Raw genomic sequence first — 111,944 nt, 5'->3', positions numbered from 1 at the left:
GGAAAAGCCCAAGGATCTGGCGGCGTTGCTCACCAATCTCGAGCCCAACGATGTGCTGTTCATCGACGAGATTCATCGTCTGAGCCCGGTGGTCGAGGAAATCCTCTACCCCGCGCTGGAGGACTATCAGATCGACATCATGATCGGCGAAGGCCCGGCCGCACGCTCCATCAAGCTGGACCTGCAACCCTTCACGCTGGTGGGGGCTACCACGCGAGCCGGCATGCTCACCAATCCGCTGCGCGATCGCTTCGGCATCGTGGCGCGGCTGGAGTTCTACACCTCCGAGGAACTCTCGCGCATCGTCAGGCGCAGCGCTGGACTGCTCAATGCGCCGATTGACGAGGAAGGCTGCTTCGAGATCGCGCGCCGTTCGCGTGGCACGCCGCGTATCGCCAACCGCCTGCTGCGCCGCGTGCGCGACTATGCCGATGTCAAGGGCGACGGCCGCATTACGCGCGAGATTGCCGACAAGGCGCTAGCCATGCTTGATGTGGACCCTCAGGGCTTTGACATCATGGACCGCAAGCTGCTCGAAGCCGTGGTGCACCGTTTCGACGGCGGCCCGGTAGGTCTGGACAACATCGCGGCGAGCATCGGCGAGGAATCGGGCACCATCGAGGATGTGATCGAGCCCTATCTGATCCAGCAGGGCTTTTTGCAGCGCACGCCGCGCGGGCGCATGGCGACCCAGGCGGCGTACCGCCATCTCGGATTGCCGGTGCCGGGCGACGACGCATCCTGAGCGTCGCAGGCCTGTCGGCTCATTCCTCCGTGCCGGCGTTCCAGAAGGCCTGGAGCACGCCGGGCAGGGCCTCGATGGCGGCGATCACGCTGTCCAGCTCGTCGGAGTCCACCGAGGTGGCGTAGAGCATGGCCTCGATCTCGGTGTCCTGCGGGCCGAAGGCATGGGTTTCCACGCCGCGCACGGGGTAGCTGGCGTTCTCCAGCAGCTCCAGCATCTGCTCGCGCACATCACCCTGAGCCCCCCGGTGGCAGATGGCATAGACGTAGTAGGTCGATTCCGTGGATTCGTCATTCACCGGGCGGCGGTTGATGCGGTTGACCACAGGGCGCAGCAAGGTGTTGCTGGCCAGCACGAACAGCGTGGCCAGGCCGGCCTCGGCCACCAGGCTGGCGCCCGCGCAGGCGCCCACGGCGGCGGAGCCCCAGAGCGTGGCCGCCGTGTTCAGCCCGGTGATGTTGGCCCCTTCCTTCATGATGGCGCCCGCACCCAGGAAGCCCACGCCGGAGACCACGTAGGCCACCACGCGCGTGGCGCCCTCGGCCCCGCCCAGGCGCACGGCTAGGTCCACGAAGACGGCCGCGCCCACGGCAACCAGGGTGTTGGTGCGCAGCCCCGCCGTGCGCTGGCGCACCTGGCGCTCCAGGCCGATGAGGGCGCCGAACACGAAGGCCGTGGTCAGGCTGACGAAGGTGTCCAGCATGGCGCCGGGGTTGAAGTTCTGGAGGGCCTGCATGGGGTTCCGGGCTTTCCTGGTGAATGTGTTGAAGGGAGCGTCACTGCCAGCCGTAGCGGCGGATGTAGACGCGCTTGAGCAGCGTGGCCAGGCAAGCGTAGCCCAGCAATATGGCAATCATCCACGGGAAGTAGGCCGGCGGCAGCGCCTCCAGCTTGAAGTAGCCGGCCAGCGGCCCCATCGGCAGGAAGATGCCGGCCGCCATCACGGCCGCCGTGGCCAGCAGCAGCGGCCAGGACGGGCGGCTTTGCAGGAAGGGGATCCTGGGCGTGCGGATCATGTGCACGATCAGCGTCTGCGTGAGCAGTCCGATGACGAACCAGCCCGACTGGAACAGCGTCTGCTGCTCGGGCGTGTTGGCCGCGAAGACGAACCACATCAGCGCGAAGGTCAGGATGTCGAACAGCGAGCTGATGGGCCCGAAGAACACCATGAAGCGGCCCAGGTCGGCCGGGTTCCAGCGCAGCGGCTGGCGCACCAGCTCGTCGTCCACATTGTCGAAGGGGATGGCGATCTGCGAGAGGTCGTACAGCAGGTTCTGCACCAGCAGATGCAGCGGCAGCATGGGCAGGAAGGGGATGAAGGCCGAGGCCACCATCACCGAGAACACGTTGCCGAAGTTGGAGCTGGCCGTCATGCGGATGTACTTCAGCATGTTGCTGAAGGTGCGCCGGCCCTCGATCACGCCCTGTTCCAGCACCATCAGGCTTTTCTCCAGCAGGATGATGTCGGCGGCTTCCTTGGCGATGTCCACGGCGCTGTCCACGCTGATGCCGATGTCGGCCGCACGCAGGGCCGGGGCGTCGTTGATGCCGTCGCCCATGAAGCCCGTGATGTGGCCGTTGGCGCGCAGCGCGTGCACGATGCGCTCCTTGTGCAGCGGCGTGAGCTTGGCGAACAGCTGGAACTGCTCCACTGTCTGGCGCAGCTTCTCGTCGCTCATGTGCTCGATCTGTGTGCCCAGGATGATATGGTCTGCGGGCAGGCCCACATCGCGGCAGACCTTGGCGGCCACCAGCTCGTTGTCGCCGGTCAGCAGCTTGACGGCCACGCCGTGCGCGGCCAGGGCGGCCAGCGCCTCGGCCGTGGTTTCCTTTGGTGGGTCCAGGAAGGCGATGTAGCCGATCAGGGTCAGCTCCGACTCGTCGGCCACGCCGTAGTCGCTCTTTTGCGGCGGCACTTCTTTCATGGCCACGGCGACCACGCGCAGGCCCTCTCGGTTGAGCTCGCGCGTCACGCGGCGCACGCGGGCCAACTGCTCCTCGTCCAGCGGACGCGTGCTGTCGCCCTCGCGCAGGCGGGTGCAGGCGCCCAGGATTTCCTCGACCGCGCCCTTGCAGATCAGCTCGTGGTGGTGGTTGCGCTCGGCCACCACCACGGACATGCGGCGGCGTTCGAAGTCGAAGGGGATTTCGTCCACCTTGCGGTAGTCCTCGGCCACGCGCATCTGGGTGTGCAGTTCCACATGCTCGAGCACGGCACGGTCCAGCAGGTTCTTCAGGCCGGTCTGGTAGTGGCTGTTGAGGAAGGCAAAGCGCAGCGTCTCGTCGCAGGGCTGGCCAAAGGCGTCGGTGTGACGCTCCAGCACGATGCGGTCCTGGGTCAGCGTGCCGGTCTTGTCGGTGCACAGCACGTCCATGGCGCCGAAGTTCTGGATGGCGTCCAGCCGCTTGACCACGACCTTGCGGCGCGACAGCACCACGGCGCCCTTGGCCAGGGTGGAAGTCACGATCATGGGCAGCATCTCGGGCGTCAGGCCCACGGCCACGGACAGCGCGAACAGGAAGGCCTCGGCCCAGTCGCCCTTGGTGTAGCCGTTGATGAGCAGCACCACGGGCACCATCACGGCCGCGAAGCGGATCAGCAGCCAGCTGACGCTGTTGACCCCGGTCTCGAAGGCCGTGGGCGCACGCTCATTGGACGTGACCCTTGTGGCGATGGTGCCGAAGTAGCTGCGGTTGCCCGTGGTCAGCACCACGGCCAGCGCCGTGCCCGAGACCACGTTGGTGCCCATGAACAGCAGGTTGCTGGCGTCGAGCACGCCTGCGCCATTCGAGGCGCCCGCGTCGGGGCGCTTTTCCACGGGCAGGGATTCGCCGGTCATGGCGGACTGGCTCACGAACAGGTCCTTGGCGCTGAGCACGCGGCAGTCGGCGGGAATCATGTCGCCGGCCGACAGCACCACGAAGTCGCCAGGAACGACCTCGTACAGCGGCACTTCGTAGCGGCGCGCCTGCTGGCCGAAGCCGCTGTGCTGGGCGTCGGGGGCCTCGGCGTCGGCCGGCAGATGGGGGCCGCCGTTGCGGCGCAGCACCGTGGCCGTGCTGCTGACCATGGCCTTGAGCCGCGCGGCGGCGCGGTTGGAACGGCCTTCCTGCACAAAGCGCAGCAGCGTGGACAGCAGCACCATGGAGGCGATGACCACCGTGGCTTTCATGTCCTCGGTGACATAAGAGACCACGGCCAGCAGCGTCAGCAGCAGGTTGAAGGGGTTGCGGTAGCAGTACCACAGGTGCAGCCAGCCGGGCAGGGGCTTTTCGTGCTCCACCTCGTTGGGACCGAAGCGCGTGAGCGCAGCACGGGCCTGCTCGCGCGTCAATCCGTCCTCGCTGGAGCCGGTGCGCGCCAGCACGGTGGCGATGTCATCGCGCGAGGCGCGCAGCAACTCCCGCGTAAGGGCAGGCGACACCGAGCGGTGCACTGCCGTGCCCGAGGGCAGGGCGTTGCGCCGGAACAGCCCCAGGGCGTGGCGGCTGCGCAGAAAGGCCTGGAACAGGTGCTTGAGGTTTTTCATGGTGACCTCCCCGGTGGCTCAGGCCTGGCTCGAACGAAGGGTGCTGCGCAGCCAGTGCCAGTTGCGCTGGCAGGCGCACAGCAGGCGGCGGCGCAGTGGCAGGCGGGCCACGGTGGCCGACTGCAGCCATTGGCGCCGGGCATGGGCGGGCAGATGGCGGTACACCTCGGCGCGCTCCTGCGCCGCCAGCAGGGACAGAACGTCGGCCTGCTGGCGCTGCGTGAGCGCCACGAGGGCATGGGCGAAGAGGTCGGGGCCGTGCTGCTGCAGCAGGGCGTGCAGTTGTCCGGTGTGGCGTGCCGCAATGGCGGCTTGCAGTGCCAGCTGCAGTGTGCTGGTGCGGGATGTGCTGGCGCGTGGGGCGGCGTGCGTGGCGCGCAGCGGGGTGATGATGTGTTGCATGGCGGGCTTCTTTCATGGCGGCCGAAAGAAGCCCGGCACCTGTCCGTCAATGGACGTGCGCGGGCCTCCCGGCCGGGGCCTTGGGAAGGAATGGACAGGCCGCAGGCGTGCGCGGCCGGACCTCAGGGGCGATGTCAGGGCAAGATCGACTCGGATCGGGGTCCATGGCGGAACTCCTTTCTGACGGATGGGTGGGGAGGGCGGCTGCGCGCGCTCAGCGTGGCTGCAGGCTCAGGAAGCTGCGGATGCGATGCGTGGGCCAGCTGGTCCGCAGGTCCAGGTGCATGGCATGCTCCATGGCCGATGGGGCCTGTGCCTGCATCTGTGCCTGGGGCGCAGCTATGCACGGGCCGGCGGCGCCAGGGCGAGGCGCGGCCGCAGCAGGCTGCAGGCGATGCATGGCGGGGCGAACGAACGGTGTGGTCATGGCTTTCTCCTTGGCGAACCAGGAGGACCGCCGTGAAGCAGGGCCGTCAAGCGGCGTGGGCAGGGGCAGCATCAAGGCAGCCACAGGCACGCGGTCAGTGAAAAGCAGCACCTGGAGCCTGAGGTGCATGAACGGCATGCGGGAGGCACGCGCCATGTCACTGATACGCCGGCTGGGCGCAAGGATCCAAGGGGAAACGCAGCAATGGATGAGAGCCGACCGACATGGCCGCCCCCATCACGGGAGTCGGTCAGTCAGCCAGCAGCGAAGCCATTGCGGCGCGCTGTTTGTCACTGGTTGAACTGGCACTGTCCACGGGGGACTCCTGAAATTGCGATCTGCCGATTATCGGCCCAGATCGGGCCAAGGGTCAACCCTAGATGGCTTTCAGTTGCAATTGTGCCGGGGCCTGGCGGGTTGCAGGCTCGGCCCATTGGCGCACACAGCCCCAGACGATCAGGGCCTGTGCCGCGTAATAGCTGCCGAGCACGCTCACCGATGACCAGGGCAGCGGTTGCACAAAACGGTTGATGGCCAGTATGGAGTCGCTGAGCATGAAAAAGCTGGCGCCCAGGGCGGTCAGCAGTGCGGCGCGGCTGCGCAGTTGACGGTAGCGTCCCCAGGCCTGCGCCGCCATCAGGGCGATGACGCCGACATAGGCGGCCACGGGCAGGCGCAGGGCGGCGGGCAGGCCATGGGTCCAGAGAAAGGCATACATGGCGGCGCCGATCGCAGCCACCAGCAGCAGTGCGCGGCGGTCGGCAAACCAGGTCACATCAAACCTGAACAGCGCGACATAGCAGACATGGGCCAGCAGAAAGCTGATCAGGCCGGGAATGAACAGACCGGTTTGCAGCTGTCCGTCCAGCATCAGGAAGACATCGCCAGCCATGGAGAAAACAATAGCTGCCAGCAGCAGTTGAACATGCTTTTGAGGCAGGTCTTGAACTGTGCTCAAGGCATGCCTTGCGCAAGATGCTATGCATATGAGAGCAAAAACCATGGTGGCAGGTTTGAACAGCCAATGCCATTGCTGCAGCCCCAGCGCTGCCGTGGCCGTGGCCAGTGCGCCGCTTTGCAGCATCAGCGCCAGCCACAGACTGATGCGTCCCTGCATGGCAGCACCCAGAGCCCATTGCCCGGTGAGCAGCACGCCGAACCAGATCAGATTGGTGGCCAGCGGCGACTGGTCGGCATGCCAGAGAAAGACCGAAGTGCCCGCAACCAGCGCCGCGAACTGCAGGCCGGCAAACCAGCGCAGCCCAGTGCTCATGGGAGGTGAGTAGATGATGCGGTGCTCGTCCAGATCGAAGGCGGGCCTGGGAAAGCGCTGTGCCACATCGACCGGCCGCCAGCCCGGCGGCTTGAACCAGACGCGGACCTTGTCCATCCAGCTGCGTGCGTGCCAGCTGTCATGCGCCAGCTGGCGGTAGACGCTGAAGTTGGCCCAGAGCGGATCCCAGCTCTTGAGCAGGCCGCGCGTGCCGTAGACGCAGGGCTCTTCATCGTCCTCGGTCTTGTAAGTGCCGAAGAGCCGGTCCCAGACGATGAGAATGCCGCCGTAGTTGCGGTCCAGATAGCGCTCGTTGACGGCATGGTGCACGCGGTGATTGCTGGGCGCGCAGAACCAGCGGTCGAACCAGCCCAGCTTCCTGACCTGCTCGGTATGCACCCAGAACTGGTAGAGCAGATCGATCAGCCCGACCACGGCAAACACCAGTGGCGGTACGCCGGCCAGGGCCATGGGCAGATAGAAGATCCAGCCCAGCAGCGCGCCTGAGCTGGTCTGGCGCAGCGCGGTGGAGAGGTTGTAGGCCTGGCTTTGGTGGTGCACGGCATGGGCGGCCCAGAGCACGCCTACTTCATGGCCCATGCGGTGCAGCCAGTAGTAGCAGAGGTCGTAGAACAGCAGGGCCAGCAGCCAGCCCGGCAGGCTGAGCCAGAAGGCGTCGGCCTCGATCAGCGCCACATGGCTGGCCACGACGGTGTAGATGCCCAGCGTCAGCAGCTTGGTGAAGACGGCGCTGGTCTGGCTCAGGACGCCCAGGTTCAGCGAGCTGATGGCATCGGCCAGCGCATAGGCATTGCGCCCGCGTCTTAGGCTGATGGCCCATTCCACGGCAATCAGTGCGAAAAAGACCGGTGTGGCCAAAACGATGACTTGGCTGGGGGAGAGCATGGTCATCGATTGTGGGCAGGGCGCGGCGCGCGGCGCCTCGCATCTTCCCTAGTTGCGGCTCTTGGCGCAGGCGCTCACAACCGTATGCCGCGCTTGTGGATCAACGCGCCCCAGCGCCTGGTCTCCGCGGCGATAAGCTCGGTGAAGCGTGCCGCATCCAGCGCCAGGATTTCCGCATCGGTGGCTGCCAGCCGCGCGCGTACTTCAGGCATCGCCAGTGCGCGCTGAAACTGCTGGCTCAGCCACTCGACCACCGGCGCGGGCGTCTTCGCCGGTGCGGCAATGCCGTACCAGGACTGCACCAGGATATCGGGATAGCCGGCCTGTGCGATGGTGGGAACCTCGGGCAGCGAGCGCGTGCGCGCTGCGGCGTTGACAGCCAGAGCCCGTACCTTGCCGGACTGGATCAGCGGCAGCACCAGGTTCTGCGAGATCAGCGCGAACTGGAGCAGTCCGGAGCCCAGGTCCAGCAGCGCCGGCGGCTGGCCCTTGTAGCTCACGTTGGTCAAGCGGATGCCGGTGCGCTCGAAGAACAGTTCCTGTGCCAGGTGGATGGAGCTGCCGGTGCCGGGGTTGGCTGCGTTGAACTCGCCCGGTCTGGCGGCAGCCAGCGCGACGAACTCCTTCAGCGTCCCGGCGGGCACCGTGTCGTGCACCACGAACACCGTCGGCGGCGCGGCCACGCCGCACACTCCCACGAAGTCCCTGCTGCGCGCCTTCATCTCGGGCATCAGGTGCTCGCCCACCGCGAGGATCGGCGCTACGCCCAGCAGCGTGTAGCCATCGGCCGGGGCCTTGGCCACCGCATCCAGGCCGATGCGGCCATCGGCACCGGGACGGTTCTCGATCACGATGCGTTGCGGCAGTGCGTTGGACAGTGGGTCGCAGACGGCGCGCAGCACCACGTCGACGATGCCGCCTGCAGGGTAGGGCACCACGATGCGGATCGGTCGATCGGGGTAGCCGTCCGGGCTCGGCGCGGTGCCGGCGCGGGCCATGCCGGGCACCAGGCCGGCCAGCAGCAGATGAAGGTGGAATTGCCGACGGTCCATGCTTGTCTCTCCGGTTCTAGGCGATGTAACCCGCCATTGATTGCAGGGCCTGGCGTGTCTCGGTCACCAGGCGGTCCATCACGGCGGCCACGGGTTCGATCCCGCGCAGCCAGTGCACGCTCTGCCCCGCAGCCTCGTATATCAGCGGCCCGATCTGGTGCTGTTCCACCGCTGCCAGCAGATCGCCGGTGAGAGCCTGCTGGTAGGGCATGGACAGTGGCTCGGGCGCTCCGGGCTGTGCCCAGGCGTCGCTGAACGCGCTGCGCAGCACACGGCAGGGCTTGCCGCTGTGGGCGCGCGTGATCACCGTGTCTTCGCTGTCGGCCGCGATCAGCTTCTTCGCCAGCGCCTGCGGCATTTCGTGCTCGCGCGTGCCCAGCCATAGAGTGCCCAGCCATGCCCCCTGCGCGCCCAGTGCCAGCGAGGCAGCCACCTGTGCCCCGGTACCGATGCCACCGGCCGCGATTACTGGCCGGCCCTCGGCTGCCGCCACGATCTGCGGCACCAGCGTGAAGGTGCCGATGGGCCCTGTGTGGCCGCCCGCGTCATAGCCCTGGGCCACCAGGACGTCGGCCCCGGCAGCGATCGCCTTCTGCGCATGGCGCACGCTGCCGACCAGTGCGATGGTATGCAGGCCGCGCGCCTTGACGCGTGCCAGCGCCTCCACCGGCGTGCCGACGCCGGCGGCAAAGACCTCGATATCGCTGTCTGCAATGGCGTCCACCTGCTCCTCGAACAGGCTCTGCGAGCGCACGTACTGCGAGAAGAAGTTGCCTTCGGTGGCCGACGGAACGTCGTATTGCCTGAACAGGCCCTGCACGAAATCCCTGTGCCCCTGCGGCAGCGCGGCAGCCACGGCTACGCGGTCGTCGTGTTCGGGCAGGCCGGTGGGCAGCAGCAGGTCCACGCCCACCGGGTGGTCGGGGCACAGTTCGCGCAGCTGGCGCAGCTTCTGTTGCAGCTCGTGCGGGCCGTCACGCGCGGCTGCATAGACGCCCAGCCCGCCGGCCCGTGAGATAGCGGCGGCCACTTCGATGCGGTGGGCCAGACCAAAGATGGGCAGACGTATGCCCAGCCGGCGGCAGAGGTCGTTGGTCAGTGCATTGCTCATGTCCACAGCTCCGGCTCCATGTCCAGGCAAGGGTGCTGCGGCAGCGCTGCGGCGCGCCGCAGCACATGGCGGCCGATCAGCGTCTTGTGAATCTCGCTGGTACCTTCGCCGATCTGGTTCATCTTGGCGTCGCGCAGGAAGCGCTCCAGCGGGAAGGCCTTGAGGTAGCCGTTGCCGCCCAGCAGTTGCAGGCAGTCGACCACGATGCGCATGCACAGGTCGGTGGCATGCAGCTTGGCGATCGATGCATGGATGGCCACGTCGGCATCGCCTGCGTCGTAGCGCTGCGCGGTGCTGTAGACCAGACAGCGTGCAGCCTCGATCTGGGCTGCCATCTCGGCCACCATCCACTGGATGCCCTGGTGCGCACCCACCGGCTGCCCGAAGACCTGGCGCTGGTTGGCGTACTGGGCGGCAATCTGCAGCGCGCCTGCGGCGCGGCCCAGCGCGATCGCAGCGTGGCCGATGCGTGCGCGCAGCAATGTGTCCTGCGCCAGAGCCATGCCTTCGCCTTCCTTGCCGAGCAGGTGCTCTGGCGCGATGTGCACGTTGTCGAAGCTGACCAGCGCGATCGGCACGCCGTACCAGCCCAGCTTGGGAATCACCGGCGATACCGTGATGCCGGGCGTGTCGCGCGGCACGACGAAGGCGCTCAGTCCGCGGCCGCCGCCGGGACCGTCCGCCTGGCGCGCTACCACCACGAACATGTCGGCTACGTTGGCGCGGGTGATGAACTTCTTCTGGCCATTGAGCGTCCAGCCGCCCTGCGGTGCCGGCGCATAGTGCGCCCCCAGCCGCGCCACGTCGCTGCCTGCGCCGGGCTCGGTCAGTGCAAAGGCCGACTGGCGTGCGCCGCTGGCCAGATCGGGGATCAGCGCGCTGCGCAGCGCCTCGCTGCCGCCGGCCACGATGGGGCGCGAGGACAGGTCGGTGCCTGTGACCAGCGAAGCGGCCGTCGAACACACAGACGCTACTTCCTCGATGATGCGCACGCGCAGCATCATCGACGCCTCGCTGCCGCCGTGCGCGCGCGGGAAGGCGGTGGCGACGATGCCTTCGCGACATAGCAGCCGGAAGGTATCCCAGGCGAAGACGTCCTGCTGCGCCACGCGGTCAGCGTCCGGACCGATGCGCTCGGCCACCAGCGTTCTCACGCGCTCAAGCAGTGCGGCTTCATCGGGCGACAGGCGCACAAGCGGGTGGTGGGGTTCGGGAATCGACATGGGGTCTCCTTTGTTTCAGGTCTGCCTCAGATGACGCCTGCCTCGCGCAGGTGGGCCAGTTCGGCGGCAGGCATTGCCAGCTCGGCCTGGTAGAACGCTTCGTTGTCCTGCCCCAGTGAACCGCCGGCGTGGCGGATGCTGCCGGGCGCTCGGGCGAACCGCGGCACGACATTGGCCATGCGCACGCTGCCGAAGTCCCGGTCGGGCACGTCGCAAAGGGCCTGGCGAGCGCGCATGTGCGGGTCGGCCTCGATCTGGTCGATACCGTAGACCGGGGCGATGGTGCCCTGCGCCGCCTCGAAGGCGGCAAGCACCGCCGCCAGCGGATGTGCTGCGCACCAGGCCGCGAAGATGCCGTTCAGCTCCTGGGCATGCTGCACGCGGTCACGGTTGTTGGCGAAGCATGGCTCATCTATCAGTTCGGGCCTGCCTATGGCGCGGCAGTTGTTGGCAAACATGGCATTGGTGCTGCCCGACAGCGATACCCATTGCCCGTCGGCAGTGCGGTAGACCGCGGCCGGTGCAGAGTACTGGTTGGCATTGCCCGAACGCTGATACACGGTGCCTAGCTGCTCATGCTGGATGGGCAGGAACTCGAGCAGCTTGAGCGTGGCCTCGGTCAGCGACAGATCGATTTCCTCGCCTGGAGCCTGCGGGTTGCGGGCGCGGCGCCACAGCGCAGCCAGCACGCCTACCGCACCGAACAGTCCGCCGACGTTGTCGGCCAGTGGGTAGCCGGAGTGCATGGGCGCTCCCTGGGCTTCGCCGCTGATGTAGGTCAGGCCGCCCATGGCCTCGAACAAGCGTGCAAAGCCCGGCCGGTCGCGGTAGGGACCGCTCTGACCAAAGCCCGTGGTGCGCAGTATCACCAGGCTGGGCTGGGCCTGCCACAAGGCCTCTTTGCTCAGGCCCCAGCGGTCCAGCGTGCCGGGGCGGAAGTTCTCGATCAGCACATCGAACTGAGGCAGCATGCGCAGCAGCAGCGCGGCGCCCTCGGGCTTGCGCAGGTCGAGCGTGACCAGGCGTTTGCCGCGGTTGGTCACTTTCCACCACAGAGGCTTGCCGTCCTTGTGCGGTGGAAAGTCACGCATGCCGTCGCCTGCGCCGGGCAACTCGGCCTTGACGACGCTGGCGCCGTAGTCGGCAAGGAGGGCCGCGGCCGAGGGCGCGGCAATGATGGTGGCGATGTCCAGGACGCGCAGTCCGGTGAGAGGTCCGTTCATGGTGTGCATGTCTCCTGCAGGTCAATGTAGGAAACAGCTAGCCGCGAGCCAACCAGAAATATGAGAATCAGATATCTCGTTTTCAGATGGATGCAGAAGCTGCCATGACCCACGCCACCGAAGCCCTGGAGTTGCTGACACTGAAGTCGCTGAGGACGCTGGCCGCCGCGATCCAGGGCGGCAGCCTGACACGCGCGGCCGTCGAGCGTGGACTGGCGCAGTCGGCCGTGAGTCGGCAGATCGCCGAACTGGAGCGTGCGCTGGGCGGCGCGCTCTTCTATCGCACCGGACGCGGCGTCAAGCCCACGGCACTGGCCGAGCAGATGCTGCCGCGCGTTTCGGCTTTGCTGTCCGAGGCCGAGGCGCTGGTGCGCCTGGGCAAGGAGCTGACCGGTGTGCCCAGCGGCCTGGTTACGCTGGGCCTGGTGCCGGGTGTGGCCGGCTTCATGGCTGCGGCGCTGTATGGCGAGGTGGCACAGCGCTTTCCCGAGATCCGGCTGCGCGTCATAGAGGGCTATAGCGGAGACATGGAGGTGGCGCTGAGCCAGGGCCGCATCGACATGGCGATCCTGAACCGTTACCGGGCCAGAGGCAGCAACAGCTATCGCAAGCTGGCCGATGCGCAGATCTGCGTGGTGGGCCGCCCGCGTGTGCTGCAGCGCATGCTGGCGCCGGCGGATACGGCCCTGCCGGCCAGCATGGCCCTGCAGACGCTCGAGCGCCTGCCGCTGGTGCTGCCGGTGCCTCCCAACGCCATCCGCAACCTGCTCGATGAGCAGACAGGCCGACAGGGGCTGAGCCTGAACGTGATCCTGGAGGGGAGCTCCTCGGTGATCCTCAAGAGCATGCTGGCTCGGCACGACTGCGCCACGCTGCTGCCGCGCCATGCCGTCAGCGAGGAGCTGGCCTGTGGCAGCCTCGCAGCCATTCCACTGGCGGAGCGGGTGTTTCGTCAGCATGTGGTGCTGGCTACCAGCAGTCAGCGTCCTTTCACTCTGGCAGGCAAGGCGGTGGCAGCCCTGGTAGCCGAGACAGCCGGTGCCCTGATGGCCCGACAGGCAGTGATCTGAGGTCGTGGATCAGAGGCTTCCACGGGTAAGCATCGATTGCTAAGTAGTTTTATTTATGAGATTTCGCGAGAAGCGAACCGATAATTTCGCCCATCTCCCCGGTCAGCAAGCTGTCTTGACCCGCCGGCCTGCACGGGCACTCCGCCGTCCGCATGCTGCGGCAAGGTGCCCGTGACCCACTGCTACCTGTACATGTCCATACCACGCCGCTCTCTTGTCGCGACCGCCGCCCTGATGGCTGCGGCCGGTTTTTCCGCTCCCGTTCTTGCCGCGGCCGATGCCTGGCCCGCCACCAAGCCCATCACGTTGATCGTGCCGTTCAGTGCCGGTGGCAATGTGGACACCACGGCGCGCCTGATCGGCCAGAAGCTGGGCGAGCGCCTGCACCAGTCCATCGTGGTGGACAACGTGCCTGGCGCCGGCGGTGTGCTCGGGGTGAGCAAGGCCGTCAAGGCGCCGGCCGACGGCTATACCTTGCTCATGGGCTTCGACGGCCCCATCAGCATTGCCCAGCTGGTGAATTCCGCCGTCAAGTACGACGCCGAAAAGGATCTGACACCCGTGGGGCTGACCACCATCGCCCCCGTGGTCGCCGTGGCCCGACCCGGCCTGCCGGCGCACAATCTGAACGAGCTGATTGCTCTGGCGCGCTCCAAGCCCGGATCGTTGACCTACGCCACTTCGGGCGTGGGCACCATGCTGCATCTGGCCATGGAAATGCTGCAGGAGCGTGCCAAGATCAAGCTGGTGCATGTGCCCTATCGCGGCGGCGCCCAGATCACCAGCGACGTGATGGGCGGTCAGGTCGATGTGGGCATGCTCACCACCGTGAGCGCCGTGCCCATGATCCAGCAGAAGAAGCTCGAAGGCCTGGGCGTGACATCGGCCAAGCGCATCGATGCCATCCACAACGTGCCCACTTTTGGCGAGACGGCCGAGCTCAAGGGCTTTGACCTCAATACCTGGACGGGCCTGTTCGTGCCCGCCAAGACACCTCAGGCCGTGGTCACGCGCCTGGCCACCGAGCTCGATGCCGTGCTCAAGATGCCCGAGGTGCGCAAGCGCCTGGAGGACGGCGGCGCCACGCCCGGCTCCGGCACCCAGGCCAGCTTCGTCCAGTTCCTGAAGAAGGAAAAAGCCGGCTATGCCCAGATCGTGAAGTCGGCCAACATCCAGGCGGAATAAGCCATGGCTGCGCCGCTGAACCCTGTCCACGCTGAAATCCATCCGCCCGTGCTGCCCGAAGTGGCAGCCATTGCGCAGGAAATGCTGGCCCTGCGCCACGATCTGCACGCCCATCCCGAGCTGGCCTACGAAGAGCATCGCACCGGCGATATCGTGGCGGCCAGGCTGGCCGAATGGGGCTACGAGGTCCATCGCGGCCTGGGCGACACCGGCGTGGTGGGGACGCTGCGCTGCGGCGATCACCCGGATGGCAAGCACATCGGCAAGCGCCTGGGCCTGCGCGCCGACATGGATGCACTGCCTATCCGTGAAACCACGGGCCTGCCCTATGCGAGTCGTCACGACGGCAAGATGCATGCCTGCGGCCACGACGGGCACACGGCCACGCTGCTGGCCGCGGCCAGGGTGCTGGCCGGGCGCAAGAATCAGCTCCAGGGCACGCTCCATTTGATCTTTCAGCCCGCCGAGGAAGGCCATGGCGGCGCGCAGAAGATGGTGGAGCAGGGCCTGTTCGAGCTGTTTCCCTGCGATGCGCTCTACGCGTTTCACAACGAGCCCGGCTACCCGGCAGGGCAGTTCGGCTTTCGCTCGGGCGTGATGTATTCCAGCTCGGACACGGCCATCATCACCATCCGCGGCAAGGGCGGCCATGGCGCCATGCCCCATGTTGCCGTGGACCCCATCGTCGTGGCCTCGCATCTGGTGCTGGCGCTGCAGACCATACGCTCGCGCGAGATCGACCCCAACGACATGGCCGTGGTCACCATCGGTGCCATCCACGCGGGCGATGCGCCCAATGTGATTCCCGAAACCTGCGAGCTGCGCGTGACCATCCGCGCGCGCTGCCCAGAGGTGCGCCAGCAACTGCGCGAGCGCATCACGGCCATGGCCCATGCCCAGGCCGCAGTCCACCGCGCCACGGCCGAGGTGGACTACAAATGGCGTTATCCGCCCGTCATGAACGACAAGGCGGCTACCGATTTCGCAGTCGGTGTGGCCCGCGAATTCCTCGGCGAAGCATGGTTGATTCCCGATCTGCAGCCGCTGCAGGCCAGCGACGACTTCGCCATCATGCTGAACCAGGTTCCCGGCAACTATTTCATCGTCGGCAACGGCATGGGCGAGGGCGGTTGCATGGTGCATAACGCGGCCTATGACTTCAACGACAACCTGCTGCCGGTCACGGCCTCGTACTGGGTGAGGCTGGCCGAGAGCTATCTGCGCCGCGACTGAGTTTTGTATGAGTGAAATTGCACCCGTGGCCGATCTTTCCGGCCAGAACCTGCCCGGCTTCGATGCCACGACCGACTACTGGCAAGCCACCGTCACCGAGGCCGATCTGAGCCAGTCGCCACTGCCGCCCTATGCGAAGAGCTATCCGGCCAGGCTGCCCGACGGCCGTTATCTGCTGCTGCCACTGCGCGGCATGCCCACGGCCGACGGTTCCGCCCCCGACCGCTGCGTGGCGTCGCTGATTGCCAACCAGGCTTCCATTGAAGTGGTCGAGCAATTGGCGCAGCACATGGCGCAAGGCGCCGGGGCGCATGACTTCGATGTGGTTGTCGGTCTGCCCACGCTGGGCCTGGCCTTTGCGCCGCTGGTGGCGCGCCACCTGGGCCGCAGCCGCTATGTGCCGCTTGGTTACTCGCGTAAATACTGGTATCGCGACGAGCTCTCCGAGCCCGTCAGCTCCATCACCACGCCGGGCAAGGGCAAGCTGCTCTATATCGACCCCAATCAGCTGAGTCTGATCACTGGCAAGCGCGTGCTGGTGGTGGACGATGCCGTGAGTTCGGGCACGACCATGGTGTCCGGTCTCAAGCTGCTCGAGCGTTGCGGCGCCGAAGTGGCCGCCATTGCCGTGGCCATGCGCCAGGGCACGCAGTGGCAGCAGAAACTGGTGCGTGCCGATGGCAGCGCCATCCCCGTGGTCGCGGCCTACGACTGCCCGCGCATGGAGCGCCGTGCCGACGGCTGGTGGCCTGAAAGCCTGTAAAAAAGAGAGCTTCTGACGCCTTTCATATATGAGTTTCAGCTTATTTATGCCTTGAAATCATTACATGAAATGCGCTGATAGCTCTTTTTTTAATAGCAATCAAAGCTCGAAGCCAGAGCACATCAGGTCAGCGCGCCGCGCCCGTCGACGGTGAAGATGCGCTCGACCACGCCCTTGAGCCGTCCGCCGCGCACGCCGATCAGATGGTCGTGCAGATTGACAGTGGGGTCGCAGTGGCCGGGAATCAGCCACAGGCTCTCGCCCAGCGCTGGCAGCCATCCGCTGTGGTTGCCCGCGTCGGCATCGGGGTGCAGCACGCCATGCTCGTCGCCGCCGTTGGCAAAGCGCAGCGCGTTTTCGGGCGGCAGCGCATGCAGCCTGGGCAGGCCGGAGTCTATGGCATGGGCCTTGTGGCCGGCGTCGCAGACGGCATGCCCGCTGCTGAGCGACATGACCTGGGTCTTGACGTAGAGCGCATGCTCGAACAGGGGCTGGGCCGCGTCGCGCTGGTTGGCCGCGTAGTCTGCATCCATGAATAGGAAGGAGCCGGGCTGGATTTCTCCATAGATGCCGCTGGCGGCCTCGTTGACCATGGTGCCCGTGCCGGCACCCGTGATCAGCGGAATGGCCAGGCCGGCGCGGTCGAATTCATGGCGCGTGCGGTTGACGAGCTTGAGCACCTGCTCGATGGCTGCCTTGCGCTCGTCGGCTCCGCGCAGATGCTGGGCGCCGCCGTGATAAGCCTGCAGACCCGCAAAGCGCAGCGTGGGCTGGGCGGCAATGGCCTGTGCCAGCACCAGGGCGGCTTCGCCGGGCTCTGCGCCGCAGCGGTTCTGGCCGACATTGATCTCCACCAGCACATCCATGGCTGCATCGCCTGCCTGCGCATCCTGCAGGGCCCGCACCAGCCGCGTGATGCCTTCCTCGCAATCCACGGCCAGGGCCAGCCGTCCGCCCTGGGCATTCAACGCCTTGGCCAGAGCCGCCACGCGCGCCAGCTTGGTCTGGGCGATGACTTCGTTGCTGATGAAGATATTGGTGATGCCGCCCCGGGCCAGTGCCTCGGCCTCGCTGACTTTCTGCACGCAGTGGCCGCAGGCGCCGGCATGCTCGAGCAGATGGGCGATATGAGCGCTTTTGTGCAGCTTGGCATGCGGGCGCCAGAGCACGCCATGCTGCTGGGCAAAGCGGGCCATGCGCTCGATATTGCGGTCCATGGCGTCCAGGTCGATGACCAGCGCGGGCGTGTCTATGCGTTTGACGGCCTGGCCGACCAGGGTCTGCAAATGCTCAGGAATGTGCTTCATCTCGGCTGCCTTGCTGAAGGTGTGCGGTATCTGCCCAGCCTACCAAAGACAGGCCGTCGGGCGTCCAGAGCAGGCGATTGATGGCGCAGTTGCTCAGCTCCCAGGTGCGTGGCGTCTGGAAATCCTGGCGCGTGGCCAGTCTGTAGAGCACATCCATCACGCCGCCATGGGCGACCAGCACGATCTGCTCGCCCTCATGCTGGCGTGCAATCCGGTCCACGGTGGCAAAGATGCGTTCGCGCAAGGCCTGCAGCGAGTCGCCACCTCCGGGCGGGGCATAGGCCGGATTGCGCGTGCGCCAGAGCTGGGCGTCCTCGGGCTGGGTGGCTTCCACATCCTTGAAGGTGCGGCCCTGAAAATCGCCGAAGCAGCGCTCGCGCAGGCCGGCGGTGGTGTGCAGAGGTGCACCGGATCTCTGGGCAATCGCCTGCGCGGTGACATGGGCACGCTGCAGGTCGCTGCTGTAGATGGCGGCAATGCTCTCGTCGGCCAGCGCCTGGGCCGCCTGCTCGGCCTGCCACAGGCCGGTGTCGTTCAAGGGGATATCCAGATGCCCCTGGATGCGTCCATCGACATTCCAGGTTGTCTCTCCGTGCCGGATGGCAATGATGCGCGTGGCGTGCATGTCTTGGCTCGTTCAGCGTAGGTTGTTTTATTGAACAGTCATTGTCTTGCAAACAAAGTGTGCCTGTACCCCGGTCTGTTGTTACAGACTTTTCGACGCTCGTCCTGCATCGTGGCGCAGCCGGCAAGAAAAAAAGGCCTGCAACCATGGTTGCAGGCCTTTGGGCATTGCAGCGCTTGCGCATCAAGCGCCGGCTGCCATGTTTTTCGGTGTCAGATCAGCGATTTGGCATTGTCCAGCACAAAGTCGCAGGCCTTTTCCTTGAGGTTGCTCTTGACCTTGTCCAGGCTGAAGCTCTTGCCGTCGGCGCCCGTGACCATGCCCATCAGACCATTCTGGTAGCCCTGATCCTTGGGTTCTTCCTTCTGGCCCAGGCCCAGCTTGCCCAGCAACTGATTCTTGACCTGGGCGGCCTTGTCGGCGTTCAGGTAGTTGTTCTTCATGCAGTAGGTGAGGACGCCGGCGGCATTGCTGGCCGTGCCGGAGCTCAGGTTGCCCAGGCCCAGGGCCGACAGTGCCGAAGAGCCTCCGGAGCCGCCGAGCATGCCGCCCAGGCCAGAAGCGCTCGAGCTGCTCTCGGCCGCGCCGCCGCCCAGCTGGCCGCGCAAGGCATCGCCGAGGCCGCTGGCATGGGCGCTGAAGGAGCCCGCGGCCACTGTGGCGCAAAGCAGGGTGGAGAGAGCAAATTTCTTCATGGCAGTCATCCTTTTCATGGCGAGGGCCCAGGCAGGAGGCCCCGGTTAAAGCCGAGCTGCACGTTAGCACGCGGCAGACCCGGCAACTGTCGAAGATTGCAAATCAACGTGCCGGCGTCACGGTGGCCGGTGCCACGGTGGCCGGGGCGGCTGGTGCGACCGATGCGGCGGGCTGTGCGGGTGCAGGCGGCTGGATGACGGTGCGCACATTGCGCGGGCCCTGCGGCGGCTTGGGGAAGCCCGTCAGCGCCGCATCAAACAAGATGCCGAAGATGGCCGGGTCGTCGGTCCACACATCCTGGCGCTGGGCCGAGGTTTCGTAGACGATCTGCTGGGTCTTGATATCGCGCATGACGATGCTTACGGCGCGGTAGTACTCCAGCGGCGGTTCGTTGAACATCATGCTGCCGCCAAAACCCATGCCCCAACCGCGGCCGTAACTCATGCCCCAGCCCCAGCGCGGGCCCCAGTAGGGGTCGTAGTAGGGCCAGCTGGCCCAGTCGCGCGCATAGCGGGCCATGGCGCTGATCTGCACCACCAGGCTGGCACGCGAGTCATCGCGCGTCAGGCCGACGCGGGCCAGCGCATGCTGGGCCTGGGCTTCCACGGCCGCGAAGTTCACCTGGCCTTGCTGCGAGGGCAGGGTCTCCAGCCGGTAGGTGGCCGGCACGGGAATGGTGTTCAGTGCGGAAAAACTCTGCACCGTGCTGTTGACCTCACGCACCGTGCTGCAGCCGGCCAGCAGAGCCGTCGCAGTCAGGGCCGCAAGGCCGATCCAGCGTAAGGAGGTTTTGCGCAGGTTCATGATGATTTCTCTGAAAACGACAAAGGCCCATGGGATGGGCCTTTGATTGGACTGCAGGGTCCGGTTTTAGTTCAAAAGTCCGCTCAGGACAGTTGTACCACTTGTACCCCGCCGGGCAGGGCGGCCATGGTTGGCAGCTCTTCATGGTCAAAGGCCATGTCGCCGTTGGGATCGGCAATTCCCGTGGCCTTGGCGTTCCTGAAGTCGTGCAGCTGGGGGTCCATCATGTGGGTGGTCACGATATTGCCCATGGCGCGGAACATGCTCTCGATGCGACCGGGGAACTTCTTGTCCCACTCGCGCAGCATATTGCCCACGGCCACGCGCTGCAGGCCGTCCTGGCTGCCGCAGAGGTTGCAGGGAATGATGGGGAAGTTCTGGTACTGGGCCCAGCGCGTCGTGTCCTTCTCGGGCACATAGCACAGGGGGCGGATCACCACATGCTTGCCGTCGTCGCTGACCAGCTTGGGCGGCATGCCCTTCATGCGGCCGCCGTAGAACATATTGAGCATCATGGTCTGCACGATGTCGTCGCGGTGATGGCCCAGGGCCACCTTGGTGCAGCCCAGCTGGTCGGCCACCTTGTACAGGATGGCGCGGCGCAGGCGCGAGCACAGGCCGCAGGTGGTCTTGCCTTCGGGCACGACGCGCTTGACGACGCTGTAGGTGTCCTGGTTCTCGATGTGGTAGTCCACACCGATGCTCTGGAAGTACTCGGGCAGCACATGCTCGGGGAAGCCGGGCTGCTTCTGGTCCAGGTTCACGGCCACGATGTCGAACTTCACGGGCGCACGCTTTTGCAGCTTGCGCAGAATGTCGAGCAGGGTGTAGCTGTCCTTGCCGCCGGACATGCAGACCATGACACGATCGCCTTCCTCGATCATGTTGTAGTCGAGGATGGCCTTGCCGACTTCGCGGCACAGGCGCTTCTCGAGCTTGATCTGTTCGCGCTCGATCTTGATCTTGCCGGGCTTGGCGGCTTCTTCGGCGTTGGCGTTCTCTGCGGCCGCAGCATCGGCGGCTTCTGCCTCTTCGGCAATCCAGGGGTTGTCGTTTACTGCATTCATGGGGTTCACCATTGTCCGGTTTCGATGCGAATGGCTACTTCGCAGTCGTCAAAAATTTCCAGCTTCGCAATTTTCACACGCACGCCACGCACGCCGGGCAGCTGCAGCAGGCGCTGGGCCAGCTTGCCGATCAGGCTCTCGAGCAGGTTCACATGCTCGGAGGTGCATTCGTCGATGATGATCTGGCGCACCTTGCGGTAGTCCAGCACGTGGAGGATGTCGTCATCGCGCGGAGCCAGGGGCTGGGGGCCGAGGTTGAGTTCGGCGTCGACCTGGATCGGCTGAGGCTCTTGTTTCTCATGCGCAAGAATCCCCAGGCTGGCGTCAAAGCGCAGGCCGGTGAGCGTGAGAATCTGTTGTCCGGAAGTGGAAGTCATGGGAAAGGGTGCGGCCTCGGTGGGCTCACATCATCGAAAAATCGCGCTCGAAGCGCTGTAAATGTTGGCCGCCGTCCACCAGCATGGTGGTGCCCGTCATGGATCGGTTTTCCAGTGCAAAGCACACGGCGGCGGCAATGTCCTCGGACGAGGAGGAGCGTCCCAGCGGGCTCATGGCGTGCAGGGCCTCGAACTTTTCCTGGCTCAGCATATGGCTGGTCAGCGTCAGGCCCGGTGCCACGCCCACCACGCGCACGCTTGGGGCCAGAGCCAGGGCCAGCATGGTGTTGGCGGCTTCCAGAGCCGCCTTGGAGAGGGTGTAGCTCAGGAAATCGGGGTTCTGGTTCCAGAGCTTCTGGTCCAGCACATTGACCACGGCGCCCTGGGCCGACTCTTCGCCCGCCGCCACGCGCTCCTGCACATGGGCGTGCAGAGCCTGGGACAGCAGGATGGGAGCGCCCGTGTTGCTGCGCAGGTGAGCTTCCAGCGCCACATAGCTGAAGCTCTGGGCATCGTCGTGTTCGAACAGCGAGGCGTTATTGACCACGGCGTCGATGCGGCCAAAGCGCTCCACCACACGCGGCACCAGCGAGCGCACGGATTCCTCGTCAAAGAAATCTGCATCAAAAGCGGCGCTATCGCCTGACAATTCTGCGCAAGCAGCTACGGTTTGCATAGCTTGATCGCGGGAGTCGCGGTAGTGCACAGCCACTTGCCAGCCCGCGCGGGCCAGGGCCAGGGCCATGTCACGTCCAAGGCGACGGGCAGAACCGGTCACCAATACTGTGCGTGGTCGGGCGGGTGAGGACATTCGTGGAAAATGCGGGTTGTGACGACAGAACCCTCAAGTTTAACGAGCGCCTTGCAATCCCGCATTGCCAAGGAGATTGCCGCCGTGGGCGGCTGGTTGCCTTTCGACCGTTTCATGGAGCTGGCGCTCTATGCACCGGGCCTGGGCTATTACGCCAATGAAACGGCCAAGTTCGGCACCATGCCGGAGTCGGGCAGCGACTTTGTGACGGCGCCGGAAATTTCGCCTATTTTTGGTCAGCTTGTGGCGTCCCAGTTACGGGAAGCGCTACAAAAAACGAATACCCGCGAGATCTGGGAATTCGGCGCCGGCACGGGCGCGCTGGCGCTGCAGATCCTCGACGAGCTGGCGGCCCAGGGCGCGTTGCCCGAGCGCTACACCATCGTCGATCTCTCGGGCACGCTGCGTGCGCGCCAGAAGCTGGCGCTGACGCGGTACGAACATCTGGTGCGCTGGGTGGACGCGCTGCCCGAGACCATGGAAGGCGTGATCATCGGCAACGAGGTGCTGGATGCCATGCCGGTGCAGCTGTTGCAGCGCACCCAGGGCCAATGGCATGAGCGCGGTGTGGTGCTCGGCGCAGACGGCGATGAAGCGGCCTTTGCCTGGGAGGACCGGCCCACCGAACTGCGTCCGCCTGTGGATATCGGTGGCCCGCATGATTTCCTGACGGAAATCCACCGCCAGGGCGAGGCGTTTATCCACACCCTGGGCGAGCGTCTGACCCGGGGTGCTGCCTTCTTCATCGACTATGGCTTTGGCGAGAGCGAGTACTACCACGAGCAGCGCCATATGGGGACCCTGGTCTGCCACCACCAGCATCAGGTGGACAACGATCCGCTGGTGCTGGTCGGCCTCAAGGACATCACGGCCCACGTCAATTTCACGGGCACGGCCGTGGCGGCCCAGGATGCGGGCTTCGACGTGCTGGGCTATACCAACCAGGCGCACTTTCTCATCAACTGCGGGCTTGCGCCCCGGCTCGATGCGGCCGGCATCAAGGCCAGATCCATGGCCTCCAAGCTGGTCATGGAGCATGAGATGGGCGAGCTGTTCAAGGTCGTTGCCCTGTCCAAGGGCGTCGAGCCCTGGACGCCGCTGGGCTTTGTGCAGGGCGACCGCACGCATCGGCTATAGCGTCTGCGTGCCTGAGGCGCCTATTGCTTTTCGAGCTTGGCAGCCTGGATGATGCTGCCCCAGTGCCTGTACTCGGTGCGCGTGAAGTCGCGGAACGCGCTTGAGCCGAGCAGGCGGGGCTCGCCGCCGAGGGCCGCGACCCTGGCCTTGAACTCGGGGCTGCTGGCCACCTTGAGCGTGGCCGCTTCCAGGCGCTGGACCACGGCGCGCGGTGTTCCCTTGGGTGCCAGCACGCCGTTCCAGGTGGCGGTGACAAAGGACGGAAAGCCGCTTTCCTTCATGGTCGGAACCTGGGGTAGCATCGGCAGGCGCTCGGCCGAGGTCACGGCCAGCGCCTTGAGCTTGCCGCCCTGGATGAAGGGCAGCGCCGGTGTGATGTTCTCGAAGATGAAATCGATCTGGCCGCCGATCAGGTCGGTGAGTGCCGGAGCGCTGCCCTTGTAGGGCGCATGAACCAGATCCAGTTTGGCGGCGCTCTTGAGCAGCTCACCCGACAGATGCACGGTGGAGCCCATGCCCGGCGAGCCATAGCTCATCCCGGCGCGGCGCTCGCGCGCGTAGCTCACCAGTTCGGCCACCGATTTGACCGGCGTTTTCGACTCGTTGACCACCAGCACATTGGGAATCGAGGTCACCAGAGCGATGTACTCGAAGTCGTCCAGGCTTTTCTCGCTGAGATTGCGGTACAGGCTGGGATTGATGGCCTGAGTGCCCGCCGTGCCGAACAGCAGCGTGTAGCCGTCATTGGCGGCGGCTGCGACGCGGCTGGCACCGATGGCACCGTTGGCTCCGGGGACGTTTTCCACCACGACCGGCTGTCCCAGGGCCTCGGCCAGGCCCTGGCCGACCAGGCGCGCCACGACATCGGTATTACCGCCGGGCGAGAAGGGCACGACCAGCTTGAGCGGGCGATTGGGGAAGCTGTCGGCGGCGGCCGGCAGGGCCAGGCTGGCGCCCAGCAGCGCCGCGGTCAGGAGAATCTGTTTGCGTGAGAAGGTCAGGGGCACGGTATGTCTCGTTGTTTGTTGTTGGCGGGCCGCGACGGCAGACGCATGGGCCCGATCCCTGCATGGCGCAGGGCTTGGACATCATGGGCAGAGGGAGGAATTGAGGTCAATCAATCTTTGGGAAGCATGTCATGCATAAACGGAATGGCTGCCTGCCCGCATGGGCGCTCAGGCCCTCGGCGCGGCAGGCCTCTATACTTGCAGCCTCATGATTCGCTGGTTGATCGTCATTTTTCTGGCCCTGTTGCTCGTCAACGGGCTGCACGGCTGGCTGCAGCGCATAGGGCTGGGGCGTCTGCCCGGCGACTTCCGCTTCCGGCTGTTCGGCAAGGAATTTTTTCTGCCCGTGGCCAGCACCGTGCTGCTCAGCGTGGTGGCGGCGCTGATTGCCCGCTTTGTGAAGCTCTGAGAACGTAAACACGTTCTGAGGCGGGCCGACTTGAATCTGCAGGCTTTGGCTGCACATACGGACCTGAGCCCGAGCAGTGCCTGCTGGCACCGTCAGGCATTGCCAAAGAAAGGTTGCCCCTGTGTCCGAATCCCTGCACTACGTCTGCCCTCATTGCCACACCACCAATCGCATCGCCAGCGACCAACTGGGCAATCAGCCCGATTGCGGCAGCTGCCACCAGCCGCTGGTGACGGGCGAGCCCGTGGCCCTGGACAACGACAGCTTTACCCGGCACACCGGGCGCAGCCAGTTGCCCGTGGTCGTGGATTTCTGGGCTCCCTGGTGCGGCCCCTGCCGCATGATGGCTCCGGCCTTTGCCCAGGCGGCCCAGCAGCTGGCGGGGCAGGCGCAACTGGCCAAGCTCGATACCGAGGCTTATCCACAGGCCGCCGCGCCGCTGGGCATACGCAGCATTCCGACCATGGTGGTCTTCAAGGAAGGCCGCGAACTGGCCCGCATCTCCGGGGCACTGCCTGCCTCGGAGATCGTGCGCTGGGTGCGCTCGGTGAGCTGAGCGGCGGATTTTCCCGCTCCTGGCTGCATCACCAGGGCATGGCTTCCAGTGACGCAGCCGGGGCGTTAGCCTTGCTCAGGCGGCGATGTCCAGCACCACGCGGCCTTCGATCTTGCCTGCGTGCATGCGGGCAAAGATGTCGTTGATGTTTTCCAGCTTGTCGGTGGAGACGGTGGCCTTGACCTTGCCCTGGGCGGCAAAGTCCAGCGACTCCTGCAGGTCCAGGCGCGTGCCGACGATGGAGCCGCGTACCGTGATGCCCTTGAGCACCATGGAGAAGATCGGCAGCGGAAAGTCGCCGGGCGGCAGGCCGTTGAGCGAAATCGTGCCGCCGCGACGCACCATGCCCAGAGCCTGCTCGAAAGCCTTGGGGGATACGGCCGTGACCAGCACGCCGTGGGCGCCTTCGATCTCTCTTTGCAGGTAGGCTGCCGGATCGGTGTTCATGGCGTTGACGGTGACGGTGGCGCCCAGCTGACGTGCCAGAGCAAGCTTGCTGTCATCGATGTCGACGGCCGCGACGTTGAAGCCCATGGCCTTGGCATATTGCACAGCCATATGGCCCAGGCCGCCGATGCCCGAAATCACCACCCAGTCGCCGGGCTTGGCGTCGGTGACTTTCAGCCCCTTGTACACCGTGACCCCGGCGCAGAGTACGGGAGCGACATCGATAAAGCTCACGTTGGACGGCAGATGGCCCACATAGTTGGGATCGGCCAGTGCGTAGTCGGCAAAGCCGCCGTTGACCGAATAGCCGGTATTGGTCTGAGATTCGCACAAGGTTTCCCAGCCGCCTATGCAGTGGCGGCAGAAGCCGCAGGCGCTGTGCAGCCAGGGCACGCCTACGCGATCGCCTTCCTTGACATGCTTGACGTTCTTGCCCACCGCAGCCACATAGCCCACGCCTTCGTGGCCGGGAATGAAGGGCGGATGAGGCTTGACAGGCCAGTCTCCTTCGGCCGCATGCAGATCGGTGTGGCAGACGCCGGAGGCGGCAATCTTGACCAGGATCTGATCGTCTGCCGGTCGAGGGACCGGCATTTCTTCGATCGTGAGCGGCTTCCCGAAGGAACGCACCACGGCGGCTTTCATGGTCTGGGGTAAGGACATCAGAGCACCTCCTTGAAGTAGAAGGCAAGGCCCAGACCTGTAGGCCGGACACTTGCCCGTCAAAGAACCATGCCGGTATGGCATGGGTGTTGCAGCGGGCTTCGTGACCCGCTGCATGGCCCCGGCGGAGCGAACCGCCGCAGCCGTCTCGTACTGTGCAATGGCTGCAGCATAGCTTCTTTGACTTAACTCAAGTCGCGCCCATCCCTGCCGCGCGGGCCTCGGCGCGCGGACGGCTAGGCGCCGCCTTCCAGATAGGCTGCAATCGCCTGCTCGCGCGCCTTGCTCACGGCATCGCCAATGGCCTTGCCCTTGAGGCCACGCTGCGCTGCCGCCTGGGCAACGGGGGCGGTCTCCACGGCGAGAGCCGCCTTCAGGGCATTGCCCAGGCGCTGGCGCTGCGGATACGCCGCCTCTTCAAAGCCCAGCCGGCCGCGTGCATCGCATTCGCAGGCCAGCAGGGCTTCCTCGAAGCGCTGGGGCTTGCGGATGGCATCGCAGCGCTCCAGCAGGCGCAGCAGGGCGGCGGCATTGAGTTCGTTGCTGCGGTGGAGGTTGCCATGTTCGCGCGCCACGACCTCGGCCAGCTCCTTGCAGTCGTTGGGCACGCGCCAGCGCTCGCAGACCTGCAGCAGCAGGCGGGCGCTGCGCTGTTCATGGCCGATATGGCGGGGCAGCACATCGGCCGGCGTGGTGCCTTTGCCGAAGTCATGGCACAGGCAGGCAAAACGCACGGACAGCGGAGCCTGCAGACGCGCCGACATGTCCAGCACCATCATGGCATGCACGCCGCAATCGATCTCGGGGTGGTATTCGGCGCGCTGGGGAACGCCCCAGAGTCTGTCTAGCTCGGGCAGCAGCCGGACCAGCGCCCCGCATTCGCGCAGGATGTCGAACATGCGCGAGGGCCGCTCCTCCATCAGGCCGCGGCTGATTTCCTGCCACACGCGCTCGGGCACCAGGGCATCGACCTCGCCGGCGGCCACCATCTCGCGCATGAGTTCCATGGTTTCGGGCGCGACGCGGAAGTCGGTGAAGCGCGCCGCAAAGCGCGCCAGACGCAGAATGCGCACCGGGTCTTCGCGAAAGGCATCGGTCACATGGCGCAGCACGCGGTCCTTCAGATCCTGCTGGCCGTGATAAGGATCCACCAGGTCCTGGAGCTCGTCCTTGCCTCTCCAGTCCGCAGGAGCGGCGATGGAGTTGATGGTGAGATCGCGCCGCGCCAGGTCTTCTTCCAGCGTCACATCGGCGGCGGTGTGAACCACAAAGCCGCGATAGCCCATGCCGTTCTTGCGCTCGGTGCGCGCCAGCGCGTATTCCTCATGGGTCTGGGGATGCAGGAACACCGGAAAGTCGCGCCCCACGGGCACGAAGCCGCGCGCGCTCATCTGCTCCGGGGTGGCGCCAACCACCACCCAGTCCGTGTCGTTGACGGGCAGGCCCAGCAATGCATCACGCACCGCGCCGCCTACCTTGAAAACCTTGAATTCACTCATGCTGCAATGGTAGTGGCTGCGCGTCGGCCTGCAGATACCGCGATTGCGGGATTGCTGCCTCAGCGCTGCTGGCGATAAGGCTCTTCGAACTGCAGAAAGTCCTGCTCGGCCAGGGCCGCCTGAATCCATTCCTGGGTGGCGGGCAGCTGGGTGACGCGCTGCACATAGGCGCGTACCGGGGCCGAGGTCGGCAGGCCGTAGCTGTTGATGCGCATGCAGACCGGCGCAAAAAAAGCATCGGCAATGCTGAACTGGTCAAACAGCATGGGGCCGCTGGCGGCGTTCAGCAGCGGGGTCCAGAGTTCCTCGAGCTGCTGGACATCGCTGCGCAGGTCAGCATGCTCGGCCCAGAGCCGGGCGCCGGTCTCCTGCAACTGGGCTTCGATATTCATGGGGCAGAAGCTGCGCAGCGCACCGAAGCCGCTGTGCATCTGCGCCACCAGGCTGCGCGCGCGGGCGCGCTGGGCCACGGTCTGTGGCCACAGGTGCTTGTCGGGGAAGCGCTCGGCCAGGTATTCGCAGATGGCCAGGCTGTCCCAGATGACCAGCCCCTCGTCGACCAGCAGCGGCACCTTGCCGGTGGGGGCGAGTGCCAGCGCCTGCAGCTTGAAGCTGGAGTCGGGGGCAAAGCTGTCAAAGCGCAGTGTGAGCTCTTCGAAGCTGATGCCGCTTTGGCGCATCAGCACCCAGGGCCGCATGGACCAGGATGAGTAATTCTTGTTGCCGATATAGAGCTTCATGGCGGACTCCTGTGTGTATCTGCCGCCGAGCTTATCAAGCTTGGGCCTGGCGGTCTGTGTGTTTTGATTCCACAGTCATGTCTGGGCGGCGCGGCGGATGATGTAATTGCACCACTATGGCAAATACTTCCACTTCTTCTGCAAACCTGGCCGCGCATGTGGCAGGGGCTGGTCACCACAAGGGCGCGCTGGTGCTGTTCTCGGGCGGCCAGGACTCGACCACCTGCCTGGCCCAGGCCCTGGCCATGTTCGAGCGCGTGGAGACGCTGGGCTTTGACTACGGCCAGCGCCACAGCGTGGAGATGCAGGTGCGCGCCGGCGTGCGCGAGCAGCTGGCTCAGCGCTTTCCCCAGTGGGCGCCGCGTCTGGGCGAGGACCATGTGCTGTCGCTCGACGTGCTCAAGCAGATCGGCGGCTCGTCCCTGACCGAGGATGTGGCTTTTGCCATGCAGGCCGACGGCCTGCCCAATACCTTTGTGCCGGGCCGCAATCTGCTGTTTCTGACGCTGGCCGGCGCGCTGGCCTATCGCCGCGGGCTGACGGTGATCGTCACCGGCGTCTGCGAGACCGATTACTCGGGCTACCCCGATTGCCGTGACGACACCATGAAGGCCCAGCAGCTGGCGCTGAACCTGGGCCTGGAGCGCCGGTTGCGCATCGATACGCCGCTGATGTGGCTGGACAAGGCCCAGACCTGGCAGCTGGCCCATGATCTGGGCGGCAGCGAGCTGGTGGAGCTGATCCGCACCGAGACCCATACCTGCTACCAGGGCACGCGCGATGTGCTGCACGACTGGGGCTATGGCTGCGGCAGCTGCCCGGCCTGCGAGCTGCGTGCATCGGGCTGGCAGAACTGGCGCGCCAGCCAGTCGGTGTCCTGAAATCGATAGCTGCTTGCGCTTGATGAAAAAGGACTTCAGGCTGAAAAAGCATTGAAGTCATTTGATTTGAAGTGGTAAATGCTCCTTAATAAGGAGCATTTTTTTCGATGAGTCCGACTCAGGCGCTGGGCCGCGTGGCGATCTGCCCGGCCTGAATCTGCGCCGTCATCTGGCTGAGCCAGGCCTGGCTCTCGGGGCGCTCGAACAGAAAGTCCCAGATGGCATCGTGCTGGCGCGGTGTCAGGCCGAGCGCGCCATGGCGGCGCATATGGGATTGCAGCCGCAGCACCTCGGGGTGCGTGAGCGGCAGCTGCATCACGGTCAGTGGCGGGCGCTGGCGGTAGCGGCGCTGGGGAATGTTCTTGCGGGGACGACTCATGGCAAAGCGATTCAAAGGTTAGACGGGCCAGACCACGCCGTTGTCGTTGAGGATGGCGTCCAGTGGCAGGTCATGGGCCTCGGGCTGGAAGTCATCGACATAGCCATTGGTGTAGCCCAGGCCCACGGTGAACGGGCGCGGGCTCAGCTCGGCCAGCGTGCGGTCATAGAAGCCGCCGCCATAGCCGAGGCGGTAGCCGCCGGCCGCATAGCCTACGCAGGGGACAAACAGCAGTGTGGGCACCAGCAGTTCGGTATCCTTGGGCTTGGGAATGCCATAGGCGTCCTCCTCCATCGGGCAACCGGGGTACCAGGCGTGAAAACTCAGCGTCTTGCGCTGTTTGTCTATCACCGGCAGCCCGATCCTGCGCCTTTGTGGAGTACCCTGTAGCTCGCCATCTTCCTTCCAGCGATGCAGGGCTGGCAGCGGATCGAATTCACCCTTGATGGGCCAGTAGGCACCAATCACGGTATCGGGCCGCTCCATCAGCCAAAAGCGCATCACCTGCTGCAGCGCATCGGCGCGTTGCAGGCGATCTGGAAGGTTGAGGCGCAGTTCAATCAACTTGCGGCGTAACGCTGCTTTGTCCATCGGATAATTTCCTCCATGCACTGGCTGAAGATTTTGACACCGCTTTGTGCGGCTTCCCTGTTGACTGTAGCTGCTCCGTTTGCGCAGGCACAAAACCCGGGCGACGCCGTGTTGCTGGATATGCAAAAAGCATTCCGCAGCCGCAACCAGACGGCGCTGACCCAGCTCCTGCCCCAGGCTGCCGGTCACCCTCTCGAACCTTGGGCCGCTTACTGGGAACTCAAGAACCGTCTGGAAACCGCGTCGCCCGATGAAATCCAGGGCTTTCTGAGCCGCTATGCCGGCACCTACCAGGAAGACCGCTTGCGCAACGACTGGCTGCTGCTGCTGGGAAAACAGCGTGACTGGAACACCTTCAGCCAGGTCTATCCCAAGTTCCGCATGCGCGACGACAAGTCCGTCACCTGCTACGCCCTGCTCGCCGATGCCTTGCAAGGCCGGGGCGCGCCCAATGTGGGCCAGCAGGTACGCGATCTGTGGCTGGCACAGAAGGATGCCGACGACGGCTGCACCACGGCCGCCGGCCAGCTGTATGCGAACAAGCTGATCACCGACGCCGACGTCTGGCGCCGTGCCCGTGTGGCCACCGAAGCCAATCGCCAGAAGGCGGCCCGTGATGCGGTCGCCATCGTCGCTCCCGAGGCCGCCGACCAGGTGGCGCAGGTGTTTGCCTCGCCCGCCAAATACCTGGCAGGCCAGAGCAAGGCACGCGGGCGCGAACGCAAGGAGCTGGCCCTGCTGGCCCTGATCCGCATGGCGGCCAGCGATCCCGATGCGGCAGCCACCCAGATCGAAGGCGGCTGGGGCGCTCAGCTCAATGGCGAGGAGCGCAACTGGGCCTGGGCCGTGGCCGGCAAGCAGGCAGCCTTCAAGCTCTCGCCCGATGCCAATAGCTATTTCGGCAAGGTGCGCCGCAACGAGGACCTGAGCGACGACCTGCTGGGCTGGAAAGCCCGGGCCGCGCTGCGCGCCGGCGACTGGAAGGCCGTGCGTCGCGCCATCGACGCCATGGGCCCGGAACGCACCGACCCGACCTGGGCCTACTGGAAAGCCAAGGCCATGCTGGCGGGCCGCCCCAATGCCGAGGAAAAGGCCGAAGCCCGCCAACTGCTGGAGGACACGGCCGGCAGCAGCAGCTTCTATGAACAGCTGGCTCTGGAGGAAATCGGCCAGCGCATCACCGTGCCGCCTGCACCGGCGCCATTGACGGCGCAGGAAAAGGCGGCGGCGCGCAGCAACCCTGGCCTGAGCCGCAGCCTGTATGCCATCGGCATGGGGCTGCGCAGCGAAGGGGTGCGCGAGTGGAACTACTCCACCAATCTGCACCAGCCGGGAGGCATGGAAGATCGCGAACTGTATGCGGCCGCCGATCTGGCCTGCGAGCGCCAGGTCTGGGATCGCTGCATCAACACCAGCGAGCGCACCAAGACCTTTGCCGACTGGAAGCAGCGCTTTCCCATGCCCTATCACGACACGGTGCTGGCCAAGTCGCGCAATATCGGGCTGGACCCGGCCTATGTCTACGGCCTGATCCGCCAAGAGAGCCGCTTCATCATGGATGCACGCTCGGGCGTGGGCGCTTCGGGGCTGATGCAGGTGATGCCAGCCACGGCGCGCTGGACGGCCAGGAAGATCGGCATGACGGGCTTCACTCCCGACATGATCAACGACCGCGACACCAATATCACCATCGGCACCTCCTATCTCAAGCTGGCGCTGGACGACTTCGAGGGCTCGATGGCGCTGGCCGCTGCCGGTTACAACGCCGGTCCGGGCCGCCCGCGCAACTGGCGCAACGGCCCCACGCTGGATGCCGCCATCTGGGCCGAAAACGTGCCTTTCAGCGAGACCCGCGACTATGTGAAGAAGGTGCTCTCCAATACCGCCAACTATGCGGCGCTGATCACCGGCCAGCCTCAGTCGCTCAAAAGCCGTCTGGGCACCATAGGCCCGCGCCCGGCCAATGATCCCGAAACCATGAAGGACTTGCCATAAGCGGGTGTCTCAATGAGCTGATTGCTCATTTGATGATAGTAAAAAGCGCTCTGCCTGAAAGGTGTGGAGCGCTTTTTTTATTGATTCTCCAAGTGCTCAGACAAGACCCGCGCCGAGGCGCGCGTGAAATAGCATGCAAAGCTCCCTGTAGGTGAATAACCTACAAACAGATGGCGAATGAGACTGGTTTGCGTTTACAAAAGTACATAATTGCAACCGTCAGAGCCCATAACGTCACATACAACCTCGGCTTTGTCTCCCTTTAGCTGCCTGCCAGCTGTCCAGAAGGCCCACCGGGCCGCCGCTTCCTACCCGTATCTGTGAACGGCCTGCCCAAGGCAGGCCGAGGAGTCATCATGTCCAACGCAGCTCTGAGCCGCGCCCGCCACATTCGCTGGCAACCCCGTTTACTGGCCCTGGCCGCTGCCGCCGCATGCGCCGGCAATGCTTTTGCACAAGCCAGGGAGTCCACCATGGAGGAGGTGGTGGTCTCGGCCTCCGGCTTCGAGCAGGAGCTGAAAAATGCCCCGGCCTCCATCTCCGTCGTGACACGCCAGGAGCTTGAGACCAAGAACTTCCGCGATCTGGCCGAAGCCCTGCAGGGCGTGGAAGGCATTGATGTGATGGGCGGCACCGGTAAAACCGGCGGTCTCGACATCAGCATCCGTGGCATGCCCAGCGACTACACGCTGATCCTGATCGACGGGCGCCGCCAGAACGTGGCGGGCGACGTCACGCCCAACGGCTTCGGCGCCGCACTGACCAGCTTCATGCCGCCCATGTCGGCCATCGAGCGTATCGAAGTCATTCGCGGCCCCATGTCCACGCTCTACGGCTCGGACGCCATGGGCGGCGTGATCAACATCATCACGCGCAAGGTCAGCAAGGAGTGGGGTGGCGAAGTCAGCGTGGGCGCCGGCATTCCGCAAGACAGCGAATGGGGCAACCAGTACAAGAGCAGCTTCTACATCAACGGCCCCATCAAGCAGGATCTGCTGGGTCTGGCCGTGCGCGGAAGCACCTTCAACCGCGATGCCGCCGACTGGGTGCTGGCCCCTGGCGCCGCACAGCCCGCCGGTGCACGCAACCCCGCGCCGGCGCAAAGCCGCCAGCACAGCCTGGGTGCCAAGCTGACGCTGACGCCCAGCCGCTATCACGACATCTGGCTGGATGTGGACCAGGCTCGCACCTGGTACAACAACGAGGATGGTCGTCTTGGCAATCGCGATGCGGTTGCCAAGCCTGGTTCGCAGCCCGGTTATCGCGATGCGCTGCGTTTCAACCGCGATCAGGTCAGCATCGGTCATACCGGCCGTCTGGGCTTCGGCACGCTGGAAAGCAGCCTGATGCATACCGAAACCGAGACCATTGGCCGCACCATCCCCGGCGCGTCGGTGCCCAAGGGCGACCCGCGTGCTGGCGCCGATCGCGAGCTCAAGACCTCCAATCTGGTGCTGGACAGCAAGCTGGTGGCGCCCGTGGGCGATGCCCATATGCTGACCGTGGGCGGCCAGTTCTGGGATGCCAAGCTCAAGGACGGCCTGCTGCCCCAAAGCCACAAGCAGACCATGTGGTCGCTGTTCGTGGAGGACGAATGGCGCCTGCGCCAGGGCCTGACGGCCACGCTGGGCGGTCGCTATGACCACCATGACGCCTTTGGCGGCCAGTTCAGCCCGCGTGCCTATCTGGTCTGGGATGCGACGACGAACTGGACCTTCAAGGGCGGCGTGAGCCAGGGCTTCAAGGCTCCGCGCCTGAATCAGCTGATCGACGGTGTCAGCGGCATTAGCGGCCAGGGCCAGACCATCAATATCGGCAACCCCAACCTCAAGCCCGAGACCAGCACCAATGTGGAGCTGTCGGCCCTGTTCGACAACAAGGCGGGCTGGACCAGCGCGGCCACGTTCTTCCATAACGATGTCAAGGACAAGATCGCCTCGGGCGGCTCCTGCACCACGGCGGCCATCTCCAGCTGCGCGTTCAATCCCACGGCCGATTACTCCATCAATGTGGACAAGGCCAAGACCTGGGGTCTGGAGCTGAGCAGCCGCGCCCAACTGGCCAAGGACTGGGCCGTCAAGGCCGGCTACACCTGGACCAACAGCGAGGTGATCGAGGGCGGTGTCAAGAACGGCCAGCTCGCCAATACCGCCAAGCATATTGCCAGCGCCCAGCTGGACTGGACGCCGAGCAGCCAGTGGCGCCTGTGGGCGCGCGGCGAGTACCGCGGCAAGAGTCCGCGCTTCAGCGGCTCCTACGACAATCTGAGCAATGCCAACAAGGCCGTGTTCGATGCCGTGGGCGATATCAAGGGCTATGCGCTGTTCCATCTGGGCGGCAGCTATCAGGTCAACAAGAGCCTGAGCATCAACGCCAGCATCTTCAATCTGTTCGACAAGGACTTCCGCAAGTATCAGCAGGTGAGCGTCAACGGCACGCCGACCTGGGTGAACAGCTACTTCCAGGGTGGCTCCTCGGTGTCGGGCGTGACGCAGGCCGGCCGTACCTTCTGGATCACGGCGAACATGAAGTTCTGAGGCTGAACGCTTCACGAGCGGCATGAGCTTCTGAATCAGGAGCTGTCAGCGCACTTTAACCATGGGTTTCAAACTGATTCAGGTCTGAAATCAAGGGTGAAAAAGCGCAGGCAGCTCCTGTTTTCATATTACCGATTATTTCTTGCACTTCTTTACAAATACTGGTTATGCGCATGGCAGACCAGCACTGAGTGAGAGGGGAAGTCGCAATGTCAGCTGCAAAAGGCCGCGTGCTCATCGCCACGCTGGGACTGGCCTGGGCTGGTGCCCTGATGGCACAGCCCGTCTACAAATGGGTGGATGCGCAAGGGCAGACGCATTACGGCTCGCAACTGCCACCGCAGCAGGCAGATGCGTCGCAGGTCAAGGTCTCGCCCAACGGCAGCTCGGGTGCGGGCGCGGGGCGCTTTGGCGAAGGAGCCGAGGCACGCAATCCCGACGGCACGAAGAAGCTGCCCAAGGGTGCTCAGGAAATGGCCGACGGTCTGGCCCAGGGTCTGAGAAAGGTCGACGGCAAGGAAGTGCCGCTGAACTGCGCGCTGGCGGTGGACAACATCCGCAGCCAGATCGAGACCATGCTGGAGAATGGCCAGAAAAACCTCAGGGGCGGCTATATCACCCAGGCCCAGTACGACAGCTCGGCGGGCAACTTCGTGAAGCTGCGCTCCCAGGCCACGGTCAGTGACTGCAAGGCCGCCACGGGCCGCTCGCGCGATATGTACCAGTGCATGACCAGCATGCACAACCATCTGGTCGGCTGCGCCGAAAAGCACAGGCCCTGAGCAGATCGGCCGCTTTCAGAACACGTTCTCAGGTCTCGGCCCACATGCGCAGCAGGTTGTGATAGTGGCCGGTCAGGCTGACGGTTTCCTCGGTTTCGCCGAGTTTTCCGCGCAGGCCGGTGATGGCCTGATCCATCTCGAACAGCATGGCCCGGCGTGCATCGTCACGCACCATGCTCTGCGCCCAGAAAAAGGAGCAGACCCGTTCGCCGCGCGTGACGGGCTCGACCCGGTGCAGGCTGGTTGACGGGTAGAGGATGAGGTCGCCCGCAGGCAGCTTGACCTCGTGCGTGCCGTAGGTGTCGACCACGACCAGCTCGCCGCCTTCGTAGTCCTCGGGTTCACAGAGAAACAGCGTGCAGGACACATCGGTGCGCAGCCACTGCTCGGAGCCCGCGACACGGCGAGCCGCGCCGTCCACATGCAGGCCGTAGGTTTCGCTGTCGCTGTAGCGGTTGAACAGCGGCGGCATGGTGCGCGCAGGCAGGGCGGCGCTGAAGAACAGCGGGTTGGCGGCCAGCGCCTGCAAGATGATGCGGCCCTGCTCCTGGGCCACGGGCGAGTGCTCGGGCAACTGCCGGTTGCGCTTGACCTGGGCGCCCTGGCTGCCCACGGTGGAGCGGCCGTCGACCCAGTCGGCAGCATCGATGGCGGCACGCATGCTGGCGACCTGCTCGCGGCTCAGGACATGGGGAATATGCAGCATCATGGTGAGATTTCTTTGAAATGGAGAAGCCCCGCTTGGGCGAGGCTGCAAGTCGGAAAGTGGATCGCGGTCGCTGAAGACGGCGCGATCCAGGTAAGAGACAGCGAGCAAGCGCCGCCGCGCAGCGAGGCTGTCGTCCCCCTCCGGCGCCCAGCGCCAGAGAGGGGGAAGGTGCGTCAGCGCCTCAGGGGGAGAACTTCCAATCAGAACTTGAAGTTTGCAGTCAGACGGGCCGAGCGTGCAATGCCGGGGAAGTAGCGGTAGCCGCTCTTGTTGATGGCCGCCACATAGTCCTTGTCGAACAGATTGAAGACATTGAGCTGGATGTCCAGATTCTTGTTCACGCGGTAGCTGGCCATGGCGTCAAACACCCAGTAGGAGTCCGTGTGGTTGGGCGTGCCCACGGCGCCGTCCGTGCCGCGCTTGAGGCCGCCCGCATAGCGCGCGCCACCGCCGACCGTCAGGCCGAAGGGCAACTGGTAGGTGCTCCACAGGCTGAAGGCATTCTTGGGCGTATAGGTCAGGCCGTTGCTGGCGTCGGCTGCCACCAGGGCACCGGTGTCGACCTTGGTGTTCTGCACGGTGTAGCCTGCGCTCACGCCCCAGGCCTTGTTGATCTGGCCGATCACGCCCAGCTCCAGGCCCTGCACGATCTTCTTGCCGGTCTGGCCCACGGTGCCGTCGGAGTTGGTGACGATCTCGTTGGTCACTTCGGTGCGGAACAGCGCGCCGCTGAGCATCAGATTCTTTTCCGCCAGCTCCCATTTGCTGCCCAGCTCCAGCGTCTTGGCCTTTTGCGGGTCCATATTGGGGTTGGCGGCATTGTTCACCGCGGCCGACAGCGCAAAGTTGCTGCCGCCCGGTGGCTGTTGCGAGAGCGCGTAGTTCATGTACACGCTGCCATTGGGGGCGGGCTTGTAGAGCAGGCCGGCCTTCCAGCTCAGCAAGGTGCCGGATTTGCTCAGGCCGTCCGACGTGGTGGGCACCACGGTGCCAGCAGGGTTGCTGCCGCAGGGTTGGGTGGTCGAGGTGGCCGTGCAGACCGCCATGGCGTTGTACGAGGTCTTGTAGCGGTCCAGACGCAGGCCCAGATTGGCTTGCCACTGGTCGTTGAACTTCAGCGTGTCGAAGGCATACAGCGCCACGGTGTCGGTCTTGCCCTTGCTGTCCGCGCCGTTGCGTACATAGGCAGGCAGCGTGACGCTGGAGTCAGGGTTGTATACGCTGACCCGGGTAGGCACTGAGCCTGAGGTCACCAAGCCGTAATTGGTCTGTTCCTCGCGCGTCAGCTCCAGGCCCAGGCTCAGATCATGCTGCACGCTGCCGGTGGCAAGGCTGGTGTTCAGATTGGTCTGGTTGGTCAGGATGCGGTTGACCTGATCCTTGGTGTTGATGAGCCGCGCCATTGACCATGTGGATGGATCGGCGGGGTTGGGAGTCTGCAGACCATTGCTGCCAAGCACGCCGCCCACAGAATATCCCTGGCCCATGATGGCCGAGAGCAGATAGTCCTGCTTGGTCTCGCCCCAGCGCGTGGTGTTGCGCAGCTTGGTGGTGGACGAGAAGTCATGCTCCACCTTCAGCGTGGCCATGGTGGCCGTCACATCGTCGTGGTCGGAGGCCGTGCCGTAGAAGTTCTTGCTGTTGACGCGTGCTGCAGAATCCAGAAAGGCGCGGCGGCCTGCATAGCCTGCAGCGTCGGGCGAGGTGTAGCCGGGCAGGCCGATGGTGGCAACGCCGCCGTCGGGCACATTGCTCTGCTTGATGTGCAGCAGGTTCACGAACACGCGGGTGGGCGAGTTCAGGCCGAAGGCAATCGAAGGCGCAATGCCCCAGCGGTCGTTCTCGATGCCGTTGCGGCCCGCCACATTGGCGTCCTGCGCCATGGCGTTCAGACGTACGGCCGTGCCGGTCTCGGCATTGATGACGCGATTCAGGTCGATGCTGGCGCGCTTGTAGCTGGCCGAACCCAGGCCCAGGGAGCCGCCGAAACTGTTGTTCAGATTGGCCTGCTTGCTCACCAGATTGATAGCGCCGGTGGGGGCGCTGCGGCCGTAGTCGGTGCCGGCCGGGCCCTTGGTGACTTCGACTTGGTCGATGTTGAACATATCGCGCGAGATCGAGCCTATGTCGCGCACGCCGTCCACATAGATGCTGCTGGAGCTGTCGAAGCCGCGCATATAGACGGCGTCGCCTGTGCTGGTGTTGCCGTTCTCGCCCGCGTAGAAGGTGCCGGCGCCGGGCACATTGCGCAGCGCCTCGGTCAGCGTGGTAGCGCCTTGCTCCTGCAGCAGTTGCTCCTTGATGACGTTGACGGTCTGCGTGGTGTTGACCAGCGGCTGGGTGAACTTGGGCGAGGACAGCTGGCCGGGCGTGTAGCCGGTGTCGGCCTTGCCTTCCACCTTGACTTCCTTGAGCGTGGTTTCTGTGGACTGGGCTTGCGCTGGCAGTGCTAGGGTGGCACCGGCCAGCACGGTGGCGCAGGCGACCAGACCGGCGGAGGAAGGCAAGCGACCTGCGGAATGCTTGCGGCTTTGGATATAGATGTTGGATTGAGCCATGTTGAAAGGACTAGAAGTGAAGACAGTTGGCTGGCGGGTATGGGCTGTCTGCACTTGTGATGCGGCCGCAGACGCTGGAGGGCGTGCTGGCGAGTCCTGGCTGGCTAAAGCGTATTCGGGTACGAATGCATTAAATGATAATGATTCTTAATATAACTTTGCGAAAATTTACGAAGAAAAGAGTCTTGCGTTGTTGCAGGACAACATGGTCGTGATAGGCGGGCACTCGCTTCACTTCGGATATGAGAGCGGCTACCGCCTTTCATTGCTGCATCTCAGGGCGATAGACCGTTGAAATCAACAAGCAGCATGCGCTGGCTGCTTCATTTTTTGAGAGTCCTTACGGTCGCGTCGCCTGGGCGCCGTCCAGTGCCTGCCGCAGCAGTTCATGCAGCAAGGCCTGCTGGGCTGCAGGCGTGCCGCTGAGCAGTTCGGTGGCTATCTGTTCGCGCCGGTGTCTGAGCTGGTCGAACAACTGCTGCCCTCGGGTGCTGAGTTGCAGGCAGCGCACGCGCTTGTCGGCTTCGCTGGCCGAGCGCTCCAGCCAGCCCTTGTCCTGCAGCTGGGCCAGGGTGCGCGCCATCTGGGCCTTGTCGGTATGGCTGTGCTCGACCAGTTCCTTTTGCGTGATGCCGGGGTGGCGACCGGTGTGCATGAGGATACGGAATTCGTTGAAGGTCAGCCCCGGTTGCACCGCTTCAAGCGACTGAAGCAGGCGCGCGCGAAACAGGTGCAGCAGATCGTGCAGCACCTCGAACACATCGGCAGCGATGGATGAACTCATGGTGGGAAAGGTTGTTTGTTGACTTAGTCAACTTATTAAGGGATATTTCGTGGACTTTATCAACTTAATGAAAATCATGTCCAACACCGAGACAGTGTCCATCATGCAGCGTGTACGCCACGAATTTCGCTCCCGCCATGTGCAGCTGCTGGCGCGCGAGCAGCTCAGCCCCGGCTTTATCCGCCTGACCGTGGGCGGCCCCGAATTGGCAGGCTTTGTCAGCGCGGGCTTTGACGATCACACCAAGCTCATCCTGCCCCAGGCCGGGATGGACAAGCCCAATCTGCCGCAGATGGTCGACGGTCGCCCGCATATCGACGGCGAGCGCCCCACCATGCGCGATTACACGCCGCTCAACTACGACGCCGCCCGCAACACGCTGCAGCTGGAGTTCGCCGAGCATGGCTCGGGCCCCGCCGTGGAATGGGCGCGCACAGCCCCCGTCGGCCAGTGGCTGGGCCTGGCCGGCCCGCGCGGCAGCCTGGTCGTGCCCGCCGATCTGGACTGGCATGTGCTGCTGGGCGATGAAAGCGCCATGCCCGCCATGGAGCGCCGCCTGGCGGAACTGCCGGCCGGCAGCCGCGCCATCGTGCGGGTGCAGATCGGCAATCAAGTCGATCAACGCCACTGGAGTAGCGCTGCAGCGCTGGACCTGCAATGGGTGAGTTCGCTGGCCGATGCTGTGGATGCGCTGGAACTGCCTGAAGGCGACGGCTTTGTCTGGGCGGCGGGCGAGAATCGTGCCATGGCCGATCTGCGCAAGCGCATTCTGGCCAAGCCCGGTGCCAATCCCAAGCGCATGCGGATTGCGTCCTATTGGAAGCAGGGTGAGGCCGCCCACCACGAGGAGCTGAGCGCGAATGACTGAAGAGGGAGACAGGCCTTCCCGGTCCGCCGCAATATGGCGTCGCAAGCTGCACAAGCGCTACACACCCCTGGTGTTTGCCTTCTACATGGCGCTGATCATGGCCTTCCTCATGTGCTGCATCATCGTGGCTGCCAACGGCGGCCTGAGCGCAGGCTACGGGTGGCGAGTGCTCAAGGCCTATGCACTGGCCATGCCTTCGGCCTTTGCCTGCGTGGTGCTGGTGCGTCCGCTGGTCATGCGGCTGGTTGCCGCCACTGTGCAGCGCTGAGCGTTCCTCACTGATTGAGCAGGATGGGAGTACCGGTTGCATCGCGCCGCAGCTCGGCCGCGCCGCTGGCCACCAGGCTCTCGATCAGGCTGTCCAGCCATTGCTGTACCGTTTGGGCATCGAAGTAGCCTTGGTGCAGGGTGCCGAAGTAGGGGGTGGCATGAACCCAGTCCTGCAGATCCTGCACTCTGATGCTTTGCCACTCCAGCAGCTTGTATTTGAGCAGTACCTTGGCAGCATAGCTGGCATGGCGTTCTGGAGCCTGGACAAAGCCTGCCAGCCGCTTGCGGGCAATGCCCAGAGCCGCCTGCACATCGCCAAACAAGCCGCCGTGTCCGGGCACGACAAGGCGGGGCTCCAGGCGCTCGATGACGTCCAGGGTCGCGGCGACCTCGTCAAAGGCAGCAATGCCTTCGATCTCGGGGAAGACCACGCCAAAGCCGTTCTCCCATAGTGCATCGGCAGAGATCAGGGTGCGGCTTTCGGGCTCGAACAGAATCACCGAATGCGGATCATGGCCGGGAGCTGCATGGATCTGCCAGTCGCGCCCCGACAGGCGCACCGTGCTGCCGGGCCGCAGCAGGCCCGTGACGGCAAAGCGCGGGCATTCCTGGCCCGTGGGGGCATAGCTGAGGGCGGCCTCGTCCCAGTTGCGCACCTGTTCGGCCTGACCCGGTGCGATAAAGGTCTGCACCTGTGGATAAGCCTGTTGCAGCGCGGCATTGCCGCCGCAATGGTCGCTGTGCAGATGGGTGTTGAGAATGCGCGCCAGCGGCTGACCTTCCAGCGTGCTTTCGATCAGCGCCAGTGTTTGTGCGGAGTGCGTGACATAGCCGGTGTCGATGACGGCAGCACCTTCGGCATCGCCAGCTTGCGCGGCAAAGACGATATTGTTGGCCGACAGCCAGCCGCGCTCCAGCACGGTCATGCCGGGTGGCAGTGGGACATGCGTTGTCGGGGATGCATTCATCGGGCAGGTCTCCTGTGCGGTGCTTTGTGTTTTGCACAAGCCTAGCAGACCGCTCATCGCGCAGCTGTCGCGCGGGCGGGCTGCTCAGTGCGATTCGGCCGAAGACAGGATGTTGCGGCGAATCACCACGGGTTTGCCGCCAAAGCGCTGCTTGGACAGCCAGTGCGCCAGGGCCGAATCGAGATGTGTCGCATGGCCGGGAAACCAGTCCACCAGGGCCCGGGTCAGATCGCGGCAAAGGGCTACATTGCCTTCGGCGAGCTTGACGCGGACTTCTGCCACCGACTTGAGCACGGCCGCATGTTCGTCGATATGGCAGTCGCGTGGCGGGAAGCCGGTGCTCAGCATCCACTGGTCCTCTTCGGCAAAGTGGTGCTGCAGATGGGCCTCCATGGCTTGGAGCAGCCCGGACAGCTGCTCGTCGCTGGCGGTTTCGAGCCGGCCTGCCAGTTGCACGAATTCCTGGTGAATTTCGTCCATGGGGCCGTGTCCCATCAGCAGCGCGTCGCCCCAGGTCAGTGTGGGTGTCTCTCTCATAGCAATCTTCTTGTTGTCAGGCCGAGCCTTGTGCGGAAGATCCATTATGCAAGGGCGCTGGATTGCAGGCAGACAAAAGAAAAAGCCTCTTGAGGCTATGACTCAAGAGGCTTGTCTGGTGCGTGATACATGGATCGAACATGTGACCCCTGCCGTGTGAAGGCAGTGCTCTACCGCTGAGCTAATCACGCAATAACTGGTGGGTGATACATGGATCGAACATGTGACCCCTGCCGTGTGAAGGCAGTGCTCTACCGCTGAGCTAATCACCCGAAGACCGCAATTCTAGCAGCAACTTTGGAGGTCTTCGGGAAAACTCGTAAATTTTCTGAAAAAACTCAGTTCGACCGCAGCTCGCGCCTCAGGATCTTGCCCACATTGGTCTTGGGCAGCTCGTCGCGAAACTCGATATAGCGTGGCCGTTTGTAGCCGGTCAACTGCTCCTGGCAGTAGCGCATGACCCGATCCTCCGTCAGCGAGGGGTCGCTGCGCACCACATAGACCTTGATGGATTCGCCCTGCTGATCGTCCTTGACGCCCACGGCTGCACATTCGAGCACGCCGGGGCACATGGAGATGACGTTTTCCAGCTCGTTCGGATAGACGTTGAAGCCGCTGACCACCATCATGTCCTTTTTGCGGTCGATGATGCGGGTGTATCCCTCGTCGTCCAGCACACCGATATCGCCGGTGCGCATATAGCCATCGGCCGTGAAGGCCTTGGCGGTCTCTGCAGGCTGGTTGTAGTAGCTGTGCATGACGTTGGGGCCCTTGATGCACAGCTCTCCCGCCTGGCCGTTGGGCAGGTTGCGGCCTTCATCGTCCTTGATGGCGACCGAGATGCTGGGCAGAGGCAGGCCTATGGTGCCGGTGAACTCCTTGTTGGTGACGGGATTGTTTGTGCCTATGGCGCAGGTCTCGCTCATGCCCCAGCCTTCTATCATGGCGCAGCCCGTGGTCTGCTGCCACTGACGCGCCGTGCCTTCGGATGCCGCCATGCCGCCGGCCTGGGAGATGAACAACTGCGAGAAATCGAGCTGGCGGAACTCCGGGTTGTTGAGCAGCGCATTGAACAAGGTGTTCACGGCTGGCAGCACATGGAAGGGCCGCTTCTTGAGCACCTTGACGAATTTCGGGATATCGCGCGGATTGGGGATCAGGCTCAGGCTGCCGCCCAGTCGCATGGCGAACAGGCTCACGGTGAGCGCGAAGATGTGATAGAGCGGCAAGGCCGCCACGATATGGGTTTCATTGGCCTTGACCCTGCCTTCCAGCGCAGGGGTGAACCAGGTATGGGCCTGCAGCGTGGCGGCGACGATATTGCGATGGGTCAGTACCGCCCCCTTGGACAGGCCTGTGGTGCCGCCCGTGTATTGCAGAAAGGCAATCGAGTCCAGCGTGGCCGTGCTGGGGATGAGCTTGCGTCCAGCGCCCTCGGCCAGCGCCTTGCCGAAATGGGTGACCTGGCGCTGCTGGCTGCCGGCGCCTGAATCCGGGCCAAGGGGCAGGTCGAAGGCCGGCACCATCTTGGCCAGATGGCGCACGGCAAAGGTGATCCAGCTGCCGTACAGGCCGCCGAGCAGATCGCCCATGCTGGTCAGGCAGATATGGCGGATATGGCTGCGCTCCAGCACCTGGGCCAGGGTGTGGGCAAAGTTTTCCAGGATGATGATGGCCGTGGCACCCGAGTCCTTGAGCTGATGCTCCAGCTCGCGCGCGGTGTAGAGCGGGTTGACGTTGACGCAGGTAAAGCCTGCACGCAGCACGCCGGCCATGCTGACGGCGAACTGCGGCACGTTGGGCAGCATGATGGCCACGCGCGCCCCTGGCTCCAGGCCCAGGCTCTGCAGCCAGGCTCCCATCTGTGCGGATAGCCTGTCCAGCTCGGCATAGCTCATCCAGCGGTCCATGCAGACCGAAAACGGCCGCTCTGCATGCTGGCTGAAGGCTTCTTCGAGCAGGTGCACCAGCGAGCGGTACTGCTCGGGCTGCACATCGTGCGGCACGTTGGGCGGATAGTTCTTGAACCAGGGAGCGGCAGCGTCCATAGAAGAGGTACCTTGCAGAAGCCGCTCGTCGTCCAGGGAAGCGGGCGGCGGGTTGAACAAAGAAGGCCAGCGTGCAAAACCTGCGCTGCGGCTGATTCTGCGGATGCGGTCTGTCAGGGTCTACGGGGGCTTGTCCTAGGCGTTGAGCGGCATGCTTGCTACGCTGGGTCCAAGAACGCAAACACGTTCTGAGGAGGAGCAGCTTTGAATACCTGGTTCTGGCGCTGTGTGGTGATGGGGAGCTGGCTGGCGCTGTCGCTCTGGTGCAGCTATTGGTGGCCGCGCTCGGTTGCTGTGGCACTGCTGGGCGCGGGGATGATTGCGAGCGGAGCCGGGCTGCAACTGGGCACGCAGATGCTGATGATGCGTGCGGTGCTGCGCAGTCGTGGCTTGCCGCTGCCGCCTGCCATGGTCGCGCTGCGGGCCTGGTTTGCCGAGTGGCGCTGGGCCTGGCGGCTGTTTGGCTGGCAGATTCCTTTTGGCGAACATGCAGAGCCCGACGGAGTGCCTGTGGATCGCGAGGGCAAGCAGGTGCAAGGGCAGGTGGGCGTGGTGCTGGTGCATGGCTATTTCTGCAACCGTGCCGTGTGGGCCGTCTGGCTGCGCGGGCTCAAGGCACGCGGCATTCCCTGCATGGCCGTGACGCTGGAGCCTGCTCATGGCAGTCCTGTCGATGCCATGGTGGACGATCTCGACAGATGCGTGAAAGCCATGGTCCAGCAAACCGGCTGTGCCCCTCTTCTGGTCGCGCACAGCATGGGCGGTCTGGTGGTGAGGGCCTGGCTCAAGCGGCTCGATGCCGACGAGCGTGCGCGCTATGCAGCCCATGTGGTCACCGTGGCCACGCCGCATGGCGGGGCCTGGCTGGCGCGGTTTGCGCAGCGCCTGCCGGCCGTGGACATGCGCGAGGGCAGCGACTGGCTGCAGCGGCTGGGGCCGCCGCCCCGGGATGTTTCATTCAGCTGCTGGTGCAGCAGCAGCGACAACATCGTCTTTCCTCCCGACCTGGCTGTCCTGCCGAATGCGCAGTGCCGTCAGGTCGACGATGCAGCGCATATGCAGCTGCTGTTCGATCCTCGGGTCTGGCAGCACTGCCTGCAGTTGCAGGCGCAATTGCAGAGCGGGCATCAGGCAGCCGAGGGGGGCGCCTCCGTAGCCGATGCAGGGGCACGGGCCTGCGGGTCCTGAATCAGGTGGATGTCGGTGGCGGAAACCAGGGCGATCTTCTGCTCGGCGCAGCGCTGCAGCAGGCCGAACAGCAGGTCGCTGCGCGTGCTGTAGACATTGCGCGAACTGGAGACATGGCCGAAGCTGGTGATGTTGACCACGCTGCCGTTGATGGAGTCCACATACATTGAAGGGGCCGGGGTGCTCAGCACGGCCTCATGCTCGGCATACAGGCCCAGCAGCACCTCGCGCAGCTTGACGATATCGGTGTTCAGCGGCACCGAGAACGCGATCGAGATGCGGCCCAGCGCGCCGTCCATGGTCAGGTTCTGCACGGACTTGGTGATGAACTCCGAGTTGGGCACGATGACGGTGGATTTGTCATCGGTCTGGATCTCGGTGGCGCGCACGCTGATGCGGCGGATATCGCCGACCTGATCGCCGATGCGCACACGGTCGCCCAGCTTCACGGGGCGCTCGGCCAGCAGAATCAGGCCAGAGACAAAGTTCTGCGTGATGGCCTGCAGACCAAAGCCGATGCCGACGGACAGGGCGCTGGCCAGCAGAGCCACTTTTTCAAAGCCTATGCCCAGGGCTGCCAGCGTCCACAGGCCGGACAGCAAAATGCCCATATAGCGGGCCACGGTGCTGATGGAGTTGCGTGCGCCTATGTCCAGCTCGGTCTTGGGCAGAAAGGTCTCCACCAGCCAGTGCTGCAAGGCACCGAACAGCGTCAGTCCCGCCACCAACACCAGCAGGCCGCGCAAGATGGTCATGGGACGCAGGAAGGAGTCGCCCACGGGCAGGCCGTTGGTCAGCGTATCGGCCAGCACGATCAGGCTGCTGGAGTTGCCGAAGGGCGCGATCAGCGCCATCAGCCCCAGCAGCAGCAGACAGACACGCGTGAAGGCTGACAGCAGCACGCCGACCTGCTCCAGGCGCGAGGGCTTGAGCCCCGTGCCGGCCGCGAAGCCCTGGCCGATACGGCTCTCGCTGGAGCACAGCCAGGTAAAGAGGTCGTCGGCAAACTTCATCAGCAGCGAGGTGGCCAGAACCACCACGGTGATCCAGACCATTTGCGTGGCTGCGAATACCGAGAAGTTCAGATAGCCGATCAGCGCTGCGATGAGCGCGGCCAGCACCGTCAGATGCCCGCCCAGCCAGGCCAGCATCAGCCAGCGACTGGTTGCCGCAGGCCGGTAATCGTCACCATGGTGAGCGGCCTTCTCGCGCTCGGCCAGTTGCTGGCGCTTGCGTTGCTTGTTGATGACCATCAGCACCGACATGATGAGCAAGGCATAGACGAGCGCAATCAGTCCGTCCAGGGCCACGCTGCTGACGGCGCTGGTGCGTGCGGCAATGTCCACCGCGTTGAGCATCATGGAGAACCAGGTCAGGCCGGCGGCACCCCAGGCAAAGCGTGTGAGCGCAGGGGCGGCGATGTCGTCGATGTTGAGCAGTCGCCAGGTCGGACGCTTGGGCACCAGCAGGCTGGCGCTGACGGAGAGGAAGAAGGCGGCGACAAATGAGGATTGAATCCAGGCATCGGCCACGGTCTGCAGGCGCGGTGCAATCGCGTCTATGGAGCGCAGGCTCTCGATGAATACCAGACTGGCCAGGCCGGGCAGGGCCGTGCCCACTACCAGCATCCAGACAGCCAGACCCGTGCGGCGCAGCCGTCCGTTGGGCGCGCGTTCGGAGGCCGCAAATTTGCGGCCCGCATAGCGCAGGCCGATGCGCAGCGGGAACATCACGAACAGCGCCAGGGCGATGCCGGTCAGCGTGGCCGACCAGCCATGTTCGGCAATGGCTGCCGCAAAGCTGGCCTGGCCCTGGCGTGCAAGGGCTGCAATGCGTTGCAGGTCGGTCGGCAGATGCTCGGCAAACTGCTTCCACAGCGAAGGCGACAGCGGCGATGCCACCTTGCGGGCGATCTGTGCGTTGAACTGCTGGGTGCGGATTTTCTCGATGCTGTCCGTGGTCTGTTTGGCCTCCATGGACAACAGCTTGCCGCGCTTGAGCGCGGAGTCCAGCTCGCTGTGCTGCTGCGCCAGATCCTTGCGCTGCAGGCTCAGTTCGGGGGATTCCTCGCTGCCTTCGGCCACCGGCCCCAGCTGGGCAATGCGAGCATCGATCTGCTTGAGCAGCGGCTCCAGCGCCGTGACGGCATTGTCGGCATCGCGTTTGGACTGCAGGGCTTTTTCGGACAGTGCCTGCAGCGTTTCGGAGGTGTCGGCGTCATCGAGCGACTGGCGTACCTTGTCCAGGGTGTTCGATGCTTGTTGAATCTGGGCTATGGACGTGGTCTGGACATCGCCATTGGCAGGCAGCTCGGCCGCGACGGCCAGACCTATGCAAAGTTGGAGCGCCAAAAGCCAGCGCAGCAGTCGGTTGCAGCGGTAATGCATTGTGAAGAAGTGAGTGGGCGGCAGTTTGCCTCTGGCGCTCACTATAGGTGCAATGCTGCGGTCAGGGTTTCAGGGCGCAGCCAAGTCAAGCAGGGCTTGCAGCCTGGATATTCTGCGTCGATTGCTATTGAAAATGGAGCTTTATGCGCTTTTCTGAAAAGGAGTAGAGCCGAATTTCTATCTGAAAATTCGGCTCTTGATCTCGCGCTTGCTGGGGCCCGCGCCGGTATACATCCGCTGACTAAATCAGCTGTTCGCCAGGCAGCAGCTCCTTGGCACCAATGGTGGGCAGCTGACGCAACTGCTCGTACAGCGGCGCAAAGTCGGCATCGGCCAGGTTCAGCAGGTGGGGCATGTCGTCAATCACGAAATAGGTCTGCTGATAGGTGTCGATCTTGTAGAGCGTGCGCATGGTGCGCTCCAGTTGCAGCGGCAGACGATGCGGCTGCGGGCTGTTGACGCTGTACTCCAGCTCGCCCACGGAGCTGAGAATGCCTGCGCCATAGGCGCGCACGCCGCCGTTCTCACGGATCAGACCGAATTCCACCGTGTACCAGTACAGGCGCGACAGCATCTCGCAGGCGCCGAGCTCGGCGGCCTTGAGGCCGCCCTGTCCGTAGGCCTGGATGAAATCGGCCATGACGGGGTTGAACAGCAGCGGCACATGACCGAAGAGGTCGTGAAAGATGTCGGGCTCGACGATGTATTCGAACTCCTCGGGCTTGCGTATCCAGTCCGTGACAGGGAATTTGCGCTGGGCCAGCAGCGAGAAGAACGGTACCTCGGGAATCAGACCTGGAACGCCGACGATCTCCCAGCCCGTGGCCTTGAATAGTCGCTCGTTGATTTCCTCGAAGCGCGGAATGCGCTCCTTGGCGCCCAGCGACGGCAGGGCGTCGATGAAATGCTGGCTGGCGCGGCCCGGCAGCAGCGCGGATTGGCGCTCGTAGAGGCGGTGGTAGGTGTCATGCTCGGCCTCGGTATAGGCGGCATAGTCCTGCGTGCAGGTGTAGTCGGCATGGGCACGTGTGTAGTCGCCGCGTGGAGGGCGGTCGGACTGGCCATAGACGACGGGGGCCGCGCCGATGCCGCCGGTCATGGCGGTGTTGTTCTGGATGCTGTTCATAAGGCACTCCCTGAGATGAGGGGTCGCGAAGGCTGCGGCCAGAGCTCGTGGCCGGGGCGCAGCAGGGAAAAGGAGAAGCGAGCCGAAAGCTGGCTCAGTGCATCTGTATCTGGGCGCGCTTGACGAGCTGTCCGTAGCGCGCATGCTCGGCCTGCACCAGGCGGGCAAAGTCCTGCAGACGCAGGTCGTCGCGCACCACGCCCATGGCGTCGAAGTACTGCTGTATATCGGGCCTTTGCAGCGTCTGGGCAAAAGCATCCGACCAGCGTTTGGCCTGGCTGTCCGTGATGCCGGCAGTGGCAAAGATGCCGAACCAGGTGCTCAGATTCATGCCCTTGATGCTGTCGTCCAGGCTGGGCACTTCCGGCAGAGCCGGCAGCGGCGAGCGCCAGGTCACGCCAATGGCCTTGAGTCTGCCGGCCCGCAGATGAGGCAGGGCCGAGGCGATGTTGTCGAACATCAGATCGGCCGTGCCCTCGAGCAGGGCCGACAGAGCCGGTCTGGCCCCGCCAAACGGCAGATGCTGCAGCGGAACCTGGGTCAGCGACTGGAACCACTGGCCCGCAATATGGCCGATGCTGCCATTGCCCGCCGACGCATAGCGCAGGGCCTGCCGGTGCTTGGACATGAAGCGCAGCAAATCCTCGGGCGTGTAGATGCGCCACTGCATGGCCAGCTCGCTGCGCATGACCAGCACATGAGGCATGCGGGCCACGAGTGTCAGCGGCTGAAAGTCGCGCAGCGGATCGTAGGGAAGCTGGGGGTTGAGCCAGGGCAGGATGGCATGAGTGGCCACGGCACCCATCAGCAGCATGGGCTCGCGCGCTCCTGCTCTGGCCACCATGGCTGCCCCTGTGGAGCCCCCCTCGCCCGGGACATTGAGCACATTGATATTTCCCAGGGCCGTGGTCTCCTGCGTCAGCTTGCGCGCCGCACGATCCAGCGGGCCGCCCGCTGTATAGGGTACGACTAGGGAGAGCTCGTTGCGGCTGCGGCTGGAATTCGAAGGCAGTGCGCTCGCATCCCTGGCCGCATGGGCGCTGCTGGCGATCAGGGCAGTCGCTGATGCCACCGCCAGCGACAAGGCCTGGCGGCGGGAAAGATGCGAGGTCTCGGCAGGCGCGTCCATCCCCGATGTTCTGCAGTCCTCTGGGGCTGTAGAGGGGAGTTGATGTGGTCGCGGCACTTGATCCTTCCGGGCGTTGAAGCTGGCTGCGACGGCCCACGTCAGACGTGAATGCGGCAGTGCAGCATGACGGAAAGTATAGGGACGGAAATCGGCTGCCACATGGTCCGTTTGATGGAGTGGTAACCATTGGTATCTTTTTGAGGTGTTGCGTAGCGCCGGAGCCCGCGCCGGCCATGCTGCAAGCGAGCAGAAGAGGCGGGTGCAGGCCGAGGTGGCGCATGGCAGACTCCGTTGATCTGGCTCAGGTTTTGAGCACGCCGCGGCGCATCTGGTCGAGTTCCATGGTCTCGAACAAGGCCTTGAAATTGCCCTCGCCAAAGCCGCTATTGCCCTTGCGCTGGATGAACTCGAAGAAGATGGGCCCCAGCTGGTTTTCGCTGAATATCTGCAGCAGCAGCTCGCCCGGCTGGCCGTCTACCAGGATGTTGCGCGCCAGCAGCTCGGGAATGGGTTCCTGCAGCTCGGGGATGCGCTTGGGCAGCAGCTCGTAATAGGTCTCGCTGGTGTTCAGCAGCTTGATGCCGTTCATCTGCAGACCGTCCACGGTGTCGTAGAGATTGGTCGAGCCCAGCGCAATGTGCTGAATGCCTTCGCCGTGGTACATGTCCAGATATTCCTGAATCTGGCCGGCCTTGTCGTTGCCTTCCTCGTTGATGGGAATGCGGATCTTGCCGCAGGGGCTGGTCATGGCCTTGCTCTTGACGCCTGTGGCCTGGCCTTCGATGTCGAAGTAGCGGATCTCGCGGAAGTTGAAGATGCGCTCGTAGAACTCGGCCAGCTCGGCCATGCGGCCGCGGTAGACGTTGTTGGTCAGGTGGTCGATATAGGTCAGGCCCAGGCCCTCGGGGTGCAGATCGGCACCGGGCAGAGGCTCGAAGTCCACGTCGAAGAAGCTGATATTGCCCAGCTCACCGTCCTTGGCGCCATTCTTGCCGCGCCATTTGTCGATGAAATAGATCAGGGAGTCGCCAATGCCCTTGATGGCGGGGATGCTCAGTTCGCCGGGGGCGGCCTGCTGGGCATAGCCCCAGGCACCCAGCGAAGTGGCGCGCTCATAGGCGTACTTGGCGTCGTTGACGCGGATGGCGATGGCGCAGACGCTGGGGCCGTGCAGACGCGCGAAGCGCTGGGCAAAGCTGTCAGGCTCTGCATTGATGATGAAGTTGATCTCGCCCTGGCGATACAGGGTCACGTTCTTGCGGCGGTGCTTGGCGATGGCCTGAAAGCCCATGCGCTCGAACAGCTGACCCATGGCCACGGGATCGGGGGCCGCGTATTCGACGAACTCGAAGCCGTCCGTGCCCATGGGGTTGTCCCAGGTCTGGAACTGGCTGGCGTTGCTTTGGGTCAGCGGGGCGTTCATAGCAGAGGTCTCCATCGGGTAGGGGTGCAACACATGAAGAACAGGTGTCGACGATGGATGCACTGTAGGACAGGGCGTGGACAAGCTTCATGCAAAAATGCCTTGGCTGTAAACAGCTGAATGCATGAAAATTGCATAAAAAATTGATTTCATGCAATTTAAATGGTTATCAAGGGTTAACCATTAATAAAAACTGCGCTGTTTTTATAATCTGCCGCCATGAGTTCCATGCATACCATCGACAAACTGGATAAGGCAATTTTGCGCCGATTGCAGGCCAATGGCCGAGAAACTTATGACGTCATCGGGGAGCAGGTCGGCCTGTCGCCCAGCGCCGTGCTGCGCCGCGTCAAGCGGCTGGAGGAAAACGGTGTCATCGACCGCTATGTGGCTTTGGTGCAGCCCGAGACCGTGGGCCTGGGGCTGACGGCCTATATCAATGTGCGCCTGGAAAAATACACCGAAACCAGCAAGCGCAATCCCATGGATGTGTTCCGCGCCAGCGTGCAGACCTGGCCCGAGGTGGTGGAGTGCGTCTCCCTCACTGGCGAGATGGACTATCTGCTGCGGGTGGTGGTGGCGGACATGCAGCATTACAGTCGTTTCATCATGGACACGCTGCTCAAACACCCCAGTGTGCAGGATTGCAAAACCAGCTTTGTCATGGACCGGGTCAAGGTCACGACGGCCGTGCCGCTCTAAGCCTTCGCAGAGGTCCTTCATACGGACCATGACCTAGCCGGAAATAGACGCTAAGGTGTTGAATTAGCGGAAAATCCTTACAGGATTGTTGCAATGCAATATGTGGCTTGTGAAACCTCGGGTTTTTACCTATATTTCAGGCTATGAACCTCCCCAAAGACTGGTTGACATCGCCCTGGCAGGCCGGCTCCGGCTGGCTGCGAGACATGGGCAAGTCCCATGGCGCCGAGCGTCGCTCGCCGTCCTTGGTCCCCATCCGTTCGCTGAGCCCGCGCCATCGCGACCGCATCATCAAGCATCTGCTCAAGCTCGATGCGCGTGATCGCTATCTGCGCTTTGGCTATGCGGCCAACGACGAGCAGGTGCGCCGCTATGTCGAGCAGCTCGATTTCGAGCGCGACGATATCTTCGGCATCTTCAACCGTCGCCTGGAATTGATCTCCATGGCGCATCTGGCCTTTGCCGGCCACCCCGAGCATGAGAAATGCGCGGAATTCGGCGTCTCCGTGCTCAAGAGTGCACGCGGCAAGGGGCTGGGGGCACGTCTGTTTGCGCGTGCAGTGCTGCATGCGCGCAGCAAGAACGTGAGCATGATGTTCATCCATGCGCTGTCCGAGAACACGGCCATGCTCAAGATTGCGCGCAACGCGGGTGCCACGGTCAAGCGAGAAGGTTCGGAATCCGAAGCCTATCTGGAGCTGCCGCCTGCCGACTTCGAGACCCATGTCAGCGAGCTGGTGACGGAGCACCTGGGCGAGATGGACTACCAGCTCAAGAAGCAGGCCGTCAATTTCTGGGCTTTCCTGGCCGGCGTGCAGGAAGTGCGCAAGGGTGTGCAGGAAGGCCGGCACAAATCAGGCGAGTAAGTCGTTTTGTGAAGCCGGCAAGGCTGCAGCCCAATAAAGACAAGCGCAAGCAGATATCAAAATAGCTTTGACTGAGTGCGCTCGGTGACAGCCGCTCATGGCTTTTGTGAGCCAGCAAGCCGTCTGTCAACACAATCCGTTATTCTTGGGGACTTGTTTGACTACCGCACGTCCTGCACTCCAAGACAGTGTCTGACCCCCATCCTGCGCGACTTCCCGAGAAGGAAGACAAGCGAAGCTTCCTGCAAAAGGTGGCTGAGTTCATCCATCCGGCACCGGAGTCTCCTGATGAACTGATCGAAACCCTGGCCGAAGCCGAAGACAATCAGGTCATCGGCACCGAGTCGCGTGTCATGCTGGAGCGCGTGATTCGCATGGCCGACATGAGCGCCGGAGAAGTCATGGTGGCCGCGCCACGCATGGATCTCGTCAATATCGATGCTCCGTATGAAGAAATCCTGCACCAGGTTCTGACCACGGCGCATTCGCGCTTTCCGGTCTACCAGGGCGAGCGCGAGAACATCATTGGCATTCTCATGGCCAAGGATTTGCTCAAGCTGCAGCGCTCTCCCACCCTGAACATTCGTGCGCTGGTGCGCCCGGCCGTCTTCGTGCCCGAGAGCAAGGGCCTGAACGACCTGCTGCGTGAGTTCCGCGCCAATCGCAATCATCTGGCCGTCGTCATCGACGAGTTCGGCCGTGTGGCCGGCCTGGTGACGATTGAAGATGTGCTGGAAGAAATCGTCGGCGAGATCGAGGACGAGTTCGACATCCCCGAGGACGAGGGCGATATCTTTGCTCTGGCCGATAACAGCTATCGTGTTGCGGGCGATGCCAGCATCGAGCATGTGAGCGAGGAGTTCGAGACTTCGCTGCATGCCAGCGACCCCGATGCCGAGTTCGATACCATTGGTGGATTGATTGCCCATGAAATCGGCCATGTGCCCAAGCGCGGCGAGCAGATTCATCTGGGCGGGCTGGAGTTCACCGTGCTCCACACCAAGGGCGGCGCGGTGCGCTGGTTCAAGGTGGTGCGCGATCCTTCGCCGGATAGCTTGGTTCGCAACTGATCGCGACCTGCGCAAATCCGGGTCAGGCCTGGTGTGATGCCGGTGGAAATACTGGTTGTGCCTCTTGGTTTGCACAAGTCTTGGCGATACCTCGTATGCTTGAATTCACCCAACCGCCCGGTTGGGTGTTTTGTTAGTGCCTGCTGATTCCTATGACCACCACTGCCTCTACCGTTCAGACCGCTGCTGCCAGGCCTACAGGCTGGATGAGCTGGCTTTTGATGCTGATTGCAGGCGGACTGCAGGCCTTTTCTCTGGCCTGGCCCTGGGCTCGCGGCCAGGGCGACGGCTGGCTGAGCTTGGTCGGAGGCTATGGCCGTCCGTTGTGGTGGCTGCAGATCCTGTCGCTGGCGTTGCTGGTTCATGCGCTGCTGGCTGCCCGTACCGCCGCTCAGGCGGCAGGCCGGGCCTGGCTGTTCGGCACGGCCTGGCTGGCGGCCACCTTCTGGTGGCTCTTCATCTCCATGCACACCTATGGCGGATTGGCGGCGCCACTGGCCGTAGCTGCCGTGCTGGCGCTGGCGGGCTTTCTGGGTGGCTATTACGGCGTGGCTGCATGGTGTTTCAAGCGTCTGGCAAGGACGCCGGATGCATTGTCAGCGCTGGTCTTTGCGGCACTCTGGACGCTGGCCGAGCTGGCGCGCGGCTGGCTCTGGACCGGTTTCCCCTGGGGGGCTGCCGGCTACGCCCATGTGGAAGGCCCGCTGGCCGTGCTGCCGCGCTGGATTGGCGTCTATGGCACGGGCTTTGTGGCGGCCTGGGCTGCAGCCTGGCTGGCGCTGCTGGTCTGGCGCATGCGAAGCAGGTCGGCGGTACTGAAATTCAAGCCGGCCCTTGCATCTGCGGTGGCCCTGGGTCTGGTCTGGGGCGGGCTGTGGTGGTCGCGTGATGCCGCCATTGGAGCACCTGGTCAGCAGCCCGGCATGAGCGTGGAGCTGCTGCAGGGCAATATTCCCCAGGATGAAAAGTTTGAATTGGGCTCGGGCGTGGTGGTGGCGCTGCGCTGGTATGCCCAGCAGCTGCATGACGCCAGTGCCCAACTGGTGGTGGCGCCCGAGACAGCCATTCCGCTGCTGCCTCAACAGCTTCCCGAAGGCTATCTGGACTATGTGCGTGCACCTTTTGTCGCCAAGGACTCCAGCCGTGCGGCGCTCGTGGGGCTTCCACTGGGCAACTGGGATAAGGGCTTTACCAATACGGTCGAAGGCTGGCTGCCCGGGCAGGCTCAGCCGTATCAGTACGACAAGCACCATCTGGTGCCGTTTGGTGAGTTCATTCCGCCCATGTTCCGCTGGTTCACCGAGCTCATGAACATTCCGCTGGGCGACTTCAATCGCGGTGCACTGGGCCAGCCGTCCATGAGCTGGGCGGGTGAGCGCCTGTCGCCCAATATCTGCTACGAGGATTTGTTCGGCGAAGAGCTAGCGGCCCATTTCGGCAATGCGGCGACGGCACCCACGGTGCTGGTCAATCTGAGCAATATCGGCTGGTTTGGCGACTCCGTGGCCATCGATCAGCATCTGTCCATCAGCCGCATGCGCGCGCTGGAGTTCGAGCGCCCCATGTTGCGCGCAACGAACACCGGAGCCACAGTGGTGATCGATCACAAAGGGCAAGTGGTGAAAGCACTGGCGCCTTTCGAGCGCGCGGTGCTGCAGGGCCGGGTTCAGGGGCGTGAGGGGCTGACGCCTTATGCGCGCTGGGTACATGCCCTGGGCCTGCTGCCTCTGACGCTGCTGTGCCTGGCGCTTTGTGCGCTGGCCTGGCGGTCATCGAAAAGGTCGGAGAAGGCGTAGCGGCGCGCACGGAATAAGCCACGCTGACATCAGCAGCTGTGGCATTTGTGGCAGAGTCTTGGGCCTGAAAACGGGTATTGTGTCCTGGGTAGGGGCGCGAGCCTTGATAATCCCTGGTTGTACCGCCCGCAGTGGGCGCGCGCAGCGGGCGCGGGTCCCGTCACCCAAAATACAGAGTAACAGGTAGCTTGCACAGGCTGCCGCGGAGCAATTGAGAGAATGGCTGAATCTTTTTCCTACGAACAACTGATCGCGTCCGGCGAAGGCAAGCTGTTTGGTGCCGATAGCGGACGTCTGCCCCTGCCTCCCATGTTGATGTTCGATCGCATCACACATATCTCCGAGGACGGCGGTGCCCACGGTCTGGGCAAGATTGTTGCGGAACTGGACGTCAAGCCCGACCTGTGGTTCTTTGATTGCCACTTCCGTGGCGACCCCGTCATGCCCGGTTGCCTGGGCTTGGACGCCATGTGGCAGCTGATCGGCTTTTACCTGACCTGGCTGCGTTTGCCGGGTCGCGGTCGTGCCCTGGGTGCAGGTGAAGTCAAGTTCACAGGTGAAGTAGGCCCCGATGTCAAACTCGTGACATATGAAATTGATATCAAGCGAGTAATCAAGCGCAAGCTGAACATGGCCATCGGCGACGCACGCCTGCTGGCCGACGGCAAGGAAATTTACGTGGCCAATGACCTGCGCGTGGGTCTGTTCCTGCGTGAAGGTGATGCCAAGGGAACGGCAGCATGAGCAAGAAGCGGGTAGTGATCACCGGCGCGGGCATTGTCTCGTGCATCGGCAATGACCTGGCAACCGTGGAGGCCTCGCTGCGCGAGGGCAAGAGCGGCATCAAGGCCATGCCCCAGTTCACGGAGCTGGGCATGCGCTCGCAGGTGGCAGGCATTCCCGAGATCGATATCGAAGCGCGCATCGACCGCAAGCAGTTGCGCTTCATGGGCGATGCTGCGGCTTATTCGCAGATCGCCCTCGAAGACGCGATCAAGCAAGCGGGCCTCACGCCCGAGCAGGTGAGCAGCCCGCGCACCGGTCTGATCATGGGCTCGGGCGGCGGTTCGCCGGCCAACCAGATCGAGGCAGCCGATACGCTGCGTGAAAAAGGCATCCGCCGCGTCGGCCCTTACCAGGTCACACGCTGCATGAGCTCCACGGTGTCGGCCTGCCTGGCAACCAACTTCAAGGTCAAGGGCATCAACTACTCCATCACCTCGGCCTGCTCCACCTCGGCCCACTGCATCGGTGCTGCGGCCCAGCAGATCGCCTGGGGCATGCAGGATGTGATGTTTGCCGGCGGCGGCGAAGAGCTGTCCTGGGGCATGTCGCTGCTGTTCGACGGCATGGGTGCCATGTCCAGCAAGTACAACGAGACGCCAGAGAAGGCCTCGCGTGCGTACGACGCCAACCGCGACGGCTTTGTGATCGCCGGCGGCGGCGGTGCCGTGGTGCTGGAAAGCCTGGATCATGCGCTGGCACGCGGTGCCAACATCCTGGCCGAAGTGGTGGGCTTTGGCGCCACCAGTGACGGTGAGGACATGGTCGCTCCTTCGGGCGACGGCGCCATCGCCTGCATGAAGCAGGCCATGGAAACCGTGGATGCGCCCATCGACTACATCAACACCCACGGCACATCGACCCCAGTGGGCGATATGCAGGAAGTTCGTGCCATGCGCGAGCTGTTCGGTGACCAGGTGCCTCCGTTCTCGTCCACCAAGTCGCTGACTGGCCACTCGCTGGGCGCGACCGGTGTGCAGGAGGCGATTTACTGCCTGATCATGCTGAACAAGGGCTTTATCGCAGGGTCCGTGAACGTGGAGACGCCCGATCCGCTGCTGGGCGACATGCCTCTGGTCACCCAGACCCGCGATGCCGAACTCAAGACCGTGCTGTCCAACAGCTTTGGCTTTGGCGGCACCAATGCCTCCCTGGTGCTCAAGCGCTGGGAAGGGCAGTAAGCGCCGGAGTCTTGGATCGCGAGCCCGCTTGGCCTTGAGGTAAGCGGGCTTTTTTCTGTTGTCGACTACTGTCTCCCCCATGAAGATCGCAATTCTTGACCGTGATGGCACCCTGAACCAATGGGGAGCTCAAGGTTTCATTGGTCGGCCCGATGAGTGGGTTGCAGTCCCCAGTGCGCTGGAGGCGGTTTCGCGCCTGAACCGTGCTGGCTGGCATGTGGTGGTCGCCACCAATCAACCGGGGCTGGGTCGCGGGCTGTTCGATGTGATCGAGCTCAACGCCGTGCACGCCAAGATGCACCGGGAGATGGCCGCTGTCGGCGCGCGCGTGGAAGCCGTGTTTTTCTGCCCGCATGCTCCCGATGAAGATTGCCAGTGCCGCAAACCCGGCGCAGCGCTGTTCGAGCAGATTGCCGATCGCTACGGTGCGGAAGGCCATGAAATCTGGGCCATCGGCAGCGGTGTCGAGCATTTGCAGGCGGGAAAGGCTCTGGGCGCCCATCTGGTGTTCGTGGAGTCCACCGCCAGGCCCGAGTGCAGCAGCGATGCCGACCTGCCTGAAGGCAGCGAGCGCTATCCAGATCTGGAGGCCGTGGTGAATATGCTGTTGCCGCTGGGAGGGGATGAGGATGCTCCACCCCTGGATTCGGCGCCTGCCTCGCACTGATTTCAGGTTTCAGGTCAAAATAGATTCAACTGCTTGAAACAGCAGCGCAAGCTGCTATGTTTCTTGTCGAAAACCGTGCCCATTCCATGGGCCAGGCTACCGGCCTGCGCTCACGTCCTTCGATTGCTGTCATGTCCCTGATTCGCTCCGTCCTCCACATGTTGTGGATGGCTATTACCGTCATTCCCTACACTTTCGCGGTGCTGTTGGCCAAGTGGACCAGCGGCTCATCGACCAAGGCATACAGCGCTGCCCGCGCCTGGCTCAAACTTTCGGTGGACAGCGCCCGTGTGATCATGGGGGTGCGGTATCAGGTGCAGGGTATGGAAAACCTGCCTGCGGATCCCAAGCAAGGGGTGGTGCTGCTGGTCAAGCACCAGTCCACCTACGAGACTTTTCTCATGCCTGCCATCATGCCGCGCCCGCTGGCCTATGTGTTCAAGAAGGAGTTGCTGAAGGTGCCATTCTTCGGTTGGTCCATCGGTGCACTGGACATGATCCACATCGACCGAGCCCAGCGTTCGCGCGCCTTTCACAAGGTGGTGGAGCAAGGCAAGCGCCTGCTTGATCAAGGCATCTGGGTCATCATGTTTCCCGAAGGTACACGTGTGAATCGCGGAGAGGTGGGCGAGTACAAGACCGGCGCCACCCGTCTGGCCATCATGACGGGGGTGCCCGTGGTGCCCATTGCTGTTACCTCTGCCAAGTGCTGGCCGCGCAAGGCCTTCATCAAAAGGCCCGGCGTGGTGGATGTGTCCATAGGCAAGCCCATTTCTTCGGTGGGCCGCAAGCATGACGAGCTGATGGTCGAGGTCGAGGCATGGATCGAGTCCGAAATGCAGCGCCTGGACCCCGAGGCCTACCGCAGATAAGGCAAAACTGCCCATGTCCACAGGCGATAGCTTGCAGCAAGCTTGGCAATGGCTGGTTCCGCCTGTGGTGGGGGATGGGCGGGGCGGGTTGGTGCCGCGCAGGCGCCGGCGTAGCGGCCCTGAAGCCATTGAACAGCGTTTGGATCAGTCCGAGCTGGAATTTGAGAGTAATCAGCTTGTAGCGCCCGTCAGTATTTCGGTGGGTGCTATTGATCCTGAAGAGGATGAGCTGCCTGCAGAGCCGGCACTTCTGGTACATCCGGAAGCCAGCCACAGCGCCCGCTTGCAAGGGCGTGAGGTGGCTTATCTGCTGCGCCGTTCGGCGCGCCGCAGCATAGGCTTCAGCGTAGGGCAGCAAGGGCTTGAAGTCACCGCTCCGCAATGGGTGGCCATGCGCGAGATCGAATCAGCGCTGCAGACCAAGGCCGGCTGGATTGTGCGCAAGCTGCAGGAAGCCGGACAGCGACAGCAGATCAAGCTGGAAGCGCGCATTCTCTGGCAGGATGGAGGCGTGCTTGACTATCTGGGCCAGCCCATGAGTTTGCGGCTGACCGGGGATGCGTCACAACTGCTGCGTACCCGCCAGACGCATAGAGAGCAGGGGATCGATGGCTCGCAAAGCCTGCATCTGCCCTTGCCGACAGGGGCACCGCCTGCCCAGGTGCGTGCAGCCGTTCAGGTCTGGATACTGCGGGAGGCGCGCAGCTATTTCACGGCCCGCATGCTGCACTTTGCCGCACTCATGGGCGTGCGCTGGAATGCGCTGCGCCTGACAAGTGCCAGCACGCGCTGGGGCAGTGCCAACAGCAGCGGGATCATTCGTCTGAACTGGCGGTTGATGCAGCACAGCCCGCAAATCATCGACTATGTGGTGGTGCATGAGCTCGCCCATCTGCATCATATGGATCACAGCCCGCAGTTCTGGGCTGTGGTGGCTCAGGTGCTGCCCGACTGGAAGCACTTGCGCAGAGCATTGAGAGACAGGCCTCTGCCCGTTTGGGAATAGCGGCAATGACCGAGACTAGGAATGAAATGAGCAATACAACCCAAATCCAACCCGCTGCCGGCTATGCTGGCGATGTGTCGGCGGAGCTGGCCTGGCAATGGCTGCAGGCTGGTGAAGCGGTTCTGGTTGATGTGCGCACCGATGCCGAGCGCGAGTGGGTGGGCAAGGTGCCAGGCGCTGTTGCCGTGGCCTGGAAGCAGTGGCCCGGCATGGCAGCCAACCAGAACTTTGACGCCGAGCTGCGAGCAGCGGTACCCGAGGGCAAGAAAGTGGTGCTGCTATGCCGCAGCGGTGTGCGTTCTGTTGCGGCGGCCCAGCGTGCTGCGGGCCTGGGAATCGAGGCCTACAACATTCTTGAAGGTTTTGAGGGCGACGTTGACGCCAGCGGCCAACGAGGCCAGTTGGGTGGCTGGCGCAAGCGCGGCCTGCCCTGGCATCAGTAATGCGCAGGGCCTAGCCTGCAGCTTCTAGACCGAGCGATAGCCGTTGGGGTTCTGGCTTTGCCAGCGCCATGTGTCGGCGCACATGGTGTCCAGATCATGCTTGGCTTGCCAGCCCAGGGTTTTCAGGGCGTGATCGGGGTCTGCGTAGCAACTGGCCACATCCCCTGGGCGGCGGTCTGTAATCGTATAGGGAAGGGTCTTGCCGCAGGCTTTTTCGAAGGCATGGAGCACTTCGAGCACGCTGTAGCCATTGCCTGTGCCCAGGTTGATGGTCAGCAACTCGGGCTTGGCCAGGCCGGCCAGCTTCTCGAGTGCCTTGACATGACCCCGGGCCAGGTCGACGACATGGATGTAGTCACGTACACCGGTGCCGTCCACGGTGTCGTAGTCGCCGCCAAAGATCTGCAGCTTTTCACGACGGCCCACAGCGACCTGTGCCACAAAAGGCAGCAGGTTGTTGGGAATGTCCGAAGGATCTTCACCAATCAGGCCGCTGGCATGGGCACCAATGGGATTGAAGTAGCGCAGCACGGCCAGCGACCATTGGGAGTCGGAGTGGTAGAGGTCCGACAGAATCTCTTCCACCATCAGTTTGCTGCGGCCGTAGGGATTGGTGACCGACGTAGGATGTACCTCATTGAGAGGCAAATATTGTGGCGAGCCATAGACTGTTGCCGAAGAGCTGAACACCAGATTGCGCACATCGTGCTTTTTCATGGCGCGCAGCAGCACCAGGGTGCCATTGACGTTGTTGTCGTAGTAGTCCACAGGTTGGGCAACGGACTCGCCCACTGCTTTTTTGCCGGCAAAGTGCACGACACTGTCAATGCCATGCTCCTGCAAGGCCTGCTCAAGCGCAGCTTGATCGCGAACATCGCCATTGATCACGGCAATGGTGCGTCCAGTGATTTGCTCCACACGGCGGATTGCTTCAGGATGGCTGTTGCTGAAGTTGTCAAAAATCACGACTTCATGACCGTTGCTGATCAGTTCGATGGCTGTATGGCTGCCGATATAGCCGGCACCGCCTGTGAGCAGAGTTTTCATAAGCTGCAGTCTAACTTCGAGTTAAATGAAAAAAGCGCTCATGCGAGCGCTTTTTGCGGCTGTATTTACAGAGCCAGATTTAGAGCGCCGGAATGCGCAGCTTCTGGCCAGGATAGATCTTGTCCGGGTTGCTGAGCATGGGTTTGTTGGCTTCAAAAATAACGTTGTACTTGTTGGCATCACCATAGTACTTCTTGGAGATGGCCGACAGAGTGTCACCGCGTACCACATCGTGGTATTGGGCTTCGGGCTCGGGGTTGGTGACCGTCATCAGGTTGTCCACCGACTGGACATTGGCCACATTGCCGCAGCACAGCGTCACTTTTTCCTTGATGGCCTGGGTGGGGGCGGTGCCGTTGACTGTTACCTTGCCTTGAGAAGCATCGAATTGAACCTGCAGATCGGATACGCCCAGATTCTGGGTGTTGATATAGCTGGCGATCGCCTGAGCCGCCTTGACATTCAAGTCTTCGGCCGGTGCAGCTGCATGTGCGTCGCTGCCGCCAAACAGTTTTTCTCCGGCTTCCTTGATGAAACTGAACAGACCCATGGTTTCGACTCCTCAAAAGTAGTGGAAGAAAGCGGTTCACTTTAACGGGAAATCGAAATGATTTCTTGCAGGGGATGGACTGAGCGCTTTCTTTGACAATTTCCTGCGCACTTGTAATGAATGTGACAAGCGGCTGTCTGTCACAGAGAAAAGTGCTGATAATCCGCCGCATGACATTTTTGGCCATAGACATTGGCAACACCCGTTTGAAGTGGGCCATGTATGAAGATCATCGCCCTGGTGCTGCCTTGCTGGCCCATGGAGCGGAGTTCCTGGAGCATATAGAGCGCCTGGCAGAAGGTGCCTGGGCCGGGCTGCCAGCTCCCGAGCGCATGCTGGGCTGCGTGGTTGCCGGTGAGACGGCAAGGCGCAGGGTGCACGAGCAGATCGAGCTCATGCTGGGCTGGAATCTCGAGCCTCAGTGGGTCGTTCCTTCCGTTGCAGAAGCTGGCGTGACCAATGGCTATGACCATCCTTCCAGGCTGGGTGCGGACCGATGGGTGGCCATGATTGGTGCGCGTCACCACATGTTGCAATTGGGCGATGCCCGGCCCTTGATCACGGTTATGGTGGGGACTGCAGTGACGGTCGATGCCATGGATGCGCAAGGCCGATTTCTGGGCGGCCTGATCATTCCTGGGCATGGCATCATGCTCAGGGCCCTGGAAGGCGGCACTGCGGGCCTGCATGTGCCGACGGGTGAAGTCAGATGCTTTCCCAAGAACACCAGCGATGCGCTGACCAGCGGCGGCACCTATGCGATCGCTGGTGCGGTGGAGCGCATGTACCAGCATCTGGCAGAACACTGCGGTGCAGAACCGATGTGCATCATGGCGGGCGGCGCCGGCTGGAAGATGTCTCCCAGCATGACCAGGCCTTTTGAGCTGATCAACAACCTGATTTTTGATGGCCTGCTGGTGATGGCTGAAAAGCGCTGGGGTTGAGTGTGCTGGCTTGATGGTCGTGGGTTGGGCTCTTCTATCGCTATCACTGAAATTTAGAGGCAGCTCTCTATGATTTTCGTAACCGGCGGTGCAGGCTTCATCGGCGCCAACTTTGTTCTCGATTGGCTGGCACATGTGAATGAGCCCGTGGTCAATATCGACAAACTGACCTATGCGGGCAATCTGGAGAATCTGGCCAGTTTGAAGGGCGATGCCCGCCATGTGTTTGTGCAGGCCGATATCGGCGACAGTGCACAGCTGGCGCAATTGCTGGCGCAGTACCAGCCTCGCTCTGTGGTGAACTTTGCGGCCGAGTCTCATGTGGACCGCTCCATTCATGGTCCCGAGGATTTCATACAGACCAATGTGGTGGGCACTTTCCGCCTGCTGGAGGCGGTGCGCGCTTATTGGAATGGTCTGGAAGGCGAGGCCAAGTCCGGTTTTCGCTTTTTGCATGTCTCCACCGACGAGGTCTATGGCACGCTGGCGCCGACCGATCCTGCATTTACCGAAGAGCACAATTACGAGCCCAACAGCCCGTACTCGGCCAGCAAGGCGGCTTCTGACCATCTGGTGCGGGCCTGGCATCACACCTACGGTCTGCCGGTGCTGACGACCAACTGCAGCAACAACTACGGCCCTCTGCATTTCCCCGAAAAGCTGATCCCGCTGGTCATTGTCAATGCGCTGGCCGGCAAGCCGCTGCCCATCTACGGTGACGGCATGCAGGTGCGTGACTGGCTGTATGTGCGCGACCATTGCAGCGCCATCCGCCGTGTGCTCGAGGCCGGCCAACTGGGCGAGACCTATAACGTGGGCGGCTGGAGCGAGAAGGCCAATATCGACATCGTCAAGACCCTGTGCAGCTTGCTCGACGAGCTGCGCCCGCGCGCCGATGGCAAGGCCTATGCCGAGCAGATCACCTATGTGACCGATCGTCCCGGCCATGATCGCCGCTATGCGATCGATGCGCGCAAGCTCGAGCGCGAGCTGGGCTGGAAGCCTGCCGAGACCTTCGAGACCGGTATTCGCAAGACCGTGCAGTGGTATCTGGCCAACCCCGAGTGGGTGGCCCATGTGCAGTCGGGTGCCTACCGTGACTGGGTGCAAAAACAGTACACCGGCGAGGCTTCGGCATGAAGCTGCTGCTGCTGGGCAGGAACGGTCAGGTCGGCTGGGAGCTGCAGCGCAGTCTCGCCCCTTTGGGCGAGGTGATTGCGCTGGACCGCCAGAGCGTGAATGTGGATGGAAATGGCCTGTGCGGTGATATCGGCGATCTGCAGACACTGGCGCAGACCATTCGCAGCGTGCGCCCGGATGTGATCGTCAATGCCGCAGCGCATACGGCAGTGGACAAGGCCGAGAGCGAGCCGGATCTGGCTTGGCGCCTGAACGCCGAAGCCCCCGAAGTCATGGCACTGGAGGCCAAAAGCCTGGGCGCCTTGCTGGTGCACTACAGCACTGACTATGTCTTCGACGGCTCCGGCAGTGCGGCGCGCAAGGAGGGTGATGCGACCGGGCCGCTATCGGTCTATGGCCGCACCAAGCTCGAGGGCGAGCAGCGGATGGCGGCCACGCATTGCCGCCATCTGATTTTTCGCACCAGCTGGGTCTATGCAGCGCGTGGCGGCAACTTTGCCAAGACCATGTTGCGTCTGGCGCAGGAGCGTGAGGCGCTCAGCGTGATCAACGATCAATGGGGCGCCCCCACCGGTGCCGATCTGATCGCCGATGTCACGGCCCATGCCGTGCGCCATATGAGCGCTCATGAAGGCGATGGCGGTCTCTACCATCTGGTTGCCGCAGGAGAAACCAACTGGCATGCCTATGCCAGCCATGTGATCGAGCACGCACAGAACCTGCGACCGGATCTGGACTGGAAGGTGCAAAGCATTGCTGCCGTGCCGACCACGGCCTTCCCGACAGCGGCGGCGCGACCCTTGAACTCGCGCCTGGATACGCAAAAGCTGCAAGCGACCATGCAACTGCATCTGCCCGCATGGCAGCAAGGCGTGGAGCGCATGCTGCGCGAGATTCTGTAATTTTCAAATAACTCGCTTCAGGCGCTTATCTGCAAAGCGTTGGAAGCCATCCCTTGATTCATCATGACGACACAGCGCAAAGGCATCATTCTGGCTGGCGGCTCCGGCACCCGTTTGCACCCCGCCACCCTGGCCATCAGCAAACAGCTGCTGCCGATCTACGACAAGCCCATGATCTACTACCCGCTGAGCACGCTGATGCTGGCGGGCATCCGGGACATTCTGATCATCAGCACGCCGCAGGACACGCCGCGCTTCGAGCAACTGCTGGGCGATGGCAGCCAGTGGGGCCTGAATCTTCAGTATGAGGTGCAGCCCAGCCCGGATGGCCTGGCCCAGGCTTTTTTGATTGCCGAGTCTTTTCTGAGGGGGGGCTCCTGCGCGCTGGTGCTTGGAGACAATATTTTTCACGGCCATGATCTGCAGACCTTGGTCAAAGTTGCCAATCAGACCCAGGATGGAGCGACGGTGTTTGCCTATCATGTGCAGGATCCCAGCCGCTACGGTGTGGTGGAGTTTGACCAGCAAGGGCAGGTGCTCTCGATAGAGGAAAAACCGGTCGAACCAAAATCCAATTACGCAGTGACGGGGCTGTATTTCTACGATTCGCAAGTGGTCGAGATTGCAAAGACTCTCAAGCCTTCTGGCAGAGGCGAGTTGGAAATCACGGACATCAATCGTATTTATCTGGAAAGAGGTCAGCTCAATGTGAAGCTGATGGGGCGAGGCTATGCCTGGCTCGACACTGGCACCCATGACAGTCTGCTGGAGGCAGGTCAGTTCATTGCCACCCTTGAGCAGCGTCAGGGGTTGAAGGTGGCGTGCCCGGAAGAAATCGCATTTCGTGCTGGCTGGATTGACGCCGCTCAGCTCGCCGAGCTGGCAAGGCCGTTGCTCAAGAACGGCTACGGACAGTATCTGATGCAATGTCTGGAGGCTGGTGTGCGATGAAGGTCGTTCCGACTGCGATCCCCGAGATCAAGCTGTTCAAACCCACGATTCATCGGGATGGGCGGGGGCTTTTCGTGGAAAGCTTTCGCCAGGATATCTTCAACCAGGCCACGGGCACGCACTACGAGTTCATTCAGGACAACCACAGCCGCAGCAGCAAGGGCGTGCTGCGTGGGCTGCACTACCAGCTGCCGCCCCATGCCCAGGGTAAGCTGGTGCGTGTGATCTCCGGTGCGGTGTTTGATGTGGCAGTGGATATTCGCCGCAGCTCGCCCAGCTTTGGCAAATGGGTGGGCACGGAGCTGAGTGCCGAGAATCACCACCAGCTCTGGATTCCACCGGGCTTTGCCCATGGCTTTGTGGTGCTCAGTGACACGGCGGACTTTGTATACAAGGCCACAGCCTATTATGCGCCGGAGTCGGATCGGGGTCTGCTCTGGAGTGACCCGGATATAGCTATTGCGTGGCCCCAGCTCGATATCGCTTTTTCCTTGTCCGAAAAGGACCTGAATCAGCCCACATTCAAGCAGGCCGAACTGTTCGATTAAGCCTGGTCTGATGCGGCCAGCTGCAGAAATGGCTGAATCAGCTGTGCATCGCGTCGCTCGCGCAGGCAGTACAGGTATTCGGGAAGACTGGGAACCTCGCCTTGCAGGTCGAGAACGACGAGTTCAGGGTGGGCCGAGGCTTCGTGCCGCGCAAAAATGCTGATGCCCATCTGACGGATCACGGCTTCGCGTATGGACTCGCGGCTGGCAATTTCCAGCACTCGTTGCGGGCTGACCTGGGCCGCTTCCAGCATCTGCTCGGTCAGCTGCCGGGTCATGGAGCCGCGCTCGCGCAGGATCAGCGTGTTCTTTGCCAGATCCCCGATGGCGACGGACTTCTGCCGGGCCAGCGCATGCTGCCGATGCACGACCAGGGCCAGCGGGTCGCGCCCCAGTTCCAGGCGCAGCAGGCGCGGATCGGTGTCCAGATGCGAAGAGGTCGCCAGGTCCACTTGGTACTCGGCCAGCGCCTGAATCATCTGGCGCGAATTGCCGTTGACGATGCTCACTTCCACGAGCGCATATTGCTGCTGATAGCGCTTGACGATGTCCAGCACATAGTAGGGGGCGGTTGCGCCTATGCGTAGCTGGCCCTGGTGGACATGGCCTGACTGGCGCAGCGCCGATTCGATCTGGGCCGACTGCAGCAGCAGCTTCTCTATTTCCGGCAGCAGCTTCAGGCCCGCATCAGTGATGGCCAGCCTTCCGCTCTGACGCGTGAACAGTTCGACCTCATATTGCTCCTCCAAGGCCTTGATCTGAGCCGTGACCGTGGGCTGGCTCAGCCTCAGTTGGCGCGCGGCCTGGGTGATGCTGCCGAGGCGGGCAACCCAGAAAAAGGATTTGAGCTGTGTGGCAAACATCAAAGGTCTTCAGAAAAGCAGTGCCTGGATTTCACCATGATTGCCGCAGGCAGCAATGTAGCTTGCCTGATTTCAATCGCTGCTTGCGCGCCAATTCATTGGTTTGCAGATGACGTTTTATGGAGTCCCCCTGCAGAGCAGGCTCAGCATGCTTTTGAATCGATAGCGTCGTACATGCAGAGATGGGGCAGCCGCGAAGCAAGGTGCCGACTACAAAGTTTGCTGATGACGCCTTTGCTGGATTTCAGTTCTGTGACACAGGCGTTTCACAGTGAATTTCTACAGTTCCCTCATGTCGCAAACGGCCGCGTTGGTCGGGCGGCAACGATCAATCCAAGGGACTGTCATTCATGCGTCACGCTTTTGCACTCGCCACTCGCCGCTTCACCTTGAGCGCCTTTGCCACAGCCTTGCTGGGCCTGGCTTGCGCAGCCCAGGCCAGGACCGATCTGCTGGTGTATTCGGCCCTGGAGGCCGACCAGATCAAGGCCTACAAGGCGGGTTTTGAAAAAGCCCATCCCGACATCGAGCTGAAGTTTGTGCGCGACAGCACGGGCATCATCACCGCTCGTCTGCTGGCCGAAAAGGCCAATCCCCAGGCTGATGTGATCTGGGGCGTGGCCGCTACTTCGCTGATGCTGCTGGACAAGCAAGGCATGCTGCAGCCCTATGCGCCCAGGAACCTGGCCAAGGTGCGCTCCTCCATGCGCGATCCGGCAGCCACGCCGACCTGGGTGGGCATGGATCTGTGGTCGTCCGCCGTCTGCTTCAACACCGTGGAAGGCCCGAAGCGCAAGCTGCCCACGCCTGCCAGCTGGGCTGACCTGACCAGGCCCGAATTCAAGGGCGCGATCACCATGCCCCACCCGGCGTCCAGCGGCACGGGCTATCTGATGGTGGCCGCCTGGCTGCAGATGATGGGCGAGGACAAGGGCTGGGCCTATATGGATGCGCTGCACCAGAACATCGGCGTCTACACGCACAGCGGATCCAAGCCCTGCCGCCAGGCCGGCGCGGGCGAGTTCCCCGTGGGCCTGAGCTTTGAATACCGGGCCAACAAGACCAAGAAGGATGGCGCGCCCATAGACATCGTCTTCCCCAGGGAAGGCCTGGGCTGGGATGTGGAAGCCACGGCCATTCTGAAGACCAGCAAAAAGCAGGAAGCGGCCAAGGCCCTGGCCGACTGGGCGGTGACGCCCGATGCCAACAAGCTCTATGCCGCCAACTTTGCCGTGCTGGCCCTTCCCGAGGCCCAGGAAAAGCACGAGTTCATTCCGGCCGATCTGGAAAAGCGCCTGGCCAGGAACGACTTCAACTGGGCAGCGGCTAACCGCGATCGTATCTTGGCCGAATGGTCGCGTCGGTACGAAGCCAAGGCGGAGAAGAAGTAACACCCCCTGAGGCGCTTCGCCTTGGCGGCGTCGCGCCTTCCCCCTCTCTGGCGCTGCGCGCCGGAGGGGGACGACACCAGCGCGGCGGGGCGGCCCTTGCGCGGTGTCTCTGGGTTGGGGCGCGCCGGTATCGACCGGTATGCGCTCTGGTGGAGATAGCAGGCCGTCCGTTTTTGCACGTTGAAAGTGATTGCAGATGCTGCGCATAGAACATATCGCCAAGCAGTACAAAGACACCCCGGTGCTGCGCGACATTGATCTGTTGGTGGAGGGCGGCGAGTTCGTCAGCCTGCTGGGCCCTTCGGGCTGTGGCAAAACCACGCTGCTGCGCATTCTGTGCGGCATCGAGCAGGCCGACGCGGGCCGCATCCTGTTTCAGGGTGAGGACATCACGCGCTGGCCCGCCGCGCGCCGGGGCTTTGGCGTGGTGTTCCAGAGCTACGCACTGTTTCCTAACCTGACGGCGGCCCAGAATGTGGCTTTCGGCCTCAAGGGCCAGCCTGCGGCGCAGGTGCAGGCCCGGGTGCAGGAGATGCTGGCTCTGGTAGGCCTGGGCGCGCAGGCGCAGCGCTACCCGGCGCAATTGTCGGGCGGCCAGCAGCAGCGCATTGCGCTGGCCCGCGCACTGGCGCCGCGCCCGCGTCTGCTGTTGCTGGACGAGCCGCTGTCCGCGCTGGATGCCCAGGTGCGCACCGAGCTGCGCAGCGAAATCCGCCAGCTGCAGCGTCAGCTGGGCATTGCCTGCGCGATGGTCACGCACGACCAGGAAGAAGCGCTTTCCATGGCCGATCGGGTGGTGCTGATGCACCAGGGCCGTATCGAGCAGCAGGGCTCGCCCGAGCAGCTCTATGCCCGGCCTGTCAGCCATTTTGCGGCCGGTTTTGTGGGACGCATGAACTTGCTGCCCGCCGTGGCCGAGTCGGGTGATGCGGTGCGCGTGGGCGAGGGTCGGCTTGAATGTTGCACTGCCGGCTTTGAGGCCGGCGATGCCTTGCTGGTGGGCGTGAGGCCCGAAAGCGTGGTGCTGCACCCGGCCCAGCCCGCAGCACTGCCCAATCTGTTCCGCGCACGGGTGGTCGAGACCTCATTCCTGGGCTCGCTGGTCCTGGTGCGCGTGTTCAGCCCCACGTTGCAATGCCAGATCGATGTGCAATGGCCGCTGCGCCATGACGCGCGCCTGCCCGACTGGTTGCAGGGCGAGGTGCTGGTGGAGTTGCCGGCTGCTGCGCTGCAGTCGCTGGCAGCGCCAGAGATTTTGCGAAAGGCGGCATAAGCATGGATGCCTCTTCTTCTGCGATGCCAGTGGGAAGCTATGCGCCCGCAGCGGCGTCACGCCGGCAGCAAGGCGCCGGCCCTGCGGCGCCGCGGCAAACGCGCTTTTTCCATTGGGAAAAGCTGTGGCTGGGCCTGTCGGTGCTGGGCCTGCTGGGCGCGCTGCTGGTGGCCATTGCACTGCCCGTGGGGGCGCTGCTGGGGCACAGCTTTGTGTCGGCCGATGGCAAGTTCTCGGGCCTGGCCCAGTACCTCGCCTATGCGCAAACGCCTGGCGTAGGCCAGTCGCTGTTCAACAGCCTGTGGCTGTCGGCCATCAGCAGCACGCTGTGCGTGGCCCTGGCTTATGGCTATGCCTATGGCGTGATGCGCAGCTGCATGCCGCTGGCCAAGTTCTTTCGCGCCATTGCCCTGGTGCCTCTGCTGGCGCCGTCGCTGCTCATGGCCATCAGCCTGATTTATCTTTTTGGCGCCCAGGGTCTGCTCAAGAGCTGGCTGCTGGGCGGCACGGCCTACGGACCGTTTGGTATCATTCTTGGCTCGGTGCTGTGGACGTTTCCGCATGCGCTGATGATTCTGTGCACCACGCTGGCCTCGGGCGATGCGCGCTTGTATGAGGCCGCCGCCACGCTGGGCGCAGGCCGCTGGCGCAGCTTCTGCCAGGTCACGTTGCCAGCCAGCCGCTATGGGCTGATGATCGCCTGGATCGTGGTGTTCGTCCTGGTGGTCACCGACTTTGGCGTGCCCAAGGTGATTGGCGGCAACACGCAGATGCTGGCCACCGATATCTACAAGCAGGTGATTGGCCAGCAAAACCTGTCCATGGGTGCCGTGGTGGCCATGCTGCTGCTGCTGCCTGCGGGCCTGGCCTTTGCGGCCGAGCGCCATTTGCGTGCCCGGCAGGCCGCTGCCATGAGCGTGCGGGCCGTGCCTCTGGTGCCGCAGCCCTGCGCAGCGCTTGACCGCGCACTGCTGGTGTATTGCAGCCTGATGGTTGTGGTGCTGCTGGCGGTGATGGGAGTGGCCGTGCTGGCATCCCTGGTCAGCTTCTGGCCCTATAACCTGACGCTGACCTTCAGGAACTACCAGTTCGACCTGATGGATGGTGGCGGCTGGGCCAGTTACGCCAACTCGCTGACCATGGCCGCGGCCACGGCGGCGACAGGCGCGCTGCTGAGCTTTCTGAGCGCTTATCTGGTGGCCAAGCCCACGGGCTGGGGTCGTGCGCGCCAGTGGCTGCACGCGGTAGCCACGCTGCCCATGGCGGTGCCCGGGCTGGCGCTGGGTCTGGGCTATATCCTGTTCTTCAATGCGGGCAGCAATCCATTGCACTTTCTGTACGGGTCCATGGGCATTCTGGTGCTGTGCTCGGTGGCGCATTTTTTCTCGGTGGCGCACATCACCCAGCTCACCGCCTTGCAGCAACTGGACGCCGAATACGAACGCGTGGCCGATTCCATGGGCGTGCCGTTCTGGACGCTGCTGTGGCGCGTGCATCTGCCCGTGTGCCTGCCTGCAGTGATGCAGGTGGCAGGCTATTTCTTCGTGAATGCCATGACCACGGTGTCGGCAGTGGTCTTCTTGTACTCGCCCGAAACCACACTGGCATCGGTGGCCGTGCTGGCCATGGATGACGCGGGCGATATCGCTCCTGCCGCAGCCATGGCCACGCTGATCTTCGCGACCGCCGCCGCCGGCCGCCTGCTGATTGCGCTGCTGGATGCCTGGCTGCAGAGGCGTACCCAGCACTGGCGCCACCGCTGAGGCGCTCTCCACATCACTTGATTCCCTGAACGTCTCGTGCTGCATCGCCTGGGCGCTGCGGCAGGGATTTGGCTTGTCTGCTTTTTCTGTAACGCTATGAAAAATTACGATCTGATCGTCGTCGGCGCCGGCATTGTCGGCCTGGCCCATGCCTATACCGCAGCTTCGCGCGGCCACTCCGTGCTGGTGATAGAGCGCGACGGCGCCTGCCTGGGGGCGTCGATTCGCAACTTCGGCTTTGTCACCATTACCGGCCAGCGCGCCGGTGCCCATTGGCAGCGCGCCATGCGCTCACGCGATGTCTGGGCGGAGATTGCACCCAAGGCCGGTATCGACGTCATCCACTCCGGCCTGTGGCTGACGGCACGCCGCCCTGCAGCGGCAGCGGTGCTTGAGGCCTTTATGCAAACCGCAATGGGCGAGGGCTGTGAGCTGCTGACATCCGCCCAGGCCGCGGCGCGCCATCCGGCGCTGCGTACCGAAGGGCTGCAATCCGTGCTCTACAGCCCGCATGAGCTGCGCGTGGAGTCGCGCACGGCCATCCCGCAACTGGCACTGTGGTTGCAGCAGGCGCTGGGAGTGGATTTCGCCTATGGCGAAACCGTGACCGAAGTGGCGACGCCCCGCATCACCACCTCGCGCGGCAAGTACCACGCAGAGCGCGTGGTGGTCTGCAATAACGCCGATCCGGGCGGCTTGTTTGCAGGTGAATGGGCGAGTAGCAAGGTCCAGCTATGCCAGTTGCAGATGTTGCGCGTCAAGCCGCAAGCGGGCTTCAAGCTCGAAGGATCGGTCATGGGGGATCTGAGCCTGGTGCGCTACGAGGGCTATAGCGCGCTACCCGAAGCTGCAGCATTGCGCGCTCAGCTGGAGAGCGAGGAGGCCGACAGCCTGAAGCACGGCATCCACCTGATTGCCGTGCAAAGCGCCGACGGTTCGTTGGTGGTCGGCGATTCGCACCACTACGGCAGCGCGCCCCAGCCGTTTGCCAGCGAAGCCGTCGACCAGCTCATGCTGCGCCATATGAGCGAGGCACTGCATATCGACAAGGCCCAGATTGTGGAGCGCTGGACGGGCATCTATCCCTCCAGTGCCGAAGCCCCTTGCTTTGTGAAAGCGCCAGATGCAGCGACACGCGTGGTGGCGGTGACCAGTGGCTCGGGCGCAAGCACGGCGTTTGGTCTGGCCGAAGAGGTGTGGAAGGCCTGGTAGCTGCTACGGATTGAATAGCTGCTGGCGCTTGCAGGTTCTCGAATTTCAAAAAAATGAATTCAGAATCCCAATTTATCAAGCGCAAGTAGCTATCAAATAATGAGCATCACTGCTGCACAAACAGCGGCGCAATCAGCACCAGCAGCAAGATCACGGCCAGCACGGCAAACATGATCTTGACCCAGCTGTAAGGCCGCTCGCCCGCAATCTGGCCGGTATAGCCATTGGCCACGATCTGGTAGGTCTTGCTGCCATAGGTGTAGCCGACCAGCCAGACCGGAACCAGCGTGTGCTTGAAGCTGCGGCCAGAGTATTGGCGCTGGACCTGCAGATTGCGCTGGGTGTCGCCCGGCACCTCGCGCGAGCACATGCTGCGCAGCTGACTGTCCATGTCTTCCTCGTTGATCCTGGCGGCCTTGGAGAGGTCCACCTGGTAGCGCTCCACCGTCCAGCCGCGCACGAACTCCGGGCTGTAGGGCTTGAGGTCGGTGGTGGTCGGGAAGGGCTCCACCTGGCGCAGCAGATGGGCGTGCACGCCCACGGTGCCGGGTACCAGCTCATCGTCGAAGAAATGCTGCAAGCTGCCCGATGCCGGCTCCCAGCGCACATGCTGGACCTGGCGGGTCTGCAGATTGCCGTTGCCGTCGCGATAGGACTCGGTGGTGTAGTAGTAATAGCCGGCCTCTGCCCACCACTGGGCGCTGGCATGGGCGTCGAAGGTCCAGTAGGGCAGATAGACGCCGTGCAGCGTGTCCGTCAGCGCGGCGCTCTTGAGCTTGCTGGGCGCAAACCAGCGGCTGCCATACCACTGGCGGATCTTGTCGCGAATCTGGCCGTCGCTGATCTTGAACGGCAGAATGCTCTGCGGCGTGATGGCGTCGCTGCGCTCCTCATGGGCGACGATGGCCGGCGAGCCGCAGAAGTCGCAGCGCTGGGCCACGTTCTTGCCGAGAAACACCGAGATGGCGCGGCAGTTCTGGCACTGCACCTCGTAGCGCTCGTCCGAGCCCCAGCCGCGGCCGCTGGCCGGGTTGCGCAAGGCCTCGGCCAGATCCTGCTCCACCACGGCGCGTCCCAGCTCGGGCTGTGTCTGCTCGCTCCAGGGCACGACGGTGCCGCAGTAAGGACATTTGAGTGACTGGGCCTTGGCATTCCACTCCAGATTGCCGCCGCATTCGGGGCAGACATGCTTGCCCACCATGGAAGGGGGAGCCGTCTCGGAGACAGGGGTGAATGAAGAGCCGGAAGAGCGAGAAGAGGAAGCAGGTGTGGCCACGGCAAAAACGGGTTCAGGCGGCAGCAGCGGCGGGATGGGTTTCGTAGAAGGTCACGCAGTTGCCATCCTCGTCGAGAAGACTGAATTCCTGGGTGCCCCAGGGCTGCTGGCGCAGACCGCCATTGGGGTGAACCGCATTCTCGGCCAGGCACTGCGCATGCAGGGCGGTAATTCCCGCCACCTGGATGCGGCAGCTGGTCTGTCTGGGAATCTCCGGGTCCTGGCAGGCCCAGAAATGCAGCTCCAGCCCGCCCAGCGAGACGATGGCGTACTCGCCGGGCTGGGCGTGGACGGTTCTGGCGCCCAGCACGCGGGCGTAGAAAGCCACGGTGCGCGCCATGTCCAGCGATGCCAGCACCGGAGTGGTGCTGATGAAAACCGGTTTGTGTTCATTCATGACGTGCACCCCGATGCCATGGATTGCGGATCAGCCGCGCAGGAACTCGTCCAGCGCAGCCTGGGCGATGCGCCACTGGCTGCCAATCTGGCGGGCCTTGAGGTTGCCGGCCTGGATTTCGGCCAGTACATCAGCCTCGGCCACGCCCAGCACCTGGGCGGCCTGGGCAGGAGTCAGCACCTGCAGGCCGGCGGCAGCCGGGGCTGCAGGCGTCTGGGCGGCTTGGGCTGCCGCCGGCGAGAAGGGGTCTGCCACTGCAGCGGCCGGGGCACCTGCAGCACCTGCCGCGCCGCCGCCTTGCATGCCCTTCATCATTTCCTGGGCCATGCCGAAGCCCATGGCCATGGTGGCCGGAATGGTGGCCGCCGCAGCGCCTTCGCCGCCGTTGGCCATGGCCTGGCCCATCTGGTACTTCACATAGTCGTTGAGGTTGCCGATGGCTCCCATGCTGGAGCGCTTGTCGATGGCCTGCTCCACCTCGGGCGGCACGGAAACGTTTTCCAGCAGGAAGCTGGTGATTTCCAGGCCGTATTTCTCGCTGACGGCCGGGTTGATGAGCTGCAGCAGCGCGTCGCCCAGCTCGCTGTAGCGCTGGGCCACATCGAGTGCCGGTACCTGGGCCTTGGCCAGGGCCTCGGAGAAGATGCTGACGATGCGCGAGCGCATGGTGTCGGCAAACTCGTCGATGCGGAAATTCTGGTCCGTACCCGCCACTTCCTTGAGGAACAGGGCGGCGTTGGTGATGCGGAAGTCATAGGTACCGAAGGCGCGCAGACGGATCACGCCAAAGTCCTTGTCGCGCATCATGATGGGGTTGGAGGTGCCCCATTTGTTGCCCGTGAACAAGCGCGTGTTGATGTAGTAGACATCGCACTTGAAGGGCGAGTTGAAGCCGTACTTCCAGCCGCGCAGCGTGGACAGGATCGGGATGTTCTGCGTGGTCAGCAGATGGCGACCCGGATTGAACAGGTCTGCGAACTGGCCTTCGGAGACGAACTGCACCTGCTGCGACTCACGCACGATGAGCTGGGCGCCGTTCTTGATTTCCTTGTCTTCATCGGGCCAGCGATACGACAGCGTGTCGCGCGAATCATCGGTCCATTCGATGATTTCGATCAGTTGCTTGGTGATGATTTTCATGAAATCCATGACGTGCTCCGAAAGAGGATGACGGGAAAGGAATCATTCTAGGAGGCAAACCGCAGCGGCCGGTTCCGGGATGCACGGCAGCTGCGCGGAAATTGTTAAAAAGTGAGCGTTCTGGGTTCTCTATCCATGAGTTTCAGAGTCGATTGATGCTGCATCCGGCTATTCATGGGTGGTAAGCGCTAGCGTTTTTTCCTCACATTTTGAAATCACCGGCCGGGGCCGCTTCGTGAAAATGCCCGCTGTGGGGCCGCGCAGACAGACTACGCCCGGGATCAGTGGCACAGACTTAGAATCTACCGCTTATGCGGTCGATACCGCCCAGAACACCTCTTAATGAAGCTGCCGCCCGCAATCGCCAGTGATTGCTGACGCGCGAACGTATACAAGTCATGCTGACCTTCCAACAAATCATTCTGAAACTGCAGTCCTACTGGGCCGAACAGGGCTGTGCATTGCTCCAGCCCTATGACATGGAAGTCGGCGCCGGCACCTCGCACACCGCGACCTTTCTGCGCGCCATCGGCCCAGAGCCCTGGAAGGCCGCCTATGTGCAGCCCAGCCGCCGCCCCAAGGACGGCCGCTACGGCGAGAACCCCAACCGCCTGCAGCACTACTACCAGTTCCAGGTGGTGCTCAAGCCCGCACCCGACAATATTCTCGAGCTCTACCTGGGCTCGCTCGAAGCCCTGGGCTTCGATCTGAAGAAGAACGACATCCGCTTTGTCGAGGACGACTGGGAAAACCCCACGCTGGGCGCCTGGGGTCTGGGCTGGGAAGTCTGGCTCAACGGCATGGAAGTGACCCAGTTCACGTATTTCCAGCAGGTCGCCGGCATCGACTGCAAGCCCGCCACGGGCGAGATCACCTACGGCCTGGAACGTCTGGCCATGTATCTGCAGGGCAAGGAATCGGTGTACGACCTGGTTTATACCGACGGCCTGTCCTATGGCGACGTGTTCCACCAGAACGAGGTGGAGCAGTCCACCTACAACTTCGAGCATTCGAATGCCGAGTTCCTGTTCAGCGCCTTTGCAGCCCATGAAGGCACGGCCAATCAGCTGATCGACGCCCAGCTGGCGCTGCCCGCCTATGAGCAGGTGCTCAAGGCCGCCCATACCTTCAACCTGCTGGACGCCCGTGGCGCCATCTCGGTGACCGAGCGCGCTGCCTATATCGGCCGTATCCGCAACCTGGCTCGCGCCGTGGGCAAGAGCTATCTGGACAGCCGCGCACGTCTGGGCTTCCCCATGGCCCCCAAGGCCCACGCCGACGAGGTGCTGGCCGAACTGGCCAAGGCCGCAGAGCAGGCAGCGAAGAAGGCCGCTTAAGCCGATCTAAGCCGCTTTTACGCCACCTCTGTCCCATATCCCAAAAAATTCAGCAGCCAGCCTTGATCTAGCAAGCGCTGGCAGCTATCAAGATCATCATGAACGCATCGAATCTACTGGTTGAACTGTTTGTCGAAGAGCTGCCGCCCAAGGCGCTGCAGAAGCTGGGTGACGCTTTTGCTGCCGTTATCTTCGAGCAGCTCAAGGCCCAGGGACTGCTGGCATCGACCGAGTCGCGCCTGACGGCCTACGCCTCTCCCCGCCGTCTGGCTGTGCACATCACCGAAGTGCTGCCCCAGGCCGAAGACAAGGCCGTCTCGCAAAAGCTGATGCCTGTTTCCGTGGCACTGGATGCCGAGGGCAAGCCCACGGCTGCACTGCTGAAAAAGCTGGCGGCCCTGGGTGCTGACGAGTCCGCCGTGGCCGCTCTGAAGCGCCAGGGCGAAGGCAAGGCCGAAGCCCTGTTCTACGAATCCACGGCCAAGGGCGTGCTGCTGACCGATGGCGTGCAAAAGGCATTGGACGAAGCGCTGGCCAAGCTGCCCATCCCCAAGGTCATGCGCTACCAGTTGCAGGACGGCTGGACCAGCGTGCACTTTGTGCGCCCGGCCCACGGTCTGGTCGTGCTGCATGGCACCCAGGTGTTGATCGGCGTGAAGGCCCTGGGCCTGACCGCCGGTGCCGCCACACATGGTCACCGCTTTGAAGCTGCTGTGGACCCCGTGGTCATCCAGAACGCCGACAGCTATGCCGAGCAACTGCGTGAAGAGGGCGCCGTGATCGCCAGCTTCACCGAGCGCCGGGCCGATATCGCCCGCCAGCTGCAGGCGGCTGCCGAACGCATTGGCGGCGACGTGCGCCCCATCGACGACCCGGCCCTGCTGGACGAGGTGACAGCCCTGGTCGAGCGTCCCAATGTGCTGGTCTGCGAATTCGAGAAAGAATTCCTGGCAGTGCCCCAGGAATGCCTGATTCTGACCATGAAGGCCAATCAGAAGTACTTCCCGCTGCTGGACGCCAATGGCAAGCTGACTCATCAATTCCTGATCGTCAGCAACATCCAGCCCCAGGACGCTTCGGCCGTGGTCGGCGGCAACGAACGTGTGGTGCGCCCGCGTCTGGCCGACGCCAAGTTCTTCTTCGACCAGGACCGCAAAAAGACCCTGGCCAGCCGCGTAGAGCAACTGGACAAGGTGGTCTATCACAACAAGCTGGGCACCCAGGGCGAACGCATCGCCCGCGTACGCGCCATCGCCAAGAGCATTGCCCAGCAGCTGGGCAACTCCGAGCTGGGCCGTCTGGCCGATCAGGCTGCCATGCTGGCCAAGACCGATCTGGTCACCGACATGGTGGGCGAGTTCCCCGAGCTGCAAGGCATCATGGGCCGCTACTACGCCCAGAACGACGGTCTGGATGCGGCCGTGGCCGATGCCATCGAAGACCACTACAAGCCCCGCTTTGCCGGCGACGAACTGCCGCGCGGCGATGTCGGCGTGATCGTGGCCCTGGCCGACAAGCTCGAAACCCTGGTCGGCATGTTCGGTATCGGCAACCTGCCCACCGGTGACCGCGATCCCTTCGCCCTGCGCCGCCATGCGCTGGGCGTGATCCGCATGCTGGTCGAAAAGGATCTGGAGCTGGATCTGGAAACCCTGCTGGTCAGCACCTTGCCTGCCTTTGGCGACAAGATCCAGGACGCCACGCCTCAGCTGGTCGAATTCATCTACGACCGCCTGGCCAATATGTTCCGCGAGCAAGGCTACAGTGCCCAGGAAGTGGAAGCCGTGCTGGCCCTGCAACCCCAGCGCCTGTCCGACGTGCAAAAGCGCCTGGAAGCCGTGCGCGCCTTTGCGACCCTGCCCGAAGCTCCTGCCCTGGCCGCAGCCAACAAGCGCGTGGGCAATATCCTCAAGAAGGCTGAAACTACCGTTCAGCCCCAGGTGAACGAGGCGCTGCTGGTGGAGCAGGCTGAAAAGGAACTGTATGCGGTGCTGCAGCAGGTGGCGCCCAAAGCCCAGCAACAGTTTGCAGCAGGTGATTACACCGCCAGCCTGCAAACCCTGGCAGCATTGCGTGCTTCGGTCGATGCGTTCTTCGAACAGGTCATGGTCAATGCCGAAGATCCGGCTCTCAAGGTCAATCGACTGGGCTTGCTGGCTTTGCTCCATGAGGCCATGAATCGGGTGGCGGATTTGGCGAGGCTAGCTGTTTGAACTTGGCTTTTTGAGCTATCAACAAGGAGATGCCGATAATAGGGCATCTCCTTTTTATTTTATGAAATGAAAGTTCATAAAATTGTTGTTAGCGAGTTTTGCGAAAAATAATAGATTCATTGAAAAATGGCAGAATCAATGAGGTCTTCACAGACTGAATTGAATATAAAGGCTGAAATTGATAGCAAAACAAATATTTCAGTATTTTCTCTCGAAGGCCGTTCCGGGAATAATCAACTTTTCCGCAATTGCCATCTACACGCGAATCCTTTCGCCTCATGATTATGGCGTCTACTCCATTGCGCTGATTACATCCACCTTTCTGGCCCTGGTCTGTTTTCAATGGGTTCAGCTATCGCTGTTGAGATTTTATGCAGAAAATATTCATCAGGAAGATAAGTTCCTTAGAACGATTTTCTATTGCTTTGTTATTTCAGCCCTGCCTTTGATTGTCGCGGCTCCGGTAATCTACGTATTCCTTCCTTCACTGAAGTCGTGGCCGGTTCTGGCTTTGGTGGTCGCCTTGGCGGTGGCGCAGGCTTGGTTCGACCTTGCGGCGGAAATAGCGCGCGTGAAGCTGGAACCCCTGCGCTATGGAGCAATGGCTTTCACACGTTCCATGCTCAGCCTGGGTGTGGGTGTGGCGATGGTCATGACGGGCGGTGTTTATTACGGCCCCTTGACCGGGCTTGCTCTGGGATCCTGCGCTGCAGCCTTGATCTTTGGAATGCAGTCCATGCGTGGCAAGATGAATATTCATGCGGGATCGCGCCTGGATGTGGCTTCTTATCTTCATTACGGGCTTCCGCTCACTTTGACCTTTGCTTTGGCTATGGTGATTGCCGGCACTGACAGATTGATGATTGGCAGTCTGCTGAGCGAGTCGGACGCGGGTAGCTATTCAGCTGGCTTTGATTTCATCTGGCAACTGATTACTTTGGCAATGGTGGTCATCAATCTGGCTGTCTATCCCCTCACGCTCAATGCGTATGCAAAGCAGGGCGATGCAGGAGCCCAGATTCAGTTGGCTCGCAATGGTCCGCTGTTGCTGGCAGTTTCCTTGCCATTGGCGTGTGCGCTGGGCATGCTGGCACCTCAATGGAGTGAGTTGGTGCTGGGCAGCGCCTTCAGGGATGTGGGGCGTGCGATCGCGCCATGGATTGCCGCTGCCGCTGTTTTGGCTGGGATACGTGCATACCATTTTGATCTGGCTTTTCAGATCAAGGCGCGCACCAAATATCAGGTGGTGATTGTAGCCATCGCAGCGATAGTCAATATCGCCTTGAATTATTGGTGGATCCCTATTTTTGGAGTAATGGGATCTGCCTATGCCACCGTGATGGCCTACGTCATCACTTTAGGGCTGAGCATGTACTTGGGAAGAAAATTTATAAGAATTCCTTTTTTGAACAAGGATGCAATAAAAATCTTATTCGCTGCCTTGTGCTTTTCCGCCATTTTATGGGGTGCGAAAAATACTTCAGGATATGTTTTCTGGATCTCAGCAATATCTGGTGGATTATCATATATATTGATACTGCTGGGGGTTAATTTTATGGATAGCAGGGATTATTTGCAGCGGAGATTTATGAATGCAAGAGAAGTCTGAGAAAGTTGCTCTCTTCGTCCCCTCGTTGGGCGGAGGCGGAGCAGAGCGTGTCATGGTTCTGCTGGCAAATGGACTGATAGAAGAAGGATTGGATGTAGATTTTCTTGTCGTAAATATGGGGCAAAGGGCTCATGCGTCTGCATTGTCAGAAAAGGTAAATCTGATAGATTTTAAAAAATCTCGCACTTTGGCTGCATTGCCAGAAATGGTGAGGTATCTGAAGAAAAGCAAGCCTCGAGTTATGATTTCTGCATTGGATTATGCCAATGTAGTGAATCTGGTTGCAAGGAAATTGGCCGGTGTTTCAACGAAATTAATCATCACTGAACACAATACATTATCTGTAGCAAGCCAAGGAGATTTTCGCGGGATGGGGCGTATTTTGCCTTGGTTGATGAAGTTGACCTATCCTTGGGCAGACCAGATATTGGCGGTATCCCAAGGTGTGGCCGATGATCTGGCGAACAAGTTGAATATCAAACGTTCCAAGATTGCTGTGGCATATAACCCTGTTGTGACCGAGCAATTGAGCATGCTGTCGGCTCAAGAAGTGCAGTGGCCATGGCCTCGGGTTGAGGGAATCCCTTTTATCTTGGCAACAGGTCGTTTGGCTGCGGCTAAGGATTTCTCCACTTTGCTGAAGGCATTCTCCATTCTGAGAAAGAAAAGGCCGGCCAAGCTGCTTATTTTGGGAGAGGGTGAAGAGCGTGGCATGCTTGAGCAAAAGATCGCTGAGTATGAGTTGGGGGAGGATGTGGCTCTACCTGGATTCGTGAGTAATCCTTATGCGTGGATGGCGTCGGCAGATCTTTTCGTGATGTCCTCGCGCTGGGAGGGGCTTCCGACGGTATTGATTGAAGCCATGGCATGTGGTGCTCCTGTCGTCAGCACGGACTGTCCCAGTGGGCCGGCAGAGATCCTTGAAAATGGAAAATGGGGGCGACTGGTTGCTGTGGGCGATGGCGCTGCCTTGGCAGAGGCCATGGATGCGTCGATTTTAGATGCTGATCGCCACCCCGGTCTTGCAAGGGCGCAGGATTTCAGTGTTAAGAAGTCTGTGCTGAAGTACATGCAATTCATCAAAATATTATCATCCTGATGGATATTTACATATGAATAATACTGGGAAGAGTTTTGGCAGTTTCCTGGCGTTGGCTTTGTTCATGCTATTCATGTGTGCTGTCCCATGGGTTTCTATATATGAATCAATATATCAATTTCCATATGAGGATAGAAGTGTTTATTCGCATTATTTTTTATTTGAAGAAAGTGTATTGAGTTATGTGAAATTCTCAGGGGTCAAGGATTATTTCATTAATGAATTTCTGTGGCATTATTCTGTTATTTCGTTGATGAATAATGGGGTTGACCTAGAGGTAATTTTCTTTTGTGTTTCTTTCTTCTCATTGCTCATGCCAGCTATGCTGGTATTGAAATATGGAAAGCCATGGATGCTGATATTTCTCATAAATCCATTGGTTGTTGATTTTTCATTTTCGCAACTGAGATCTGCTTTAGCTGTTTCTATTCTGATTTTGGCATTTTTCTTGAAGGATAGGAATAGATATATTGCTATTGGAGTGGTGCTTGTGGCCATGCTGGTTCATACTGCATCTATTATTTTTCTATCTATTTATATATTCATCTTGTTTATGGATGAATTTTCCCGAAAATTCAAATTGGGGAAATCTATTTACCTGATTTTTATATTGATGTTTGGTGCATTGATTTCTATTGCTTTGGGACCATTGAGAGAGTGGATACTCATTGTTTTGGGGGATAGAAGAGCTGAATATCCTGATATGCGAAGCTCGTTTCAGTACTCGCTTTTTTGGATGTTGATGCTTTTTGCAATGATATTCAATTATAAAGAAATGATGAAGTCTTTCTTTGGTAAGTACAACTATGTTGTTCTGTCTATAGTTACATTCAATGTTTTGCACGGTGGATACTCCACCAGATTTCTTGCAGCCGCGTTGCCTATTTTTATTTTGACAGTATTTGATTTTGAGCGCTGGTGGAAGATATGCATGGTCTCTATGTTTGTTATTTATATAACTCTTCAGTGGCTTTTTTGGTTAAGAGTTCTATAGAATGCTAATTATTCACATAATTACTGGTCTTGGAGATGGCGGGGCAGAAGCTGTTCTTTATCGCCTATCCACCTCTGATAAAGAAAACTGCCACAAGGTAATTTCTTTAATGGATGGGGGGAAATATGGGGTTCTGCTAAAGGAAGCTGGTGTCGACGTAGAGTGCTTGAATATGCCAGCCGGAAGTTTGACTCCGGGTGGATTGAAGCTTCTGTGGCAACTATTGCGAAATGAAAAGAAGGTGCATGCCGGAACTGATATGGCTGTTCAGACCTGGATGTATCATGGCGATCTGGTGGGCGGATTGGTCGCTAGAACTTCTGGCATCAAGAACATAGTCTGGGGGATTCATCACAGCATTCTGGAAAAGGGAAAGACCAAGGCGTCGACCCGATGGATTGCCAAGATCAATGCCGTGTTGTCCCATTGGATTCCCGAAGTTATTGTCTGCTGCGCTGAAAAATCACGGCTCATTCATGAGGAGATAGGATTCTCTTCGAAGAAGATGAAGGTCATACCTAATGGCTACGATCTTCAGAAATTTTCGCCGAACCCTGCAGACGCCAAACTTTTGAGGCAGGAGTGGGGTATTCCTGAAAACATGCCCTTGCTGGGGATGGTGGGTCGCTTTGACCCGCAAAAGGATCACGACAATCTGATCAAGGCATTGGCTCTTTTGAGGAGTCAGGGCCTAGAGTTCCGATGTGTGCTGGTGGGGCGCGGCATGGATGCCGCCAATCAGGAGGTTACAAGCAAGCTCCTGCGCAATGGCTTGCAAGAGCATGTGCACCTGTTGGGCCAGCGAAACGATATTCCTGCCGTGATGAGCGCGCTGGATCTGCATGTGCTTTCCAGTTCAGCTGAGGCTTTTCCCAATGTGATTGCCGAAGCCATGGCATGCGAGACACCTTGTGTGACCACGGATGTCGGCGATGCCGCTTTGATGGTGGGCGATACGGGCTGGGTGGTGCCGCCCGGCAATCCGCAGGCTCTGGCTGCAGGCATTCAGGATGCTGTGTCGGCCATGGCACAGGCTGAAGCCTGGCTGTTAAGGCAGGCTGCCGCCAGAGCTCATGTATCAAGCAGCTTTGGTCTGGATCGTATGCTGGCATCCTATCGGGATGCATGGGAAGGACGCGTGTGAAATTGGTCTTGCTTGGTACGGTTTCTGCCAGTGTTTTCAACTTTCGCATACCCTTGATCAAGGAGTTGGTGGCGAGAAATCACACGGTATATGTGCTCTGTGTGGACTATGACAATGTCTCCCGAGAAAAAATCGTGGCTCTTGGAGCCATACCTCTGGACTACTCTCTCAATAGAGCAGGACTCAATCCAATCAGGGATCTCGTTGATACCTGGAAGCTGTTTAGGCAATTGAAGACGATCGCCCCCGATGTGGTGCTGTCCTATTTTGTCAAGCCGGTGATCTTCGGCTCCATTGCTGCCCGAATGGCTGCGGTTCCTCGCAATATCGGCATGCTTGAGGGTCTAGGATATGTATTCACCGATCTACCGACCGGGCTGAAGCGCAAACAGAGAGTCTTGCGCTGGGTACAGGTATTTCTTTATCGCCTGGCTCTCCCCGGACTGGATCGCCTGATTTTCCTGAATCCAGATGACTCCGCTGACCTGTTGAGTCGCAACGGCCTAAAGGCAAAGAATGTCAGCATTTTGGGGGGTATCGGAGTGGATCTGGAAAAGTATCCATATATACCGTTGGACTCCCAAAAATCGCCAAGCTTCATCTTTGTAGGCAGGCTTTTGGCGGAAAAGGGTATCAACGAATATGTGGCAGCCGCCAGAAAGGTGAAGAGCCTACATCCAGAGGCCCGCTTTGTGGTGCTGGGTGGTCTGGACGAAGAAAACCCAGGCGGGCTTTCACGCCTGGAACTGGACGATTTGATTGCATCCGGTGTCGTCGAATATCCGGGCCATGTGAGCAGCGTAATGCAGTGGCTGACCGATGCCAGCGTTTTTGTGCTGCCCTCCTATCGTGAAGGCGTTCCCTGCAGCACTCAGGAGGCCATGGCTGTTGGGCGTGCGGTAATTACCACCGATGTGCCGGGCTGCCGCGAAACTGTTGTCGATGGTGTCAACGGCTATCTGGTTCCGCGTTGGGATGCCGAGGCCCTGGCGCAGAAGATGCTCTGCCTTGTCCGCGATCCTGTTCTGGTCGCCAGAATGGGGGAGGAAAGTCGGCGTCTTGCAGAGCAGCGGTTCGACGCCGAAAAGGTCAATGTCCGGCTTATTCAGATATTGCTTGATTAATTGCGACGCGGCGGAATCCAGCGGAAATAGGCCAGCTTGCTGTAGAACGCCAGATAGCAAATAACGCTAATGAAAAAGCAGGTGGCGGTCAGCCATTTGTTCTGGTAGGTGAATACCGCCATCAGGCAGGGTACGGCTGCATACATCCAGAGGAAGGGTGAAGTCAAGCCGTTCTGGATAGGCTTGGAAAAGCTGGAGAATGCTTTCTTGGCCCAGCGTTTATTGGCCAGCATATGCAGATGCACGCCATCGGGCTGGCTGGGGTGGTAGCCTTCTCGAATCGTTTTTCTGATAAAACTGAATCCGACCTCAATAATGGGGTAGGAGCAGATCAATAGACTGGTCCAGGGTGAAACAGAGGTGTTGCGCTCGGGTAGGAGAACTGAAATCCATGCCAGCATGAAACCAAGAAAATAGGCTCCGCCGTCACCCAGGAAGATCTTACCAGCCGGCCAATTCACTAAAAAAAATCCCATGACGGCACCTGCAATAATGAGGCAGGTGAAGGCAAGTGGGATATCTCCCACTTGGCGTGCGATAAAGCCAAAGGCAGCAAGCATGATAATGGCTGTACCTGCCGTTAGGCCATTGAAGCCGTCGATGATATTAATGGCGTTGGCAACGCCGCCGACGGCAAAGGCGGTAAATATGACGGAGATAAGTGTAAAGCTCAAAAGCCAATCTATCCCCCAAATATCCACATGCGTCAGAGAGGTGCCTGTAATACCCCAGCCCAGCACACCGGAAGCCATGGTGGCGAGCAGGCGCACCTTGACGGAGACTTTTTTTGTGATGTCTTCCATGAGGCCGAAAACAAAGGCTGGTATGCCTGCAAGCAGTATGGCACTGAGAATGGCGCGTTTTTCTGCTGCTGCCATACCGTGGCTGGATACTGCATAGCCTACGAATACTCCGATGGCAATCGCAATACCGCCAATTCGAGGTGTGGGGTTGGTATGGAATTTTTGCAAGCCGTCCGTTGTATCCATGGACAGACTGCCATGCCATTTTTTGGTGGTAACCAGTAACACGCAGGTGATAAAGGAGGCAAAACCTGCAAGGAACGCGTCGTACCTGAATAACTCTTGAACAGAGAAAATAATCGAATTCATGGAGTGAGTGGACGTGGAATTGTTTTATATCGTGGGAGGCTGACTCGGGGAAGTTGGCATCTTGCTCGTCTCCAAGAGCATTTGCGGCACAATGCAGCCCATCTGACTTGAACATTGTCCCATGGGACAGAGCCTTGATCTATGACCACCATTGACCCCACCACCCAAATCGCCCCCCGCGACAAAGCCGAAATCCTCGCGCAAGCGCTGCCCTACATCCGCAAGTTCCATGGCAAGACCATGGTCATCAAGTATGGCGGTAACGCCATGACCGATCCTGCCTTGCAGGCTGACTTTGCGGAAGATGTGGTGTTGCTCAAGCTGGTGGGGATTAACCCTGTGGTGGTTCATGGTGGTGGGCCTCAGATTGAAGCTGCGTTGGGCCGGCTGGGTAAAAAGGGTGAATTCATCCAAGGCATGCGTGTCACGGATGAAGAGACCATGGAAGTGGTGGAGTGGGTGCTGGCTGGCGAGGTACAGCAGGACATCGTGGGTCTGATCCATCAGGCCGGCGGCAAGGCCGTGGGCCTGACGGGGCGAGATGGTGGCTTGATTCGTGCCAAGAAGCTCAAGATGCTGGATAACAAGGATCCGAGCATCGAGCACGATGTGGGTCAGGTGGGCGATATCGTTGCCATCGACCCCAGTGTGGTGAAGGCGCTGCAGGACGATGCTTTCATTCCGGTGATCAGCCCTATCGGTTTTGGTGAGGAGAACGAAAGTTACAACATCAACGCCGACGTGGTTGCAAGCAAACTCGCAACAGTGTTGCAAGCTGAAAAGCTGGTGCTTTTAACCAACACTCCGGGCGTTCTGGACAAGGCCGGCAATCTGCTGACGGATCTGACGGCGCGCGAGATTGATGCGCTGTTTGCCGACGGTACGATTTCCGGCGGCATGCTGCCCAAGATTTCGGGCGCTCTGGACGCTGCCAAGGCGGGCGTGAATGCGGTGCACATCATCGATGGACGCGTGCCGCATTCCATGCTGCTGGAAATTTTGACGGACCAGGCGTATGGCACGATGATTCGCAGCCATTGATGAGCCTGTCTGGCCCTGACATGTGGTTGCTCTTCTCGAGTGACTTTTCACATATGGCGTTAACATCGCCGCAGGGCTTTCCCGGGTGGAGTCGCGCTCAAGACTCCGCCGCAAGCCGCCTTTGGGCGGCTTTTGTTTTTGAGCGAGGTAGGACTTTATGCGTTTGCTTCTGGTGGAAGATGATGTGATGGTGGCCAGCGGTATCAAGCTGGGTCTTTCCGATGCCGGTTATGCCGTGGACTGGGTGGGCAGTGCCGAGCGTGCGCTGGAAGTGCTGGCCCAGGAAGCGTTCGATGTGGCGGTGATCGATATTGGCCTCCCAGGCATCAACGGCCTGGAGCTGACGCGTCGCCTGCGCAGCAGCGATGTGGAAAGCAAGGCCATGCCGGTGTTGATCCTCACGGCGCGCGATGCGCTGCAGGATCGGGTGCAAGGCCTGGACTGGGGCGCTGACGACTATATGGTCAAGCCTTTCGAGCTGCCTGAGTTGCTGGCGCGCCTGCGTGCGCTGATGCGCCGCTCCCAGGCTGCAACTTCGGCGGTGCTGAACTTCGGCTGTATCGAACTGGATACGGCGGGCCGCCGCGCCGGCGCACGCCAGCTGCCGCAGGAAGGCGAAACCGAAGGCAAGCTGCTGCCCATTGATCTGGGGCCGCGTGAATGGACGGTGCTGGAGTATCTGTTGCTCAATGCCCCCAAGCCCGCCAGCAAGGAAAAGCTGCTGCAGGCCCTTACCGGTTGGGACCGTGAAATCACGCCAAATGCCGTGGAAGTTTATGTGTCCCGCCTGCGCAGCAAATTGGAGCCGCATGGCGTGGCCCTGCGCTCCATTCGGGGTTTCGGTTATCGGCTGGAGTTGATGCCTGAATCCGTTTGATTCTCTATTTGATAGCTGTCAGCGATTGATTGATATGGGATTTGGTTATTTATATATCTGAATTAGTTATTAATAGAGCGCTTGCAGCTATAAAAATTGAATACTCCGATTTCTCATTAAATAAACATTAATGACCGCCAATCTGCGTTTTCGGCTGCTGGTTCTGCTTTTGGTGCCGTTGATGCTGTTGGCGGCCATGGGGGGCTGGTTCAGTTACAGCTCCGCGGATGAGGCCTCCACCCAGCATGACCAGCGTTTGTTGCGCTTGCTGCCGGCCCTGGCCGATTCGGTGCTCGCGCCTTCGATTGCGGACGGTACGCCACCGCTGGTGTCGCTGACGCCAAGCGTCGAAGATTTTCTGCGCAATCAGGGCGATGAAGCCGGTTATGCCGTGGGCGATCTGCAAGGCAATGTGGTGGCAGGCGATGCCTGGATCAACTTCGATGTGCCAGCGACCGGCACGGCGGAATTCCATAGTCAGGAGCACGACGGTGTGACCTATCGCGTTGCCGTGCTCAAGGCCGAAACCTATGGCGCCGGCGAGATGGTCGTCATGCTGGCCGACAGCAGCGATGTGCGTCAGCAATGGGTTCGCCAGTTGCTGATGCATGTGCTGCTGCCCAATCTGCTGCTGATTGCGGGCGCGGCCGTGGCCATTTACTGGTCGGTGAGCCGGGCCTTCAAGCCGCTGCACAAGCTGACTCAGGCGGTGGAGCGCCGCTCGCCGCGCGATCTGAGCCCGATCGACGAGCAGACCTCGCCAGCCGAGGTCCGCCCGCTGGTGCGCTCGCTCAATCGCCTGTTCTCCCTGGTCAATGCCCAGGCCGAAGGCCAGCGCCGTTTCGTCGCCGATGCGGCCCATCAACTGCGCACGCCGCTGGCGGCCCTGCAGACCCAGGTAGAAGCTTGGGCCCTGAGCGGGCAGGAGGCCAGGCGCCTGGCCAAGCGGACCGGGGAGCAGGCGCAGGTTGTGCTCACGGTGGAGCAGATCGAGCAGTTGCGTGATGCAACCCGGCGCACCTCCCAGCTGGCGCGTCAGCTGCTGGCCCTGTCGCGTGCCGATGCGCGCAATGCCGAGGTGCAGCCGTTGCAGGAGGTGGACCTCAAGGAACTCTGCGAGAGCATGCTTGAGACCTTCATCGATCGCGCATCGATCAAGGAGCTGGACTTTGGCCTCGAGGTCGAGCCTGCATCGGTCTGGGGCCATAGCTGGTTGCTGCGCGAGCTGGTTTCCAACCTGGTAGAAAACGCCATCAAGTACACGCCCAGAGGCGGCAGCGTCACCTTGCGCTGCGGTCTGCGCCCCCGACCCGTGGGCACGGACGATGCCACTTTGCTGCAGATCGCGGGTGTGCAGCAATGGGCTTTTGTCGAGGTTGACGATGACGGGCCCGGCGTGCCCGAGGAAGAGCGCAGCCAGATTACCCAGCGTTTCTATCGCGCCCAGGGAGTGATTGAAGAAGGAACCGGTCTGGGCCTGGCAATTGCCGATGAAATAACGCAATTGCATCAAGGTGTACTGAGTTTTTCAGATGGAAGTTTCGGTAAAGGCCTATTAGTAAGACTTGAAATTCCGGTTCAATCAGTTTCAGAAGGCAGTCATGAGGTATCTGAAGCTCTCAAAGGTTAATTTCTCGGTTACGCTTGCGTGTTGGTGAGAGCGGGGGTGAAAGTTCGGGGTGGAGACCGCAAGCCTGCTGTGTATTAAGGTTGGTTTGACGCACCTGACACCTACCGGTAAGGATAGTCGTGTGCTTAACAGTGCAACTGGCTGTGAGAAAATTGCTAATAAATACTGAGTCGCCTATGTCTGAGTCTGAAGTCCTGTCGCCTGTTTCCAATATTGAAAATCCCGCGGAGGACAGTCCTGCCGCTCCTGCCATGGCTCCTGCGCGCAAGCGCCCCAAGCCCGGCGAACGCCGCGAGCAAATCCTGCAGGCATTGGCCTCCATGCTGGAAAAGCCCGGTGCCGACCGTATCACCACGGCAGCCCTGGCAGCCCATCTGAGCGTGAGCGAGGCGGCCCTGTACCGTCACTTCGCCAGCAAGGCCCAGATGTTCGAGGGCCTGATCGAGTTCATCGAGCAGTCCGTCTTCACGCTGGTGCAGCAGATTGTGGGCCGCGATGTGCCCGAGACCGCGCATGATCCGGTCACGAGCGTGCGCAATGCCAACCGCGTGGTGGCATTGCTGCTGCAGTTTGGCGAAAAAAACCCCGGCATGGTGCGAGTGATGGTCGGCGATGCCATCGTTTTCGAGCACGAGCGTCTGCAGACCCGCATGAACCAGTTCTTTGACCGCATCGAGTCCACCTTGCGCCAATGCCTGCGCCCTGCCGCCGGTGCCATGGGCTCTGCTGCACCGACGGCCGAAGCATCGGTTGCTGCCAGTGTGCTGACCTCGTTTGCGCTGGGACGTCTGCAGCGCTATGCCCGCTCCGGCTTCCGCCGCCTGCCCACGGAACACCTGGATGCCAGCCTGGCCATGATGGTCGTGGTCTGAGTCGCTCGTCAGGCACTCTTTCAGGAACGCCGCAGTCTCAGGACTGGCGGCGTTTTTTATTGCGCATCGAGGCAGCTGAGTCGACACAAGTCCTGGCAGGGAAAGGCTAAGTATTTACCCTTGATGGATTCAAAACCGGTCGGAAATTGTGCAAAATAGAACGAACGTTCGTTTTATTGAGAGTTTCATGGCCTCGTCCTCCGCTTCCCGTTCTTCAACTTCGCCCGCAAGTCGGGATGTGGCGCACCCGGCTGGCCGCGGGGGGGCTGCGGGCAGGAAGACCAGCGCAAAGTCTCGCAAGCTGCACGCAGAGGCGCAAGCTGCGGTTAGCCCCAGTAAGGCCGTGGAGGGGGGCGCCGCCAAGTCTGCGGGCCGATCACTCGCAAAAGGTCAGCAAACCAAGGCCACGATTGTCGAGGCTGCGCTCAATCTGGCCACCCATATCGGCCTTGAAGGGCTGTCCATTGGCGCGATTGCCGAACTCACGGGCATGAGCAAATCAGGTGTGTTTGCCCATTTCGGCTCGCGTGAGGAATTGCAGATTTCCGTGGTGCACGAGTACCACGACCGTTTCGAGCAGGAAGTCTTCTACCCCGCCATCGAGGCGCCGCGCGGCATTCCGCGTCTGCGCGCGCTGTTTGGCAACTGGATGAAGCGCACCTCCATGGAGATCGACTCCGGCTGCATCTATATCAGCGGAGCGGTGGAGTTTGACGATCGCACGGGGCCGGTGCGCGATGCACTGTCCGAGTCCGTCAGCACCTGGCTGGCCGCCATGCGCCGCACCATTGTGCAAAGCCAGGAATGCGGCGATCTGCGTGCCGATGCGGACGCCAGCCAGTTGCTGTTTGAAATTCACGGCCTGATTCTTGCCCTGCATTACGAGGCGCGCTTTCTGCATAGCGAGGGCTCGATAGAGCGGGCTAATGCAGGCTTCAACAACATTCTGGCGCGCTATGCCAGCGAGCCGCCAGCCGCCTGACGCCATTCACAACCCGCGTCAGTTCCAACCCCAAAAGCAAACCGTTCAACGCGCAACCATCACAGGAGACGACAAATGCCCAGCTACAACCCGCCACTGCGTGACATGCAATTCCTCATGCACGAGGTCTTCAAGGTCACCGAGACCTATCAGCAGATTCCCAAGTATGCGGAGGTTGATGCCGACACCATCAATGCGGTGGTCGAAGAGGCGGGAAAGTTTGCGGCCAATGTCACGTTTCCCTTGAATATCTCCGGCGATGAAGAGGGCTGCACGCTGAACAAGGAGACCCACGAGGTCACCACGCCCAAGGGGTTCAAGCAGGCGTATGCGCAGTTCATCGAGGGCGGCTGGCCGGCACTGTCCTGCGATCCGGAGTATGGCGGCCAGGGTTTGCCGTTCGTGCTCAATTCGGCGCTTTATGAAATGCTCAACAGCGCCAATCAGGCATGGACCATGTATCCCGGTCTGTCGCATGGCGCCTATGAGGCTCTGCATGCCTATGGCACGCCGGAGCAGAAGAAGACCTATCTGGGCAAGCTGACCAGCGGCGAGTGGACCGGCACCATGTGCCTGACCGAGCCCCATTGCGGCACTGACCTGGGCCTGCTGCGCACCAAGGCCGAGCCTCAGGCGGACGGCAGCTACAAGATCACCGGCAACAAGATCTTCATCTCGGCCGGCGAGCATGACTTCACCAGCAACATCGTGCACCTGGTGCTGGCGCGTCTGCCCGATGCGCCTGTCGGCTCCAAGGGCATCAGCCTGTTCGTCGTGCCCAAGTTCAAGGTGAAGGCCGATGGTTCGCTGGGTGAGCGCAACCCGATTTTCTGCGGTGCGCTGGAGCACAAGATGGGCATTCACGGCAATGCCACGGCCCAGATCAATATCGACGGCGCCATCGGCACTCTGGTGGGCGAGCCCAACAAGGGTCTGCAAGCCATGTTCGTGATGATGAACGCGGCCCGCCTGGGCGTGGGCAACCAGTCGCTCGGACTGACCGAAGTGGCCTACCAGAATGCGCTGGCCTATGCCAAGGACCGCCTGCAGATGCGCAGCCTGTCGGGCGTGAAGGCCAAGGACAAGCCGGCCGACCCCATCATCGTCCATCCCGATGTGCGCCGCATGCTGCTCACGGCCAAGGCCTATGCCGAAGGCGGCCGCGCGCTGTCCACCTTCTGCGGCCTGCTGCTGGACAAGGAGCTGCACCACCCCGACGAAAAGGTGCGCAAGGACAGCGGCGAGCTGGTGGCCCTGCTGACGCCCATCGTCAAGGCCTTCATCACCGACAACGGCTGGACGGCGACGACCCTGAGCCAGCAGGTCTTCGGCGGCCACGGTTTCATCAAGGAATGGGGCATGGAGCAGTTTGTGCGCGATGCGCGCATCAACATGATCTATGAAGGCACGAACGGCATCCAGGCGCTGGATCTGCTGGGCCGCAAGATCCTGGGCAACCAGGGCGCGACGCTCAAGAAGTTTGGCAAGCTGATCGCCCAGCTGGTGGAGGAAGAAGGCGTCAACGAGAAGATGAGCGAGTTCATCACGCCCATTGCCATGCTGGGCGAGCAGATGACCAAGTTCACCACCGAGATCGGTTTCAAGGGCATGCAGAACCCCGACGAAGTCGGCGCAGCCGCCGTGGACTATCTGCGTGTGGCCGGCCATCTGGTCTTTGGCTACCTGTTTGCCCGCATGGCCCAGGTGGCGCTGCGCGAGATCGCGGCCGGCAATGCAGATCCCTTCTACCAGGGCAAGCTGCAGACCGCGCGCTTTTACTTCGCCAAGCTGTTCCCCGAGACGGCGACGCTGATGCGCACCGCGCGCGCCGGCAGCCAGTCGCTGATGGACAGCGACGCGGCCCTGGCCTGAGGTTCCGCAGGCGCATGCTGTGTTGCTATTGAAAGAGTAGCTTCATGCGCCTATTCATCCCTTGTTTTGAATATAAAGGACCAGGAAATGAAGAAGATCAAAGCGGTAGCAGCTCTTGTATTGGTAGCGGGCAGCATGTCGGCCGCCTGGGCGCAGATGTCGCCCGTGGGCACCTGGCGCAGCATGGATGAAAAGGAAAACACGCCCAAGGCGCAGGTGAAGATCACCGAGGCCGGCGGCGTGGTCACGGGCAAGGTTGAGGCCCTGCTGCGCAAGGGCGCGGACCCGAATGCGCTGTGCACCGAGTGCAAGGACGAGCTCAAGGACAAGCCCGTGGTGGGCATGACGCTGATCAGCGGCGTCAAGAAGGCCGAGGGCAAGGAGGTCTGGGAAGGCGGCAGGATTCTCGACCCCGAAAACGGCAAGACCTATACCGTGCGCCTGACGCCCATCGACGAAGGCCAGAAGCTGGAAGTGCGTGGCTCCATCGGTCCTTTCTGGCGTACGCAGACCTGGATTCGCGTTCAGTAAATCTCAAGACAAAAAACAGCCAGCGCCTCAGTCCCATGCTTTGTCCGTGGCAAGGCCGCTGGCCCTTAATGGAACATAGCTCATGTCCCGATTCAATGTGAAAAAAGTCGCCGTGCTGGGCGCGGGCGTGATGGGTGCGCAGATCGCCGCCCATCTGGTCAACGTCAAGGTGCCGGTCATTTTGTTCGACCTGCCCGCCAAGGAAGGCTCCAAGAGCGGCATTGCAGAGCGTGCCATTGCCAATCTGAAGAAGCTCAAGCCTTCGCCGATCGGCGTGGCCGATGATGTGGAGCTGATTCAGCCGGCCAACTACGAAGAGCATATGAAGCTACTCAAGGGCTGCGATCTGGTGATCGAGGCCATTGCCGAGCGCATGGACTGGAAGCTGGACCTGTATCACAAGATCGCTCCCTTCGTCGCCAAGCATGCGCTGCTGGCGTCCAATACCTCGGGCCTGTCGATCACCAAGCTGTCCGAGGCCTTGCCCGACGCCATCAAGCCGCGCTTTTGCGGCATCCACTTCTTCAACCCGCCGCGCTATATGCAGCTGGTGGAACTGATCAACACACCCACCACGCAGGCCGAGGTGCTGGATCAGCTCGAAGCCTTTGTCACCAGTACGCTGGGCAAGGGCGTGGTGCGCGCGCACGACACGCCCAACTTCATCGCCAATCGCATCGGTATCGCCGGCATGCTGTCCACGATGAAGGAGGTCGAGAACTTCGGCCTGTCCTTCGACGTGGTGGACGACCTCACGGGCAAGAAGCTGGGCCGCGCTTCCTCGGGTACCTTCCGCACTGCCGACGTGGTGGGCCTGGACACCATGGCCCATGTCGTCAAGACGCTGCAGGACAATCTGAGCCTGGAGACCGATCCCTTCTACGGCAGCTTCGGCACGCCGCCCGTGCTGGCCAAGCTGATCGAGCTGGGCAACCTGGGCCAGAAGACCAAGAAGGGCTTCTACAAGAAGGTCGGCCGCGACATCTTCCAGTTCGAACTCGACAGCGAGGACTACATTCCGGCTGGCGGCAAGGCCGACGAGGTCTACGGCCGCATGCTCAAAAAGCCTGCCGCAGAGCGCCTGAAGCTGCTGCGCAATGCCGAGGGCAAGGAGGGGCAGTTCCTCTGGGCCATTCTGCGCAACAGCTTCCACTATGCCGCCGTGCATCTGCAATCCATTGCTGATTGCGCACGTGATGTGGACCAGGCCATGCGCTGGGGCTTCGGCATGAAGCAGGGCCCGTTCGAGCTGTGGCAGGAAGCCGGCTGGCTGGAGGTGGCCAGGATGGTCCAAGAGGACATCGATGCTGGCAAGGCGCTGTGCAAGGCGCCGCTGCCCCAATGGGTCTTCGAAGGTCCGGTGGCCGAGGCTGGCGGCGTGCACACCGGCAATGGCTCGTGGAGCCCTGCGCAGAACCAATTCGTGCCGCGCCGTGTGCTGCCCGTGTATGAGCGTCAGCTGTTCCCCGAAAAGCTGCTGGGTGAAACCGATCTGCCCGACTGGCAGACGGCTGGCACGACGATTGCCGAAACCAGGGCGCTGCGCACCTGGACGCTGGACGGCAAGATCTTGATCGCCAGCATCAAGAACAAGATGCATGCCATCAGCCCCGAAGTCATGGAAGGTCTGATGGAGGCGGTGGAGACGGCCGAGAGCGACTTCGACGGCATGGTCATCTGGTCCGGCGATGCACCCTTCAGCGTGGGCGCTGACCTGGAGGCCACCATGCCTGCCTTTGTGATCGGTGGAGCGGACGCCATCGAGAGCATCGAGCAGGAGCTGCAGAATCTGATGTTGCGCCTGCGTTATGCACAGGTGCCTGTGGTGTCTGCCATTCACGGGCTGGCGCTGGGCGGCGGCTGCGAGATGGCGGTGTACTCGGCGCGTCGCGTGGCCCATATGGAAAGCTATATCGGCCTGGTGGAAGTCGGGGTGGGCCTGGTTCCCGGCGCCGGCGGCCTGACCTATATCGCCCGTCGCGCTGCCGAAAATGCCGCCACCAGCACCGGCAAGGATTTGCTGCCCTTCCTGACCGAAGGCTTCACGGCGGCGGCCATGGCCAAGGTGGGGACCAGCGCGCTGGAGTCGCGCAAGCTCGGTTATCTGCTGGACAGCGACATCGTTGTGGCCCACAAGGACGAGGTGCTGTTTGTCGCCATCAACGAGGCCAAGGCCATGGCGGCCGGCGGCTGGCGTGCGCCGCACAAGCGCAGCTTCCCCGTGGCGGGCCGCAGCGGCCAGGCCACGATCAAGGGCTCGCTGGTCAATATGCGCGACGGCGGCTTCATCAGCGAGTTCGACCAGCATATTGCGGGCCTGATCGCCAATGTGGTCTGCGGCGGCGATGTCGATGCCGGCACGCTGGTGGATGAGGCCTATCTGATGAGCCTGGAGCGCAAGGCTTTCTGCCATCTGATTGCTCACCCCAAGACCCATGAACGCATTCTCGGAATGCTCAACACTGGCAAACCGGTACGCAACTAAGGCGAAGCGAGGAGAAACAAAAATGAAGCAAGTACAAGACGCCTATATCGTTGCTGCCACGCGCACGCCCATCGGTCGCTCGCACAAGGGTTTTTTCCGCAACTACCGTCCCGACGATCTGCTGGCCACCACGCTCAAGGCGGCGCTGGCCCAGGTGCCTGGCCTGGACCCCAAGGCGATCGAGGACATCGTCTGCGGTTGCGCGATTCCCGAAGCCCAGCAGGGCCTGAACGTGGCGCGTATCGGTGCCGTGCTGGCGGGACTGCCCACCAGCATCGGCGGCATCACCGTCAACCGCTTCTGCGCCTCCGGTCTGTCGGCCGTGGCCATGGCGGCGGACCGTATCCGCGTCGGTGAAGCCGATGTGATGGTTGCCGCCGGTGTGGAGAGCATGAGCATGGTGCCCATGATGGGCAATGCGCCCAGCCTTTCGCCCAGCATCTTCGAGCGCGATGGCGATGTGGGCATTGCCTACGGCATGGGCCTGACGGCGGAGAAGGTAGCCCAGCAGTGGAAGGTCTCGCGCGAGGCGCAGGATGCGTTTGCACTCGAATCGCACCGCCGCGCGATTGCCGCACAGCAGGCCGGCGAGTTCGCGGCCGAGATCACGCCGATCGAAGTCACCGACCGCACGCTGAACATCGCTACCGGCGAAACCGTGGCCAGCACGCGCACCGTGAGCCTGGACGAAGGCCCGCGCCCCGACACCAGCCTGGAAGGCCTGGCCAAGCTGCGCACCGTGTTTGCGGCGCGCGGCACGGTCACGGCGGGCAATAGCTCGCAGACCAGCGACGGTGCGGGCGCGCTGATCATTGCCAGCGGCGATGCCGTCAAGCGTTTCGGCCTGACGCCGCTGGCACGCTTCGTCAGCTATGCCAGCAAGGGCGTGCCGCCCGCCATCATGGGCATCGGTCCTATCGAGGCCATTCCCGCCGCGCTGCGTTACGCGGGTCTCAAGCAGGACGATATCGACTGGTACGAGCTCAACGAGGCCTTTGCGGCCCAGTCCCTGGCCGTCATCAACACCCTGGGTCTGGACCAGAGCAAGGTCAACCCCATGGGCGGTGCGATTGCACTGGGCCATCCCCTTGGGGCAACCGGTGCGATCCGCGCCGCCACCGTGGTGCATGCGCTGCAACGCAAGCAGCTCAAGTACGGCATGGTGACCATGTGCGTGGGCATGGGCCAGGGCGCGGCAGGCATCTTCGAGCGCGTCTGAACGCCGCAGCCGCCATGCAGACCGCCCAGTCGCAAGCCTCCGTGCAAGCTCCGGCGCAAGCCGCCGTGCAATGGACGGAGATGGCCTTGCCCATCTCCGTGGGTTCGGCCCATCTGGTGCTGCGCCAGTGTCAGCCCAGGGCGGCAGCGCCGCTGGCGCAGGTGGTGGTGGCTGGCGCCATGGGCGTGCAGCAAAGCTACTACCAGGCCTTTGCCCGCTGGCTGGCGGAGCAGGGCTATGGCGTCACCACCTTCGACTACCGTGGCCATGGCCTGTCGTTGCAGGTGGCGCTGCGCGACGCCAGGGCCGACCTGCTGGACTGGGCCAAGGACTGCGAACTGGTGGCAGCGCATCTCAAGCAGCAGTTTCCCCAGCAGCCGCTGATCTGGATCGGCCATAGCGTGGGCTCGCAATTGCCGGGCCTGGCTTCCATTCCCCTGCCCATCAACGGCTTGCTGTCCGTGGGCAGCGGCAGCGGTTATTGGCGCGACAACGCGGCGCCAACCAAGCGCATGATCAGGCTGTTCTGGTGGGGCGTCGCTCCGCTGGTCACTGCTTTGTACGGCGCGTTTCCGGGGCGCAAGCTGGGCATTGTGGGCGATCTGCCGGCAGGCGTGATCTGGCAATGGCGTCGCTGGTGCCTGAATCCTCTGTACGCCATGGGGGCGGAGGGGCGCTGGGCGGCCGAGGCCTATGCGGCAGCCCGTTACCCCTTGCATGCGCTGTATTTCGAGGATGACGAAATGATGTCGCTGGCCAGCGTGCAAGCGCTGGTGGGCTGGTACAAAAGTGCGCCCAGCACGCTGGAGCGTGTCGATCCGGGCCTGGCTCCTTCCGGACGCATAGGCCATCTGGGGTATTTCAAGGAAGAGATGCGTGAGCTACTGTGGCAGCCCCTGTTGCCCTTGCTGCAGAGCTGGCGCGACGGTGACCGTGGCCCAGGCAAACCCTTGTTCGGGCCGCTTGAGTCACCTGTTTGACGGCTTTCATTCCCGCCCTTGGGCAACACTGCCAATCATGAGCACAGACCTCCACCCCTTTGATCGTGCCGTGGCGCTGAGCGCTACGGGCGTGCCCAATCAGTACCAGGGAACGGCTTCGCCCGATTACTGGAATATGGTCGGCCCTTACGGCGGCATCACGGCGGCCAGCCTGGTACAGGCCATTCAGCAACACCCTCAGTGTCTGGGCGATCCGCTGTCCATCACCGTCAACTATGCGGCAGCCGTGGGGCCGGGTACGTTTGAGATCGACGCCAACCCGGTGCGTACCAACCGCTCCACCCAGCACTGGCTGCTGACGATCACCCAGCCCGATGCCCAGGGCCAGCCTCAGGTCGTGACCACGGCCACGGCCGTGACGGCGGTACGCCGTCAGACCTGGAGCGTCAGCGATATGCCCATGCCCGAGGTTCAGGCTGCAGCCGAGGTGCCGCGCGTGCCGCCGCTGTTCAAGGCTTCCGAGTGGCTGACCCGCTATGAGATGCGATTTGTGGATGGAATCCTGCCGCGTGATGAGGACGGGGCCGAGCGCGACAGTCTGACGCGACTCTGGGTGAGGGACAATCCGCCGCGTCCGCTGGATTTCGCGTCGCTGGCTGCAGTCTCCGATGTGTTCTTTCCACGGGCGTGGTTGCGCCGCGCCAAGCGCGTGCCGGCGGGTACGGTGTCCATCACTGTCTACTTCCATGCCGGACGCGAGGAGCTGGCTGCAGCAGGTGACGGATTGCTGCTGGCGCAGGCGCGCGGGCAGGAGTTCCGCAATGGCTTTTTTGACCAGACGGCCCAACTGTGGAGCCAGTCCGGTCAGATGCTGGCGACCAGCCACCAGATTGTTTACTACAAGGAATAGCGCGCCGAAACCGGCAAGCTGTTCACATCATTCACAAGGCAAGACCATGAGCGACACCCAGGACATCCTGGTACACACCGAAGAGGGCGTGTGCACCATCACCTTCAACCGTGCGGCGAAGAAGAACTCCTTCACCGAGGCCATGTACACCCAGATGGCGGATGCATTGGCCGCCGCCAAGGTCGACGCAGGTGTGCGCGTGGTGGTGTTTCAGGGCGACATCGCCATCTTCAGCGCAGGCAACGATATTGCGGACTTCCTGAAGCAGGCCTCAACCCCCGGTGCCATGGGTGCCGATGCCCCTGTGTGGCGTTTCCTGCAGGAAGTCTCGGCCTTTCCCAAGCCGCTGATTGCGGCGGTCTGTGGTCCGGCCGTGGGCATTGGCACCACGCTGCTGCTGCACTGCGATCTGGTCTATGCCGGCGACAACGCCGCATTCTCGCTGCCCTTCATCAACCTGGGCGTATGCCCCGAAGCGGCATCCAGCCTGCTTCTGCCCCAGATGCTGGGTTATCACCGCGCCGCCGAAGCCCTGCTGCTGGGCGAGCCCTTCATGGCAGAAGCAGCGCTGGAGGTGGGCCTGATCAACCGCGTGGTGCCGCCCAGCGAATGCAATGCCATGGCACAGGCCCAGGCCAGGAAGCTGGCGCGCAAGCCCCTGTCCTCGCTGATCGAGACCAAGCGCCTGATGAAGGGCGGTCAGGCCAAGGCAGTGGGCGAGCGTATCGTGGAAGAAGGCGCGGTCTTCGCCCGCATGCTGCGCGAGCCTGCGGCCAAGGAAGCACTGACGGCCTTCATGGAAAAACGCCACCCTGACTTCAGCCAGTGCTGAAGTCAGACATTGCGGCAGCAAGGCGAGCGCAGCGATGGGTGGCGTTTTTACCCAAAGTGCCATCCGGATTTCGGCATGTGTCGAATCCAGGCCAGTTTCGCCAGCTTGCACCAGTGCCGATCTGAGAATCGCCCCTTGCCGGGCGATTTTTCTTTGACCTCTTTTCAGGGTTGCCTATGACATCCAGGTCCGTACCGTCCCGTCATTCAGCGCAGGAAATTTCCGAGTCCGTGCAGTTCGAGCCTGAGTTCATCTCCGGCTTGCGCGAGATCTTTGAAACGCGCGTGGCCTTCAACCAGACGATCGGTTTGAAGATCAGCGAGATCACGCCCACGCTGGTGCAGGGACATATCGCCATGCGACCTGATCTGATCGGGCATTCGGCCTACCAGCGCATTCATGGCGGCGTGATCAGCGCCGGCCTGGACTCCATGGGCGGGCTGGCTGTGATGGCGGCCATTGCGGCCAAGCATATGGACGATACGCCCGCGCAAAGGCTGCATCGTTTTTCCCGGCTGGGCACAATCGATCTGCGTGTGGACTACATGCGCCCCGGCATCGGCAAGGAATTTCTGCTCACTGCCAGAGTGCTGCGCCTTGGCTCGCGGGTGGCGAACACTCAGATGGAGTTTCTGTCGGTGGATGGCGAGCTGCTCTCTACCGGCACCGCGGCCTATATCGTCTCTTGACGATCTCTGAAACGAGATCGTAGAGCGCCAGCGAAATATGGACTGACAGCAAAAAGTGCTGCAAAGGCGGGCAAGTGAACGCTTGCCCGGATGCTGCCAAATCTTTCATTGTGTGAGATCAGGCAATGCATGCAAGTAACTGAAACTTGTGAAAGCTTTGCTTACCGTTATTGCGAGATGACGGTAAATGTTGCTACTTATGCTGCATAGGATGGCACTTTCTGACTAGGAGATTCCCGCCATGGCTGTGCAAAACCCGTTCTTCGGCAAACGCGAAAACGATAGCTTTCCTTCACGCAGTTCCGTCACCGGGCTTTCGACAGCGAATACCGCTGCGACATCTGGCGCCAGCTCTCTGAGTAACGCGGGTCTTGGCACGGCATCATCGAGCACCATGCGTGCGGCTGCGACTGCAGCTCCCACCGCGCCTCTTGCGGAGGAAAACGGTGGCAGCAAGCTGACCGTCGGCCCGAACATCAAGCTCAAGGGCGTGGAAATCACGGACTGCGATACCTTGGTAGTGGAAGGAACGGTCGAGGCGACCATGAACTCCCGCGTCATCAAGATTGCCGAGCAGGGGGCGTTTCACGGCACGGCCGAGATCGATATCGCAGAAATCCACGGCAAGTTCGACGGCACTCTCACGGTGCGCGAAAAGCTGGTGATCTATGGCTCCGGCAAGGTCAGCGGCACGATCCGCTATGGCAAGGTGGTGATCGAAGAGGGGGGCGAGTTGACGGGGCAGATCGAAGCAGGAACCCGTTCCGGCACCAGCAGTTCCAGCAATGCCTCCGCTTCCGCCTGGAGCAAGAGCAGTGCCGGCAGCAGCACGGCGACGGCTGCGGCCAGCAGCAGTGAAACCACGGGTAGTGCAGCAGTCGCCTGAATCTCTGCGCACAGCCCATGAAAAAAGCGACCTTCAGAGGTCGCTTTTTTCATGCTCGATGGCATGGATCAGCTCTTGGCGGCCGCCTGAGCCTGGATCTTTTCACGCCAGGCGCGCGTCTGCTCGGTATCCGGCAGAGACTGGGGCTTGCCGGTGGCATCAATGGCCACATAGGTCAGGCGGGCCTCGGTCACCTTCACATATTTGCCCTGGTCGGAAAAGCGCTCGGCAAAGACTTCCACATCCACGGCGACCGAGGTGCGACCCACATGCTGCACGCCGGCGTAAAAGGACAGAATGTCGCCCACGCGCACGGGCTGCTTGAAGATGAACTCGTTGACGGCCACGGTCACCATGCGGGTATGGCTGATGCGCTGAGGCAGCACCGAGCCGGCCAGGTCCACCTGCGCCATGACCCAGCCACCGAAGATGTCGCCATTGGCATTGACATCGGCAGGCATGGGCACGACTTTGAGGACCAGTTCCTTGTCGGCGGGCAGGGCAACGCTGGGAAGGTCGGGCGAACGGGGAGGCATGGAAATCTGTGACACGAATGGAAAGATTGAATTGTCCCTCAACATCGGGTTTCTACCATGTTGGCGGGAGAAAGCCACTAACGACGGTTCGGGCAAGTAAGTAGGGGGTAACTATGGGACGGTGTTTGTGGTGGATCTGTGGATGCCTGAGTGTCGTGCTGGCGGCCTGCGGCAGCCATCCGGTAAAAGCCCCAGTATCGGGCAGAGACGATGTGACATCTGCAACGTCGCTCAAGCCGCTTGTGCAGGCCGTGCAGCCCTCTTGTCATCCGGAACCCTTGACCGGTGCGGCGGCTCTGGCGGGGCCGTTCACCGAGCTGTCTCCGCGGCAGGCTTTGCAGGCCGGTGCACTGAATGCGCGTGTCTGCTGGGCTGGCGGGTTGCGCACCATAGAGTCGGTCGGCGAGCAGCGCGATTGCATGGTTGTGCTGCATGCCGAGTTCAGTGAACAGGGTTTTCTGTCCTGGCCACGAGAGGCCAGCTTTTTCCAAGCCTGCGGTGCTGGCCCGTATGACAGACAGTTGCTGCAGCCCTTCACCCTGGTCTGGGTGAGCGCAAAAGTGACGGGACAGGCAGAATTCGCAGGTTCCCAGATTCCCGTCATAGAAATAGACGCCCTCTACCGCGGCTCCGACTGCCTGCAGGGCGACACAGCCCCACAATGCGTTCACAGTTACCTGCAACCCCAGAAGAAGCCGCAGTAGCGGCAAACCAATCAGACGGCGCTACGCTGCGTCGCCTCTTTCCTTATATCTGGCGCTACAAATGGCATGCGCTGGCGGCGCTGGTGTTCATGATCTGCGCCAAGCTGGCCAATGTGGGCGTGCCCATCTTGCTCAAGCATCTGGTCGATGCGTTGGATATCAAACCCGGGCAGGCCCAGGCGGTGCTGGTGGTCCCAGTGGGTTTGCTGGCGGCTTATGGACTGCTGCGCTTTTCCTCCACCATGTTCACCGAGCTGCGGGATCTGGTCTTTTCCAAGGCCACGCAAGGGGCATCGCGCTCGATCGCGCTGTCGACCTTCGAGCATCTGCATGCGCTGAGCCTGCGCTTTCATCTGGAGCGCCAGACCGGAGGCATGACGCGCGACATCGAGCGCGGCGTGCGCAGCACCGAGTCGCTGATCTCGTATTCGCTCTACTCCATCCTGCCCACGTTGATTGAAATGGCGCTGGTGCTAGGCATTCTGGCCGTTCGTTTCGACATCTGGTTTGCCGTCATCACGCTGGCGGCGCTGGTGTTCTATATCGGCTTCACGGTCACCGTGACGGAATGGCGCACCCGCTTCAGGAAAGAGGCCAATGCCCAGGAGTCGGCGGCCCATACCAAGGCCATCGATTCCCTGCTCAATTACGAGACCGTCAAGTACTTCAACAACGAGCAGTTCGAGTCCGCGCGCTATGACGAGAACCTCGAGAACCTGCGCCGCGTGCGGCTCAAGAGCCAGACCACGCTGTCCATGCTCAACTGCGGCCAGCAACTCATCATCGGTGCTGCGCTGGTGGCCATTCTGTGGCGGGCCACGCAGGGCGTGGTCGACGGCAGGCTGACGCTGGGCGATCTGGTCATGATCAATGCCTTCATGATTCAGCTCTACATCCCGCTGAATTTCCTGGGTGTGATCTACCGAGAGATCAAGCAGAGCCTGACCGACCTGAACCGCATGTTCACGCTCATGGACAAGGAGCGCGAAGTGGCCGATGCACCTGGCGCCCAGCCCTTGCGGATCGACAATCCGCCGCCCGAAGTGCGCTTTGAGAACGTTCAGTTCGCCTACGATAGCGCGCGGCCCATATTGCACGATGTGAGCTTCACCATTCCTGCGGGCAAGACCGTGGCCGTGGTCGGCCCCTCGGGTTCGGGCAAGAGTACGCTGGCGCGTCTGCTGTTTCGCTTCTATGACGTGCAGGGCGGCCATGTGCGCATTGCCGGGCAGGACATCCGCACGGTGACCCAGAGCAGCGTGCGCCACTGCGTGGGCATTGTTCCGCAAGACACGGTGCTGTTCAACGACACGGTGGCCTACAACATCGCCTATGGGCAACCGGGCGCCACGCAGGAGCAGGTGGTTGCAGCGGCCAAGGCTGCACGCATCCATGACTTCATCGAGCGCACGCCCCAGGGCTATGCCACGCGTGTGGGCGAGCGCGGCCTCAAGCTCTCGGGCGGTGAAAAGCAGCGTGTGGCCATCGCGCGCACCCTGCTCAAGAATCCGCCGATCCTGATCTTCGACGAAGCGACTTCTGCGCTGGACAGCGCCAACGAGCGCGCCATCCAGAACGAGCTGCGCAGCGCAGCGCAGGGCAAGACCTCGCTGGTCATTGCCCACCGCCTGTCCACCGTGGTCGAAGCGCATGAAATCCTGGTCATGGACAGCGGCCGCATCATCGAGCGTGGCACGCACGAGGAGCTGCTGGCCGCCGGAGGGCGTTACTCCAGCATGTGGAATATGCAGCTCAACCAGGCGGAGTCATCGGAGATTCCCGCCTGAGCACGGTCAACTTCGCCGGACGTTTGATAAGCCACCCTCGGGTGGCTTTCTTTTTGACGGTTTCGCTTTGATGTATACATGTTGTTAGGTGTTTACCCTTGAAACGGCAATTAAATTGCTGTTTTTTGATTTTTATGTATACATTTCTTCCGTCTACCAAGAACTAAATACCCCGCGAGACATGCCACCCTCCATTGCCACCGCTGTTGCAGCGGAAGAAAACCATTCCCAGGTCGTGAAGGCGCAGCTGCAGCTGCGCGAAATGATTCTTGCCGGCGAGATGGCGGCTGGCGAGCGCATCTCCGAGCTGGTGCTGGCCGAGCGTCTGGGTATCTCCCGCACCCCCATACGTGCAGCGCTGATGCGGCTTGAGCAGGAGGGCATGCTGGAAGCCACGGCGGGCGGGCGCGGCTACAAGGTGCGCGTGCTGTCCGAAGCCGATGTGTCGGACGCCATCGAGCTGCGCGGCACGCTGGAAGGTCTGGCGGCGCGCATGGCGGCCGAGCGCGGGGTGGATGAAGCCCTGCTGGCGCGAGCCGCGCGCTGTCTGGATGCCATCGACCGTGTGCTGGATGCCCAGAACTGGGGTGACGAAGCGTTTTCCGCCTATGTGGCCTTGAACTCCGAATTTCACGACATCCTGCTGGAGATGTCGGGCAGCAGCTTCATGCAGCGTGAACTGGAGCGAGTCAAACGCCTGCCGTTTGCATCCCCTTCGGGCTTTGTGGTGGCCGACTCCGAGTCTCCGCGCGCGCTTCGCAGCCTGATCCTCGCGCAGGAGCAGCACCGTGAAGTGATTGACGCCATCGAGCACCGCGAAGGCGCGCGTGCCGAGGCGCTGATGAAAGAGCACTCGCGCATTGCACGGCGCAATCTGCGCGAAGCCATGCGCTCGCCCGAGACCACGCGCGTACCCGGTGCGCAACTGATTCGCGCCAGCCGCTGACGGCCGGTCTGCCGCGCCGTAGGCTGCGCCCGGATCAAAACCCCCGACCGATAAATACAAGGAGACATCCACGATGAACCATCAGGCACAAGCCATTTATCCCCGCAACACCTGGTATGTCGCTGCCACGGCGGCCGAAGTCACGGACAAGCCGCTGGGGCGCCAGATCTGTGGTGAGCGCATGGTTTTCTACCGCGCCCTGGAAGGCAAGATGGCCGCCGTCGAGGACTTCTGCCCGCATCGCGGTGCACCGCTGTCGCTGGGCCGAGTCTGCGAAGGCAAGCTGGTCTGCGGCTATCACGGGCTGGAGATGGGCTGCGACGGCAAGACGGTTGCCATGCCCGGTCAGCGCGTGCGCGGCTTTCCTGCCATCAAGAGCTATCCGGTGGAAGAGCGTTACGGCTTTGTCTGGGTCTGGCCGGGTGACAAGGATGCGGCCGATGCGGCGCTGATCCCGGATCTGCAATGGCATGACAACCCCGAGTGGGCCTATGACGGCGGCCTGTTCCACATCAAGGCGGACTATCGCCTGATGATCGACAACCTCATGGACCTGACCCATGAGACCTATGTGCATGCCAGCAGCATCGGTCAGGCCGAGATCGACGAGACGCCCTGCAAGACCGAAGTCTTAGGCGACAGCGAAGTGGTCACCAGCCGCTTCATGGAGAACATCGAGGCGCCTCCGTTCTGGAAGATGGCATTGCGCAGCAATGGCCTGGCCGATGACGTGCCTGTGGATCGCTGGCAGGTCTGCCGCTTCACCCCTCCCAGCCATGTGCTGATCGAGGTGGGTGTGGCACATGCCGGCAAGGGCGGCTATGACGCTGGGGACGAGCACAAGGTCTACAGTATGGTGGTGGACTTCATCACTCCGGAGACCGATGGCAGCATGTGGTACTTCTGGGGCATGGCGCGCAAGTTCAATCCCGGCGATGCATCGGTGACGGCGGCCATCAAGCAGGGCCAGCACAAGATCTTCAGCGAAGACCTGGAGATGCTGGAGCTGCAGCAGCGCAACCTCGAGGACTATCCGCAGCGTCAGCTGCTCAAGCTCAATATCGATGCTGGCGGCGTGCAGTCGCGCAAGATCATCGAGCGCCTGATCGACGAGGAGAAAAACGAGTCGGGTGTTGCGGCGCTGGCTTGAGCGGCGGCAGAAGGGGCAGATCATGTCTGTAGATGGAGTAATCTTGCAGCTCCCCGAATCGGAGTCAGCGCTGTCCATAGGCCGCGCTGCCCTTGCTACGCTGCTGCATGGAATCGCCCACCACACCCAACCCGCTTTCCCTGGATCTCTACGACCAGCCAGGTCATCTGATTCGACGAGCCCAGCAGATTGCTGCGCTGCTGTTTCGAGAAGTGCTGGGCCCCGATGTGACGCCGGTTCAGTACGCCATCCTGCGCATGCTGCAAGAGTCTCCTGGCATCGACCAGGTGACGCTGGCGCGTCTTGTCGCACTGGACAACTCGACCACGGCCGATATCGCTGCGCGTCTGGAAAGCAAGGGCTGGATTCATCGGGAGCTGCTGCCAAGGCGTCAGCGCCGTTTGAGCCTGACCACCGAAGGCGAAGCCATGCTGGCCGCGTTTGTGCCCAATGTCTACGAGCTGCAGCAGCGCATGCTCTCCGCGCTGGAGCCCGAGGAGCAGGCGGAGTTCAAGCGTCTGCTGCGCAAGTTCGTGCAGTTGCACGACAGCACTGAAGCCGGCGAGCAAGCGGCGATCAACGGCTAGCAGCCCGTTCTGGCGCGGCGGCTTCACCACGATCACGCCGGCCAGCGCCGGCTGTGAACCGGCACGACTAGGGAATCCACTTGTGCTGGATCAAAACTTCATTCAGTAAACTGAATGTGATTCAGTATGCTGAATGAATGATAAAAAACAAGGAGACGACGATGGAACAGGATTTGCGCGCGCATCTGGACCAGCGGCCCATGACGACCTTTCAATGGTCGGTCATCGCGGTATGCATGGCCCTGAACATGATTGATGGTTTTGACGTGCTGGTGATGGCCTTCACGGCTTCGGCGGTGTCCGGGCACTGGAAGCTCAGCGGCTCGGAGCTGGGCTTTTTGCTCAGTGCTGGCCTCTTCGGCATGGCCGCGGGTTCGCTGCTGCTGGCGCCCATGGCCGACAAGCTGGGGCGCCGTCCCCTGATCCTGCTGTGCCTGGCCGTGTCCGGGCTGGGCATGCTGGCTTCGGCCTGGAGCCAGACGCCCACGCAGCTTGCGGTGCTGCGCGTGATCACGGGCCTGGGCGTGGGCGGCATTCTGGCTTGCAGCAATGTGATTGCCAGCGAATATGCCTCGCTGCGCTGGCGCAGTCTGGCGGTCACGCTGCAATCGACCGGCTATGCGCTGGGCGCGACCATTGGCGGCAGTATCGCTGTCTGGCTGCTCGCACACCATGGCTGGCGTTCCGTCTTCATGTTCGGCGGTTGCTCCACGCTGGCGGTGCTGGTACTGGCCTGGTTTGCCTTGCCGGAGTCCATGGACTTTCTGCTGGTCAAGCGGCCCGCCAATGCGCTGCAGCGTCTCAATGCACTGATCCGCAAGATGGGCCTGCCCGCAATGGGTTCCCTGCCTCAGGCCGTGATGGCAGGCAGCGCTGAGAGCAAGCGCATGGGCCCCTTGCAGCTGCTGTCTCCCCAGCTGCTGCGCCCCACGGTGCTGGTCTGGCTGTCCTTCTTCTCGGTGATGTTCGGCTTTTATTTCGTGATGAGCTGGACTCCCAAGCTGCTGGCGGCCTCGGGCCTGACGCCCGAGCAGGGCGTGACCACGGGCGTGCTGCTGAGCCTGGGCGGCATTCTGGGCGCGACCTTGCTGGGCCTGCTGGCGGCGCGCTTTGCGATTCACCGTGCGCTGGCGGTCTTCATGCTGGTGACGGCAGTGCTGCTGTGCTTTCTGGTGGGTAGCTCCGGTGCGCTGTGGATGTCGTACACGCTGGCCTTCCTGATTGGCGTGTTCGTGAATGCCTGCGTGGCTGGCCTCTATGCGATTGCGCCTGTGGTCTACGGCAGCGATGTGCGTGCCACCGGCGTGGGCTGGGGCATAGGCATCGGTCGCATCGGGGCAATTGTGTCGCCGCTGGTGGCCGGCGGCCTGCTGGATGCGGCCTGGTCGCCCGATCAGCTGTACCTGGGTTATGGCATGGCGTTTGTCCTGGCGGCCGTCATCGTATCCATGCACCGCATTGCCGGCCCGCAGGCCGCGCACAGGCGGGCCGCGTCCGAAACAGTGGCCGCCCATTGATCAGGGAGACTTCGATGAACCAGATTTCTCAAACCATGAGCGCAGCCGCGCCAGCCTTTCCGCTGGATCAATGGTATGTGGCGGGATTTGCCTGGGAGCTGAAGGATCAGCCGGTGGCGCGCACCTTGCTGGGCCAGCCGGTGGTCTTGTTCCGCACGGAAGATGGCCGGGTCGCGGCGCTTGAGGATCGCTGCTGCCACCGCGAGCTGCCGCTGTCCTGCGGCACGGTGGAAGCTGCGGGTCTGCGCTGTGGCTACCATGGCCTGCTCTTCAGCCATGAGGGGCGCTGCCTGGAAATACCGGGCCAGGAACGGATTCCGGCCAAGGCCTGCGTGAAGTCCTTCGAGCTGCGTGAGCGCGACCAGATTCTCTGGATCTGGATGGGGGCGACGCCGGATTCCGTGCCGGGCACGGAGCCGCCGGCCTATGCCGTGCACAGCGACCCGCAATATCGTTTTGGCGGCGGCGTGTACCACTACGACGCACCGTATCAGCTGATTCACGACAACCTGCTGGATCTGAGCCATCTGGGCTATGTGCACCTCAAGACCATCGGCGGCAACGCCAGGGTGCATATGAATGCGGATCTCAAGGTCAGCCAGGAAGGGGACAGCGTGAAGGTCGTGCGCTGGATGCCGGACTCCGATCCTCCGCCCACCTATGCGCAGGCCTGGCCTTTTCAGGGCCGCATCGACCGCTGGCAGGAGGTGGAATTCCACCCCTCGCATGTGCGTATCTGGACCGGTGCCATGGATGCGGGCCAGGACAGACTGGACAACCCGGAGCGCGAAGGATTCCATATGCGCGGCTTTCACGGCGTGACGCCGGAGACGGAGACCAGCGCGCATTACTTCTGGACGATTGCGACCAATCCGCATCCGCAGATGCAGGACACCACACAGCTGGTGATCGATCAGACGGCGGCTACTTTCGAAGAAGACAAGGTGGTCATCGAGGCCCAGTTCCGCAACCAGCAGCGGTTTGGTTCACGCGCCGTGGTGGATATCCATGTGGATGTGGGCCCCAACCGTGCGCGGCGCGTGATTGAGCGGTTGCGCCAGGCCGGCGCGCAAGCCTCGCAGGCGGTGGCCTAGTGACGCACAAGCAAAAGAGAAGTATCCAAGATGAAGAGTGAAACCACGTTCGAGGTGCGCATTGCGCACAAGCAGGAGCAGGCAGCCGGTATCTGCAGCCTGGAATTGCGGGCACTGGAAGGCAGCAGTCTGGCGCCGTTCAGTGCGGGTGCGCACATCGATGTGCACCTGCCCGGAGGGCTGGTGCGCCAGTACTCGCTGAGCAACGATCCCGCCGAGCTGGATCGCTATGTGATTGCCGTGCTGCGCGAGCCCGCCTCGCGCGGTGGCTCGGCGGCCGTGCACGAGCAGCTGCAGGCCGGCCAGCAGATCACCATCAGCCTGCCGCGCAACCATTTCGAGCTGCATGCGCCGGCCCGCAAGCATTTGCTGCTGGCAGGCGGCATAGGCATCACGCCGATTCTGGCCATGGCGCGCAAGTTGGCGCGTGACGGTGCGGATTTCGCCTTGCACTACTGTGGCCGCTCGCGTGAGCGCATGGCGTTTGCTCAGACCATCGAGGCTGCGCAATGGGCTGCCAGGGCGCAGATCCATGTGGATGACGTGAATGGAAAGTCGTCGCTGGGCTTGAGCGAATTGCTGCAGCAAAGAGAGCCGGGGCAGCATCTGTATGTGTGCGGGCCCAAGGGCTTCATGGACGCCGTGCTCGACACGGCGCGAGCGGCGGGCTGGCCTGCCGAGCAGCTGCACTACGAGTTCTTTGCCGCCGAAGTGGAGCACCGCGACGACGACGAGAGCTTCGAGGTGGAAGTCGCCAGCAGCGGCCAGGTGGTGCGTGTCACGCCGACGCAGACCGTTGTGCAGGCGCTGGAGTCCATCGGCGTCTGCGTCCAGACCTCGTGCGAGCAGGGAGTCTGCGGCACCTGCCTGACGCGGGTCATCTCGGGTCAGCCCGATCACCGCGATATGTATCTGACCGAAGACGAGCAGGCGGCCAACGACCAGTTCCTGCCCTGCTGCTCGCGTGCCAGGTCCGGCCGTCTGGTGCTGGAT

The 111,944-nt window shown here is 62.1% G+C and carries 103 protein-coding genes and 2 tRNA genes (2 of these 105 cut by a window edge); 63 read left to right on the top strand and 42 right to left on the bottom strand.

Annotated features, from left to right (window positions below):
- A protein-coding gene (ruvB, locus tag CTR2_RS24870; RefSeq protein ID WP_087080176.1) for a Holliday junction branch migration DNA helicase RuvB crosses the window boundary here: on the top strand, nucleotides 1-745 show its 3' portion. Its footprint begins 350 nt before the window's first position; only the last 745 of its 1,095 coding nucleotides appear in the window; its start codon lies off the left edge, out of view; its stop codon occupies nucleotides 743-745.
- Nucleotides 746-764: 19 nt separating this feature from the next.
- Here ruvB and CTR2_RS24865 read toward each other — a convergent pair whose 3' ends face one another.
- From CTR2_RS24865 to CTR2_RS24825, 9 genes are all read right to left on the bottom strand, one after another.
- Nucleotides 765-1,481, bottom strand: a complete 717-nt coding sequence (locus tag CTR2_RS24865) for an MgtC/SapB family protein (protein WP_003068744.1) — start codon at nucleotides 1,479-1,481, stop codon at nucleotides 765-767.
- 40 nt (nucleotides 1,482-1,521) lie between these two features.
- A complete protein-coding gene (gene mgtA, locus CTR2_RS24860) occupies nucleotides 1,522-4,275 on the bottom strand; it encodes a magnesium-translocating P-type ATPase (protein WP_087080178.1) in 2,754 nt (917 codons plus the stop codon).
- 18 nt (nucleotides 4,276-4,293) lie between these two features.
- Nucleotides 4,294-4,677: a hypothetical protein gene (locus tag CTR2_RS24855; RefSeq protein WP_087080180.1), complete on the bottom strand. Its 384-nt coding sequence runs from the start codon at nucleotides 4,675-4,677 to the stop codon at nucleotides 4,294-4,296.
- Nucleotides 4,678-4,891: 214 nt separating this feature from the next.
- Entirely contained in the window at nucleotides 4,892-5,260 is a 369-nt protein-coding gene (locus CTR2_RS24850; RefSeq protein WP_254913203.1) for a hypothetical protein, read from the bottom strand.
- Nucleotides 5,261-5,480: 220 nt separating this feature from the next.
- A complete protein-coding gene (locus CTR2_RS24845; RefSeq protein ID WP_087084419.1) occupies nucleotides 5,481-7,283 on the bottom strand; it encodes a lysoplasmalogenase family protein in 1,803 nt (600 codons plus the stop codon).
- 74 nt (nucleotides 7,284-7,357) lie between these two features.
- Nucleotides 7,358-8,335 (bottom strand): Bug family tripartite tricarboxylate transporter substrate binding protein, encoded by a 978-nt coding sequence (locus CTR2_RS24840; protein WP_087080182.1) that lies wholly within the window; start codon nucleotides 8,333-8,335, stop codon nucleotides 7,358-7,360.
- A 16-nt stretch (nucleotides 8,336-8,351) separates the two neighbouring features.
- Nucleotides 8,352-9,446, bottom strand: a complete 1,095-nt coding sequence (locus tag CTR2_RS24835; protein ID WP_087080185.1) for an NAD(P)H-dependent flavin oxidoreductase — start codon at nucleotides 9,444-9,446, stop codon at nucleotides 8,352-8,354.
- On the bottom strand, nucleotides 9,443-10,669 hold the full coding sequence (locus tag CTR2_RS24830) for an acyl-CoA dehydrogenase family protein (protein WP_087080187.1): 1,227 nt from the start codon (nucleotides 10,667-10,669) through the stop codon (nucleotides 9,443-9,445). Before CTR2_RS24830 ends, CTR2_RS24835 begins: the two co-directional genes overlap by 4 nt.
- A gap of 26 nt (nucleotides 10,670-10,695) precedes the next feature.
- Nucleotides 10,696-11,892: a CaiB/BaiF CoA transferase family protein gene (locus tag CTR2_RS24825; protein ID WP_087084420.1), complete on the bottom strand. Its 1,197-nt coding sequence runs from the start codon at nucleotides 11,890-11,892 to the stop codon at nucleotides 10,696-10,698.
- A 104-nt stretch (nucleotides 11,893-11,996) separates the two neighbouring features.
- Between CTR2_RS24825 and CTR2_RS24820 the strand changes: the two genes are divergently transcribed.
- The 4 genes from CTR2_RS24820 (at nucleotide 11,997) to CTR2_RS24805 (ending at nucleotide 16,143) form a co-directional block, all read left to right on the top strand.
- The gene (locus CTR2_RS24820) at nucleotides 11,997-12,962 is read left to right on the top strand and encodes a LysR family transcriptional regulator (RefSeq protein ID WP_254913204.1); all 966 of its coding nucleotides are present in this window, start codon (nucleotides 11,997-11,999) and stop codon (nucleotides 12,960-12,962) included.
- 192 nt (nucleotides 12,963-13,154) lie between these two features.
- The gene (locus CTR2_RS24815; protein WP_176391575.1) at nucleotides 13,155-14,147 is read left to right on the top strand and encodes a Bug family tripartite tricarboxylate transporter substrate binding protein; all 993 of its coding nucleotides are present in this window, start codon (nucleotides 13,155-13,157) and stop codon (nucleotides 14,145-14,147) included.
- A 3-nt stretch (nucleotides 14,148-14,150) separates the two neighbouring features.
- Nucleotides 14,151-15,380 (top strand): M20 aminoacylase family protein, encoded by a 1,230-nt coding sequence (locus CTR2_RS24810; protein ID WP_087080191.1) that lies wholly within the window; start codon nucleotides 14,151-14,153, stop codon nucleotides 15,378-15,380.
- Between the two features lie 7 nt (nucleotides 15,381-15,387).
- Nucleotides 15,388-16,143 (top strand): phosphoribosyltransferase, encoded by a 756-nt coding sequence (locus tag CTR2_RS24805; RefSeq protein ID WP_087080193.1) that lies wholly within the window; start codon nucleotides 15,388-15,390, stop codon nucleotides 16,141-16,143.
- A 122-nt stretch (nucleotides 16,144-16,265) separates the two neighbouring features.
- On the opposite strand, the gene CTR2_RS24800 is transcribed toward CTR2_RS24805, so the two are convergent.
- From CTR2_RS24800 to CTR2_RS24770, 7 genes are all read right to left on the bottom strand, one after another.
- Nucleotides 16,266-17,450 carry a DSD1 family PLP-dependent enzyme gene (locus CTR2_RS24800; protein WP_087080195.1) on the bottom strand — a complete coding sequence of 395 codons (1,185 nt, stop codon included), beginning with the start codon at nucleotides 17,448-17,450 and terminating at the stop codon, nucleotides 16,266-16,268.
- Nucleotides 17,434-18,075 (bottom strand): histidine phosphatase family protein, encoded by a 642-nt coding sequence (locus CTR2_RS24795; RefSeq protein ID WP_003068775.1) that lies wholly within the window; start codon nucleotides 18,073-18,075, stop codon nucleotides 17,434-17,436. The genes CTR2_RS24800 and CTR2_RS24795 overlap by 17 nt, the downstream gene beginning before the upstream one ends.
- Before the next feature lie 212 nt (nucleotides 18,076-18,287).
- Complete coding sequence (locus tag CTR2_RS24790; RefSeq protein WP_087084422.1) at nucleotides 18,288-18,770, bottom strand: YjjA family protein; 483 nt, start codon at nucleotides 18,768-18,770, stop codon at nucleotides 18,288-18,290.
- 103 nt (nucleotides 18,771-18,873) lie between these two features.
- Nucleotides 18,874-19,575: a DUF4136 domain-containing protein gene (locus CTR2_RS24785; protein ID WP_087080196.1), complete on the bottom strand. Its 702-nt coding sequence runs from the start codon at nucleotides 19,573-19,575 to the stop codon at nucleotides 18,874-18,876.
- Nucleotides 19,576-19,658: 83 nt separating this feature from the next.
- Nucleotides 19,659-20,654, bottom strand: coding sequence for a tRNA 2-thiocytidine(32) synthetase TtcA (ttcA, locus tag CTR2_RS24780; protein ID WP_087080198.1), 996 nt, complete (start codon nucleotides 20,652-20,654; stop codon nucleotides 19,659-19,661).
- Nucleotides 20,648-21,019: a dihydroneopterin aldolase gene (locus tag CTR2_RS24775; RefSeq protein ID WP_003050921.1), complete on the bottom strand. Its 372-nt coding sequence runs from the start codon at nucleotides 21,017-21,019 to the stop codon at nucleotides 20,648-20,650. The genes ttcA and CTR2_RS24775 overlap by 7 nt, the downstream gene beginning before the upstream one ends.
- A 25-nt stretch (nucleotides 21,020-21,044) precedes the next feature.
- Complete coding sequence (locus CTR2_RS24770; protein ID WP_087080200.1) at nucleotides 21,045-21,830, bottom strand: SDR family oxidoreductase; 786 nt, start codon at nucleotides 21,828-21,830, stop codon at nucleotides 21,045-21,047.
- A gap of 9 nt (nucleotides 21,831-21,839) precedes the next feature.
- Between CTR2_RS24770 and CTR2_RS24765 the strand changes: the two genes are divergently transcribed.
- The gene (locus tag CTR2_RS24765; RefSeq protein ID WP_176391576.1) at nucleotides 21,840-22,967 is read left to right on the top strand and encodes a class I SAM-dependent methyltransferase; all 1,128 of its coding nucleotides are present in this window, start codon (nucleotides 21,840-21,842) and stop codon (nucleotides 22,965-22,967) included.
- Between the two features lie 20 nt (nucleotides 22,968-22,987).
- On the opposite strand, the gene CTR2_RS24760 is transcribed toward CTR2_RS24765, so the two are convergent.
- Nucleotides 22,988-23,974, bottom strand: coding sequence for a Bug family tripartite tricarboxylate transporter substrate binding protein (locus tag CTR2_RS24760; protein ID WP_087080202.1), 987 nt, complete (start codon nucleotides 23,972-23,974; stop codon nucleotides 22,988-22,990).
- Between the two features lie 208 nt (nucleotides 23,975-24,182).
- Here CTR2_RS24760 and CTR2_RS24755 point away from each other — a divergent pair, with 208 nt between their 5' ends.
- On the top strand, nucleotides 24,183-24,383 hold the full coding sequence (locus CTR2_RS24755; RefSeq protein WP_012839950.1) for a DUF2905 domain-containing protein: 201 nt from the start codon (nucleotides 24,183-24,185) through the stop codon (nucleotides 24,381-24,383).
- A gap of 121 nt (nucleotides 24,384-24,504) precedes the next feature.
- The gene (gene trxC / locus CTR2_RS24750) at nucleotides 24,505-24,939 is read left to right on the top strand and encodes a thioredoxin TrxC (protein ID WP_087080204.1); all 435 of its coding nucleotides are present in this window, start codon (nucleotides 24,505-24,507) and stop codon (nucleotides 24,937-24,939) included.
- A 75-nt stretch (nucleotides 24,940-25,014) separates the two neighbouring features.
- Here the strand turns inward: trxC and adhP are convergent, their stop codons facing one another.
- From adhP to CTR2_RS24735, 3 genes are all read right to left on the bottom strand, one after another.
- Nucleotides 25,015-26,049, bottom strand: coding sequence for an alcohol dehydrogenase AdhP (adhP, locus tag CTR2_RS24745; protein WP_087080206.1), 1,035 nt, complete (start codon nucleotides 26,047-26,049; stop codon nucleotides 25,015-25,017).
- A 236-nt stretch (nucleotides 26,050-26,285) separates the two neighbouring features.
- Nucleotides 26,286-27,548, bottom strand: coding sequence for a multifunctional CCA addition/repair protein (locus tag CTR2_RS24740; protein WP_087080208.1), 1,263 nt, complete (start codon nucleotides 27,546-27,548; stop codon nucleotides 26,286-26,288).
- A gap of 59 nt (nucleotides 27,549-27,607) precedes the next feature.
- Nucleotides 27,608-28,288: a glutathione S-transferase family protein gene (locus tag CTR2_RS24735; RefSeq protein ID WP_087080210.1), complete on the bottom strand. Its 681-nt coding sequence runs from the start codon at nucleotides 28,286-28,288 to the stop codon at nucleotides 27,608-27,610.
- A gap of 116 nt (nucleotides 28,289-28,404) precedes the next feature.
- Here CTR2_RS24735 and queC point away from each other — a divergent pair, with 116 nt between their 5' ends.
- Nucleotides 28,405-29,169 carry a 7-cyano-7-deazaguanine synthase QueC gene (gene queC, locus CTR2_RS24730; RefSeq protein WP_176391577.1) on the top strand — a complete coding sequence of 255 codons (765 nt, stop codon included), beginning with the start codon at nucleotides 28,405-28,407 and terminating at the stop codon, nucleotides 29,167-29,169.
- A gap of 118 nt (nucleotides 29,170-29,287) precedes the next feature.
- Here queC and CTR2_RS24725 read toward each other — a convergent pair whose 3' ends face one another.
- Together CTR2_RS24725 and CTR2_RS24720 are read right to left on the bottom strand one after the other, a co-directional pair.
- Nucleotides 29,288-29,548, bottom strand: coding sequence for a hypothetical protein (locus tag CTR2_RS24725; protein WP_034354650.1), 261 nt, complete (start codon nucleotides 29,546-29,548; stop codon nucleotides 29,288-29,290).
- Nucleotides 29,549-29,566: 18 nt separating this feature from the next.
- Nucleotides 29,567-30,139 (bottom strand): 5-formyltetrahydrofolate cyclo-ligase, encoded by a 573-nt coding sequence (locus tag CTR2_RS24720; protein ID WP_054073811.1) that lies wholly within the window; start codon nucleotides 30,137-30,139, stop codon nucleotides 29,567-29,569.
- A gap of 15 nt (nucleotides 30,140-30,154) precedes the next feature.
- Between CTR2_RS24720 and CTR2_RS24715 the strand changes: the two genes are divergently transcribed.
- The 3 genes from CTR2_RS24715 to CTR2_RS24705 all read left to right on the top strand — a co-directional run bounded on the left by CTR2_RS24715 (nucleotide 30,155) and on the right by CTR2_RS24705 (nucleotide 35,453).
- A complete protein-coding gene (locus tag CTR2_RS24715) occupies nucleotides 30,155-32,134 on the top strand; it encodes a lytic transglycosylase domain-containing protein (RefSeq protein ID WP_087080212.1) in 1,980 nt (659 codons plus the stop codon).
- Nucleotides 32,135-32,490: 356 nt separating this feature from the next.
- Entirely contained in the window at nucleotides 32,491-34,671 is a 2,181-nt protein-coding gene (locus CTR2_RS24710; protein WP_087080214.1) for a TonB-dependent receptor domain-containing protein, read from the top strand.
- Nucleotides 34,672-34,880: 209 nt separating this feature from the next.
- Nucleotides 34,881-35,453, top strand: a complete 573-nt coding sequence (locus tag CTR2_RS24705) for a DUF4124 domain-containing protein (protein WP_087080215.1) — start codon at nucleotides 34,881-34,883, stop codon at nucleotides 35,451-35,453.
- 28 nt (nucleotides 35,454-35,481) lie between these two features.
- Here CTR2_RS24705 and CTR2_RS24700 read toward each other — a convergent pair whose 3' ends face one another.
- The 3 genes from CTR2_RS24700 to CTR2_RS24690 form a co-directional block, all read right to left on the bottom strand.
- Nucleotides 35,482-36,162, bottom strand: coding sequence for a Fe2+-dependent dioxygenase (locus CTR2_RS24700; protein WP_087080217.1), 681 nt, complete (start codon nucleotides 36,160-36,162; stop codon nucleotides 35,482-35,484).
- A 200-nt stretch (nucleotides 36,163-36,362) separates the two neighbouring features.
- The gene (locus tag CTR2_RS24695; protein ID WP_087080219.1) at nucleotides 36,363-38,720 is read right to left on the bottom strand and encodes a catecholate siderophore receptor Fiu; all 2,358 of its coding nucleotides are present in this window, start codon (nucleotides 38,718-38,720) and stop codon (nucleotides 36,363-36,365) included.
- A gap of 340 nt (nucleotides 38,721-39,060) precedes the next feature.
- The gene (locus CTR2_RS24690) at nucleotides 39,061-39,504 is read right to left on the bottom strand and encodes a MarR family winged helix-turn-helix transcriptional regulator (RefSeq protein WP_087080221.1); all 444 of its coding nucleotides are present in this window, start codon (nucleotides 39,502-39,504) and stop codon (nucleotides 39,061-39,063) included.
- A 67-nt stretch (nucleotides 39,505-39,571) separates the two neighbouring features.
- Here CTR2_RS24690 and CTR2_RS24685 point away from each other — a divergent pair, with 67 nt between their 5' ends.
- Nucleotides 39,572-40,372: a siderophore-interacting protein gene (locus CTR2_RS24685; protein ID WP_087080223.1), complete on the top strand. Its 801-nt coding sequence runs from the start codon at nucleotides 39,572-39,574 to the stop codon at nucleotides 40,370-40,372.
- On the top strand, nucleotides 40,365-40,640 hold the full coding sequence (locus tag CTR2_RS24680; protein WP_087080225.1) for a DUF2798 domain-containing protein: 276 nt from the start codon (nucleotides 40,365-40,367) through the stop codon (nucleotides 40,638-40,640). The genes CTR2_RS24685 and CTR2_RS24680 overlap by 8 nt, the downstream gene beginning before the upstream one ends.
- A 7-nt stretch (nucleotides 40,641-40,647) precedes the next feature.
- Here the strand turns inward: CTR2_RS24680 and CTR2_RS24675 are convergent, their stop codons facing one another.
- The 5 genes from CTR2_RS24675 to CTR2_RS24655 all read right to left on the bottom strand — a co-directional run bounded on the left by CTR2_RS24675 (nucleotide 40,648) and on the right by CTR2_RS24655 (nucleotide 44,195).
- A complete protein-coding gene (locus CTR2_RS24675; protein ID WP_087080227.1) occupies nucleotides 40,648-41,610 on the bottom strand; it encodes an MBL fold metallo-hydrolase in 963 nt (320 codons plus the stop codon).
- An 84-nt stretch (nucleotides 41,611-41,694) separates the two neighbouring features.
- Nucleotides 41,695-42,147: a bacteriohemerythrin gene (locus CTR2_RS24670; protein WP_087084425.1), complete on the bottom strand. Its 453-nt coding sequence runs from the start codon at nucleotides 42,145-42,147 to the stop codon at nucleotides 41,695-41,697.
- A 116-nt stretch (nucleotides 42,148-42,263) separates the two neighbouring features.
- A tRNA-Val gene (locus tag CTR2_RS24665) sits at nucleotides 42,264-42,338 on the bottom strand.
- Nucleotides 42,339-42,344: 6 nt separating this feature from the next.
- Nucleotides 42,345-42,419: transfer RNA gene (locus CTR2_RS24660), tRNA-Val, on the bottom strand.
- 66 nt (nucleotides 42,420-42,485) lie between these two features.
- Nucleotides 42,486-44,195, bottom strand: a complete 1,710-nt coding sequence (locus tag CTR2_RS24655; RefSeq protein WP_087080229.1) for an AMP-binding protein — start codon at nucleotides 44,193-44,195, stop codon at nucleotides 42,486-42,488.
- A 204-nt stretch (nucleotides 44,196-44,399) separates the two neighbouring features.
- Between CTR2_RS24655 and CTR2_RS24650 the strand changes: the two genes are divergently transcribed.
- The gene (locus tag CTR2_RS24650; protein WP_087080231.1) at nucleotides 44,400-45,383 is read left to right on the top strand and encodes an esterase/lipase family protein; all 984 of its coding nucleotides are present in this window, start codon (nucleotides 44,400-44,402) and stop codon (nucleotides 45,381-45,383) included.
- Here CTR2_RS24650 and CTR2_RS24645 read toward each other — a convergent pair.
- The 4 genes from CTR2_RS24645 to hppD form a co-directional block, all read right to left on the bottom strand.
- Nucleotides 45,323-47,734 carry a DUF3772 domain-containing protein gene (locus CTR2_RS24645; protein ID WP_254913205.1) on the bottom strand — a complete coding sequence of 804 codons (2,412 nt, stop codon included), beginning with the start codon at nucleotides 47,732-47,734 and terminating at the stop codon, nucleotides 45,323-45,325. The two genes, CTR2_RS24650 and CTR2_RS24645, sit on opposite strands and share 61 nt — an antisense overlap.
- A 277-nt stretch (nucleotides 47,735-48,011) precedes the next feature.
- Nucleotides 48,012-48,896 (bottom strand): phenylalanine 4-monooxygenase, encoded by an 885-nt coding sequence (gene phhA, locus CTR2_RS24640; protein ID WP_087080235.1) that lies wholly within the window; start codon nucleotides 48,894-48,896, stop codon nucleotides 48,012-48,014.
- Nucleotides 48,897-48,990: 94 nt separating this feature from the next.
- Nucleotides 48,991-50,025 carry a Bug family tripartite tricarboxylate transporter substrate binding protein gene (locus CTR2_RS24635; protein ID WP_087080237.1) on the bottom strand — a complete coding sequence of 345 codons (1,035 nt, stop codon included), beginning with the start codon at nucleotides 50,023-50,025 and terminating at the stop codon, nucleotides 48,991-48,993.
- A 301-nt stretch (nucleotides 50,026-50,326) separates the two neighbouring features.
- On the bottom strand, nucleotides 50,327-51,448 hold the full coding sequence (gene hppD, locus CTR2_RS24630) for a 4-hydroxyphenylpyruvate dioxygenase (RefSeq protein WP_087080239.1): 1,122 nt from the start codon (nucleotides 51,446-51,448) through the stop codon (nucleotides 50,327-50,329).
- Between the two features lie 219 nt (nucleotides 51,449-51,667).
- On the opposite strand from hppD, the gene CTR2_RS24625 reads away from it, so the two are divergent.
- The 10 genes from CTR2_RS24625 to CTR2_RS24580 all read left to right on the top strand — a co-directional run bounded on the left by CTR2_RS24625 (nucleotide 51,668) and on the right by CTR2_RS24580 (nucleotide 60,834).
- Nucleotides 51,668-52,150 (top strand): Lrp/AsnC family transcriptional regulator, encoded by a 483-nt coding sequence (locus tag CTR2_RS24625; RefSeq protein ID WP_034354614.1) that lies wholly within the window; start codon nucleotides 51,668-51,670, stop codon nucleotides 52,148-52,150.
- A 143-nt stretch (nucleotides 52,151-52,293) separates the two neighbouring features.
- Complete coding sequence (locus tag CTR2_RS24620; RefSeq protein ID WP_034354611.1) at nucleotides 52,294-53,016, top strand: GNAT family N-acetyltransferase; 723 nt, start codon at nucleotides 52,294-52,296, stop codon at nucleotides 53,014-53,016.
- A 188-nt stretch (nucleotides 53,017-53,204) separates the two neighbouring features.
- Nucleotides 53,205-54,086, top strand: a complete 882-nt coding sequence (locus tag CTR2_RS24615) for an HlyC/CorC family transporter (RefSeq protein WP_087080241.1) — start codon at nucleotides 53,205-53,207, stop codon at nucleotides 54,084-54,086.
- Nucleotides 54,087-54,292: 206 nt separating this feature from the next.
- The gene (gene lnt, locus CTR2_RS24610; protein ID WP_409021401.1) at nucleotides 54,293-55,882 is read left to right on the top strand and encodes an apolipoprotein N-acyltransferase; all 1,590 of its coding nucleotides are present in this window, start codon (nucleotides 54,293-54,295) and stop codon (nucleotides 55,880-55,882) included.
- Between the two features lie 219 nt (nucleotides 55,883-56,101).
- Complete coding sequence (gene fabA, locus CTR2_RS24605; protein ID WP_003073442.1) at nucleotides 56,102-56,626, top strand: bifunctional 3-hydroxydecanoyl-ACP dehydratase/trans-2-decenoyl-ACP isomerase; 525 nt, start codon at nucleotides 56,102-56,104, stop codon at nucleotides 56,624-56,626.
- A complete protein-coding gene (gene fabB, locus CTR2_RS24600) occupies nucleotides 56,623-57,846 on the top strand; it encodes a beta-ketoacyl-ACP synthase I (RefSeq protein ID WP_003068018.1) in 1,224 nt (407 codons plus the stop codon). Before fabA ends, fabB begins: the two co-directional genes overlap by 4 nt.
- A 79-nt stretch (nucleotides 57,847-57,925) precedes the next feature.
- Nucleotides 57,926-58,513: a D-glycero-alpha-D-manno-heptose-1,7-bisphosphate 7-phosphatase gene (locus CTR2_RS24595; RefSeq protein ID WP_087080245.1), complete on the top strand. Its 588-nt coding sequence runs from the start codon at nucleotides 57,926-57,928 to the stop codon at nucleotides 58,511-58,513.
- 131 nt (nucleotides 58,514-58,644) lie between these two features.
- A complete protein-coding gene (locus CTR2_RS24590; RefSeq protein ID WP_087084426.1) occupies nucleotides 58,645-59,385 on the top strand; it encodes a lysophospholipid acyltransferase family protein in 741 nt (246 codons plus the stop codon).
- Nucleotides 59,386-59,398: 13 nt separating this feature from the next.
- On the top strand, nucleotides 59,399-60,391 hold the full coding sequence (locus CTR2_RS24585) for a M48 family metallopeptidase (protein ID WP_087080247.1): 993 nt from the start codon (nucleotides 59,399-59,401) through the stop codon (nucleotides 60,389-60,391).
- 26 nt (nucleotides 60,392-60,417) lie between these two features.
- Complete coding sequence (locus CTR2_RS24580) at nucleotides 60,418-60,834, top strand: rhodanese-like domain-containing protein (RefSeq protein WP_087080249.1); 417 nt, start codon at nucleotides 60,418-60,420, stop codon at nucleotides 60,832-60,834.
- 24 nt (nucleotides 60,835-60,858) lie between these two features.
- Here the strand turns inward: CTR2_RS24580 and galE are convergent, their stop codons facing one another.
- A complete protein-coding gene (galE, locus tag CTR2_RS24575) occupies nucleotides 60,859-61,881 on the bottom strand; it encodes a UDP-glucose 4-epimerase GalE (RefSeq protein WP_087080251.1) in 1,023 nt (340 codons plus the stop codon).
- A 79-nt stretch (nucleotides 61,882-61,960) separates the two neighbouring features.
- On the bottom strand, nucleotides 61,961-62,431 hold the full coding sequence (lysM, locus tag CTR2_RS24570) for a peptidoglycan-binding protein LysM (protein ID WP_087080253.1): 471 nt from the start codon (nucleotides 62,429-62,431) through the stop codon (nucleotides 61,961-61,963).
- Between the two features lie 170 nt (nucleotides 62,432-62,601).
- Between lysM and CTR2_RS24565 the strand changes: the two genes are divergently transcribed.
- The 5 genes from CTR2_RS24565 (at nucleotide 62,602) to rfbC (ending at nucleotide 66,916) form a co-directional block, all read left to right on the top strand.
- Nucleotides 62,602-63,375, top strand: coding sequence for a type III pantothenate kinase (locus tag CTR2_RS24565; RefSeq protein WP_087080255.1), 774 nt, complete (start codon nucleotides 62,602-62,604; stop codon nucleotides 63,373-63,375).
- Nucleotides 63,376-63,444: 69 nt separating this feature from the next.
- Entirely contained in the window at nucleotides 63,445-64,515 is a 1,071-nt protein-coding gene (rfbB, locus tag CTR2_RS24560; RefSeq protein WP_087080257.1) for a dTDP-glucose 4,6-dehydratase, read from the top strand.
- Nucleotides 64,512-65,417: a dTDP-4-dehydrorhamnose reductase gene (rfbD, locus tag CTR2_RS24555; RefSeq protein WP_087080259.1), complete on the top strand. Its 906-nt coding sequence runs from the start codon at nucleotides 64,512-64,514 to the stop codon at nucleotides 65,415-65,417. The genes rfbB and rfbD overlap by 4 nt, the downstream gene beginning before the upstream one ends.
- A 63-nt stretch (nucleotides 65,418-65,480) precedes the next feature.
- Nucleotides 65,481-66,368 carry a glucose-1-phosphate thymidylyltransferase RfbA gene (gene rfbA / locus CTR2_RS24550; protein WP_087080261.1) on the top strand — a complete coding sequence of 296 codons (888 nt, stop codon included), beginning with the start codon at nucleotides 65,481-65,483 and terminating at the stop codon, nucleotides 66,366-66,368.
- Nucleotides 66,365-66,916: a dTDP-4-dehydrorhamnose 3,5-epimerase gene (rfbC, locus tag CTR2_RS24545; RefSeq protein ID WP_087080263.1), complete on the top strand. Its 552-nt coding sequence runs from the start codon at nucleotides 66,365-66,367 to the stop codon at nucleotides 66,914-66,916. Before rfbA ends, rfbC begins: the two co-directional genes overlap by 4 nt.
- Here the strand turns inward: rfbC and CTR2_RS24540 are convergent.
- A complete protein-coding gene (locus tag CTR2_RS24540; RefSeq protein WP_087080265.1) occupies nucleotides 66,913-67,779 on the bottom strand; it encodes a LysR substrate-binding domain-containing protein in 867 nt (288 codons plus the stop codon). The genes rfbC and CTR2_RS24540 overlap by 4 nt on opposite strands.
- A 350-nt stretch (nucleotides 67,780-68,129) precedes the next feature.
- On the opposite strand from CTR2_RS24540, the gene CTR2_RS24535 reads away from it, so the two are divergent.
- The 4 genes from CTR2_RS24535 (at nucleotide 68,130) to CTR2_RS24520 (ending at nucleotide 73,418) form a co-directional block, all read left to right on the top strand.
- On the top strand, nucleotides 68,130-69,170 hold the full coding sequence (locus CTR2_RS24535) for a putative 2-aminoethylphosphonate ABC transporter substrate-binding protein (protein WP_140400967.1): 1,041 nt from the start codon (nucleotides 68,130-68,132) through the stop codon (nucleotides 69,168-69,170).
- Nucleotides 69,171-69,366: 196 nt separating this feature from the next.
- The gene (locus CTR2_RS24530; protein ID WP_087080267.1) at nucleotides 69,367-70,443 is read left to right on the top strand and encodes an ABC transporter ATP-binding protein; all 1,077 of its coding nucleotides are present in this window, start codon (nucleotides 69,367-69,369) and stop codon (nucleotides 70,441-70,443) included.
- A 2-nt stretch (nucleotides 70,444-70,445) separates the two neighbouring features.
- A complete protein-coding gene (locus CTR2_RS24525; protein ID WP_087080269.1) occupies nucleotides 70,446-72,206 on the top strand; it encodes a putative 2-aminoethylphosphonate ABC transporter permease subunit in 1,761 nt (586 codons plus the stop codon).
- Between the two features lie 96 nt (nucleotides 72,207-72,302).
- Complete coding sequence (locus CTR2_RS24520; RefSeq protein ID WP_087080271.1) at nucleotides 72,303-73,418, top strand: TIGR03364 family FAD-dependent oxidoreductase; 1,116 nt, start codon at nucleotides 72,303-72,305, stop codon at nucleotides 73,416-73,418.
- 106 nt (nucleotides 73,419-73,524) lie between these two features.
- Here CTR2_RS24520 and CTR2_RS24515 read toward each other — a convergent pair whose 3' ends face one another.
- The 3 genes from CTR2_RS24515 to CTR2_RS24505 all read right to left on the bottom strand — a co-directional run bounded on the left by CTR2_RS24515 (nucleotide 73,525) and on the right by CTR2_RS24505 (nucleotide 76,240).
- Entirely contained in the window at nucleotides 73,525-74,619 is a 1,095-nt protein-coding gene (locus CTR2_RS24515; RefSeq protein ID WP_087080273.1) for a TFIIB-type zinc ribbon-containing protein, read from the bottom strand.
- An 88-nt stretch (nucleotides 74,620-74,707) separates the two neighbouring features.
- On the bottom strand, nucleotides 74,708-75,091 hold the full coding sequence (locus CTR2_RS24510) for a bleomycin resistance protein (protein WP_087080275.1): 384 nt from the start codon (nucleotides 75,089-75,091) through the stop codon (nucleotides 74,708-74,710).
- Between the two features lie 30 nt (nucleotides 75,092-75,121).
- Nucleotides 75,122-76,240: an SPFH and helix-turn-helix domain-containing protein gene (locus tag CTR2_RS24505; RefSeq protein WP_087080277.1), complete on the bottom strand. Its 1,119-nt coding sequence runs from the start codon at nucleotides 76,238-76,240 to the stop codon at nucleotides 75,122-75,124.
- A 389-nt stretch (nucleotides 76,241-76,629) separates the two neighbouring features.
- Between CTR2_RS24505 and glyQ the strand changes: the two genes are divergently transcribed.
- The 7 genes from glyQ to CTR2_RS24470 all read left to right on the top strand — a co-directional run bounded on the left by glyQ (nucleotide 76,630) and on the right by CTR2_RS24470 (nucleotide 85,751).
- Nucleotides 76,630-77,568 carry a glycine--tRNA ligase subunit alpha gene (gene glyQ, locus CTR2_RS24500; protein ID WP_003068041.1) on the top strand — a complete coding sequence of 313 codons (939 nt, stop codon included), beginning with the start codon at nucleotides 76,630-76,632 and terminating at the stop codon, nucleotides 77,566-77,568.
- 98 nt (nucleotides 77,569-77,666) lie between these two features.
- Nucleotides 77,667-79,781 (top strand): glycine--tRNA ligase subunit beta, encoded by a 2,115-nt coding sequence (gene glyS / locus CTR2_RS24495; RefSeq protein ID WP_087080279.1) that lies wholly within the window; start codon nucleotides 77,667-77,669, stop codon nucleotides 79,779-79,781.
- A gap of 178 nt (nucleotides 79,782-79,959) precedes the next feature.
- A complete protein-coding gene (locus CTR2_RS24490) occupies nucleotides 79,960-81,390 on the top strand; it encodes an oligosaccharide flippase family protein (protein WP_087080281.1) in 1,431 nt (476 codons plus the stop codon).
- A complete protein-coding gene (locus CTR2_RS24485) occupies nucleotides 81,374-82,489 on the top strand; it encodes a glycosyltransferase (RefSeq protein WP_087080284.1) in 1,116 nt (371 codons plus the stop codon). Before CTR2_RS24490 ends, CTR2_RS24485 begins: the two co-directional genes overlap by 17 nt.
- Before the next feature lie 13 nt (nucleotides 82,490-82,502).
- The gene (locus CTR2_RS24480) at nucleotides 82,503-83,483 is read left to right on the top strand and encodes a hypothetical protein (protein ID WP_087080286.1); all 981 of its coding nucleotides are present in this window, start codon (nucleotides 82,503-82,505) and stop codon (nucleotides 83,481-83,483) included.
- A gap of 1 nt (nucleotide 83,484) precedes the next feature.
- Complete coding sequence (locus CTR2_RS24475; protein WP_087080289.1) at nucleotides 83,485-84,627, top strand: glycosyltransferase family 4 protein; 1,143 nt, start codon at nucleotides 83,485-83,487, stop codon at nucleotides 84,625-84,627.
- Complete coding sequence (locus CTR2_RS24470) at nucleotides 84,624-85,751, top strand: glycosyltransferase family 4 protein (protein ID WP_217896223.1); 1,128 nt, start codon at nucleotides 84,624-84,626, stop codon at nucleotides 85,749-85,751. Before CTR2_RS24475 ends, CTR2_RS24470 begins: the two co-directional genes overlap by 4 nt.
- On the opposite strand, the gene CTR2_RS24465 is transcribed toward CTR2_RS24470, so the two are convergent.
- On the bottom strand, nucleotides 85,748-86,863 hold the full coding sequence (locus CTR2_RS24465) for an MraY family glycosyltransferase (RefSeq protein ID WP_087080292.1): 1,116 nt from the start codon (nucleotides 86,861-86,863) through the stop codon (nucleotides 85,748-85,750). The genes CTR2_RS24470 and CTR2_RS24465 overlap by 4 nt on opposite strands.
- Before the next feature lie 141 nt (nucleotides 86,864-87,004).
- Between CTR2_RS24465 and argB the strand changes: the two genes are divergently transcribed.
- The 14 genes from argB to CTR2_RS24395 all read left to right on the top strand — a co-directional run bounded on the left by argB (nucleotide 87,005) and on the right by CTR2_RS24395 (nucleotide 102,630).
- Entirely contained in the window at nucleotides 87,005-87,904 is a 900-nt protein-coding gene (gene argB / locus CTR2_RS24460) for an acetylglutamate kinase (RefSeq protein ID WP_003068053.1), read from the top strand.
- A 157-nt stretch (nucleotides 87,905-88,061) separates the two neighbouring features.
- Nucleotides 88,062-88,781, top strand: coding sequence for a response regulator transcription factor (locus tag CTR2_RS24455; protein ID WP_003068054.1), 720 nt, complete (start codon nucleotides 88,062-88,064; stop codon nucleotides 88,779-88,781).
- A 130-nt stretch (nucleotides 88,782-88,911) separates the two neighbouring features.
- Nucleotides 88,912-90,411, top strand: a complete 1,500-nt coding sequence (locus tag CTR2_RS24450; RefSeq protein WP_087080293.1) for a sensor histidine kinase — start codon at nucleotides 88,912-88,914, stop codon at nucleotides 90,409-90,411.
- A 176-nt stretch (nucleotides 90,412-90,587) separates the two neighbouring features.
- Nucleotides 90,588-91,283, top strand: a complete 696-nt coding sequence (slmA, locus tag CTR2_RS24445; RefSeq protein ID WP_087080295.1) for a nucleoid occlusion factor SlmA — start codon at nucleotides 90,588-90,590, stop codon at nucleotides 91,281-91,283.
- A gap of 187 nt (nucleotides 91,284-91,470) precedes the next feature.
- Complete coding sequence (locus tag CTR2_RS24440) at nucleotides 91,471-92,265, top strand: TetR/AcrR family transcriptional regulator (protein ID WP_254913207.1); 795 nt, start codon at nucleotides 91,471-91,473, stop codon at nucleotides 92,263-92,265.
- A 75-nt stretch (nucleotides 92,266-92,340) separates the two neighbouring features.
- Nucleotides 92,341-94,137 (top strand): acyl-CoA dehydrogenase C-terminal domain-containing protein, encoded by a 1,797-nt coding sequence (locus tag CTR2_RS24435; protein ID WP_087080299.1) that lies wholly within the window; start codon nucleotides 92,341-92,343, stop codon nucleotides 94,135-94,137.
- Between the two features lie 87 nt (nucleotides 94,138-94,224).
- Nucleotides 94,225-94,668 carry a DUF2147 domain-containing protein gene (locus CTR2_RS24430; RefSeq protein WP_087080301.1) on the top strand — a complete coding sequence of 148 codons (444 nt, stop codon included), beginning with the start codon at nucleotides 94,225-94,227 and terminating at the stop codon, nucleotides 94,666-94,668.
- Between the two features lie 82 nt (nucleotides 94,669-94,750).
- Nucleotides 94,751-97,153 (top strand): 3-hydroxyacyl-CoA dehydrogenase/enoyl-CoA hydratase family protein, encoded by a 2,403-nt coding sequence (locus CTR2_RS24425; protein WP_087080303.1) that lies wholly within the window; start codon nucleotides 94,751-94,753, stop codon nucleotides 97,151-97,153.
- A 22-nt stretch (nucleotides 97,154-97,175) separates the two neighbouring features.
- A complete protein-coding gene (locus CTR2_RS24420; RefSeq protein WP_003081295.1) occupies nucleotides 97,176-98,372 on the top strand; it encodes an acetyl-CoA C-acyltransferase in 1,197 nt (398 codons plus the stop codon).
- Nucleotides 98,373-98,386: 14 nt separating this feature from the next.
- Nucleotides 98,387-99,352 carry an alpha/beta hydrolase family protein gene (locus CTR2_RS24415; protein ID WP_087080304.1) on the top strand — a complete coding sequence of 322 codons (966 nt, stop codon included), beginning with the start codon at nucleotides 98,387-98,389 and terminating at the stop codon, nucleotides 99,350-99,352.
- A gap of 37 nt (nucleotides 99,353-99,389) precedes the next feature.
- The gene (locus tag CTR2_RS24410; RefSeq protein ID WP_087080306.1) at nucleotides 99,390-100,223 is read left to right on the top strand and encodes an acyl-CoA thioesterase; all 834 of its coding nucleotides are present in this window, start codon (nucleotides 99,390-99,392) and stop codon (nucleotides 100,221-100,223) included.
- 46 nt (nucleotides 100,224-100,269) lie between these two features.
- Nucleotides 100,270-101,055, top strand: a complete 786-nt coding sequence (locus CTR2_RS24405; RefSeq protein WP_087080308.1) for an enoyl-CoA hydratase — start codon at nucleotides 100,270-100,272, stop codon at nucleotides 101,053-101,055.
- A gap of 176 nt (nucleotides 101,056-101,231) precedes the next feature.
- Nucleotides 101,232-101,744 carry a thioesterase family protein gene (locus CTR2_RS24400; RefSeq protein ID WP_087080310.1) on the top strand — a complete coding sequence of 171 codons (513 nt, stop codon included), beginning with the start codon at nucleotides 101,232-101,234 and terminating at the stop codon, nucleotides 101,742-101,744.
- Between the two features lie 241 nt (nucleotides 101,745-101,985).
- On the top strand, nucleotides 101,986-102,630 hold the full coding sequence (locus CTR2_RS24395; protein ID WP_087080312.1) for a bactofilin family protein: 645 nt from the start codon (nucleotides 101,986-101,988) through the stop codon (nucleotides 102,628-102,630).
- A gap of 68 nt (nucleotides 102,631-102,698) precedes the next feature.
- Here CTR2_RS24395 and CTR2_RS24390 read toward each other — a convergent pair whose 3' ends face one another.
- Nucleotides 102,699-103,166: an acyl-CoA thioesterase gene (locus CTR2_RS24390; RefSeq protein WP_029158370.1), complete on the bottom strand. Its 468-nt coding sequence runs from the start codon at nucleotides 103,164-103,166 to the stop codon at nucleotides 102,699-102,701.
- 212 nt (nucleotides 103,167-103,378) lie between these two features.
- Here CTR2_RS24390 and CTR2_RS24385 point away from each other — a divergent pair, with 212 nt between their 5' ends.
- From CTR2_RS24385 to CTR2_RS24350, 8 genes are all read left to right on the top strand, one after another.
- On the top strand, nucleotides 103,379-103,870 hold the full coding sequence (locus CTR2_RS24385; RefSeq protein ID WP_176391578.1) for a hypothetical protein: 492 nt from the start codon (nucleotides 103,379-103,381) through the stop codon (nucleotides 103,868-103,870).
- Complete coding sequence (locus CTR2_RS24380; protein ID WP_087080314.1) at nucleotides 103,828-105,657, top strand: ABCB family ABC transporter ATP-binding protein/permease; 1,830 nt, start codon at nucleotides 103,828-103,830, stop codon at nucleotides 105,655-105,657. The genes CTR2_RS24385 and CTR2_RS24380 overlap by 43 nt, the downstream gene beginning before the upstream one ends.
- Before the next feature lie 181 nt (nucleotides 105,658-105,838).
- Nucleotides 105,839-106,603: a GntR family transcriptional regulator gene (locus CTR2_RS24375; RefSeq protein WP_087084429.1), complete on the top strand. Its 765-nt coding sequence runs from the start codon at nucleotides 105,839-105,841 to the stop codon at nucleotides 106,601-106,603.
- Between the two features lie 73 nt (nucleotides 106,604-106,676).
- A complete protein-coding gene (locus CTR2_RS24370) occupies nucleotides 106,677-107,753 on the top strand; it encodes an aromatic ring-hydroxylating dioxygenase subunit alpha (protein WP_087080316.1) in 1,077 nt (358 codons plus the stop codon).
- Between the two features lie 107 nt (nucleotides 107,754-107,860).
- A complete protein-coding gene (locus CTR2_RS24365; RefSeq protein WP_003081275.1) occupies nucleotides 107,861-108,340 on the top strand; it encodes a MarR family winged helix-turn-helix transcriptional regulator in 480 nt (159 codons plus the stop codon).
- 161 nt (nucleotides 108,341-108,501) lie between these two features.
- On the top strand, nucleotides 108,502-109,857 hold the full coding sequence (locus CTR2_RS24360) for an MFS transporter (RefSeq protein WP_087080318.1): 1,356 nt from the start codon (nucleotides 108,502-108,504) through the stop codon (nucleotides 109,855-109,857).
- 14 nt (nucleotides 109,858-109,871) lie between these two features.
- Nucleotides 109,872-110,951, top strand: coding sequence for a Rieske 2Fe-2S domain-containing protein (locus CTR2_RS24355; protein ID WP_087080320.1), 1,080 nt, complete (start codon nucleotides 109,872-109,874; stop codon nucleotides 110,949-110,951).
- Nucleotides 110,952-110,981: 30 nt separating this feature from the next.
- A protein-coding gene (locus tag CTR2_RS24350; RefSeq protein ID WP_087080322.1) for a PDR/VanB family oxidoreductase crosses the window boundary here: on the top strand, nucleotides 110,982-111,944 show its 5' portion. 6 nt of this gene lie beyond the right edge of the window; only the first 963 of its 969 coding nucleotides appear in the window; it begins with the start codon at nucleotides 110,982-110,984; the stop codon falls past the right edge of the window.

The organism is Comamonas thiooxydans, from assembly GCF_002157685.2.
GTDB lineage: Bacteria > Pseudomonadota > Gammaproteobacteria > Burkholderiales > Burkholderiaceae_C > Comamonas > Comamonas testosteroni_H.
This window is presented reverse-complemented; position numbering and strand designations above follow the sequence as displayed.

What these genes read in the sequence shown, in the direction of transcription:
- slmA (WP_087080295.1), top strand. Translation starts at nt 90,588, where the DNA reads ATGTCTGAGTCTGAAGTCCTGTCGCCTGTTTCCAATATTGAAAATCCC.
- CTR2_RS24370 (WP_087080316.1), top strand. Translation starts at nt 106,677, where the DNA reads ATGAACCATCAGGCACAAGCCATTTATCCCCGCAACACCTGGTATGTC.
- lnt (WP_409021401.1), top strand. Translation starts at nt 54,293, where the DNA reads ATGAGCTGGCTTTTGATGCTGATTGCAGGCGGACTGCAGGCCTTTTCT.
- CTR2_RS24775 (WP_003050921.1), bottom strand. Translation starts at nt 21,019, where the DNA reads ATGACTTCCACTTCCGGACAACAGATTCTCACGCTCACCGGCCTGCGC.
- CTR2_RS24855 (WP_087080180.1), bottom strand. Translation starts at nt 4,677, where the DNA reads ATGCAACACATCATCACCCCGCTGCGCGCCACGCACGCCGCCCCACGC.
- mgtA (WP_087080178.1), bottom strand. Translation starts at nt 4,275, where the DNA reads ATGAAAAACCTCAAGCACCTGTTCCAGGCCTTTCTGCGCAGCCGCCAC.
- CTR2_RS24755 (WP_012839950.1), top strand. Translation starts at nt 24,183, where the DNA reads ATGATTCGCTGGTTGATCGTCATTTTTCTGGCCCTGTTGCTCGTCAAC.
- queC (WP_176391577.1), top strand. Translation starts at nt 28,405, where the DNA reads ATGGCAAATACTTCCACTTCTTCTGCAAACCTGGCCGCGCATGTGGCA.
- CTR2_RS24735 (WP_087080210.1), bottom strand. Translation starts at nt 28,288, where the DNA reads ATGAAGCTCTATATCGGCAACAAGAATTACTCATCCTGGTCCATGCGG.
- CTR2_RS24675 (WP_087080227.1), bottom strand. Translation starts at nt 41,610, where the DNA reads ATGAATGCATCCCCGACAACGCATGTCCCACTGCCACCCGGCATGACC.
- CTR2_RS24530 (WP_087080267.1), top strand. Translation starts at nt 69,367, where the DNA reads ATGCTGCGCATAGAACATATCGCCAAGCAGTACAAAGACACCCCGGTG.
- rfbB (WP_087080257.1), top strand. Translation starts at nt 63,445, where the DNA reads ATGATTTTCGTAACCGGCGGTGCAGGCTTCATCGGCGCCAACTTTGTT.
- CTR2_RS24850 (WP_254913203.1), bottom strand. Translation starts at nt 5,260, where the DNA reads ATGGCGCGTGCCTCCCGCATGCCGTTCATGCACCTCAGGCTCCAGGTG.
- CTR2_RS24450 (WP_087080293.1), top strand. Translation starts at nt 88,912, where the DNA reads ATGACCGCCAATCTGCGTTTTCGGCTGCTGGTTCTGCTTTTGGTGCCG.
- argB (WP_003068053.1), top strand. Translation starts at nt 87,005, where the DNA reads ATGACCACCATTGACCCCACCACCCAAATCGCCCCCCGCGACAAAGCC.
- CTR2_RS24420 (WP_003081295.1), top strand. Translation starts at nt 97,176, where the DNA reads ATGAAGCAAGTACAAGACGCCTATATCGTTGCTGCCACGCGCACGCCC.
- ttcA (WP_087080198.1), bottom strand. Translation starts at nt 20,654, where the DNA reads ATGGTGAACCCCATGAATGCAGTAAACGACAACCCCTGGATTGCCGAA.
- CTR2_RS24830 (WP_087080187.1), bottom strand. Translation starts at nt 10,669, where the DNA reads ATGTCGATTCCCGAACCCCACCACCCGCTTGTGCGCCTGTCGCCCGAT.
- CTR2_RS24400 (WP_087080310.1), top strand. Translation starts at nt 101,232, where the DNA reads ATGACATCCAGGTCCGTACCGTCCCGTCATTCAGCGCAGGAAATTTCC.
- CTR2_RS24475 (WP_087080289.1), top strand. Translation starts at nt 83,485, where the DNA reads ATGCTAATTATTCACATAATTACTGGTCTTGGAGATGGCGGGGCAGAA.
- CTR2_RS24580 (WP_087080249.1), top strand. Translation starts at nt 60,418, where the DNA reads ATGAGCAATACAACCCAAATCCAACCCGCTGCCGGCTATGCTGGCGAT.
- CTR2_RS24395 (WP_087080312.1), top strand. Translation starts at nt 101,986, where the DNA reads ATGGCTGTGCAAAACCCGTTCTTCGGCAAACGCGAAAACGATAGCTTT.
- CTR2_RS24465 (WP_087080292.1), bottom strand. Translation starts at nt 86,863, where the DNA reads ATGAATTCGATTATTTTCTCTGTTCAAGAGTTATTCAGGTACGACGCG.
- CTR2_RS24430 (WP_087080301.1), top strand. Translation starts at nt 94,225, where the DNA reads ATGAAGAAGATCAAAGCGGTAGCAGCTCTTGTATTGGTAGCGGGCAGC.
- CTR2_RS24715 (WP_087080212.1), top strand. Translation starts at nt 30,155, where the DNA reads ATGCACTGGCTGAAGATTTTGACACCGCTTTGTGCGGCTTCCCTGTTG.
- CTR2_RS24790 (WP_087084422.1), bottom strand. Translation starts at nt 18,770, where the DNA reads ATGAAGAAATTTGCTCTCTCCACCCTGCTTTGCGCCACAGTGGCCGCG.
- hppD (WP_087080239.1), bottom strand. Translation starts at nt 51,448, where the DNA reads ATGAACGCCCCGCTGACCCAAAGCAACGCCAGCCAGTTCCAGACCTGG.
- CTR2_RS24565 (WP_087080255.1), top strand. Translation starts at nt 62,602, where the DNA reads ATGACATTTTTGGCCATAGACATTGGCAACACCCGTTTGAAGTGGGCC.
- CTR2_RS24785 (WP_087080196.1), bottom strand. Translation starts at nt 19,575, where the DNA reads ATGAACCTGCGCAAAACCTCCTTACGCTGGATCGGCCTTGCGGCCCTG.
- CTR2_RS24440 (WP_254913207.1), top strand. Translation starts at nt 91,471, where the DNA reads ATGGCCTCGTCCTCCGCTTCCCGTTCTTCAACTTCGCCCGCAAGTCGG.
- CTR2_RS24710 (WP_087080214.1), top strand. Translation starts at nt 32,491, where the DNA reads ATGTCCAACGCAGCTCTGAGCCGCGCCCGCCACATTCGCTGGCAACCC.
- CTR2_RS24690 (WP_087080221.1), bottom strand. Translation starts at nt 39,504, where the DNA reads ATGAGTTCATCCATCGCTGCCGATGTGTTCGAGGTGCTGCACGATCTG.
- CTR2_RS24810 (WP_087080191.1), top strand. Translation starts at nt 14,151, where the DNA reads ATGGCTGCGCCGCTGAACCCTGTCCACGCTGAAATCCATCCGCCCGTG.
- CTR2_RS24455 (WP_003068054.1), top strand. Translation starts at nt 88,062, where the DNA reads ATGCGTTTGCTTCTGGTGGAAGATGATGTGATGGTGGCCAGCGGTATC.
- CTR2_RS24700 (WP_087080217.1), bottom strand. Translation starts at nt 36,162, where the DNA reads ATGATGCTGCATATTCCCCATGTCCTGAGCCGCGAGCAGGTCGCCAGC.
- CTR2_RS24535 (WP_140400967.1), top strand. Translation starts at nt 68,130, where the DNA reads ATGCGTCACGCTTTTGCACTCGCCACTCGCCGCTTCACCTTGAGCGCC.
- rfbA (WP_087080261.1), top strand. Translation starts at nt 65,481, where the DNA reads ATGACGACACAGCGCAAAGGCATCATTCTGGCTGGCGGCTCCGGCACC.
- CTR2_RS24505 (WP_087080277.1), bottom strand. Translation starts at nt 76,240, where the DNA reads ATGGATTTCATGAAAATCATCACCAAGCAACTGATCGAAATCATCGAA.
- CTR2_RS24375 (WP_087084429.1), top strand. Translation starts at nt 105,839, where the DNA reads ATGCCACCCTCCATTGCCACCGCTGTTGCAGCGGAAGAAAACCATTCC.
- CTR2_RS24510 (WP_087080275.1), bottom strand. Translation starts at nt 75,091, where the DNA reads ATGAATGAACACAAACCGGTTTTCATCAGCACCACTCCGGTGCTGGCA.
- galE (WP_087080251.1), bottom strand. Translation starts at nt 61,881, where the DNA reads ATGAAAACTCTGCTCACAGGCGGTGCCGGCTATATCGGCAGCCATACA.
- CTR2_RS24695 (WP_087080219.1), bottom strand. Translation starts at nt 38,720, where the DNA reads ATGGCTCAATCCAACATCTATATCCAAAGCCGCAAGCATTCCGCAGGT.
- CTR2_RS24595 (WP_087080245.1), top strand. Translation starts at nt 57,926, where the DNA reads ATGAAGATCGCAATTCTTGACCGTGATGGCACCCTGAACCAATGGGGA.
- lysM (WP_087080253.1), bottom strand. Translation starts at nt 62,431, where the DNA reads ATGGGTCTGTTCAGTTTCATCAAGGAAGCCGGAGAAAAACTGTTTGGC.
- glyQ (WP_003068041.1), top strand. Translation starts at nt 76,630, where the DNA reads ATGCTGACCTTCCAACAAATCATTCTGAAACTGCAGTCCTACTGGGCC.
- CTR2_RS24625 (WP_034354614.1), top strand. Translation starts at nt 51,668, where the DNA reads ATGAGTTCCATGCATACCATCGACAAACTGGATAAGGCAATTTTGCGC.
- CTR2_RS24865 (WP_003068744.1), bottom strand. Translation starts at nt 1,481, where the DNA reads ATGCAGGCCCTCCAGAACTTCAACCCCGGCGCCATGCTGGACACCTTC.
- CTR2_RS24820 (WP_254913204.1), top strand. Translation starts at nt 11,997, where the DNA reads ATGACCCACGCCACCGAAGCCCTGGAGTTGCTGACACTGAAGTCGCTG.
- CTR2_RS24840 (WP_087080182.1), bottom strand. Translation starts at nt 8,335, where the DNA reads ATGGACCGTCGGCAATTCCACCTTCATCTGCTGCTGGCCGGCCTGGTG.
- fabA (WP_003073442.1), top strand. Translation starts at nt 56,102, where the DNA reads ATGGCTGAATCTTTTTCCTACGAACAACTGATCGCGTCCGGCGAAGGC.
- CTR2_RS24425 (WP_087080303.1), top strand. Translation starts at nt 94,751, where the DNA reads ATGTCCCGATTCAATGTGAAAAAAGTCGCCGTGCTGGGCGCGGGCGTG.
- CTR2_RS24540 (WP_087080265.1), bottom strand. Translation starts at nt 67,779, where the DNA reads ATGTTTGCCACACAGCTCAAATCCTTTTTCTGGGTTGCCCGCCTCGGC.
- CTR2_RS24835 (WP_087080185.1), bottom strand. Translation starts at nt 9,446, where the DNA reads ATGAGCAATGCACTGACCAACGACCTCTGCCGCCGGCTGGGCATACGT.
- CTR2_RS24480 (WP_087080286.1), top strand. Translation starts at nt 82,503, where the DNA reads ATGAATAATACTGGGAAGAGTTTTGGCAGTTTCCTGGCGTTGGCTTTG.
- fabB (WP_003068018.1), top strand. Translation starts at nt 56,623, where the DNA reads ATGAGCAAGAAGCGGGTAGTGATCACCGGCGCGGGCATTGTCTCGTGC.
- CTR2_RS24655 (WP_087080229.1), bottom strand. Translation starts at nt 44,195, where the DNA reads ATGGACGCTGCCGCTCCCTGGTTCAAGAACTATCCGCCCAACGTGCCG.
- phhA (WP_087080235.1), bottom strand. Translation starts at nt 48,896, where the DNA reads ATGAACAGCATCCAGAACAACACCGCCATGACCGGCGGCATCGGCGCG.
- CTR2_RS24680 (WP_087080225.1), top strand. Translation starts at nt 40,365, where the DNA reads ATGACTGAAGAGGGAGACAGGCCTTCCCGGTCCGCCGCAATATGGCGT.
- CTR2_RS24800 (WP_087080195.1), bottom strand. Translation starts at nt 17,450, where the DNA reads ATGAAGCACATTCCTGAGCATTTGCAGACCCTGGTCGGCCAGGCCGTC.
- CTR2_RS24485 (WP_087080284.1), top strand. Translation starts at nt 81,374, where the DNA reads ATGCAAGAGAAGTCTGAGAAAGTTGCTCTCTTCGTCCCCTCGTTGGGC.
- CTR2_RS24415 (WP_087080304.1), top strand. Translation starts at nt 98,387, where the DNA reads ATGCAGACCGCCCAGTCGCAAGCCTCCGTGCAAGCTCCGGCGCAAGCC.
- CTR2_RS24590 (WP_087084426.1), top strand. Translation starts at nt 58,645, where the DNA reads ATGTCCCTGATTCGCTCCGTCCTCCACATGTTGTGGATGGCTATTACC.
- CTR2_RS24725 (WP_034354650.1), bottom strand. Translation starts at nt 29,548, where the DNA reads ATGAGTCGTCCCCGCAAGAACATTCCCCAGCGCCGCTACCGCCAGCGC.
- CTR2_RS24685 (WP_087080223.1), top strand. Translation starts at nt 39,572, where the DNA reads ATGAAAATCATGTCCAACACCGAGACAGTGTCCATCATGCAGCGTGTA.
- CTR2_RS24360 (WP_087080318.1), top strand. Translation starts at nt 108,502, where the DNA reads ATGGAACAGGATTTGCGCGCGCATCTGGACCAGCGGCCCATGACGACC.
- CTR2_RS24390 (WP_029158370.1), bottom strand. Translation starts at nt 103,166, where the DNA reads ATGCCTCCCCGTTCGCCCGACCTTCCCAGCGTTGCCCTGCCCGCCGAC.
- CTR2_RS24380 (WP_087080314.1), top strand. Translation starts at nt 103,828, where the DNA reads ATGCGTTCACAGTTACCTGCAACCCCAGAAGAAGCCGCAGTAGCGGCA.
- CTR2_RS24770 (WP_087080200.1), bottom strand. Translation starts at nt 21,830, where the DNA reads ATGTCCTCACCCGCCCGACCACGCACAGTATTGGTGACCGGTTCTGCC.
- CTR2_RS24620 (WP_034354611.1), top strand. Translation starts at nt 52,294, where the DNA reads ATGAACCTCCCCAAAGACTGGTTGACATCGCCCTGGCAGGCCGGCTCC.
- CTR2_RS24585 (WP_087080247.1), top strand. Translation starts at nt 59,399, where the DNA reads ATGTCCACAGGCGATAGCTTGCAGCAAGCTTGGCAATGGCTGGTTCCG.
- CTR2_RS24355 (WP_087080320.1), top strand. Translation starts at nt 109,872, where the DNA reads ATGAACCAGATTTCTCAAACCATGAGCGCAGCCGCGCCAGCCTTTCCG.
- CTR2_RS24825 (WP_087084420.1), bottom strand. Translation starts at nt 11,892, where the DNA reads ATGAACGGACCTCTCACCGGACTGCGCGTCCTGGACATCGCCACCATC.
- rfbD (WP_087080259.1), top strand. Translation starts at nt 64,512, where the DNA reads ATGAAGCTGCTGCTGCTGGGCAGGAACGGTCAGGTCGGCTGGGAGCTG.
- rfbC (WP_087080263.1), top strand. Translation starts at nt 66,365, where the DNA reads ATGAAGGTCGTTCCGACTGCGATCCCCGAGATCAAGCTGTTCAAACCC.
- CTR2_RS24520 (WP_087080271.1), top strand. Translation starts at nt 72,303, where the DNA reads ATGAAAAATTACGATCTGATCGTCGTCGGCGCCGGCATTGTCGGCCTG.
- CTR2_RS24845 (WP_087084419.1), bottom strand. Translation starts at nt 7,283, where the DNA reads ATGCTCTCCCCCAGCCAAGTCATCGTTTTGGCCACACCGGTCTTTTTC.
- CTR2_RS24365 (WP_003081275.1), top strand. Translation starts at nt 107,861, where the DNA reads ATGGAATCGCCCACCACACCCAACCCGCTTTCCCTGGATCTCTACGAC.
- CTR2_RS24740 (WP_087080208.1), bottom strand. Translation starts at nt 27,548, where the DNA reads ATGAGTGAATTCAAGGTTTTCAAGGTAGGCGGCGCGGTGCGTGATGCA.
- CTR2_RS24515 (WP_087080273.1), bottom strand. Translation starts at nt 74,619, where the DNA reads ATGGTGGGCAAGCATGTCTGCCCCGAATGCGGCGGCAATCTGGAGTGG.
- CTR2_RS24765 (WP_176391576.1), top strand. Translation starts at nt 21,840, where the DNA reads ATGCGGGTTGTGACGACAGAACCCTCAAGTTTAACGAGCGCCTTGCAA.
- CTR2_RS24805 (WP_087080193.1), top strand. Translation starts at nt 15,388, where the DNA reads ATGAGTGAAATTGCACCCGTGGCCGATCTTTCCGGCCAGAACCTGCCC.
- CTR2_RS24720 (WP_054073811.1), bottom strand. Translation starts at nt 30,139, where the DNA reads ATGGACAAAGCAGCGTTACGCCGCAAGTTGATTGAACTGCGCCTCAAC.
- CTR2_RS24525 (WP_087080269.1), top strand. Translation starts at nt 70,446, where the DNA reads ATGGATGCCTCTTCTTCTGCGATGCCAGTGGGAAGCTATGCGCCCGCA.
- glyS (WP_087080279.1), top strand. Translation starts at nt 77,667, where the DNA reads ATGAACGCATCGAATCTACTGGTTGAACTGTTTGTCGAAGAGCTGCCG.
- CTR2_RS24795 (WP_003068775.1), bottom strand. Translation starts at nt 18,075, where the DNA reads ATGCACGCCACGCGCATCATTGCCATCCGGCACGGAGAGACAACCTGG.
- CTR2_RS24670 (WP_087084425.1), bottom strand. Translation starts at nt 42,147, where the DNA reads ATGAGAGAGACACCCACACTGACCTGGGGCGACGCGCTGCTGATGGGA.
- adhP (WP_087080206.1), bottom strand. Translation starts at nt 26,049, where the DNA reads ATGTCCTTACCCCAGACCATGAAAGCCGCCGTGGTGCGTTCCTTCGGG.
- CTR2_RS24435 (WP_087080299.1), top strand. Translation starts at nt 92,341, where the DNA reads ATGCCCAGCTACAACCCGCCACTGCGTGACATGCAATTCCTCATGCAC.
- CTR2_RS24410 (WP_087080306.1), top strand. Translation starts at nt 99,390, where the DNA reads ATGAGCACAGACCTCCACCCCTTTGATCGTGCCGTGGCGCTGAGCGCT.
- CTR2_RS24635 (WP_087080237.1), bottom strand. Translation starts at nt 50,025, where the DNA reads ATGGACGCGCCTGCCGAGACCTCGCATCTTTCCCGCCGCCAGGCCTTG.
- CTR2_RS24705 (WP_087080215.1), top strand. Translation starts at nt 34,881, where the DNA reads ATGTCAGCTGCAAAAGGCCGCGTGCTCATCGCCACGCTGGGACTGGCC.
- CTR2_RS24815 (WP_176391575.1), top strand. Translation starts at nt 13,155, where the DNA reads ATGTCCATACCACGCCGCTCTCTTGTCGCGACCGCCGCCCTGATGGCT.
- CTR2_RS24405 (WP_087080308.1), top strand. Translation starts at nt 100,270, where the DNA reads ATGAGCGACACCCAGGACATCCTGGTACACACCGAAGAGGGCGTGTGC.